General features: G+C 67.8%; 82 protein-coding genes and 1 tRNA gene (2 of these 83 running past the window's edge). 46 read left to right on the top strand and 37 right to left on the bottom strand.

The annotated features are described in order from the left end of the window. The 4 genes in view from AVME950_RS06490 to AVME950_RS06475 are tightly spaced (at most 29 nt apart) and all read left to right on the top strand, a layout consistent with a single transcriptional unit that may run on beyond the window. Positions 1-3,705 carry the 3' portion of a non-ribosomal peptide synthetase gene (locus tag AVME950_RS06490; protein ID WP_284429180.1) on the top strand. It extends 2,847 nt beyond the left edge of the window, so 3,705 of the gene's 6,552 nt are visible here — the last part of the coding sequence; its start codon lies beyond the left edge, outside the window; the stop codon is at positions 3,703-3,705. Next, positions 3,705-12,773 (top strand): non-ribosomal peptide synthetase, encoded by a 9,069-nt coding sequence (locus tag AVME950_RS06485; protein WP_284429179.1) that lies wholly within the window; start codon positions 3,705-3,707, stop codon positions 12,771-12,773. Before AVME950_RS06490 ends, AVME950_RS06485 begins: the two co-directional genes overlap by 1 nt. A 4-nt stretch (positions 12,774-12,777) precedes the next feature. Then, positions 12,778-16,050, top strand: coding sequence for a non-ribosomal peptide synthetase (locus AVME950_RS06480; protein ID WP_284429178.1), 3,273 nt, complete (start codon positions 12,778-12,780; stop codon positions 16,048-16,050). 29 nt (positions 16,051-16,079) lie between these two features. Further along, a complete protein-coding gene (locus AVME950_RS06475; RefSeq protein WP_284429177.1) occupies positions 16,080-20,192 on the top strand; it encodes a non-ribosomal peptide synthetase in 4,113 nt (1,370 codons plus the stop codon). 51 nt (positions 20,193-20,243) lie between these two features. Here the strand turns inward: AVME950_RS06475 and AVME950_RS06470 are convergent, their stop codons facing one another. The 6 genes from AVME950_RS06470 to fhuF all read right to left on the bottom strand — a co-directional run bounded on the left by AVME950_RS06470 (position 20,244) and on the right by fhuF (position 28,226). After that, the gene (locus AVME950_RS06470) at positions 20,244-22,634 is read right to left on the bottom strand and encodes a TonB-dependent siderophore receptor (protein WP_284429176.1); all 2,391 of its coding nucleotides are present in this window, start codon (positions 22,632-22,634) and stop codon (positions 20,244-20,246) included. A gap of 169 nt (positions 22,635-22,803) precedes the next feature. Continuing rightward, positions 22,804-23,835: a FecR family protein gene (locus tag AVME950_RS06465; protein ID WP_284429175.1), complete on the bottom strand. Its 1,032-nt coding sequence runs from the start codon at positions 23,833-23,835 to the stop codon at positions 22,804-22,806. Between the two features lie 7 nt (positions 23,836-23,842). Further along, the gene (locus AVME950_RS06460) at positions 23,843-24,454 is read right to left on the bottom strand and encodes an RNA polymerase sigma factor (RefSeq protein ID WP_284429174.1); all 612 of its coding nucleotides are present in this window, start codon (positions 24,452-24,454) and stop codon (positions 23,843-23,845) included. A gap of 599 nt (positions 24,455-25,053) precedes the next feature. Further along, positions 25,054-26,388 (bottom strand): lysine N(6)-hydroxylase/L-ornithine N(5)-oxygenase family protein, encoded by a 1,335-nt coding sequence (locus AVME950_RS06455; protein WP_284429173.1) that lies wholly within the window; start codon positions 26,386-26,388, stop codon positions 25,054-25,056. Beyond that, a complete protein-coding gene (locus tag AVME950_RS06450) occupies positions 26,372-27,241 on the bottom strand; it encodes a formyltransferase family protein (protein WP_284429172.1) in 870 nt (289 codons plus the stop codon). Before AVME950_RS06450 ends, AVME950_RS06455 begins: the two co-directional genes overlap by 17 nt. Positions 27,242-27,470: 229 nt before the next feature. Continuing rightward, entirely contained in the window at positions 27,471-28,226 is a 756-nt protein-coding gene (gene fhuF, locus AVME950_RS06445; protein WP_284429171.1) for a siderophore-iron reductase FhuF, read from the bottom strand. 260 nt (positions 28,227-28,486) lie between these two features. Between fhuF and AVME950_RS06440 the strand changes: the two genes are divergently transcribed. Together AVME950_RS06440 and AVME950_RS06435 are read left to right on the top strand one after the other, a co-directional pair. Then, positions 28,487-30,271 carry a cyclic peptide export ABC transporter gene (locus AVME950_RS06440; RefSeq protein WP_284429170.1) on the top strand — a complete coding sequence of 595 codons (1,785 nt, stop codon included), beginning with the start codon at positions 28,487-28,489 and terminating at the stop codon, positions 30,269-30,271. 192 nt (positions 30,272-30,463) lie between these two features. Beyond that, complete coding sequence (locus tag AVME950_RS06435; RefSeq protein ID WP_284429169.1) at positions 30,464-31,522, top strand: formylglycine-generating enzyme family protein; 1,059 nt, start codon at positions 30,464-30,466, stop codon at positions 31,520-31,522. A gap of 94 nt (positions 31,523-31,616) precedes the next feature. Here the strand turns inward: AVME950_RS06435 and AVME950_RS06430 are convergent, their stop codons facing one another. Both AVME950_RS06430 and AVME950_RS06425 read right to left on the bottom strand, forming a co-directional pair. Continuing rightward, entirely contained in the window at positions 31,617-32,012 is a 396-nt protein-coding gene (locus AVME950_RS06430) for a hypothetical protein (protein WP_284429168.1), read from the bottom strand. 65 nt (positions 32,013-32,077) lie between these two features. Next, positions 32,078-33,184, bottom strand: coding sequence for a hypothetical protein (locus AVME950_RS06425; RefSeq protein ID WP_284429167.1), 1,107 nt, complete (start codon positions 33,182-33,184; stop codon positions 32,078-32,080). Positions 33,185-33,392: 208 nt separating this feature from the next. Between AVME950_RS06425 and AVME950_RS06420 the strand changes: the two genes are divergently transcribed. The 4 genes from AVME950_RS06420 to AVME950_RS06405 all read left to right on the top strand — a co-directional run bounded on the left by AVME950_RS06420 (position 33,393) and on the right by AVME950_RS06405 (position 37,843). Continuing rightward, positions 33,393-33,608 (top strand): hypothetical protein, encoded by a 216-nt coding sequence (locus AVME950_RS06420; RefSeq protein WP_284429166.1) that lies wholly within the window; start codon positions 33,393-33,395, stop codon positions 33,606-33,608. A 251-nt stretch (positions 33,609-33,859) separates the two neighbouring features. Further along, positions 33,860-34,903, top strand: a complete 1,044-nt coding sequence (locus AVME950_RS06415; protein ID WP_284429165.1) for an alpha/beta hydrolase — start codon at positions 33,860-33,862, stop codon at positions 34,901-34,903. 154 nt (positions 34,904-35,057) lie between these two features. Continuing rightward, on the top strand, positions 35,058-36,632 hold the full coding sequence (locus AVME950_RS06410) for an ABC transporter substrate-binding protein (protein ID WP_502869381.1): 1,575 nt from the start codon (positions 35,058-35,060) through the stop codon (positions 36,630-36,632). Between the two features lie 77 nt (positions 36,633-36,709). Continuing rightward, positions 36,710-37,843 carry an ABC transporter substrate-binding protein gene (locus AVME950_RS06405; RefSeq protein ID WP_284429163.1) on the top strand — a complete coding sequence of 378 codons (1,134 nt, stop codon included), beginning with the start codon at positions 36,710-36,712 and terminating at the stop codon, positions 37,841-37,843. A gap of 63 nt (positions 37,844-37,906) precedes the next feature. Here AVME950_RS06405 and AVME950_RS06400 read toward each other — a convergent pair whose 3' ends face one another. Further along, positions 37,907-38,854, bottom strand: coding sequence for a LysR substrate-binding domain-containing protein (locus AVME950_RS06400; RefSeq protein WP_284429162.1), 948 nt, complete (start codon positions 38,852-38,854; stop codon positions 37,907-37,909). A 119-nt stretch (positions 38,855-38,973) separates the two neighbouring features. On the opposite strand from AVME950_RS06400, the gene AVME950_RS06395 reads away from it, so the two are divergent. The 7 genes from AVME950_RS06395 to AVME950_RS06365 all read left to right on the top strand — a co-directional run bounded on the left by AVME950_RS06395 (position 38,974) and on the right by AVME950_RS06365 (position 46,795). Next, positions 38,974-39,951 (top strand): ABC transporter permease, encoded by a 978-nt coding sequence (locus tag AVME950_RS06395; protein ID WP_284429161.1) that lies wholly within the window; start codon positions 38,974-38,976, stop codon positions 39,949-39,951. Positions 39,952-39,989: 38 nt separating this feature from the next. Further along, entirely contained in the window at positions 39,990-40,871 is an 882-nt protein-coding gene (locus AVME950_RS06390) for an ABC transporter permease (protein ID WP_284429160.1), read from the top strand. Positions 40,872-40,885: 14 nt separating this feature from the next. Further along, positions 40,886-41,875, top strand: coding sequence for an ABC transporter ATP-binding protein (locus AVME950_RS06385; protein WP_284407575.1), 990 nt, complete (start codon positions 40,886-40,888; stop codon positions 41,873-41,875). Beyond that, the gene (locus tag AVME950_RS06380; RefSeq protein ID WP_284407576.1) at positions 41,872-42,924 is read left to right on the top strand and encodes an ABC transporter ATP-binding protein; all 1,053 of its coding nucleotides are present in this window, start codon (positions 41,872-41,874) and stop codon (positions 42,922-42,924) included. The genes AVME950_RS06385 and AVME950_RS06380 overlap by 4 nt, the downstream gene beginning before the upstream one ends. Further along, positions 42,921-44,117, top strand: a complete 1,197-nt coding sequence (gene argE / locus AVME950_RS06375; protein ID WP_284429159.1) for an acetylornithine deacetylase — start codon at positions 42,921-42,923, stop codon at positions 44,115-44,117. Before AVME950_RS06380 ends, argE begins: the two co-directional genes overlap by 4 nt. A gap of 22 nt (positions 44,118-44,139) precedes the next feature. After that, entirely contained in the window at positions 44,140-45,771 is a 1,632-nt protein-coding gene (locus tag AVME950_RS06370; protein ID WP_284429158.1) for a methyl-accepting chemotaxis protein, read from the top strand. Between the two features lie 115 nt (positions 45,772-45,886). Next, positions 45,887-46,795 carry a glutaminase gene (locus AVME950_RS06365; protein WP_284429157.1) on the top strand — a complete coding sequence of 303 codons (909 nt, stop codon included), beginning with the start codon at positions 45,887-45,889 and terminating at the stop codon, positions 46,793-46,795. A gap of 218 nt (positions 46,796-47,013) precedes the next feature. On the opposite strand, the gene AVME950_RS06360 is transcribed toward AVME950_RS06365, so the two are convergent. The 8 genes from AVME950_RS06360 to AVME950_RS06325 all read right to left on the bottom strand — a co-directional run bounded on the left by AVME950_RS06360 (position 47,014) and on the right by AVME950_RS06325 (position 52,392). Beyond that, positions 47,014-47,101: transfer RNA gene (locus AVME950_RS06360), tRNA-Ser, on the bottom strand. A 49-nt stretch (positions 47,102-47,150) separates the two neighbouring features. Further along, the gene (gene ureG / locus AVME950_RS06355) at positions 47,151-47,816 is read right to left on the bottom strand and encodes an urease accessory protein UreG (protein WP_284429156.1); all 666 of its coding nucleotides are present in this window, start codon (positions 47,814-47,816) and stop codon (positions 47,151-47,153) included. Continuing rightward, positions 47,813-48,553 (bottom strand): urease accessory protein UreF, encoded by a 741-nt coding sequence (locus AVME950_RS06350; protein ID WP_284429155.1) that lies wholly within the window; start codon positions 48,551-48,553, stop codon positions 47,813-47,815. The genes ureG and AVME950_RS06350 overlap by 4 nt, the downstream gene beginning before the upstream one ends. Before the next feature lie 11 nt (positions 48,554-48,564). Next, positions 48,565-49,248 carry an urease accessory protein UreE gene (gene ureE / locus AVME950_RS06345; protein ID WP_284429154.1) on the bottom strand — a complete coding sequence of 228 codons (684 nt, stop codon included), beginning with the start codon at positions 49,246-49,248 and terminating at the stop codon, positions 48,565-48,567. Between the two features lie 8 nt (positions 49,249-49,256). After that, positions 49,257-50,999 (bottom strand): urease subunit alpha, encoded by a 1,743-nt coding sequence (ureC, locus tag AVME950_RS06340; RefSeq protein ID WP_284429153.1) that lies wholly within the window; start codon positions 50,997-50,999, stop codon positions 49,257-49,259. A gap of 50 nt (positions 51,000-51,049) precedes the next feature. Continuing rightward, positions 51,050-51,382: an urease subunit beta gene (locus AVME950_RS06335; protein ID WP_272564743.1), complete on the bottom strand. Its 333-nt coding sequence runs from the start codon at positions 51,380-51,382 to the stop codon at positions 51,050-51,052. Positions 51,383-51,429: 47 nt separating this feature from the next. Then, positions 51,430-52,035 (bottom strand): HupE/UreJ family protein, encoded by a 606-nt coding sequence (locus tag AVME950_RS06330; RefSeq protein WP_284429152.1) that lies wholly within the window; start codon positions 52,033-52,035, stop codon positions 51,430-51,432. 54 nt (positions 52,036-52,089) lie between these two features. Further along, a complete protein-coding gene (locus AVME950_RS06325; protein ID WP_092745910.1) occupies positions 52,090-52,392 on the bottom strand; it encodes an urease subunit gamma in 303 nt (100 codons plus the stop codon). Positions 52,393-52,526: 134 nt separating this feature from the next. Here AVME950_RS06325 and AVME950_RS06320 point away from each other — a divergent pair, with 134 nt between their 5' ends. Both AVME950_RS06320 and AVME950_RS06315 read left to right on the top strand, forming a co-directional pair. After that, positions 52,527-56,189 carry a hybrid sensor histidine kinase/response regulator gene (locus AVME950_RS06320; protein ID WP_284429151.1) on the top strand — a complete coding sequence of 1,221 codons (3,663 nt, stop codon included), beginning with the start codon at positions 52,527-52,529 and terminating at the stop codon, positions 56,187-56,189. Positions 56,190-56,200: 11 nt separating this feature from the next. After that, positions 56,201-57,262, top strand: coding sequence for a response regulator (locus AVME950_RS06315; protein WP_502869380.1), 1,062 nt, complete (start codon positions 56,201-56,203; stop codon positions 57,260-57,262). A gap of 40 nt (positions 57,263-57,302) precedes the next feature. Here AVME950_RS06315 and AVME950_RS06310 read toward each other — a convergent pair whose 3' ends face one another. From AVME950_RS06310 to AVME950_RS06295, 4 genes are all read right to left on the bottom strand, one after another. After that, positions 57,303-58,097: a hypothetical protein gene (locus AVME950_RS06310; RefSeq protein WP_284429149.1), complete on the bottom strand. Its 795-nt coding sequence runs from the start codon at positions 58,095-58,097 to the stop codon at positions 57,303-57,305. After that, the gene (locus tag AVME950_RS06305) at positions 58,087-60,000 is read right to left on the bottom strand and encodes a potassium transporter Kup (RefSeq protein WP_502869367.1); all 1,914 of its coding nucleotides are present in this window, start codon (positions 59,998-60,000) and stop codon (positions 58,087-58,089) included. The genes AVME950_RS06310 and AVME950_RS06305 overlap by 11 nt, the downstream gene beginning before the upstream one ends. A 222-nt stretch (positions 60,001-60,222) precedes the next feature. Further along, positions 60,223-60,912 carry a DUF3334 family protein gene (locus AVME950_RS06300; protein ID WP_284402360.1) on the bottom strand — a complete coding sequence of 230 codons (690 nt, stop codon included), beginning with the start codon at positions 60,910-60,912 and terminating at the stop codon, positions 60,223-60,225. Between the two features lie 62 nt (positions 60,913-60,974). Next, positions 60,975-61,652 (bottom strand): GntR family transcriptional regulator, encoded by a 678-nt coding sequence (locus tag AVME950_RS06295; protein WP_284429148.1) that lies wholly within the window; start codon positions 61,650-61,652, stop codon positions 60,975-60,977. Positions 61,653-62,118: 466 nt separating this feature from the next. On the opposite strand from AVME950_RS06295, the gene AVME950_RS06290 reads away from it, so the two are divergent. The 12 genes from AVME950_RS06290 to AVME950_RS06235 all read left to right on the top strand — a co-directional run bounded on the left by AVME950_RS06290 (position 62,119) and on the right by AVME950_RS06235 (position 77,965). After that, positions 62,119-62,880, top strand: a complete 762-nt coding sequence (locus AVME950_RS06290; protein ID WP_284429147.1) for a DUF969 domain-containing protein — start codon at positions 62,119-62,121, stop codon at positions 62,878-62,880. Positions 62,881-62,882: 2 nt separating this feature from the next. Further along, on the top strand, positions 62,883-63,839 hold the full coding sequence (locus AVME950_RS06285; RefSeq protein WP_272564729.1) for a DUF979 domain-containing protein: 957 nt from the start codon (positions 62,883-62,885) through the stop codon (positions 63,837-63,839). Positions 63,840-63,857: 18 nt separating this feature from the next. Beyond that, positions 63,858-64,553, top strand: a complete 696-nt coding sequence (pcp, locus tag AVME950_RS06280) for a pyroglutamyl-peptidase I (protein ID WP_284429146.1) — start codon at positions 63,858-63,860, stop codon at positions 64,551-64,553. Between the two features lie 85 nt (positions 64,554-64,638). After that, entirely contained in the window at positions 64,639-65,406 is a 768-nt protein-coding gene (locus tag AVME950_RS06275; protein WP_284407592.1) for a LamB/YcsF family protein, read from the top strand. Further along, a complete protein-coding gene (gene pxpB / locus AVME950_RS06270) occupies positions 65,406-67,025 on the top strand; it encodes a 5-oxoprolinase subunit PxpB (protein WP_284429584.1) in 1,620 nt (539 codons plus the stop codon). The genes AVME950_RS06275 and pxpB overlap by 1 nt, the downstream gene beginning before the upstream one ends. Positions 67,026-67,076: 51 nt before the next feature. Further along, positions 67,077-68,819: an acetyl/propionyl/methylcrotonyl-CoA carboxylase subunit alpha gene (locus AVME950_RS06265; protein ID WP_284429145.1), complete on the top strand. Its 1,743-nt coding sequence runs from the start codon at positions 67,077-67,079 to the stop codon at positions 68,817-68,819. A 469-nt stretch (positions 68,820-69,288) separates the two neighbouring features. Beyond that, on the top strand, positions 69,289-69,852 hold the full coding sequence (locus tag AVME950_RS06260) for a cytochrome b (RefSeq protein ID WP_284429144.1): 564 nt from the start codon (positions 69,289-69,291) through the stop codon (positions 69,850-69,852). A gap of 98 nt (positions 69,853-69,950) precedes the next feature. After that, entirely contained in the window at positions 69,951-70,526 is a 576-nt protein-coding gene (locus tag AVME950_RS06255) for a YceI family protein (RefSeq protein WP_284429143.1), read from the top strand. A gap of 77 nt (positions 70,527-70,603) precedes the next feature. Beyond that, the gene (locus AVME950_RS06250) at positions 70,604-71,182 is read left to right on the top strand and encodes a YceI family protein (RefSeq protein WP_284429142.1); all 579 of its coding nucleotides are present in this window, start codon (positions 70,604-70,606) and stop codon (positions 71,180-71,182) included. A 181-nt stretch (positions 71,183-71,363) separates the two neighbouring features. Beyond that, positions 71,364-71,822: a cupin domain-containing protein gene (locus AVME950_RS06245; RefSeq protein ID WP_284429141.1), complete on the top strand. Its 459-nt coding sequence runs from the start codon at positions 71,364-71,366 to the stop codon at positions 71,820-71,822. Between the two features lie 270 nt (positions 71,823-72,092). Beyond that, positions 72,093-73,787, top strand: a complete 1,695-nt coding sequence (locus AVME950_RS06240; RefSeq protein WP_284429140.1) for an amidohydrolase family protein — start codon at positions 72,093-72,095, stop codon at positions 73,785-73,787. 197 nt (positions 73,788-73,984) lie between these two features. Beyond that, entirely contained in the window at positions 73,985-77,965 is a 3,981-nt protein-coding gene (locus tag AVME950_RS06235; protein ID WP_284429139.1) for a hypothetical protein, read from the top strand. A gap of 261 nt (positions 77,966-78,226) precedes the next feature. On the opposite strand, the gene AVME950_RS06230 is transcribed toward AVME950_RS06235, so the two are convergent. The 9 genes from AVME950_RS06230 to AVME950_RS06195 all read right to left on the bottom strand — a co-directional run bounded on the left by AVME950_RS06230 (position 78,227) and on the right by AVME950_RS06195 (position 91,784). After that, entirely contained in the window at positions 78,227-78,619 is a 393-nt protein-coding gene (locus AVME950_RS06230) for a CARDB domain-containing protein (protein WP_284429138.1), read from the bottom strand. Between the two features lie 693 nt (positions 78,620-79,312). After that, positions 79,313-79,552, bottom strand: a complete 240-nt coding sequence (locus AVME950_RS24370; protein WP_502869366.1) for an Imm53 family immunity protein — start codon at positions 79,550-79,552, stop codon at positions 79,313-79,315. A gap of 376 nt (positions 79,553-79,928) precedes the next feature. Further along, on the bottom strand, positions 79,929-80,384 hold the full coding sequence (locus tag AVME950_RS06225) for a hypothetical protein (RefSeq protein WP_284429137.1): 456 nt from the start codon (positions 80,382-80,384) through the stop codon (positions 79,929-79,931). A 9-nt stretch (positions 80,385-80,393) separates the two neighbouring features. Next, positions 80,394-85,094, bottom strand: coding sequence for an RHS repeat-associated core domain-containing protein (locus AVME950_RS06220; protein WP_284429136.1), 4,701 nt, complete (start codon positions 85,092-85,094; stop codon positions 80,394-80,396). Between the two features lie 6 nt (positions 85,095-85,100). Further along, a complete protein-coding gene (locus AVME950_RS06215) occupies positions 85,101-86,327 on the bottom strand; it encodes a hypothetical protein (protein WP_284429135.1) in 1,227 nt (408 codons plus the stop codon). A gap of 11 nt (positions 86,328-86,338) precedes the next feature. Next, positions 86,339-87,481 (bottom strand): DUF2169 family type VI secretion system accessory protein, encoded by a 1,143-nt coding sequence (locus tag AVME950_RS06210; RefSeq protein WP_284429134.1) that lies wholly within the window; start codon positions 87,479-87,481, stop codon positions 86,339-86,341. Beyond that, positions 87,478-88,833, bottom strand: a complete 1,356-nt coding sequence (locus AVME950_RS06205) for a hypothetical protein (protein WP_284429133.1) — start codon at positions 88,831-88,833, stop codon at positions 87,478-87,480. The genes AVME950_RS06210 and AVME950_RS06205 overlap by 4 nt, the downstream gene beginning before the upstream one ends. A gap of 118 nt (positions 88,834-88,951) precedes the next feature. After that, complete coding sequence (locus tag AVME950_RS06200) at positions 88,952-89,464, bottom strand: hypothetical protein (protein ID WP_284429132.1); 513 nt, start codon at positions 89,462-89,464, stop codon at positions 88,952-88,954. Then, a complete protein-coding gene (locus tag AVME950_RS06195; protein WP_284429131.1) occupies positions 89,454-91,784 on the bottom strand; it encodes a type VI secretion system Vgr family protein in 2,331 nt (776 codons plus the stop codon). The genes AVME950_RS06200 and AVME950_RS06195 overlap by 11 nt, the downstream gene beginning before the upstream one ends. 222 nt (positions 91,785-92,006) lie before the next feature. On the opposite strand from AVME950_RS06195, the gene AVME950_RS06190 reads away from it, so the two are divergent. After that, positions 92,007-92,663, top strand: coding sequence for an SGNH/GDSL hydrolase family protein (locus AVME950_RS06190; RefSeq protein ID WP_284408345.1), 657 nt, complete (start codon positions 92,007-92,009; stop codon positions 92,661-92,663). A 178-nt stretch (positions 92,664-92,841) separates the two neighbouring features. Further along, positions 92,842-93,660, top strand: a complete 819-nt coding sequence (locus tag AVME950_RS06185) for an HDOD domain-containing protein (RefSeq protein ID WP_284395298.1) — start codon at positions 92,842-92,844, stop codon at positions 93,658-93,660. Between the two features lie 121 nt (positions 93,661-93,781). Here the strand turns inward: AVME950_RS06185 and AVME950_RS06180 are convergent, their stop codons facing one another. Next, positions 93,782-95,134, bottom strand: a complete 1,353-nt coding sequence (locus AVME950_RS06180; protein ID WP_272564701.1) for a dicarboxylate/amino acid:cation symporter — start codon at positions 95,132-95,134, stop codon at positions 93,782-93,784. A gap of 287 nt (positions 95,135-95,421) precedes the next feature. Continuing rightward, positions 95,422-96,030 (bottom strand): glutathione S-transferase, encoded by a 609-nt coding sequence (locus tag AVME950_RS06175; protein WP_284429130.1) that lies wholly within the window; start codon positions 96,028-96,030, stop codon positions 95,422-95,424. 189 nt (positions 96,031-96,219) lie between these two features. Between AVME950_RS06175 and AVME950_RS06170 the strand changes: the two genes are divergently transcribed. The 6 genes from AVME950_RS06170 (at position 96,220) to urtE (ending at position 103,438) form a co-directional block, all read left to right on the top strand. Then, positions 96,220-96,678 (top strand): Lrp/AsnC family transcriptional regulator, encoded by a 459-nt coding sequence (locus AVME950_RS06170; protein WP_284395294.1) that lies wholly within the window; start codon positions 96,220-96,222, stop codon positions 96,676-96,678. Between the two features lie 171 nt (positions 96,679-96,849). After that, positions 96,850-98,118, top strand: a complete 1,269-nt coding sequence (gene urtA / locus AVME950_RS06165) for an urea ABC transporter substrate-binding protein (RefSeq protein WP_284395293.1) — start codon at positions 96,850-96,852, stop codon at positions 98,116-98,118. A gap of 198 nt (positions 98,119-98,316) precedes the next feature. Continuing rightward, entirely contained in the window at positions 98,317-99,894 is a 1,578-nt protein-coding gene (gene urtB, locus AVME950_RS06160; RefSeq protein ID WP_284429129.1) for an urea ABC transporter permease subunit UrtB, read from the top strand. Positions 99,895-99,962: 68 nt separating this feature from the next. Continuing rightward, the gene (gene urtC, locus AVME950_RS06155; protein WP_284429128.1) at positions 99,963-101,123 is read left to right on the top strand and encodes an urea ABC transporter permease subunit UrtC; all 1,161 of its coding nucleotides are present in this window, start codon (positions 99,963-99,965) and stop codon (positions 101,121-101,123) included. After that, a complete protein-coding gene (gene urtD / locus AVME950_RS06150) occupies positions 101,120-101,995 on the top strand; it encodes an urea ABC transporter ATP-binding protein UrtD (protein ID WP_284429127.1) in 876 nt (291 codons plus the stop codon). Before urtC ends, urtD begins: the two co-directional genes overlap by 4 nt. Positions 101,996-102,733: 738 nt before the next feature. Beyond that, entirely contained in the window at positions 102,734-103,438 is a 705-nt protein-coding gene (gene urtE / locus AVME950_RS06145) for an urea ABC transporter ATP-binding subunit UrtE (protein WP_284429126.1), read from the top strand. 9 nt (positions 103,439-103,447) lie between these two features. Here urtE and AVME950_RS06140 read toward each other — a convergent pair whose 3' ends face one another. After that, positions 103,448-104,374 carry a LysR family transcriptional regulator gene (locus AVME950_RS06140; protein WP_284429125.1) on the bottom strand — a complete coding sequence of 309 codons (927 nt, stop codon included), beginning with the start codon at positions 104,372-104,374 and terminating at the stop codon, positions 103,448-103,450. 222 nt (positions 104,375-104,596) lie between these two features. Here AVME950_RS06140 and AVME950_RS06135 point away from each other — a divergent pair, with 222 nt between their 5' ends. The 4 genes from AVME950_RS06135 (at position 104,597) to AVME950_RS06120 (ending at position 109,832) form a co-directional block, all read left to right on the top strand. After that, positions 104,597-105,610, top strand: a complete 1,014-nt coding sequence (locus tag AVME950_RS06135) for a porin (RefSeq protein WP_284429124.1) — start codon at positions 104,597-104,599, stop codon at positions 105,608-105,610. Next, the gene (locus tag AVME950_RS06130) at positions 105,600-106,631 is read left to right on the top strand and encodes a Bug family tripartite tricarboxylate transporter substrate binding protein (RefSeq protein ID WP_284429123.1); all 1,032 of its coding nucleotides are present in this window, start codon (positions 105,600-105,602) and stop codon (positions 106,629-106,631) included. Before AVME950_RS06135 ends, AVME950_RS06130 begins: the two co-directional genes overlap by 11 nt. A gap of 21 nt (positions 106,632-106,652) precedes the next feature. Beyond that, positions 106,653-108,569, top strand: coding sequence for a CocE/NonD family hydrolase (locus AVME950_RS06125; RefSeq protein WP_284429583.1), 1,917 nt, complete (start codon positions 106,653-106,655; stop codon positions 108,567-108,569). 267 nt (positions 108,570-108,836) lie between these two features. Next, on the top strand, positions 108,837-109,832 hold the full coding sequence (locus tag AVME950_RS06120) for an adenylate/guanylate cyclase domain-containing protein (RefSeq protein WP_284429122.1): 996 nt from the start codon (positions 108,837-108,839) through the stop codon (positions 109,830-109,832). A 37-nt stretch (positions 109,833-109,869) separates the two neighbouring features. Here the strand turns inward: AVME950_RS06120 and AVME950_RS06115 are convergent, their stop codons facing one another. The 3 genes from AVME950_RS06115 to AVME950_RS06105 all read right to left on the bottom strand — a co-directional run bounded on the left by AVME950_RS06115 (position 109,870) and on the right by AVME950_RS06105 (position 111,386). Beyond that, a complete protein-coding gene (locus AVME950_RS06115; protein WP_284429121.1) occupies positions 109,870-110,046 on the bottom strand; it encodes a hypothetical protein in 177 nt (58 codons plus the stop codon). Further along, on the bottom strand, positions 110,043-110,600 hold the full coding sequence (locus AVME950_RS06110; protein ID WP_284429120.1) for a hypothetical protein: 558 nt from the start codon (positions 110,598-110,600) through the stop codon (positions 110,043-110,045). The genes AVME950_RS06115 and AVME950_RS06110 overlap by 4 nt, the downstream gene beginning before the upstream one ends. Positions 110,601-110,675: 75 nt before the next feature. Further along, positions 110,676-111,386 (bottom strand): haloacid dehalogenase type II, encoded by a 711-nt coding sequence (locus tag AVME950_RS06105; protein WP_284429119.1) that lies wholly within the window; start codon positions 111,384-111,386, stop codon positions 110,676-110,678. Positions 111,387-111,561: 175 nt separating this feature from the next. Here AVME950_RS06105 and AVME950_RS06100 point away from each other — a divergent pair, with 175 nt between their 5' ends. Further along, positions 111,562-112,803, top strand: coding sequence for an MFS transporter (locus tag AVME950_RS06100; protein WP_284429118.1), 1,242 nt, complete (start codon positions 111,562-111,564; stop codon positions 112,801-112,803). 9 nt (positions 112,804-112,812) lie between these two features. On the opposite strand, the gene AVME950_RS06095 is transcribed toward AVME950_RS06100, so the two are convergent. Next, positions 112,813-113,658 (bottom strand): phosphatase PAP2 family protein, encoded by an 846-nt coding sequence (locus AVME950_RS06095; RefSeq protein ID WP_284429117.1) that lies wholly within the window; start codon positions 113,656-113,658, stop codon positions 112,813-112,815. A gap of 374 nt (positions 113,659-114,032) precedes the next feature. On the opposite strand from AVME950_RS06095, the gene AVME950_RS06090 reads away from it, so the two are divergent. Next, positions 114,033-115,121: a diacylglycerol/lipid kinase family protein gene (locus AVME950_RS06090; protein ID WP_284429116.1), complete on the top strand. Its 1,089-nt coding sequence runs from the start codon at positions 114,033-114,035 to the stop codon at positions 115,119-115,121. A gap of 23 nt (positions 115,122-115,144) precedes the next feature. Continuing rightward, positions 115,145-115,343, top strand: partial view of a metallophosphoesterase family protein gene (locus tag AVME950_RS06085; protein WP_284429115.1) — the 5' portion only. It continues 611 nt past the right edge of the window; only the first 199 of its 810 coding nucleotides appear in the window; its start codon is at positions 115,145-115,147; its stop codon lies off the right edge, out of view.

The raw sequence follows: 115,343 nt of genomic DNA, 5'->3' as shown, positions 1-115,343 counted from the left end.
CATGGCGAGCGCCAGCAATTGCAAGCGCAGGACGAAGGGGCCGGGATCGATGCGGCCTGGCTGCGCGAGAGGTTGGGCAAGGCGTTGCCGGACTACATGGTGCCGGGGGCGGTGGTGGTGCAGCCGGGGCTGCCGCTGAATGCCAACGGCAAGGTGGACCGCAAGGCACTGCCGAAGGCGCAGTTCGGAGGGGGGTCGGAGTACGAGGCGCCGCAGGGGGAGATCGAAGGGGCGCTGGCGCAGATCTGGGCCGAGGTGCTGGGGGTGCAGCGCGTGGGGCGCAATGACCACTTCTTCGAACTGGGCGGGGATTCGATCCTGAGCCTCAAGGTGTGCGCCCGGGCCCGTGCGCGGGGCCTGCCACTGGGGCCGCGGCAAGTGTTCGAGCACCAGCGGCTGGCAACCCTTGCCCAGGCGATTGCCGCGACCCAGGCCGAAACCCCTTCGGCGGACCCTTCAGGGCCGCCCATCACGGCACTGAGCGCTGCAGAGCGTGTCGGTCCCCTTGCCCTGTCGCATGCGCAGTTGCGGCAATGGTTCCTGTGGCAGCTGGATCCACAAAGCACGGCGTACCACATCAGCGGGGCCTTGCATTTGCAGGGCGCGCTGGACAGCGAGGCCCTCCATGCCAGCTTCACCGATCTGATCGAGCGGCACGAGGCCTTGCGCACCGTGTTCCGCCCGCGCCTTGACGGCACAGCCGAGCAGGTGATTCAGGCACATTCCCGCTTCGCTCTGGACGTGGCGGATCTGCGCACGGTGGCACTGGCAGATCGGCCGCACCGTGCACAACAGGCGGCCCGGCGCATCAGCCAAACGCCCTTCGATCTCAGCGCGGGGCCGTTGCTGCGGGTCGGGCTGATCCGCCTCGGCGAGCGCGAGCATTGGCTTGTCGTGGCCATGCACCATATCGTCTCCGACGGCTGGTCCATGCAGGTGCTCGTGGAGGAATTCGTGGCCCGGTACCGGGAGCGGTTATTGGGCCGGTCCCTTGCGCTGGCGCCCCTGCCCATCCAGTACGCCGACTATGCGGCATGGCAAAGGCAGTGGCTGGAGGCCGGTGAGAAAGACCGGCAGCTCGCCTATTGGACAAAGCAGTTGGGCGACGAGCATCCCGTGTTGCAACTGCCCACCGATCACGGTCGGCGCACGGAGGGCCAATACCGATCGGCGCTGTGGGAAATCGAGCTTCCCAAGGAGCTCGTCAGCGCCCTGCAGCGTCGGGTGCGTTCGCAGGACGCCACTTTGTTCGTTGCACTGCTTGCGGGTTTCCAGGCACTTCTGCATCGCTACACAGGCCTGCACGACATCCGCGTGGGGGTGCCCATTGCCAACCGCGACCGGGTGGAGACCCAGGGTCTGATCGGATTCTTCGTGAATACACAGGTGCTGCGCGGGCAGTTCGACGGTCGCACGCCGCTTGGCGAAGTGCTGGCCGCCGCCAGGCAGGCGGCACAGGGTGCGCAGGCGCACCAGGATCTGCCCTTCGAGCAATTGGTGGAAGCCTTGCAGCCTGATCGCAGCCTCGGCGTCAGCCCCCTGTTCCAAGTGCTTTTCAATCACCAGCGCAATGGCCTGTCCTCCTTGCGGGATCTGCCGGACCTGGTACTCAAGAACCAGCCTTTGCCGGATGGTGCGGCGCAATTCGAGTTGACGCTCAGCACCACGGAGGAAGCGGATGGACAGGTGTGCGCCCAGTTCATCTATGCCTCGGAGCTGTTCGATTCTGGGACGATGGAGCGGATGGGGGAGCACTACATGGCGCTCTTGCAGGCGCTGGCGGAACGTCCCGGGCAGGCGGTGGGCGAGGTGCCATTGCTGGGCGCGGCGGAGCGCGATCGGCTGGCGGCGTGGGGCGACAACCGCCAGGGCCACGGCACGCCGGTGGCGGTGCACGAACTGTTTGAGCGCCATGCGGCGGCGCAGCCCGATGCCCCTGCGTTGGTGTTCGGCCAGGAGGCGCTGAGCTACGGCCAGCTCAACGCCCGCGCCAACCAACTGGCGCACCGGCTGGTGAAGCTGGGGGTGCGGCCCGAGACGCGGGTGGGCATTTTGGTGGAGCGCAGCACCGAGATGGTGGTGGGCTTGCTGGGCATCCTGAAGGCCGGGGGGGCGTATGTGCCGCTGGACCCGGAGTACCCGTCGGAGCGGCTGGCCTACATGGTGCAGGACAGCGGCATCGGCCTGCTGCTCACACAGCACCAGCATGGTGGCAAGGTGCCCGAGACGGCGGGCTTGCAGGTGCTGGAACTGGACACGGTGCGGCTGACCGAAGAGCCCGAACACGACCCGCAGGTGGCGCTGCACGGCGAGAACCTGGCGTACGTCATCTACACCTCCGGCTCCACCGGGCGGCCCAAGGGCGCGGCCAACCGGCATGCCGCCCTGCACAACCGGTTGGCCTGGATGCAGCAGGCCTATGCGCTGGATGCGAGCGACACCGTACTGCAGAAAACCCCGTTCGGCTTCGATGTATCGGTGTGGGAGTTCTTCTGGCCCCTGATGCAGGGCGCGAGGCTGGTGGTGGCAGGTCCGGGCGACCACCGGGAGCCGGCCCGGCTGGCCGCATTGATCCAGCGCCACGCCGTGAGCACGGTGCATTTCGTGCCCTCCATGCTGCAGGCCTTCCTGGCCCACGACGGCACCGCTGCAGCATGTACCAGCCTGCGGCGCATCGTCTGCAGCGGAGAGGCTTTGCCTGCGTCAACGCAGAACGCCGCGTTGCGGCGGTGGCCGCGAGCCGCCCTGTACAACCTGTACGGACCGACCGAAGCGGCGATCGATGTCACGCAGTGGCAGTGCCGTGAAGACGGAGGCACGCAGGTGCCGATCGGGCGGCCCATCTCGGCCACGCAGGCGTGGGTGCTGGATGGGCAGTTGAACCCGGTGCCGCAGGGCGTGGCGGGAGAGCTGTACCTGGGAGGCATCAGCCTGGCGCGGGGCTACCTGGGGCGGCCGGGCCTGACGGCCGAGCGGTTCGTGGCGGGGGAGGGCGGCCAGAGGCTGTACCGAACGGGAGACCTGGTGCGCTGGAACGCGCAGGGGCAGCTGGAGTACCTGGGGAGGCTGGACCACCAGGTGAAGATCCGGGGGCTTCGGATCGAGCTGGGGGAGATCGAGGCGCAGTTGCTGGCGCAGCCCGAAGTGAAGGAGGCGGTGGTGGTGGAGCAGCAGGGCCGGCTGGTGGCGCACGTGGCGCTGCATGGCGAGCGCCAGCAATTGCAAGCGCAGGACGAAGGGGCCGGGATCGATGCGGCCTGGCTGCGCGAGAGGTTGGGCAAGGCGTTGCCGGACTACATGGTGCCGGGGGCGGTGGTGGTGCAGCCGGGGCTGCCGCTGAATGCCAACGGCAAGGTGGACCGCAAGGCACTGCCGAAGGCGCAGTTCGGAGGGGGGTCGGAGTACGAGGCGCCGCAGGGGGAGATCGAAGGGGCGCTGGCGCAGATCTGGGCCGAGGTGCTGGGGGTGGAGCGCGTAGGGCGCAATGACCATTTCTTCGAGCTGGGTGGTCACTCGCTGCTGTCCACCAGGCTGGTCGCCCGCGTGCAGGACCGATTGCACACCGAACTCACGATCCGCCAGGTCTTTCAGTCCCCGGTGCTGCGGGACATGGCTGCCTTGCTCGTGCCAGCACAGGGCCAACGCCCTGCGGCGCAGGCCCTGTCGGACATCGACGCATTGATTGACAGCATGGAGACCCTTTGATGGAAGCCGTTGCCACCCGCCGCATCGCGGAGCGCTTTTCCCGATTGACGGCTGAACAACGCCGCGTTGTCTACCAGAAAATCCGCGCCGAGGGCCTGAGTCCCCGCCAGTTCCCGATCCTGCCGCGCGATGCCGCATGGCAGGAGCGTTCGCCACTGTCGTATGCCCAGCTTCGCCAGTGGTTCCTCTGGCAGATGGACCCGCAGAGCACGGCGTATCACATCAGCGCGGCATTGCGGCTGCGCGGCGCGTTGGACGAGGCCGCGGTGCGCGGCAGCTTGGCCGCATTGATGGAGCGCCAGGAGGCGCTGAGAACAGTCTTTCGCACCGGCACGCAGGGCGAGGTCGAGCAGGTGGTCGGCACCGCGATGCCGCTGGACTGGCGGGTGGTGGATCTGACGCCGCAACCAGTGGCGACGAGGGAAGCCGCTGCGCTCGCCGAAGCTCAGCGCCTTTGCAATGCGCCTTTCGATCTCACCGCGGGGCCGCTGTTGCGTGCGGCACTGATCCGCTTGGCACAGGACGAGCATGTGATGGTGGTGGGGATGCACCACATCGTGTCCGACGGCGCTTCGCTGCAGGTGATCGTGGACGAGTTCGTCGCGCAGTACCGTGCCCAGGTGTCGGGCGACCCCGTCAGCTTGGCGCCTTTGCCCATCCAGTACGCGGATTACGCCGCCTGGCAAAAGCAATGGCTGGAAGCCGGTGAAATGGAGCGGCAACTGGCCTATTGGACCCAGCAGCTCGGAGGCGATCAGCCCGTGCTGCAACTGCCGGCCGACCATGCACGGCGGGCCGATGGCCGCTACCGCTCGGCGCGGCACCGCATCGAGTTGGCACCGGATCTGGCGCTGGGGGTGCAGCGCTGTGCCCAGGCCTGCGGTGGGACGCCGTTCATGGTGCTGCTGGCCGCCTGGCAGATCCTGCTGCAGCGGTGGACGGGGCAGGACGACATCCGAGTGGGCGTGCCCCTGGCCAATCGCCACCGTGTGGAGACGGAAGGCATCGTCGGCTTCTTCGTGAACACCCTGGTGATGCGTGCGGTGGTGGATGACCGCGCGACCCTGCAGTCCGTACTGGCCCGCGTGCAAGAGGCTGCGCTGGGTGCCCAGTTGCACCAGGATTTGCCCTTCGAGCAACTGGTTCAGGCGCTGGGCGTCGACCGCAGCCTGGACCATCCTCCGCTGTTCCAGGTGATGTTCAACCACCAGCGCGGCGATTTCGATGCACTCACCCAGTTGCCGGGCCTCTCGCTGCAGGCCTACGACATCGGTGGGCAGGCAGCGCAGTTCGAATTGACGCTGGACATTCGCGAGCATGCCGATGGCCGGATTCACGCTGCGTTTCATTACGCATCCGAGTTGTTTGATCCGGAGACCATCGAGCGCATGGCCCGCCAGTACCAGGCGGTGCTGCGGGCGCTGACACAACGGCCTGAGCAGGCGGTAGGAGAGCTGGACCTGTTGGATGTCCGTGAGAGAGAGCGGCTGCAGGGTTGGGGAGCGCGAGGGAGGGTGGCTGAGCCGGTGGGGGAGGGTTCCCTGCACGCGCGGATCGAGCGCCATGCGCGGGCGCGGCCGGATGCCGTTGCCCTGGTGCTGGGTGATCGGCAGCTGAGCTACGGAGAGCTCAACCGCCAGGCCAACCAACTGGCGCACCACCTCATCGGTCGCGGCGTGGGCCCCGAGGTCCGGGTGGGCCTGGCGCTGGAGCGGGGCCTGGAGACGGTCGTTGGCATGCTCGCCATCCTCAAGGCCGGGGGGGCCTACGTGCCCCTGGACCCGCAGTACCCAGCCGATCGCCTGGCCTACATGGCGCAGGACAGCGCCGTGGCCCTGGTGCTCACCCACAGCGCCTTGCGCGGATCGCTCGCCTGGGCCGAAGGCCTGCCCACCGTGGAGCTGGACACCCTGGATTGGCAGGGCGAGGCTGGGGGTAACCCCGGCATCGCCGTGCACCCCGAGGGGCTGGCCTACGTCATCTACACCTCCGGCTCCACCGGGCGGCCCAAGGGGGCGCAGCTGAGCCACCGCAACGCCACGCGGCTGCTGGATGCCACCCAGCCGTGGTTCCACTTCGGGCCCGAGGACACCTGGACGCTGTTTCACTCCTACGCCTTCGACTTCTCCGTGTGGGAGATCTTCGGGGCCCTGTGCACCGGGGGGCGGCTGGTCATCGTGCCGTACTGGGTCAGCCGCTCGCCGCAGGACTTCGTGCAGCTGCTGCGCGAGCAGCAGGTCACCGTGCTCAACCAGACCCCCTCGGCCTTCGGTCAGCTCATGGAGCAGCAAGAGGCCTACGAGAGTGGGCTGGCGCTGCGCTGGGTCATCTTCGGGGGCGAGGCCCTGGAGCCGCAGCGGCTCAGGAAATGGATCGAGCACTGGGGCGATGCCCGGCCGAGGCTCATCAACATGTACGGGATCACCGAGACCACCGTGCACGTCACCTACCGGCCCGTGACGCGGGCCGACCTGGCTGCGGCGCGCAGCCCCGTGGGCGTGGCCATCCCGGACCTGGGGCTGCGCGTGCTGGACAGCTCGCTGCAGCCCGTGCCCATCGGACTGCCGGGCGAGCTGTACGTGGCGGGCGAGGGGCTGGCGCGGGGGTACCTGGGGCAGGCGGCGCTCACCGCGCAGCGCTTCATCGCTGCGGAGGGGGGACAGCGGCTGTACCGCACGGGGGACCGGGTGCGCTGGAGCGCGGGCGGGGAGCTGGAATACCTGGGGCGCATCGACCATCAGGTGAAGATCCGGGGGTTCCGGATCGAGTTGGGGGAGATCGAGGCGCAGTTGCTGGCGCAGCCCGAGGTGAGGGAGGCGGTGGTGCTGGTGCAGGAGCGCGACAGCGGTGCGAGGCTGGTGGCGTACGTGTCGCCGCAGGCGGGGCAGGCGATCGAGCTGGGGGCGCTGAGGAGGAGGCTGGGGCAGGGGCTGCCGGAGTACATGGTGCCGGGGGCGGTGGTGGTGGTGGCCGAGGGGTTGCCGCTGAACGGCAACGGCAAGGTGGACCGCAAGGCGCTGGGGCAGATGGGGATGGAGGGGGCGGGGGAGCAAGAAGGCCTGAGGGCGCGGGAGTACGAGGCGCCGCGGGGGGAGGTGGAGCAGGCGCTGGCGCAGATCTGGGGGCAGGTGCTGGGGCTGGAGCGCGTGGGGCGCCATGACAACTTCTTCGAAATCGGGGGACACTCCCTGGTGGCGCTGCGCCTTCTTGACCAGGTGCGCCAAAAGGGCTGGCCGGTCCAGGTACGCACGCTGTTTCAGCACCCGGAGCTGGCGGATTTTGCCCAGGCCCTTGTGCAGGAGCCGGCCCCTGCGGAAGTATCGGTGCCGCCCAACGGGATTCCGCCCGGCGCCTCGGCAATCCACCCGGAGATGCTGCCCCTCATCGCGCTGGAGCCCGCACACATTCAGCAGATCGTTGCGCAGGTGCCGGGCGGTGCGAGCAACATCCAGGACATCTATCCCCTGGCGCCGCTGCAGGACGGCATGCTGTTCCACCACCGCCTGCAGCGCGAAGGCGACGCATACATCACGCTGCATGCGCTCGGTTTCGACAGCCAGGAGCGGCTGGAGCGCTTCATCGCCAGCTTCAACCAGGTCATCGAGCGCCACGACATTCTCCGCACGGCCGTGCTGTGGGACGGCCTGCCCGAGCCGGTGCAGGTGGTCTATCGCCATGCGCCCCTGCAATTGCAATGGATGGAGGCGGACCGCAACGCCGACGATACGGCGGTGCCTCAGATGGCCGTCGCCGAACGGTTGGCCGCGCTGGTGGACCCCGCGCGTCACCGGATCGACGTGCGCCGCGCACCCATGATCCACGCGGTGGCCGCGCACGATGCCTCTGTCGGCCGCTGGCTGCTGCAATTGCCCAGCCACCACCTGGTGCTGGACCACACCACGCTGGAACTGATCATCCAGGAGATCGCGCTGATCCAGCAGGGCCGGGCGCAGGAGTTGGGCCCGTGCGTGCCGTTCCGGCAGTTCGTGGCGCAGGCCCGGCGCGCCAACGGCCAGGCCGACCACGAGGCGTTCTTTCGCTCCATGCTGAGCGATGTGGATGAGCCCACCGCACCGTTCGGGCTGCACGATGTGCAGGGCGATGGAACGCAACTCGCGCAGGCCGGCCTTTTGTTGGAGGCGGGCCTGGCCTCCCAGGTGCGGGCACAGGCTCAGCGGCACGGCGTGAGTGCGGCGACGCTGTTCCATCTGGCCTGGGCCATGGTGCTGGCACAAGCCACGGGCAAGGACGACGTCGTTTTCGGCACCGTGCTGTTCGGCCGCATGCAGGGCGGAACCGGCGCGGATCGCGCCCTGGGTCTTTTCATCAACACGCTGCCCTTGCGCGTAAGGCTCGGTGCGCAGGCCGTCGGTGCCTGCGTGGAAGCAACGCACCGTGCACTGAGCGATCTGCTGCACCACGAGCATGCCAGTCTGGCGCTGGCGCAGCGCTGCAGCGCACTCCAGGGCAACACCCCGCTGTTCTCGGCATTGCTCAACTACCGCTACAGCCCGCCCGCTGAGGGGCCTCAGAGCCCGATCTGGGACGGCATGGAGTGGCTTGGCAGCGAAGAGCGCACCAACTACCCGCTGGAGCTGGCCGTGGACGACCAGGGCACAGGCTTCACGCTCACGGCCAAGGTGGACCGGCGGGTCGATGCGCAGCGCCTGTGCAGCTGGATGAGGGCGGCCCTGGAAGGCCTGGTCGGCGCGCTCGCCACCGAGCCCGGCACCCGGGTCTGTGAACTGAAGGTGCAGGGCGAGGCGGAACGCCAGCAGTTGATGCGGTGGGGAACGAATGCCCGACGCTACGTCCCCTTCGTGCCAGTGCACCGCTTGTTCGAACAGCAGGTGCAATCCCGGCCCCAAGCCATCGCGCTGGTGACGGGCGATGAGCAACTGAGCTACGAGGCGTTGAACCGGCGGGCCAACCAGATGGCGCACCGCCTGATTCGCCATGGGGTGCGCCCCGACAGCCGGGTCGGCATCGCCATGGAGCGGTCCGCGGCCATGGTCGTCTCGCTGCTGGCGGTGCTGAAAGCCGGCGGTGCCTATGTCCCGCTCGATCCGCAACTGCCGGCCCAGCGGCTGGCCCACATGGTGGCGGACAGCGGCATGGGTTGGCTCCTTACCCAGCCGCAGGTGCGCGCCCGGCTACCGCATGCGGAGACGTTGTCGGTGCTGGACTACGACTCCGCCGAGCTGGCGGGCGAATCCGAGCGAGATCCCCAGGTTCCGCTGCATGGCGATCACCTGGCCTATGCCATCTACACCTCCGGTTCCACCGGTCTGCCCAAGGGCGTGATGGTGCGGCACGAAGCCCTGGGCCATTTCCTGCGCAGCATGCAGGAGCAACCCGGACTGGGCGCGGATGATGTGCTGGTGGCGGCCACCTCGCTGTCCTTCGACATCGCCGCGCTGGAGGTGTATCTGCCGCTCGTCACCGGCGCGCGGCTCGTGCTGGCCTCCCGCGAAGTCACGCGCGACGCCTCGGCGCTGGCCCGGTTGATCGAGGACTGCGGCGCCACGGCATTCCAGGCCACGCCTGCGGGGTGGCGCTTTTTGCTGACGAGCGGCTGGAGGCCCATGGCGGCGCGCCGTATTCGCGGCCTGTGCGGCGGTGAGGCCCTGCAGCCGGATCTGGCGCTCGCGCTGCAAGGCCTGGGGCTGGAGCTGTGGAACATGTACGGCCCCACGGAAACGACCATCTGGTCCACCGCGGGCCGCGTCGAAGGACCGCCCCGGCTGGGCCAGGCGATTGCGGCGACCGGGCTGCACGTGCTGGACGGCGCCTTGAATCCGGCACCCGCCGGCGTGCCCGGGGAGCTTTTCCTGAGCGGGGTCGGTCTGGCGCGTGGCTACCAGGGTCGGGCGGGTCTGACGGCCGAACGCTTCATCGCAGGCCCTGGCGGCGAACGCCTGTACCGCACGGGCGATCTGGCACGCTGGGGCGCTGACGGGCAGTTGGAATACCTGGGGCGCATCGACCATCAGGTGAAGATCCGGGGCTACCGGATCGAGCTGGGCGAAATCGAGGCGCAATTGCTCGCGCAACCCGAAGTGCGCGAAGCCGTGGTGGTGGCCAGGGAGGGCGCCACGGGCGCCACGCTGCTGGGCTATGTGGTGGTGCACGCCGGGCAGGGGGATGAGCCGGTCCCGCTGGCAGAGCAACTGGTGGCGCGGTTGGCGGCCACCCTGCCCAGCTACATGGTGCCTGCCATGGTGATGGCGCTTCCAGCGCTGCCGCTCAACACCAACGGCAAGGTGGATCGCAAGGCGCTTCCGGACCCTGGCGTGGCGCCTGCACGGAATTTCGAACCTCCGCACGGGGCCGAAGAGCAGGCCCTGGCCGCCATGTGGTCCGAACTGCTGGGTGGGGTGCCCGTGGGTCGGCGCGATCACTTCTTCGAACTCGGTGGCCATTCGCTGCTGGCAGCGCAGCTCGCCTCGCGGGTGCGGCAGGCCTATGGCGTGGACCTGGCCTTGCGCCGCATCTTCGAAGAACCCGTGCTGCACGCCATGGCCAGCGACATTCGCATGGCGCTTCACGGCGGGCTTGCCATGGCAGGCGGGCCGGCCCTGGTACCGGTGGAGCGCCGGGCGCACATGCCGCTGTCGCCGGCGCAGCAGCGCCTGTGGCTCGTGGACCAATTGCCCGGTGCCTCGGTGAAAAGCACCGCTTACAACGTGAGCGCCGCGTTGACGCTCACTGGCGCGCTGCACGTCCATGCGCTGCAGGGTGCGCTGGACACGATCGTGGCGCGCCACGAAGTGCTGCGAACCCGCTACGGCCAGGACGACGAAGGCGAGCCGGTCGCATACATCCTGCCGGCCAGCCCGTTGCCCGTGCCGATGCAGGATCTTTCGGGCCTCGACGCCGCGGCGCAAAGCCTCGCCGTGCAGGCAGCGCTGTCCGCCCACGCCAAGGCGCCGTTCGACCTGTCGTCCGGACCGGTGTTTTCGGCCGCCCTGCTGCGGCTGGGCAGCGATCGGCACATGCTGCTCCTCTGCGTGCACCACATCGCGTTCGACGGCTGGTCGGAAACTGTTTTCGTGAAAGAGTTCGTGGCCCTCTACGCTGCGTTGAAGGACCATCGTCCCTCGCCGCTGCCGCCGCTCGCACTCCAGTACGCCGACTATGCCGACTGGCACCGCCGCCGGCTGGCGCCAGCGCGCACCGACACGCCAGCCTTCTGGCGCGCCTATCTGGCTGGGGCGCCGGCCCTGTCCTCGCCCCGACCGGACCACGAACGTCCAGCCGTTGCGTCGACCGAGGGCCGTTCGGTGCGCTTGCGCATCCCCCGGGAATGTGCCGAGGCACTGGGGGCCCTGGCGAGAAGGGAGCGGACGACGCTTTTCACCGTGCTGCTGGCGGCTTTCGAGTGGCAGATGCACCGCCAGACAGGCGCGGACGATCTGGTGATCGGCACCGACGTCGCGGGGCGCAACCACCCCGATCTCGAAGGCCTCATCGGCTTTTTCGTCAACGTGCTGCCGCTGCGCTCGCGCATGGAACCCGGGTTGACCTTCCTGCAATGGCTGGCGCGGACCAAGGACAGCACCTTGAGCGCCTTCGAACACCAGGACATGCCCCTGGACCAGATCGTGGAGTTGACCGGGCTGCCTCGCACGCGCCAGCACAACCCGCTGGTGCAGGTGCTGTTCGTGCTGCAGAACCTGCCGCAAAGCCGCTTCGAATTGCCGGACCTGGCCATCGAAGTGGCGACGCAGCCGGTCTCCACGTCCAAGTTCGACCTGGGGGTCTTCGTGGTCGAGGACGCGCAGGGCCTGGGTATCGAATGGGTCTACGCCACGCGCCTGTACCGGCACGAAACCATCGTGCGCGCCAGCGATGCCTGGGTCAGCCTGCTGCAGCAGGTGGTCGCCACGCCCGACGCGCCGCTCGAGCGCTTTGCCCTTCCTCTCTTTCAGGAGCCTTCAATGATGCTGTCTTCGTCGTTTGCGCCGAGCAAGCTGGAAAAACTCAAGAAACTCACCGTCAAGGGCCGCCCTGCCGCAGAGGCCGCGGCACGCTCTCCCGTGCGCATGTCCTTTCTCTCGGCGCAGCGGGAGTTTCCGTTGGTGATCGAGGCCACGGGCAACGACCTCGATCCGGTCGCGTGGGCCCGTGAGCAGCGCGGCTTCATCGAGTCCATGCTGCGCAAGCACGGCGGCCTGCTGCTGCGCAACCTGGGATTGAAGAGCCCGCAGGATTTCGAAGCGTTCGCCGAGACCATCGAGCCCGAGCTGTACGGGAGCTACGGTGACCTGCCCAAGAAGGAGGGGGGGCGCAACACCTATCGCTCCACGCCGTACCCGGAGCGCCAGATGATCCTGTTCCATAACGAAAGCTCGCACCTGGATCGCTGGCCCCGCAAGCAGTGGTTCTTCTGCGAACTGCCGTCGCCGGTGGGCGGCGCGACACCCATCGTCGATTGCCGGGAGATGCTGCGCCGCCTGCCGGCGGACCTGGTAGACGAGTTCGAGCGCAAGGAGCTGCTGTATCTGCGTACCTTCACGCCCGGCCTGGATGTGAGCTGGCAGGACTTCTACAAAACCGATCGCCGGGATGCGGTGGAGAGCCGCCTGGCGGCTGCTGGAATCGAGTGGCGCTGGCTGGATGGCGACACGCTGCAGACCCGCACGCGGTGCCCTGCGGTGATGGTCCACCCGATCACCGGCGAGCGGGTGTTCTTCAACCAGGTTCAGCTGCACCACGTGAGCTGCCTGGAGCCCGAAGTGCGGCAAGACCTGCTCGCCATGGTCGGAATGGAGCGGATGCCGCGGCATGTCTGCTACGGCGATGGCTCTCCGATCAGCGACGAGACCATGGCGCTGGTGGGCGAGGCCTACGAGGCGTGCGCGGTGCGCTTCGACTGGCGCCAGGGCGATGTGGTGATGCTGGACAACATGCTGGCCGCCCATGCCCGGGACCCCTACGAAGGCCCCAGAAAGATCGTGGTCGCCATGGGGGCCATGTACGACCGCGCCGCGCTGCAGGCGGTGCCGCCCGAAAGCGCGCAGGTGCTGTCTGCCGCCGCGTCCGTTCCTTCTCCGATCCCTGGTTGAAATGATGTCCACCCTCACTGATCTCGCTGAAACCACCTTCACGCTCAGCCCTGAGCAGCGAGCCATGCTGTCGATGGCTGACGAGGACCCTGGAGCAGCGTCGCTGACCCTGGAGATCCGGACCTGCATCGAAGGCCCCCTGGATCCGCAGCGGCTGCGCGCCGCCGTGGAGTCTGCCCTGCGTTCGCACGGCGCCCTGTCCACGGCACTGCGGGCCGTGCCGGGGTATCGCGGGCTGCGGCAGCAGCCATTGGAATCGCTGCCTGCGCTGGACTGGCACGCCGGTGACCTGCGCGCGCCGGCCGCCGAGAGCGCCGCGCCTGCATCCGTCACCGCCCTGGAAGACTGGTGGCAAGGGGTGTCCGCCCTTCCGCTGGACCCGTCGCGTGCGGCGGTGCTGCGCGTGGGACTGGCGCGGACGGCGCACGCGCAACACAGGCTCGTGATCGCCGCGAACGCGCTGGCCGCGGACCAGGGCAGCCTGGTGGCGTTGCTCGATCAGGTCGTGCGTGCCTATGGTGGCGACTCCCCGCACGGGGGTGACGAGCCCTTCCAATATGCTCAGTTCGTGGAATGGCGGCAGGACCTGCAGGAGGGCGACGATGCCCGGCAGGGGCAAACCTATTGGCGCAATCACGTGGAAGGCAGCGATGCCTTGCCACCGCCGCGTCTGGATGCCTTGATGGATGGCCCAGCGGCCGCGTCAGGGAGGCGCCTGGCGCTGCGGCATGCGCAGGCGGTCGAACCGGTGCTCGCGGCCCAGGTCCAAGCTGCGGCCGATTCGGCAGGAACACAGGTGCACGCGCTGCTGCAGGCCGTGTGGTGGCTGCTGCTCTCGCGGTTGGCTGAGGAGCGCCGGTTCGTGGTCGGATGGCAGAACGATTGCCGGGACGACTACGACGTCATGCAAGGCAGCGTGGGCTCGTTCAGCAAGGTGTTGCCAGTGGTGGTGGACATTGCCCCCACCGAAGGGTTTGGGGATTGGCTCCGCCGGTTGAGTGCGACGCTCGATGCGCATGCGCAGGCCCAGGAGTTCTGCCCCATCGACGCACCTGCGCTGCCAGGGCTTGCGCGCTGGGGATTCCTGGCCCGCCACGCGCCCGCCCGGCATGCGGTGGAGGGCACTGTCTGGCAGGTCGAGGCCTTGCCTGCGCCCTTGCCTTGCTTCGAATTGGTGCTGGATGCGCAATGGTCCGCCGGGGTGCCTGGCTCGCTGGCAATCCACGCCGCGGAAGGCCGCTGCAGCGAGGCTGCCGCTCAGGCACTGCTGATGCAATTCACCACGCTGCTCGCCGCGGCGGTGGCACAACCCCAAAGGCCGGTGGCCCGCCTTCCCCTGGTAGGTTCGCAGGAGCGCGCGCTTCTGATGTCGCTGAACGATGCGTTGCTGGATGCCGGGCCGCTCACGGTGGGCGAGCACATCGCACGCTGGGCCACACTGACGCCGGATGCCCCAGCCATCGAGGCGGGTGCGGAGCGCCTGAACTACCGTGAGCTTCAATCACGCGTGGACCGCATGGCGCAAGCCCTGCACGTCCACGGGCTGACTGCGGGCGGAGTGCTCGCCATCGAGCTGCCCCGGTCGCTCGATCTGGTGGTCGCCATGCTCGCGGCTTGGCGCGTGGGTGCGGGTTACCTGCCCCTGGAGCCCGAGTGGCCGGCCGCGCGTCGCGAAGCCGTGCTGGCGCATGCCCGGCCAGCGTACGTCCTTCGCGCAACGGAGTTGGGTGTGGAGTCGCCCACGCCAGTCCCATCATCCTGGCGCGACATCCATCTGACCGATCTGCAAAGCGCGGTGCCCTCCGAAACAGGTTGGCAACGCGCGCCGCAAATGGCCGATCTCGCCTACGTGCTCTACACCTCCGGATCGACCGGGCAGCCCAAAGGCGTGGTGATCGGGCAAGCGCAGTTGCTCAATTACGTGGCCAGTGCCACTCAGGCGATGGACCTGGGGCGGTGCCGGCGCTGGGCGCTGACCAGCTCGGTGGTGGCGGACCTGGGCAACACCGCTTTGTTCGGAGCGCTGTTCAACGGCGCCTGCCTGGTCATTGCCGAGCAAAACGAGGTCGAAGATGCGCAGGCGTTCGCGGCCTTCATGGCGCAGCGCCAGATCGATGCGATCAAGATGGTCCCGTCGCACCTGGAAGCGCTGCTCGAGCACGAAGCGCCGGTGCTGCCGCGCACGTTGGTGCTCGGCGGAGAGGCCACGCCCAGCGCCCTGCTGGAGCGCATCGCGCGCCTGGCACCACACTGCCGCATCTACAACCACTACGGCCCGACCGAGGCCACCGTGGGCGTGATGGTGCATGCCCATGGATCCGGCGCTACGCCAGGTGGAGGCACCTTGCCGCTCACCCGCGTGCTGGCCAACAACCGCGTCCATGTGCTCGACGAACACCTGCAGATGGTTCCGCAGGGGGGGCGGGGAATGCTCTTCATCGGGGGCGCGCAGCTGTGCCGCGGTTACCTGCACCGCGAGGCGGGCAGCGACGCGTTCATCGACGACCCCTTCAATCCGGGCGAGCGCCTGTACCGCACCGGCGACCTGGCCTGGCGACTGCCCGGCGGTGGCATCCGGCTGGCGGGGCGTGCCGACCACCAGATCAAGATCCGGGGCTTTCGCGTTGAGCCCGCCGAGGTGGAGGCCGCGTTGCTGTCGCACCCGAACGTGGCACAGGCCACGGTGTTCGCGCGGCCGGGCGATGGCGGTGCGCCGGAACTGGTGGCATGCGCCGTGGCCAGCGGCCCTGCGGCGCTGGCCATGGCGGCCGCCTTGCGGGACCATGTGGCCGCCCGCTTGCCTTCGGCCATGGTTCCCGCGCGCTGCGTGGTCCTGGCCCAGTTTCCCCGGCTTCCCAACGGCAAGATCGATCGGGTTGCGCTGGAGGCCCTGGCCGCCAGTGGAGGCGGCGGCACCCCGTCCCGGCCGCCGCGCGATGCCCTGGAGCATTTGCTGGCCGACGCCATGGCCCAGCTTTTGCAAAGAGATGCCATCGGCGTGGACGACGATTTCTTCGACCTGGGTGCGCATTCGCTGCTCGTGATCAAGCTGGTGGCGCGCATCCGCAAGCTGCTGCAGCTGGAGGTGGCACCGGGCCTGGTGTTCGACCACCCCAGCATCTCGGCGCTGGCGGCGGCACTGCGGCAGGGCGAAGGCGACCAGGCCGCTCAGCTGGAGCAGCGGGCCCAGGCGCAGCGCGCGGCAGTTGCCGCGGCCCCGCAGGCCGAGCCGCGCCGCGGCGAAGGGGCCGAAGCACCCGCGACGGTTCACGCATGAGTCCCCACCGCCTGAAAACCGAAGACACCATGGATTCCATCGCAACCGCTGCCCCGTCCCGCGCCGCCGTCCCGCAGGCGCTTCGCATCCTGCCTTTGCAGGACGTGGAGGATGGCGACATCGTTCCGTGCACTCGCGCGGGCGACGACATTCCCCTGTCGTACGCGCAGGAGCAACTGTGGTTTCTCCAGTGCCTCGTGCCCGGCATGACGGCGTACAACCTGCCCCGGGTGCTGAAAATCGACGGCCCGCTCGATGCCGACGCCCTGGAGCGCGCCTTCCAGGCCGTGCTGGCCAGGCATGCGATCCTGCGCACGGCCTTCATCGAACGGGACGGCGTGCCTTGGCAGACGGTGCGGCCGCAGGTGCCGTTCCAACTCGAGTGCATTGATGCGGCCGACCGTGCGGCCGAGCCGGCCGACGCCGTCGTGGCCGAGCTGGTCAGTGGACTGGCATCGCATGTTTTCGAATTGGGTCGTGCGCCCGCGCTGGTGGCGCGCCTCGTGAAACTGGGCGATCAACGGCATCTGCTCGGTGTCTGCCTGCACCACATCGTGACGGACGCGGCCTCCAATCCCATCCTTGCGCGCGACTTGGGAATGGCCTATGGGCAAGCCCTGCGAAGCCCGGGCCCGGTGCACCTGCCAGCGCTGCGCCTGCAGTATGGGGACTTCGCCGTCTGGCAGCGGGCACAGCTGGACAGCGGCGGTTTTGCGCGCCAGCTGGACCACTGGAACGCCCATCTGGGCCCGCACGTTCCGGCGCTGGAACTGCCCCTGGATGGGATCCGGTCGGAGGGGCAGAGCTTTCGCGGCGAATCGCTGAACTTCACGCTGGAACCGGCGCTGTGCGAGCGCCTCCTGAGGCTGTGCCGCGCCGAGCGTTGCACCCCCTTCATGGTGTTGTTGGCCGCCTGGCAGATGCTGCTGTGCCGCTACAGCGGGCAGACCGATTTCGGGGTGGGCGTGCCCAATGCCGGGCGGCACCGCGAATCGCTCCGCGATCTGCTGGGCTTTTTCGTCAACACGCAGGTTTTCCGCGCCCGGCTGTCGCCGCAGCAGACGCTGCGCCAGATTTGTCGCCAGGTCCGGGCCGATGCCCTGGCCGCGCTGGAGCATGCCGATCTGCCACTCGAAGCCTTGCTGGCCAGCCGCAAAGCGGCCCGGGAAGGCGGACGCAACCCGCTGTTCCAGGTGATGTTCAGCTGGCAGGTGGCCGACCCTTCGCTGGTGCTGGACTTGCACGGAGCGCGCGCGGAGTTCATCGATGCCGGCCCGGCCGGCGCCAAGGTGGACCTGTCGCTCAACGCGGTTCTGGATGCCGGTCAGATCCATGCCCGGCTCGAATACAACACCGACCTGTTCGGCCCGGACACGGCACAGCGGCTGCGTGCAGGCTTTATGCGGGTACTGGAGGCCCTGGCGGACCATCCCGATGGGCTGCTGGGAGAGCTGGACCTGTTGGATGTCCGTGAGAGAGAGCGGCTGCAGGGTTGGGGAGAGCGAGGGAGGGTGGCTGAGCCGGTGGGGGAGGGTTCCCTGCACGCGCGGATAGAGCGCCATGCGCGGGCGCGGCCGGATGCCGTTGCCCTGGTGCTGGGCGATCGGCAGCTGAGCTACGGAGAGCTCAACCGCCAGGCCAACCAACTGGCGCACCACCTCATCGGTCGCGGCGTGGGCCCCGAGGTCCGGGTGGGCCTGGCGCTGGAGCGGGGTCTGGAGACGGTCGTTGGCATGCTCGCCATCCTCAAGGCCGGGGGGGCCTACGTGCCCCTGGACCCGCAGTACCCAGCCGATCGCCTGGCCTACATGGCGCAGGACAGCGCCGTGGCCCTGGTGCTCACCCACAGCGCCTTGCGCGGATCGCTCGCCTGGGCCGAAGGCCTGCCCACCGTGGAGCTGGACACCCTGGATTGGCAGGGCGAGGCTGGGGGTAACCCCGGCATCGCCGTGCACCCCGAGGGGCTGGCCTACGTCATCTACACCTCCGGCTCCACCGGGCGGCCCAAGGGGGCGCAGCTGAGCCACCGCAACGCCACGCGGCTGCTGGATGCCACCCAGCCGTGGTTCCACTTCGGGCCCGAGGACACCTGGACGCTGTTTCACTCCTACGCCTTCGACTTCTCCGTGTGGGAGATCTTCGGGGCCCTGTGCACCGGGGGGCGGCTGGTCATCGTGCCGTACTGGGTCAGCCGCTCGCCGCAGGACTTCGTGCAGCTGCTGCGCGAGCAGCAGGTCACCGTGCTCAACCAGACCCCCTCGGCCTTCGGTCAGCTCATGGAGCAGCAAGAGGCCTACGAGAGTGGGCTGGCGCTGCGCTGGGTCATCTTCGGGGGCGAGGCCCTGGAGCCGCAGCGGCTCAGGAAATGGATCGAGCACTGGGGCGATGCCCGGCCGAGGCTCATCAACATGTACGGGATCACCGAGACCACCGTGCACGTCACCTACCGGCCCGTGACGCGGGCCGACCTGGCTGCGGCGCGCAGCCCCGTGGGCGTGGCCATCCCGGACCTGGGGCTGCGCGTGCTGGACAGCTCGCTGCAGCCCGTGCCCATCGGACTGCCGGGCGAGCTGTACGTGGCGGGCGAGGGGCTGGCGCGGGGGTACCTGGGGCAGGCGGCGCTCACCGCGCAGCGCTTCATCGCTGCGGAGGGGGGACAGCGGCTGTACCGCACGGGGGACCGGGTGCGCTGGAGCGCGGGCGGGGAGCTGGAATACCTGGGGCGCATCGACCATCAGGTGAAGATCCGGGGGTTCCGGATCGAGTTGGGGGAGATCGAGGCGCAGTTGCTGGCGCAGCCCGAGGTGAGGGAGGCGGTGGTGCTGGTGCAGGAGCGCGACAGCGGTGCGAGGCTGGTGGCGTACGTGTCGCCGCAGGCGGGGCAGGCGATCGAGCTGGGGGCGCTGAGGAGGAGGCTGGGGCAGGGGCTGCCGGAGTACATGGTGCCGGGGGCGGTGGTGGTGGTGGCCGAGGGGTTGCCGCTGAACGGCAACGGCAAGGTGGACCGCAAGGCGCTGGGGCAGATGGGGATGGAGGGGGCGGGGGAGCAAGAAGGCCTGAGGGCGCGGGAGTACGAGGCGCCGCGGGGGGAGGTGGAGCAGGCGCTGGCGCAGATCTGGGGGCAGGTGCTGGGGCTGGAGCGCGTGGGGCGCCATGACAACTTCTTCGAAATCGGGGGCGACTCCATCGTGGCGCTGAAGCTGCTCGCCCGCATGAACCAGAGCCTGGCGGCGGAGCACGCCTTTTCGCTGCAGGACCTGATGCAAAAGCAGACCATCGCGCAGTTGCTGCAAGAAGCCCCGGGCGCGAGCGCTCCGCTGCGGCCCATCCAGCGCCTGGCGGCAGGGGCGAACACCTCGGCGATGCCGCTGTTCTGCATCGCGCCGGCGTTGCGGAACGTGCTGGACTACCAGCCCCTGGCGGACGAACTGGGCAAGGACCGCCCGGTATATGGCCTGTGCTGCACCGACCTGTCGCGCATCGACGCCATCGAGGCGCTGGCCGCCTACCACGTGGATCTGGTGCGCAACGTCTGTCCGCAGGGGCCGGTGGCGCTGCTTGGCTGGTCGCTGGGCGCGACCGAAGCGGTCTACATGGCACACCTGCTCGAAGCCGAAGGGCGCGAAGTGGCGTTCCTCGGCATGGTGGATAGCTTCGTGATGCACGGCGGCATCGTTCCTTACGACTGGCGCGAAGAGGCCCGCACCTTCCTGGCGGACTGGGTGGATGCCGGCGCCATCGACCAGGTGCTGCAGGTGCTCGGCACGGCGGACATGGCCTGCGTGGACTCGGTGCACCACACCACACAGGCTGCCAATGCGCTGGTGGCGCAGTTGGGCATCGATCCGGGCCAGGGGGGCATGGTGGAGAAATTCATGGCCTATCGTCGGCTCGATGCCGCGATCATGAAGCTGCCTCCACTGCCAGAGCTTCAGGCAGTGCCCGATGTCTGGTGGCGCGAGGACCGGCCCCCGCAGGAGGTGACGGCACTGGCGGACCAGCTGGGTGGACGCCTGCGCACGGGCGCATCGATCGGTGCGAGCCACCGTCAGATCATCCAGCACGGCGATCTGCTGCGGGCCTGCCGCCAGGCGATGCGGGCCACCGGGCCCGCGATGCAAACGCCAACGCGGCGGGTCTGAAACACGGCGCCGCTCCCCAAGGCCAGGGGGGCGGCTGCATGCCGCCGGGATTTACCAGCGGTACTTGGCGGTGGCCGTCAGCGTGCGCTCACGCCCCATGTAGCACTCGCGGTGGTAGCAGATGGTGTTGTACTTGCGGTCCAGCAGATTCGTCGCGTTCAGTGCGAAGCGCCAGGGGCCCTGGTCGTAACGCAGCGCGGCATTGAGCAAGGTGAACCCGCCCTCGGCCGTGGTGTTCGCCTCGTCGTTCTGTCGCTCGCCCACGTAGTTCACGCCCGCGCCCACGCCGAAGCCGCCGCCGATCGCGTAATCCAGCCAGAGCGATGCGGTCTGCTTGGGGATCGTGGCCGGGATCTTGCCCAACTCGCTCGTGTCGGCGCTCTCCAGCACCTTGAGATTCAGCACCGTGAACGATGCGGTGGCGCTGAGCCCGCGCATCAGCTCGGTCTTGGCCTCCAGCTCCAGCCCGCGCGAGCGCTGCTTGCCGATCTGCCGGGCGTCCGACGTGATGCTGTCGTAGGTGACCACGTTGGTCTTGCGCAGGTCGAACAGCGCTGCGGTGAACAGGGTCTTGCCGCCCTCGGGCTGGTACTTGATCCCCACCTCCACCTGCTTGCCCCGGCTCGGCTTGAACGGGTTGTTGTTGATGTCCACGCCACTGGTGGGCAGGAACGATTCGGCATAGCTGGCATAGGGCGACCAGCCGCCGCCCAGCAGGTAGTTCAACCCGATGCGGCCGCTGAAGGCATCGTCGCTCTGCGTGGTGCGCTGGGCGCTCAGACGGTTGTCGGTGGTGGTCTTCACATGGTCCTGGCGCCCGCCCAGCGTGGCCACCCAGCGGTCGCCGAAGCGGATCTGGTCCTGTGCGTACAGGCCGATCTGGTCCATCTTCTGCGTGAAATCGGCCATGGGTGTGCGTGGTGTCGGCACGGCCATGCCGTACACGGGATTGAGCAGGTCCAGGTTGGGGCCGACGCCCCGAAAGCGCAGTGCCGTGCCTTCGAGGTGGTTCCAGTCCAGGCCGAAGAGCAGCGTGTGCTGCGCCGCGCCCGTGCGCACCGAGCCCTGCAACTGCGTGTCCAGGGAGCCTTGCTTGAGCCCGTCGTCCCAGGAGCGCGTGCTGCGGGAAATGGTGTGCCCGTCCGCCAGCACCGTATCCGCCCACAGCGCGTTGCGCTCCAGGGCGATGTCGGTGTACCGGGCGTTCTGGCGCACCGTCCAGCCGTTGTTCAATGCATGCTCGAACTGGTAGCCCAGTGAAGACTGGTCCTGCTGGAAGCGGCTGAAGGACGGGTCCCCGTATTTCACGTGCCGCAGAGTGCCGTCGGGCCCGAAGAAATTGGCGTAGTACGGGTCTTCGCCCGATTTGTCCTTGAGGAATTCGCCCAGCAGCGTGAACGAGGTGGCGGCGCTCGGCTGCCAGCGCAGCGACGGCGCGAGGTACAGGTGTGTGCGGTTGATGCGGTCGCCGTTCGGGTAGCGGTCCTGGTCGTTGCTGTCCAGGCCCACGCCCACCAGGCGGAAGCTCAGGTCACTGCCTTCGCTCAGGGCGCCACCCACATCGAAGGCCAGTTGCTTGCGGTCGAAGCTGCCGTACTGCACCTCGATCTCGCGCGTGGCGTCGGCGCTGGGGGTCTTGCTCACGCGGTTGATGACGCCGCCGGCATCTCCCTGGCCGAAGAGCACCGAAGAGGGGCCGCGCAGCACTTCCACGCGCTCCAGCCCGTACGGCTCGGTCATGCGGTAGACCACGCCGAACTGCGTCTGCGGCAGCCCGTCACGGTAGCTGCTGGTGTTGCCCGGAAAGCCGCGCAGCGAAATGTATTCCCAGCCGCGGTTGTCCGGCCCGTACGTTGCCACCGAGACGCCAGGCGTCTGGGCCACGATGTCCATCAGCTCCAGCGAACCGCGCGCATCCATCTCGGTGCGCCCGATCACCGAGATGGACTGGGGCGTCTCCAGCAGGGCGGTGTCCGTCTTCGTGGCGGTTCTGCTGCGCTGGGCCACGTAGCCGTTCACCGGGCCGTCGGGACGCTCGGTGTCGGCGCCCGCCTTCACCACCACGGTGGACAAGGTGCCGCTGGCGGCCTGCCGGCTGGCGCGGCGAATGGTGTAGCCCCCGCCGGCGGCGCTGCCGGCTTCCAGCGCGCTGCCGGCCAGCATGGACTGCAGGGCCTGCTCCACCGTCAGGCGGCCCGAGACCGGGCGGGACTCGGCCCCGCCCACCAGGTCGCCGGACGCGAACACCGGCACCCCGGTCTGGCGTGACAGCTCGGCCAGCGCGCTGGCCAGCGGCTGGGCGGGCACCTTCACGTCGAAGGCCTGCGGTGCCACGGCTTGCGGTGCCTGGGCCAGGGCCGCAGGGCTCCAGCCGGCGAGAAGGGTTCCGAACGCGGCGGCGAGCGCCGCACCCAGGAGGGACTGACGGGGAAAGGAATGCATGGCTTTCTGAAACTCCAGGTAAATCGAACGACAAGGCAGCGGTCCATCGCGGTCCAGGCGCACTGGCCCGCAGTCGGGCGTGGCTTGTGCTTTGTTCCCATGACGTTCGAGCGGGCAGAACGGAGACAGCCCGCGTCCGGTTTCTTTGTCGGGGCGCTGCCCCAGGGTGTCAGCGGGCGCGCAGTTCGACGCCGCCGTCCGCCTGGACATGCACGGTCAGGGGCAGGATCGTGGGGAGCGCGGCCAGCAAGGCCGCGGAATCGCCCGCGCGGAACCGGCTGGACAGGCGCAGATCGCCCACGCTTTCGTCGGCCAGCGTGATCGGCTGGGCTCGATAGGCGTTGACCGTCGCCAGTGCATCGCGCACCGGTTCGTTCCTGAACACCAGCCAGCCTTCCCGCCAGGCCGACAGCTGGGCCGGGTCCACGGGGCGCACCGGCTCGGCCCGGCCGTCCTGGAGGGCGAGCAACTGCCCGGGGTGCAGGTCGATCGCTTCGCTTTCTGCAATCGGGTCGTTGCCCGAAGGGGCCGTCAGCGGCTGCACGCGCACGTGCCCGCGCTCCACTCCCACGGTGACGGGGCCACCCCGGTCGCGCACCGTGAACACGGTGCCCACCACCTCGATGCGCGCGCCACGGGCCAGCACCACGAACGGGCGGTCCACATCGCGGGCCACTTCGAAGCGGATCTCGCCCTGGGCCATCCGCACGCTGCGGTGCTGCCGGTACAGCGCCACGTCGATCGCGCTCCGGGGCGACAGGTCCAGCCGGCTGCCCGGGGCGCCGTCCTGCCCGTCGGCCAGCGACACCTTCAGTACCTGCGCAGTGCGTGTGGCGTAGGCGGCAGTGAACACCGGCTGCTGCCAGAGCCACTGCACGCCGCGTCCGGCCAGCAGCCCGGTGCCCACCAACGCGGCGGCGGACAGCAGCAGGCGCCGCGGCATGCGCCGGGCATTGGGCGACGCAGTGCCCGCGGCCGGGTCGCTGAAATGCGCACGCAGTTCGGTCGAGGCGCTGCCGATCGCCTCCCAACGCCGGCGCGCCTCCTGCGCCGCGGCCTCGTGCTCGCCCGAGCGCTGGCGCCACTGGGCCAGCGTGGCGCGCGCGTCCTGCGCGGCCGGCTCGGGCGCGACATCGGCCTGCACGATGAGTGCGATGGCGTGCTCGATCAGGCGCTCGCGCGGCGCGGCGGTCAGGGACATGCGGGGCTCAGGAAAAATCTTCGGCCAGGGTGGCCTCGAAGCCCGCGCGGCCGGATGGGCTCTGGTGTTCGATCAGGCTCGCGCGCAGTTCGGCGAACACGCGCGAGCAATCGACCGTGGCGCGCACCATGTGCTTGGCCACCGCCATTTCGGTGATGCCCAGGCGCTCGGCGATTTCGGTGCGCGTGTGGCCATAGGCCCTGAACAGCAGGAAGACCTCGCGGCGCCGGGGCGGCAGCCGCTCGATCGCGTCCACCAGCCGGCGCAGCACCTGGCGCTGCGCGGCGAAGTACTCGGACGATGGCACCGCCCCGTGGCGCTCGTCGCCCGCGTGCTGGCTGGCCCAGTCCTGGGCGACCTTGCGCTTGCGGTAGTCGTCGATGCACAGGTTGCGTGCCACCCTGAAGAGCAGGGCGCGGGGCGATTCGACGGTGGACAGCGAAGACGGCGCTGCCGATTCGCGCGCCGCTGATCCCTTGGCGGCCACGGCCTGGGCATACACCCGCTCGAAGCTCGATTGCGCGATGTCGGCCGCATAGTGCGGGTCCCTGAGCTCGTACGTCAGGTGCCGGCGCAAGTCCCCGTAGTGGGTCACCAGTTCATGGATCAGATCGCGCATGAGGCCGTTTCCCGCAAATGCCAATGATCGGACCCCAGGCACCGCCACGCGGCGGGCTGCCGATCCGTTCGCGCCGCCGGTGCACGGAAGGCGCTGCAGAATGCGATGGCCTGGGTTCAATGCGAATAGTTCGCATTTGAATCATAGCATGGGGTCGACTGAGCCTTTGTCAGGCGATCTGAAGGCTGCAAAATGCGGAAGTCTGGAAGGTCGCAAAGCGAAGCGCAACGCCACTTGAAGGCACTACCCGTCCATCAACCAAGGAGTCATTGATGAAACGAATTCTGGCCCTCCTGATCGCAGGACTGCTTTTCCCCGTATGGGCCCTGGCGGGTGAGGACCCTGACTCTGAAGGGGTAGAAAAGACGGATCGGTGGAATTTCGCGTTGGAGTCTGAGCGATAGCAGTGGAGCCGGCGCCGCGGCCTGGGGCATGAAGGGGTTGCATTGCTCCGCTTCATGGCCACTGGACGGCGTGGCTCGTGCAGGGCGCCGTGGCACCTGATCCCCGGGTCGGGGGCGGGTCCCACAGAGCGGCCGATCTGGCGATGGTTGGGCTCCCCGCCTCATCCTTCCTGGGCCTTCGGCCTGCGCGCCGGTTCAGGCGGGGGTCGGCTCCATCGCCCCGCGGGAACGTGCCGCGGCGGCCGGTGTGGCGGCCAGCAGGGCGTTGCCGATCTCCCCAGTGCGCACCGACGTGACCGACAGCAGCGTGTCGCTCAAGCCGTGCGAGCTTTCGCAGGCCCCTTGCAGGTAGATGGCCGGCTGGAAGTCCGGCGGGGTTTGCACGCGGTAGTGTCGATCGACCTGCAGGTCGCCCAGGTAGGGCGCCAGGGGCTGGAGCAGGTCCTTGTGCTGCGCCCGCGCATAGCCCGTGGCCAGCACCACGGCGTCGTAGCGCACGGTGCTCTGCTGGCCGCTGTCCTGGTCCGCCAGCGACAGGTGGATGCCCGCCGCATCGGCCCGCACCGCGCCGACCTCCTGGCGCCGCAGAAAGCGCAGCCGCTCGCCGCCTGCGACCTTCTGTTCGTAGAAGAGCTTGAAGATCTGCTGGATCAGTTCCATGTCGGCCACCGCATAGTTGGTGTGCCAGAACTCCTCCAGCAGCGCCGAGCGTTCCGACGGCGGCCGGCTGTACATGTAGTCGGTGAACTCCACGTTGAAGATCTCGTTCACGAACGGGCTGTCGTCCGAGGGCCGGATCGATCGGGCGCGCATGATCAGATCCACCTGCGGCGCGCCGGGCCGGCCCTGCAGGTCCATGAAGATCTCTGCCGCGCTCTGCCCCGCGCCCACCACCGCGATCTTGCGCGCCGCACCATGCGATGCCATGCCCTGCAGGTAGGTGCTGGAGTGGAAGACGCGCGGGTCGGCTCTGAAGGGCTGGAAGGCGGGGGGAATGTTGGCCGTGCCGCCCACGCCCACCACCAGGTTGCGCGCCAGCCGTTCGGTCACCGTGCCCGCCCGGTCGCGCGAGCGCACGCGCAGGTGGGAGACGGGCGCCGCCTGCGGCGCGTGCGACGCGGCGCCACCGGTGTGCTGCCGCTCGGGCAGCACTTCGAAGACGTCCTCGCCATAGATGCAGTGGTCCTCGAATTGCTCTGCCGCCCAGCTCAGATAGTCGTTGAATTCGCGGCGGCTCGGGTAGAAGCTCTTGAGGTTGATGAAGTCCGGCAGGCGGCCTTTCTCATGCAGGTAATTGATGAAAGTGAACCGGCTGGTGGGGTTGCGCAGCGTGGCCAGGTCCTTCAGGAACGAGATCTGCATGTGCGACTGGTCCAGCAGCATGTGCGGGTGCCAGGCGAAGGCCGGCTGCCGTTCGATGAACAGGGCGTCCAGGGGCCGGCTGGCATGGCGCTTTTCCTCCAGCGCGATGGCCAGGGCAACGTTGGACGGGCCGAAGCCGATCCCGATGAGGTCATGAATGGCAGGCATGGGATGTCAACTCCTGTGTGGTGAGGGAGGGTGTTTCGGCCAGCAGCGCCAGCCCCTGGTGCAGCGCGGGAAACAGGCTTTGCTGGAAGTTGTTCCAGCGCATTTCCAAGATGGTGTCGTCCGGGGCGATGGGCGTGGCGAGCACGTCGAAGATCACCTCGCCTGAGTCGATGCCCTGGTCCACGTAGTGGAAGGAGGCGCCCGTCATCGACACGGGCGGCACGGGCACGGTGGCGCGCGTGGTCCAGTCGATGACCTTCTCCCCCCGCGCGCCGTGCAGCGCATCGAGCGTGGCGTAGGCGCCGCGGCGCTGGTATGGGGAGCCGGGCCGCGTGATGCCCGGGTGGATATTGGCGATGCGGCGCCAGTACGGATTGCCCGGCCGCGCCAGGTCGTCCAGGATCACCAGCAGGCCGTCGAGCACCACGATGTCGGCCTGCAGCGCATCCAGCTGCTCGCGCAACTGGCGCTCGAACGCCTGCTTGCCCGGCACCCGCTGCGCCGAATCGCGCGGCAGCCGGCGGTAAGTGGAGGGCACCGAATGCATCAGGTCCTTGAGCGGCCGGCCCTGCGTGCGCAGGCCGTGGGGAAAGATCCAGGGCCGCGCGGGGTCGCAGGAGAAGCCGTAGTCCTGCAGTGCGGCCTGGTCTCGCGGGGATTGCGGATCGTCGTCGAACACGATGCCTTCCAGGGAATAGGCATCGCCCAGCGGCGTCTGGTCCAGTGCCTCGGCCAGGGATTCCAGCGGAGACTTCATGTAGCGCTGGCCCCCTTTGTACGCCACGTGCCGGCCGGCCTGGTCGGCCGCCGCGTTGCGCAGGGAGAGGACATATGCGAGTTTTGCCTTGGGCATGAGCGAAGTGAGTCCAGTCAAGAGTGGATGAACCGATGGCGGCGATCGGGGTGTGCCGGCGCGCCGTTGCCCGGGCGCGGCGCATCCTTGGATGCAGCCGTTCCCGCGACCCCTGTCGGGAAGACGAACGGCGCTGCCATCTGTTCACTACGGCGCTGTCGCACCGGCGGCACGCCTTCGTCCATGCCCGGGCTCGGACGGTGGTGGTGGGCTGTGGCGCCGCGCATGGTCAGGCGCTCGGCGCCTCGGCCGCCCTGCGGTGCTGCGGCGCCAGCGGGCACGCGCCGCAATGGCTTTCACCGGGCAGCAGGTAGTACAGGCAGCATTGCCGGTGCAGCCGCAGCGGGGCGGCCGCCTCGCCGCGCGGCACCTCGCGCTGCGGACCGTGCATCGGATTGCTGCCCTCGGGCCAGTGCGCGCGCTCCAGCAGGAAGTCGCGGTCGGCCGCCACGGGCGTGCCGGGGCCCACCTGTGCCACGGCCTGCGCCAGGATGAGGTCCAGGCGCCGCGCCGTGTTGCCCCAGAGGATCTTCGGGGCCACCCGCGTCAGTTCGGTCAGCCGGGCAAACAGCGGCGCCAGGTGTTGCCAGAGCAGGGCCGCATAGCGCTCGGCCGTGGCAGTGCCCCGCATGGGGGTGCCCGCGGCGACGATGTGAAAGCTCTGCACGGTGCCGTGCGCATCCAGCCGCAGCCAGATGTTCTGTGCGCCGGCCGGGAAGGCGTGCTGCAGCACGCTGGCCGCAGCCACCATCGGTGGCAGCAGCCGGTCCAGGTAATCCAGTGTCCACACGGAGGCCACGGCCCGCAGGTCGTGCAGGCCCGCGCCCCGGTGCCGCGCCTGGCGGTGCAGCACATCGCTCAGGCCGCCGGGCGTGCCCAGCAGCGCGGCCAGGTGCAAGGCGCCAGGCGGCGGCACCGCAGCGCACTGCAGGCCGTCGCCGTGCGCCGCCAGCGCGCCAGGGAACAGGGGTTGCAGGATCGGCATCACGGGGGACATAGGACGGAGACGCAGCAACCCCTGCATTGTTCACGCGGCGGGACGCGGCCCCGGCATGCCGGCACGGCGCGGGAACGCCGGCATGAACATTTGCGGCGGGCCATCGTCTCGGGGGTGGGTGGCGCGCAAGCGCCGCCGCAGGCTGGCCCCGGGCCGCGCTGTGCGCGGGACGGGTGCCTGCGGTCGTCCATTCCACTCCAGCCGGGCCGCGGGGCGTTGCACGCCACCGGGGCGGAAAGATCCTTCGCATGACATCTCCCAATGGCCCCAGTGGCAACGCCGCCGAAATCAGGCGCCTGCTCCAGCCCTTCCTTCCGTGGATCGCGCTGTCCGCCATCACCGGCATCGGCGCCGGCGCGGCCACCGTCGCGCTGCTGGCCACCATCAACCGGGTGCTCAACACGCCGGGCGGGCTGGCCGGCGGGCTCCTCATGGTCTTCATCTGCCTGTGCCTGGGCGCCCTGGCCGGCCGGGTGGTGTCCGACATGTCCAGCAACTTCGTGGGCCAGCGCCTGGTGGCGCAGGTGCGCAAGGGGCTGGCCCAGAAAATCCTCGCGGCGCCCATCGATGCGCTGGAGCGCTACCGCACCCACCGGCTCATGCCCGTGCTCTCGCAGGACGTGGACATGATCAGCGACGTGGTGTTCGCGCTCTCGGCCACCCTCATCGCGGTGGCCATCGCGCTGGGCTGCCTGATCTACCTGGCCGTGCTGTCGCTGCCGCTGTTCGGCGTGCTCATCGTGGCGCTGGCCATCGGCGCCACCATCCAGGTGGTGGCGCAGTCGCGCGGCGTGGCGGGCTTCTGGAAGGCGCGCGAGTACGAAGAGCAGTTGCACAAGGCCTATCGCGGCATCAGCGAAGGCGCCAAGGAGCTGCGCATGCACCGCGAGCGCCGCGCCCGCATGTTCAGCGGGCAGATCGAGCGCGTGGTGGACAGCATCCGCACCGTCAATGGGCGCGCCATCAACACCTATGTGATCGCCACGGCGTTCGGCTCGGCGCTGTTCTTCCTGCTGATCGCGCTCATTCTCGGCTGGGCCGCGCTGCGCGCGCCCGAGCCGGCCGTGCTCAGCGGGTTCGTGCTGGTGCTGCTGTTCCTGAAGGGGCCCATGGACCAGATCGCCTCGGCGCTGCCCGGCGTGGGCCGGGCCAAGGTGGCCTTCCAGCGCATCGCGGACCTGTCGGCCCGCTTCGCCAGCCCCGAGCCGCACCTGCCGCTGCACGCGCAGCAGCGCGAGGCCCGCCTGGACGATGCCATCGAACTGCGCGACGTGCGCTATGCCTTCGATGCACCGCAGGGCGGCGAGCCCTTCGTGCTCGGCCCCATCAACCTGCGCCTGCGCAAGGGCGAACTCGTCTTCGTGGTGGGAGACAACGGCTCCGGCAAGACCACCCTCATCAAGCTGCTGCTGGGGCTATATGCACCGCAAAGCGGCACCATCGTGCGGGACGGCGAGGCCGTCGTGCCCGAGACGCGCGACGACTACCGCCAGCTGTTCACCACCGTGTTCTCGGATTTCTACCTGTTCGAAGACCTGCTGGGCGGCGAGTCGGTGGGCTCGACCGAGCAGGCCCAGAAGTACCTGGAGCGCCTGGAGATCGCGCACAAGGTGTCGGTGAAGGACGGCGTGTTCACCACCACCGACCTCTCCACCGGTCAGCGCAAGCGGCTGGCGCTGGTGCATGCCTACCTGGAGGGGCGCCCGGTGCTGGTGTTCGACGAATGGGCGGCCGACCAGGACCCCACCTTCCGCCACCTGTTCTATACCGAGCTGCTGCCCGAGCTGCGCGCCAAGGGGCACCTGCTGGTCGTCATCTCCCACGACGACCGCTATTTCCACCTGGCCGACCGCGTGGTGACCATGCAGGCGGGCCGCGTGGCGCAGGACCGCGTGACCCCCGCCACGGAGGGGCAGGGTGGCGGGCACGGCGGTCCGCCGCCTGCATCGCCGCAGACGGTGCCGCACGGCCCTGGGGTGCCACCGGCCCAGGCCACGAGGGAGGAAGCCCGGGAAGACCTGACGCCAGCGTGATCCCCGGCGCTGTGCGCGCCGTGTGCGGCAGGCACTGCGAACCCTGGTGGGGCGGAATTTTGCTCCTTTTTTTGTAGCGTTATGCCCTAGTGAAATATGCCGTGAAAGCCAATTTGGCTTGAATCATTCGCAGACTGCCACCGCCCGCATACACTGATCCCCTCCGGTCTCCGGGACCCTCAGGGAATCGCCATGCGCCCTTGCACGCTCCGTGTTCTGTCTTCCTTGCCAGCGGTGCTGGGGCTGGCGTTTGCGACCTTCGCGCACGCGCAGCCGCCCGCCGCCACGGTCTGGACCAATTCGATCGGCATGCCCTTCGTGCGCATCCCGGCCGGCCGCTTTCGCATGGGCAGCGACGAATCCCCCGAGGCCCTGGCGGCGTCCTACCCGCTCATGGAGCGCCAGCGCTTCACCCTGCTGGCGGACGAGGCGCCCGTGCACACCGTGCGCATCCGCCGCGCGTTCTACCTGGGCCAGACCGAGGTGACCGTGGGCCAGTTCCGCCGCTTCATCGAGGCATCGGGCTACCGCGCCGAATCCGAGGCCGACGGCACGGGTGGCTATGGCTACAACCCCCGCTACGACCCGGCCAGCACCGCGCGCGGCGACGCCTTCGAGGGGCGCGACCGGCGCTACTCCTGGCGCAACCCCGGCTTTGCGCAGGGCGACGACCACCCTGTGGTCAACATCACCTGGCACGACGCGCACGCGCTGGCGGCCTGGCTCAGCAGCACCGAAGGCCACCGCTACCGCCTGCCGACCGAAGCCGAGTGGGAATACGCCTGCCGCGCCGGCACGCGCACCCGCTATCCGCACGGTGACGATCCTCAAGGCCTGGTGCGCCACGCCAACACGTTCGACCAGGACGCCGTGCCTTACTGGCCCCGCTGGCAGGCCCAGGCGCTGAAGGGCCACGACGGCCACGCCTTCACCGCGCCGGTGGCCAGCTACCCCGCCAATGCCTTCGGCCTGCACGACATGGTGGGCAATGCATGGGAATGGGTTTCGGACTGGCACGGCGACACTGCCTATGCCGAGTCGGCGCGCGACGATCCGCAAGGCCCCGCGCAGGGCGATGTGCGCGTGCGCCGCGGCGGCTCCTGGCATACCTGGCCGCTGTATGCGCGCTGCTCGTACCGCAACTGGAACAGCCCGGACACCCGCTATACGCTGGTGGGGGTGCGGCTGCTGCGGGAGATCGACGGTGCGGTGGCCGCCCGAAAAAAAGCGGTGCCGCCCGCCGCGCGCTGAGGGCCGCCCCGTCCCCCGGCCGTGCGCCGCTTGAATGGCGGTCGATCCGCAGCGCGGCGACTGTCGGGCGGCGTGGCTTCACGCCGCCATGCCGTCAGTCCGCGGGTGCGGGCTCCTGCACGGATTGAAGAATCGCCAGCAGCGGATCGTTCGGGTCGGGCCGATGGGTTTCCGGCCGGGTCGGGTCCCAATCCGGGTTGTTGCGGTTGAGCCATGCGCCGATCACGATGTCCCGCGCCAGGGCCCTGCGCTCTTCGGCCAGGGCTTCCAACGCCTCCTGCGTGGGCGGGGATTCCGACGAAGCATCGGGCGCGGGCTCGGATTCGTACAACTGCTGCTCCACGTTGGCCACGGCTTGCTCGAAATCGCGCAGCACATAGTGCGCCAGCAGGGCCCGCTCGTCGAACGGGGGCGGCGGTGCATCGCCAGCGGTTTCAAGGGGCGATGCGTCAGAGGTCACAGGGGTTTCGGCGAGGTATTCGGTGGTCATGGCAGGTCTTGCGAGATGAGGTGGCCGAGGCGGCGATCAGGTTCGTTGTGCGCAATCGACAGGCATCACCAACTGGACTGGTATCGCTGGTATTGGTGCGACATGCGGTAAGGGTCGAAATGGGCCATGTCGTGCTTGAACACCGATGCCGCATGCGCGAATGATTGGTAGGTGTGCGCCGCCGCCCGGAACGGGTAGGCCGCCTGGTTGAGAGCGGTTTGCGCCATGTGTTCGGCCCGATAGACGGCCGACTGCACCGCATGGTCGATGCGATGCCCCATGTTCTGGATCTTGTGTTCCGCCCGGTGCAGCGCGTTGTCCACCCGGTGCAGGCCGGAGTGGACCGCGTATTCCGCACGGTTCACGGCCGACTGGATGGCCTGATCCGCCCGGTACATGGCGTGGTCCACCCGGTGCGCCGCGGATTGCACTGCGTGGTCCACGCGGTACGCTGCTGACTGCACCGCGTGGTCCACCCTCTGGGCAGCGGAGTGCGCGACCTGTCCCACCTTGTGCCGCGCCGCATTCACGCCATGGGCCACGGCCGCGCCTGCGAGCAGCGCGCCGCCCACGCCCACCATGGCCACCTGGGTCGCCTGGTGAAGGGCTGCGTTGCCATACCGCTTGGCCTGATGGGCCAGCCGGCGCGGATCGAACCGTTCCATCGTCGATGCCAGGGAGGACGCCGCCTGGCGCGCTCCTTGCGACATGCCATGGGCCGTTTCCCCGAAAAACGCACGGGCATGGCCTGCCGCCTGGGAATAGGCCGCCTGCGCGCGCTGCCGATGGTCGGCCTGTGCCAGGCGATGTTCCCCCGCCAGCTGGGGATAGCTGAAGCCCGGGCGGGACGCGGCATGGGACTCGGCGCGGAACGCCGAATAGCCGTTCTTGAGCTTCTGCACGTCGTTTTGCATGCCCTGCGATGCCTGGTGCACGGCGCCGTGGGCGTGCATCGCGGCGTTGGAAAACGCCTGCATCATCGGCGAGCGCCCGCGCGGGGCCATGCCACCGTTTTGCGCCGGGTTCTCGCGGCCCTGCAGCCCGTTGAAACCGCTCGAGGACTTGCTTTTGCCGGTCGGTGTGCCGGGTGTGGCGGAAGGTGCCGGTTCGGCCGAAGCGCCTGCTGAACCCATGGCGGTCCGCAGCTTGTTGAAGCTGAATATCGATGTCATTTACCGTATCCCATGCAAAAAGAAGGGGCGACTGCAACCGGACGGCCGGCTTCATGTCGTGGCTGAAGGGGATGGTGCCGCATGGCTGGCCACGCCGCCTGAAGCGGTCCGAACCGATCGGCGTGCAAGCGAAGGCCGTGCAGGCCCGCGGACTTTGGCCGGCCGCCATCCCGCCACCCGTGGGAACACCGTTTGCTAAAGCATCGGCATGTCCACGCAAGACGACGAAGACCCCATCCAGCGTGCGCGCCGGCTTCGATCGGCCGCGGTGGCGCTGCGGCAATCCCTGCACCAGGCGGCCGAGCGCCTGCATCTTGCGCGCACGGCCCTGGCCGAGCAACGCCAACGCGTGGCTCCCGACCGGGTGGAAGGCCCGCGCGCCGCGCGGTTACCACACGACCCGACACGGGGCGGGTTCCGCTGAGGCCGGCAGGCCAGGCACAAGCCAACGCCACCGTTCCTTTCTTTTTCGCGCATTCCTTCGCGCCCCTGCTGGGGCCTGCCTGCGCCCCGTGACCGGGCGCACGGCGCGTGGCGCTGCCCTTGCCGTAAAACTTGCCGTCAAACGCGCCTCCTGTGCGCCGCACGCTGCCCCGGCGTGGCGTCTGACGCGGCCCGGCCCAAGCCCTCCATAGAGTGGCCGCTCATCCATTCACTGTCTCGAAGGAATGTCCCATGAGCGACGAAAAGCACGGCGAGCCCAATCCCATCGTCAACGCACTGTCCAACACCATCGCCGCGATCCGCGCCGACGATGACCAGCTCGAACTGGCCAAGGCCCACGAGGCCCTGCACCCCAAGGCCATCGAGAAACTCAGCGTGCAGGAAGCCCGCAGCCAGCCCACCGTGGCGGATGCCGTGAAACACCTGCTGACCCAGCAAGGCCGCGCCACCGACCCCACCGCGCTGGTGCCCGGCGTGCGCGCCACGCCCCTGTCCATCGACACCGACCACGGCCCACTGCAGGCCACCGTCTATGCACCGGAAGATGCCACCGGCCAGGGCGCCCAGCTGCCCGTGGTGCTGTTCTTCCATGGTGGCGGCTGGGTCATCGCCGACAAGGAGGTCTATGACGGCGGTGCCCGGGGCCTGGCCAAGCAGGCGCACGCCATCGTCGTGTCGGTGGACTACCGCCAGGCACCGGAGCACAAGTTTCCCGCCGCCTGGGACGACGCCCTGGCCAGCTACCGCTGGCTCACCCAGTTCGCCTCCCGCATCGGGGGCGACGCCCGCCGCCTGGCCCTGGCCGGCGAGAGCGCCGGCGGCAACCTGGCCCTGGCCACCGCCATTGCCGCCAGGGACGCCGGCCTGCCGCCGCCCCGGCACGTGCTGAGCGTGTACCCCGTGGCGCAGACCAGCCTCAACACCGAGTCGTACCTCGAAAACGCCATCGCCAAGCCATTGAACCGCGCGATGGTGAAGTGGTTCGTCGACCATCTGGTGCGCACGGAGGACGACCTGGCCGACCCGCGCCTGTCCCTCATCGACGCCGATTTGCGTGGGCTGCCGCCCGTGACCATCATCAATGCCCGCCTGGACCCGCTGCGCAGCGACGGAGCGAAGCTGGAAGACGCCCTGGAAAAGGCCGGCACGCCAGTGGAGCGCCGGGAATACGAAGGTGTCGCGCACGAGTTCTTCGGTGCGGCCGCGGTGCTGGAGAAGGCGCGGCTGGCGCAGGCCTACGCGGGGGAGCGTTTGCGGGAGTCGCTTGCGATCTAGGCTGCTTTCTTGCTGATCGGCACGGCGAAGGTTGCTACGCACGGGTTTTCACGGGGCATTCCTCTGCGGAATGCCCCGTGTCCTATTTCTCGTTTGAATAAACGAAAGGGGAAATCGACACTGCATCGTCACAACACTTTGACATGGAGTAGACATCTTGAATCGATTGGCCCACACTGTTCTCGCCGCATTTCTCGTCGCGGCATCTCCCTTCACTTCGGCCCAGACCGTGACCGTGGGTTTCGGTTCAGACGTGACTTCGCTGGATCCGCACTATCACATCTTCTCGCCCAACCAGAACATCGCCGACCATGTCTTCAACCGGCTGATCGAGCGCAACGACCAATTGCGCATGGTCCCCGGCCTGGCGCTGTCGTGGAGGGCCATCGACGACACCACGTGGGAATTCAAGCTGCGCCCCAATGTGAAATTCCACGATGGCACGCCCTTCACGGCAGAGGACGTGGCCTTCTCGATCGAGCGTGTCCCCACCGTCAAGGGCAGCCCCGGACCTTTCACGCTCTACACCAAGGAGATCCAGTCCGTCACCGTGGTGGACCCCTTGACCGTGCGGTTCAAGACCAGGGCGCCGCACCCCCTCCTGCCCAACGACATGGCCGTGGTGCCCATGGTCTCCAAGAGCGCCGCGTCCACCGCCAGCACGGCCGACTTCAACAGCGGCAAGGCCGCCATCGGAACCGGGCCCTACAAGCTGTCGCGGTACGTGCGTGGCGAGCGCATCGAGCTGGCGCGCAACGATGCCTACTGGGGCAGGAAGCCGCAGGCAGAGACCCTCGTGTTCAAGATCATGACCAACGACTCAGCCCGCGTGGCGGCGCTGATGTCGGGTGATGTCCAGGTGATCGACGCCGTCCCGGTGGCGGACTTCAAGCGGCTGTCCTCCGACGCCAACCTGTCGCTGGTGCAGCGCACCGGCACTCGGCTGATGTACTTGTACCTGGACCAAGGCCGGGATGTCTCTCCATTCCTCTCGGACAAGGACGGCAAGCCATTGGCCGCGAACCCGCTCAAGGATCTGCGCGTGCGCCAGGCGATCTCCAAGGCCATCGATCGCGAGGCCATCCGCGACAAGGTCATGGAAGGCGCGTCCAAGCCCACGGGGCAGTTGATGATCCCTGGACTTTCGGGCTACAGCGAAGCGCTCAAGGTGGAGCCTGTCGACGTGGCCGGCGCGAAGAAGCTGCTGGCGGACGCGGGCTATCCCAACGGTTTCAACCTCACGTTGCATGGCACGAACAACCGCTATGTCCAGGACGACCAGATCTTGCAAGCGGTAGCGCAGATGCTCAACCGGATCGGCGTCGGCGTGAAGGTGGAGGCCATGCCGTCGGCGGTCTTCTTCCCGCGCAACAACAAGGGTGACTTCTCGGTGTCGATGTCCGGGTGGTCTCCCGACAGCGGCGAGGCTTCGTCCCCACTGCGCTCCTTCATTGCAACGCCCAACAAGGACAAGGGGTATGGCACGCTCAACGCTGGCGGCTACAGCAATCCCAAAGTGGACGCGCTGCTGGAAAAAGCGCTGGCCACCATCGACGACGCCGCACGCGACAAGCTCTTGCAGCAGGCCACCGAAGTGGCGATGAACGACAAAGCCGTGATCGTGCTGCACCACCAGGTGAACCTGTGGGCCACGCGCAAGGGCCTCAAGTACGGCGGCCGCTCCGACGAGCGGACCTACGGCTTCGACTTCCAGATCAACGCGCCCTGAACACGCTGGGCCCATCGCGGCCGCGGCTGGATGGGCCTCTCGGGCCGCCGACGGCTGCATAGCACACCGGAGCAACCATGGACTTTTTCCGAAGGCGGGTCGTGACCGCCGGTCTCATTGCGGGACCGCTGGGAACGACCCTCTCATCCATGGCGTCGTCTCAGGAGGTCGTGTTTGGACAATCAGCCCCGCTGACCGGTCCCTTTGCATCGCTGGGGGAGAGCTACCGAAACGGTGCGCTGCTGGCCTTCGACGAGGCCAACAAGTCGGGCGAGCTGGGCGGGCGTCGTGTGCGTCTGGTCACGCTGGACGATGCCTATACCGTGAACAAGGCCGTCGTGAACGCCAAGGCCTTGATGGAAGAGCATCGCGTGACGTGCTTCTTCAATCACATGTTCACCAACACGGTCCGGGCAACCCTTCCGTTGGCGGTCGATGCGGGCATTCCCTTTGTGGGGGCTTATTCGGGACACCCCGACCTGTACCGCAACGACCAGCCGTTGCTCTTCATGACGCGCGCCAGCTTTGCGCAAGAGCTCCATCGAATCCTCGACTATTTGGTGTCCGTCGGCTACCAGCGCACGGCGCTGGTGTACTACGACAACGCGGTGGGCGAGGAACTCCGGCAGGAAGTGGAGTCAGGCCTGGTCCAACGGAGGAGACCACTTTTCGCCAGCGCGAAGATGCCCGTGGGCGGGAGCGCCGTGCCGGCAGCGAGGGGCACGGCGGACAAGGACATCGACGCGGTGGTACTGGGCGTATCGGGCAGCGACGCGGTCGCCTACTTGCGCATGCAGCAGGCCGGCGGACGTCGGCCCGCCTACTTTGCTCGCAGTCTCGTGGGAAGTGCCCAACTGCACCAGGAGCTCGGCGCCGATGCCGCCGGGATCATCATTTCCCAACTGGTTCCTTCGCCATTCAAGCCCACGCTGCCGGTCGCGCGTTCCTACCTGAGGCTGCTGGCGCAGCGCGATCCGAGAGCGCTTCCCACCTTTGTGGAGCTCGAAGGGTTCATCAATGCGCGGCTGATGGTCACCGCCTTGCGCAAGATCGAGGGCGCCGTGTCCAGAGAGTCCTTGCTGCGCGCCCTGTCTGCCGTGGGACGGACGGAGATTGGCGGGTTTGCAGTCGACTTCGAAGGCCGCAATCGCAATGGCTCGCAGTACGTGGAGCTCACGATGCTGCGCAGGGACGGAACCTTCGCGCAATAGGCAAGGGCGCATGGAAAACGCCATGACGGCCTGCATGGCGTGCGCAAAGCCTGGGCTTCCGGCTCAGTACGTGTCGATAAAGACGGCGTCGTGGGCAATGCCAGGCCCCGCCAAGGCCGACCGCGTCTCCTGAGCCTCCTGCAAAAGCCACGAGCGGAACACGGCCAGCGCAGGGTCGTTTTGCCGACGCTCCGGCAGCACGAAGTAGTAGCCGTATCTGCTGGTGCAACCCAGCTGCAGTGGATTCACCAGTTCACCCCGGTGCAGTTCCTCCTGCGCGTACACGATGGGCACGAGCGCCATCCCCATTCCCGCAGTGGCTGCCTTGAGCATGGTCGAGTAGAACTCATAACGAATGAAATGGGTCTGCTGGGGCAAGGCGACGCCGTGCTCGCTGCAGAACTCATCCCACGCATAGGGCGTTTCGAAATGCTTGAACAAGGGGAACTGCTTGATCGCGTCGAGCGATGTGAACGGCGTGCGCTCCAGCAGCGCTGGCGACGCGACCAGCACCATCCTGCGCCCGAACAAATAGTCGCTGATGCATCCGGGCCAGGCGCCCTCTCCGAACTGGAAAGCGCCGTCCGCCTCGGTCTCCTGCGCCCGGTCGCGCGATAGCAGGCTGGTGAACTGCACGTCCACGTCGGGATGGTTCTGCGCAAACCGCGAAAAGCGCGGCAGCAGCCACCGGTCGCCCAGGATGGCCAGGATGCGCAGGGTCAGCGACGACGGAGCCGTGCTGAGCGTGGACAGCTTGCCGGACGCCATCGCCAATTGCGTGAGGAGCGGGCGCACTTCATCCAGGTATATACGGCCCAGTTGCGTCAGCACGAGGCCCCGGTTCACGCGGACGAACAGCGTGACGCCCAGGCTTTCTTCAAGCGTCCTGATCTGCTTGCTCACCGCGCTCTGGGTGAGGAACAACTCGTCGGCTGCTCCGGTGAATGTCAGGTGCCGCGCGGCCGCCACAAAGGTGCGCAGTGCCGTGGTGGAGGGAATGACATTTCGCATCGGGGCACCTGTTTTTGCCGTCGCCAGGACGGCGAGGAATGGTCGAACGAATATAAGTCACTTCACTGTCACAGACAAGATTCGTAGCATCCGATGCATCTCTTTCACACAGGTGCGACATGTCTGTTTATCTGGTTCGAAGGCTCCTGCAGAGCGTTCTGGTGCTCGCGGTGATGTCGCTGTTGGTGTTCATCGGAGTGTTCGCCATCGGCAACCCTGTGGACATGCTCATCAGCCCTGAAGCAGACCAGGCAGAGATCGCTCGCGTGACCGCTGCAATGGGGCTGGACCAGCCCCTGTGGTCGCAGTACCTGCATTTTTCCGGCCAGGCACTGAAGGGAGATTTGGGCACCTCTTTCGTGCACAACGTGTCCGCGATGGGGCTCATCCTGGAGCGCCTTCCCGCCACGTTGGAACTCGCCGTCGTGGCGATGGGCCTGGCGGTGCTGATCGGGATTCCGTTGGGATTGTGGGCGGGCGTGCGGCCCCACTCGCTGGCTGGCAAATCGATCATGACGGGCTCGATCATCGGCTTCTCGCTGCCCACGTTCTGGGTCGGCCTGATGCTCATCATGGTGCTGTCGGTGCTGTGGGGCCTGCTGCCTTCCAGTGGCCGCGGGGCCGCCGTCAACGTGGCGGGTGTGCCGCTGTCGATCTTCACGGCCGACGGCTGGAAGCACCTGTTGCTGCCCGCGCTCAACCTGGCTCTGTTCAAGCTCTCGCTGGTGATCCGCTTGACCAATGCGGGCACGCGTGAGGCGCTGCTGCAGGACTACGTGAAGTTCGCACGCGCCAAGGGCCTGCCGATGCGGCGCGTCATCGGCGTGCATGTGCTCAAGAACATCATGATTCCCATCGTCACCGTGGTGGGGCTGGAGTTCGGCTCCGTGATTGCGTTCTCGGTGGTGACGGAGTCGGTGTTTTCCTGGCCCGGCATCGGGAAGCTCCTCATCGAGTCCATCAATCTGCTGGACCGCCCCGTCGTGGTGGCCTACCTGCTGATCGTGGTGACGATGTTCATCGCCATCAACCTGGTGGTGGACATCCTGTACTCGGTGCTCGACCCCCGCGTGCGCCTGGCGGATTCCGCCAAGTAGTTGCCGGATTGCGCAACCCCTGTCCCAGAAAGCCTCCCATGAACTCCTCATTTCAGCAGCTGCTGCATACCTTCGCGCGCAGTCGCATCGCGCTCGCCGGCTTCACCCTTCTGGCTGCCATGCTGCTGTGCGCATTGCTCGCGCCGTGGATCACGCCCCAGATGCCATACGACCTGTCGCAGCTCAACCTCCAGGATGCGCGCCAGCCGCCCGGGGGAGCATGGTCTGAAAAGCCGGGGCACACCTATGTCCTCGGCACGGACGACCAGGGCCGCGACATGGTGTCCGCCATCGCCTTCGGCCTTCGCATCAGCCTCTTCGTCGGGATCGTCAGCACCTTGATCGCGCTGCTGATCGGCGCCGTCCTGGGGCTCATTGCAGGGTACGCAGGGGGGCGCACGGAGACCGTGATCATGCGCATCGCGGACATCCAGCTATCGTTTCCTGCCATCCTCATCGCGCTCATCCTGCTGGCGGCGTTGGGGCAGGGCGTCTGGAAGATCATCGCCGCCCTGGTGGCCGTGCAGTGGGCCTACTACGCACGCACCACGCGCAGCGCAGCCCTGGTCGAACGCAGGAAGGAATATGTCGAAGCGGCCATTCTCCAGGGCCTCTCGCGCACCCGCATCGTGCTGCGGCACCTGCTGCCCAACTGCCTTCCTCCACTCATCGTGGTCGCGGCGCTCCAGGTGGCGGGAGCCATCTCGCTGGAGGCAACCCTGTCCTTCCTTGGCATCGGGTTGCCGATCACGGAGCCCTCGTTGGGGCTGCTGATCGCCAATGGCTTTCAGCACATGCTGTCCGGCAAGTACTGGATCAGCCTGTTCCCGGGACTGGCCCTGGTGGCGCTCATCGTCAGTATCAATCTGGTCGCCGATCGGCTCAGAGACGTTCTCAACCCCCGTCTGCAACAGAACTAGAAAGGATTGCGATGATGATGTTCAGCCCAACCATTCCCACGTTGGAGGTGGAAGACCTCAAGACCTACTTCTTCACCGAAGCGGGCGTCGCCAAGGCGGTCGATGGCGTGAGCTTTTCCATTGCTCCCGGCCAGGTCATGGGCCTGGTGGGAGAGTCGGGATCGGGGAAGTCCATGACAGGCTATTCGATCGTCGGGCTCATCGACAAGCCCGGTGAGATCGTTGGCGGCAAGGTGCTGTTCAAGGGGCAGGACCTGCGCACCCTGCCGCAGGACCAGTTGCGAAAGCTGCGCGGCAAGAGCATCGCGATGATCTTCCAGGACCCGATGATGACCCTCAACCCGGTGCTCACGGTCGGCACCCAGATGGTGGAAACCGTGCTGGCGCACGAGCGCATCAGCCGGGAGGGGGCGCGGCAACGCGCCTGCGAGGCCCTGGCGCGCGTTGGCATCGCTTCGCCGCATGAGCGGCTGGCCGCGTATCCCCACCAGTTCTCGGGCGGCATGCGGCAGCGCGTGGCCATCGCGATCGCCTTGTTGCACAAGCCCGATCTGATCATTGCGGACGAGCCGACCACCGCGCTGGACGTCACCATCCAGGCGCAGATCCTGTGCGAGATGCAAAAGCTCTGCAGGGAGTCCGGGACATCGCTCATCTGGATCACCCACGATCTCTCCGTGGTAGCGGGCCTGGCGGACACGGTCTCGGTGATGTACACCGGAAAGATCGTCGAGTTCGGAACCGTCCAGGACGTGTTGCTGCGTCCGATGCACCCGTACACGCGCGGCTTGATCAACTCGCTGCCGTCGCGCAATCCAAGGGGTGCTCCCCTGCGCCAGATCGATGGGTCGGCGCCGCCTTTGCTGTCGCTTCCCAAGGGATGCACTTTCCGCGAGCGCTGTCCCGCGGCCGGGGCGGAGTGCACTTTGCCTCCCCCGGTCCGCAAGCTGAACCAATCCACGGTGAGCTGCTGGTCCCCCTTCACTGCGCAGGTGATGTCATGAGCATTCTTTCCCCTTCTGAAATCGGCCTCGCGCCGGTGTCCGGCGCGCTGGCCAAGCCGCCGTTGCTGGAGTTGAAGAACATCAGCAAAAGGTTCTCTCCACCCTCGGACATCGCGCAACGCATCGCGATGCGCATGGGCCTGGCCAAGCCGGTGCCCACGGTGCATGCGGTCAACGACGTGTCGCTGGCCGTACGCGCCGGAGAGGTCGTGGGGCTGGTGGGTGAATCGGGTTGCGGCAAGTCCACGCTCGGGCGACTGGCAGTCGGTTTGTATTCGCCGTCGGAGGGCACCAGGTCCTGGCAGGGGCGTCCGATGGACACCCTGTCCGCGCAGGAGCACCGGCGCGCGCGCCTGGACATCCAGATGGTGTTTCAGGATCCCTATGCCAGCCTCAATCCGCGGATGCGAGTGCAAGACCTGGTGGGCGAAGCGGCCCGTGTGCACGGTCTCGTGTCGCGCGGGCAGCAACGGGAGATGGTGTCCGCGCTCCTGGAGAAGGTGGGTTTGCCGACGACGGTGCTGCGCCGCTTTCCCCATCAGTTCTCCGGCGGGCAGAGGGCACGCGTGGGTATCGCACGCGCTCTGGCCCTTCAGCCCAAGTTCCTCGTGTGCGACGAGGCGGTGGCTGCACTCGATGTGTCCATCCAGGCCCAGGTCATCAATCTCTTCATGAAGCTGCGAGAAGAGTTGAACTTGACGTACCTGTTCATCAGCCACGATCTCAGCGTGGTGCGGCACATCAGCGACCGGGTGGTGATCATGTACCTGGGCCGGGTGGTGGAGGAGGCCCCGGTGGAGGCCTTGTTCAGCCGCCCCAACCACCCCTACTCGCAAGCCCTGCTGGCTGAGACACCAACGCTGGAAGTGCGCAAGAAGACCTTCGTCGCCGTGCAGGGCGAGATTCCTTCGCCGCTGGCGCCTCCGTCGGGCTGCCACTTCCATCCCCGTTGCCCCCATGCGGTCGCACGGTGCAAGGTGGAGCAGCCCGTGCTGCGGGCCATCGACACCGCGCACCGTTCCGCCTGCCATCTGAATGATCTGAAATGAACGACCGCATCCCCATGCCGAGCCTGGCAACCCTCGATATTGCCAGGACCCTCATCGGCTTCGACACCACGAGCCGCGAATCCAACCTGGGGCTCATCGAATGGGTCCGGGATGAATTGCGCCACCTGGGCGTGGCCACGCGGCTGACGTACGACGCGGGCCGCACCAAGGCCAACCTGTTCGCGACGCTGGGCGAGGAGGGGCCGTCGGGCGGCATCGTGCTGTCCGGTCACACCGACGTCGTGCCGGTGGATGGGCAGGACTGGCTGAACGATCCGTTCAAAGCCGAGATCGCAAACGGCCGCCTTTTCGGGCGGGGCAGCTGCGACATGAAGGGCTTCATCGCGTGCGCCCTTGCCGCTGCACCGCAGATGCTTTCGCGCCAACTGGCGCGGCCACTGCACCTGGCGCTCTCGTACGACGAAGAGGTGGGTTGCATCGGCGTGCGCGGGCTGCTGGCAGACCTCGCAGACCAGGGCATCCGGCCCGCCGCCTGCGTGGTGGGCGAGCCCACGCTGATGCAATTGGTCATTGCGCACAAGGGCTACCGCTCCATGCGGTGCTGCCTGCAGGGCCGGGAGGCCCATTCCTCCCTCACCCCCAGCGGCCTCAACGCCATCGAGTACGGTGCCCAGATCATCGTGCAGCTGCAGAAGATGGCCGAAAAGGAAGAAAAGTACGGCCACCGCGATGGCGACTTCAACGTTCCGTTTTCAACGCTCAATTGCGGCACCATCCAGGGCGGCATCGCGCCCAATGTGGTGGCGAAGGACTGCGAATTTTCCGTGGAACTGCGCTACCTGCCCGATGGCAGCGGCGAGCGGCTGCTCGACGACCTGAAGGCCTTTGCCGAAACGCAGGTGCTCACGCAGATGCGCGCACGCTATCCCTCGGCCACGCTGCGCTGGACCACCCTGAGCGACACACCGGGATTGAGCATGTCGCCCTCGTCGCCTTTCGTGCAGTGGCTGCGCGGGCTGTCGGGCAACCCGTCCCGGCTGGGGCGCGTGGCCTACAGCACAGAGGCGGGCCTGTTCCAGCGCGCGGGAATCCCGACGGTGATCTGCGGCCCGGGCAGCATCGAGCAGGCCCACCGCCCCAATGAATACGTCGAGCTGAGCCAGCTCGCCGCGTGCGAGGACTTCCTGCAAACGATCGTATTGCATGCGGGCGATTGCCCGCCTGGGCACTGACTGCGGCCACCGAGGTACCTCCATGAAATTCCCTCTCGCGCTTTCCATCGGCCAACGCATGGCGCTTGGTTTCGTGTTCGTGCTCGGCCTGTTGATCGCGGTGGCGGGCTTGCACGTCGTGGAGTCGCGTGCCACGGGCTCGCGGCTGCGGACCATCGTGGAAAACAACAACCCCAAGAGTAGCCTGGCGCAGTCGATGCTCAACCACATCAACGAACTGGCCGTGCAGGCGCGCACCATCACGCTCCTGACCGATACCAAGGACATCGCGCTCGAGGTACAGGCGCTCGAAGCCGCCCTGGCCGCCTACGGCCGGATCGAAACGCATCTGGAGGGCCGGATCGGCGAATCGTCGATGTCGCCGCAGGAAGATGTGCTGCTGCGGGAAATCGCCCAAGCCGCTCGCGCAACCGTACCCCTGGTGCGGCGCGCCGCCAAGGAAGGGCAGGAGGGCGCCAACATCGAAGCCACGATGACCTTGATGGAAAAAGTGCGGCCCCAGGAAGCGGTGTGGCGGCGCAAGGTGGCAGAGCTGGTGGCCCTGGAGGAAGAGCTCAATCGGTCGGGGTACGAGCAGGCCCAGGCCGCACAGTCGCGGGCTGGCTGGCTCATGGGCGGGCTGGTGGTGCTGGCCCTCGTGGTCGGTGCGCTGGTGGCCTGGCGCATCACCCGCAGTGTGACGCGCCCGGTGGCGAAGGTGGTTGCAGTGGCTGAGCGCATCGCCCAGGGAGACCTCACCTCCGCCATCGAACTCGATGCCCGGGATGAGGTCGGGCGCCTTTTGCTGGCGATCCTGTCGATGCAGGATCGGCTTCGCGACTTGGTCGGGCAGATCCGCGTGTCGGTGGATTCCATCGAGATCGCGAGCAAGGAAGTGGCCGACGGCAACATGGACCTTTCGCGCCGCACCGAAACAACCGCGTCGAGCCTGCAGCAGACGGCCGCCTCCATGGCGCATCTCATGGGCACGGTGCAGCAGAACGCACAGGCAGCGGGGCATGCGAACCAACTGGCGTCCGATGCTTCCCAGGTCGCGCTGCGGGGTGGGGCGGTGGTCAGCCAGGTGGTTGCAACCATGCAGGAGATCCATGAGAGCTCGCGCAGGATTGCGGACATCATCGGCGTGATTGACGGTATCGCCTTCCAGACCAACATCCTGGCGCTCAACGCGGCCGTGGAAGCCGCACGGGCCGGCGAGCAAGGCCGGGGATTTGCGGTGGTGGCATCCGAAGTGAGAACGCTTGCCCAGCGAAGCGCCCAGGCTGCGAAGGAAATCAAGTCCCTGATCGGAAGCTCGGTGGACCGCGTCGGGGTCGGTGGGCGACTCGTCGGCGAAGCCGGCGCCACCATGACCGACATCGTGGAAAGCGTACAACGCTTCACCAACATCATGCGGGAGATCTCCAGCGCGGCGCATGAACAATCGAGCGGAATTGGCGAAATCAACCGGGCGATCACCCAGCTGGACCACATGACCCAGCAAAACGCCGCCCTGGTCGAAGAATCCTCGGCGACCGCAGCGGGCCTGAGAGGGCAGGCCCAGGCGCTGTCGCGCACGGTGACGGTGTTCAAGCTCGAGCCTGGCGTTCTTCCCGTGGCCCTGGCGCCCCCGTATCCACCCCCTGCGCTGAACCGCCTCACCCTGGCGCCTTGAACGTCGGGACGTTCCGGACCTGCGGGGCCCGCCACCGCGCGCTTGTCCGTCTGCGCAATGCCTGCCGGTGGGGGGGCTTTGCACCGGGGGGCGCTGCACTTTTCAAATTGTCCGAATGCAGAATCTTCTCGAGCGCACCGCCAGCGCGGTGCGTCCATTGGCCCGCACGGGCCGCGTGGCCAGCTACATCCCCGGTTTGGCGGATGTAGAACCTTCGCAGTTCGGCATCGCCATTGCCACGCTGGAGGGCGACATCTACGCAGCCGGCGACTCCGACCAGCCGTTCTCGATCCAGAGCATTTCCAAGGTGTTTGCGCTCACCCTGGCGATGCGTCTGAAGGACGATGAACTCTGGGCGCGTGTGGGGAGACTGCCTAGTTCGAACCAGTTCAATTCGCTCATCGAACTGGAACTGGAGGAAGGCAAGCCGCGCAACCCGTTTCTCAATCCCGGGGCGCTGGCGGTGTCCGACATGCTCAGCAGCCGCAACACCCAGATGGAACTGGCCGTGCTGTCGCTCCTGCGCGATCTTTCGGGCAATGCGGCGCTGCAGTACGACCTTGATGTGGCAAGGGGCGAGTTCGCCTGCGCGCACAGGAACCTGGCGGCCGCGCACCTGATGAAGAGTTTTGGCAATTTCCGCAACCCGGTCGAGGACGTCGTGAAGGCGTATTGCGCCCAGTGCGCGATCGCAGCCAGCTGCAAGGACCTGGCGGTGGCCGCGCTGTTTCTTGCCAATGGCGGTGCTGACCTGCGCATGCGCAAGGTCCTGGAAGCCCGCCAGGCCCAGCAGGTGTGCGCGCTCATGATGAGCAGCGGGACCTACGAAGCCTCCGGTGAAACCGCCTTTAGCATAGGGTTGCCGATCAAGAGCGGAGTCGGTGGTGGCGTCCTCGCCGTGATTCCCCGGTTTGGCACGGTGTGCTCCTGGTCGCCGCCATTGGACGAGAAGGGGAACTCTGTCGCCGGGTTGAAAGCCATCGAGCTCGTTGCTGCCGAACTGGACAGAACGGTTTTTTCTTGACGAGAACCGCAAGCCAACGGGTTGAACCTTCGCCTGGTTCACCCCTGCGCCATGGGCGGCGAGCTGCATCGCACCGGCCGCACCAGACCATGTTTGATCCGATCACCCTACGAAGATGAGTGGCCCCTCACCAGGCCGTTGAGCTTGAAGTTTGCAACCGCGCGCTGAGTGCAAGTCATGCTTCAAGTCCCAATGCATGGGGTGCTGCTTTTTCGTTGTGGCGGAGACTGTGAGATTCGAACTCACGGACGGTTGCCCGTCGGCAGTTTTCAAGACTGCTGGTTTAAACCGCTCACCCAAGTCTCCGCAAACTGGCGCGTATTCTAGCCGGCCTCCACATCCCCGCCCCCGCGCGTCAGGCCGCCTGCAGCAGGCCCTTCTTTTCGATGAAGGCCACCACCTCGTCCAGACCCTGCAGGGTTTTCAGATTGGTCATCACGAAGGGCTTGGTGCCGCGCATGCGCGTGGTGTCGGCGGCCATCACGTCCAGGTTGGCGCCCACGTGCGGGGCCAAGTCGGTCTTGTTGATGACGAACAGGTCGCTCTTGGTGATGCCGGGGCCGCCCTTGCGGGGGATCTTCTCGCCCGCGGCCACGTCGATCACGTAGAGCGTGAGGTCGCTCAGCTCGGGGCTGAACGTGGCCGCGAGGTTGTCGCCGCCGCTTTCGATGAAGACGACGTCGGCGTTCGGAAACTGCGCCAGCATGCGGTCGATGGCCTCCAGGTTGATGGAGGCGTCTTCGCGGATGGCGGTGTGGGGGCAGCCGCCGGTTTCCACGCCCAGGATGCGTTCCGCGGGCAGGGCGCCGCTCACCGTGAGCAGGCGCTGGTCTTCCTTGGTATAGATGTCGTTGGTGATGGCGATGAGGTCGTGCTTGTCGCGCATGGCCTTGCACAGCATTTCCAGCAGGGTGGTCTTGCCCGAGCCGACGGGGCCGCCGATGCCCACGCGCAGCGGGGGCAGGGGCTTGGTGCGGTGGGGGATGTGGTGCAGTGCGGTGGTGCTGATGGTGGTGTTCATGATCGGAAGAGGCGGGAGTATTGGGTTTCATGCTGCGCCGACAGGATGGCGAGCATGGGCGAGAAGGCCTGGCGGTCCGCGTCGCCGGTGTGCAGCGCGGCGTCGGTGGCGGCGGGAATGGCGGCGGCCAGCCGGGCCAGGATGCGCTGGCCGGCGCTCTGGCCCAGGGGCACGGCCTTGAGCGCGGCCTGCACCATGTTCTCGGCCCAGCCGAAGGTGTAGGCCAGCAGCACGTCGCGCGCTCCGGCTTCGGTGCCGGCGGCGGCCAGGGCGAAGGCGACAGGGTAGGTGGGGGTGGGCGGCAGGGCGGCGAGCGCGGCCACGTCGTGCAGCCGGGCGGCGTCGCCCGCGTGCTGGTTGCGCAGCCAGTCGGCGAGCGACCGGCCCATCTGCTCGGTCTGCAGGCGCATTTCGCTGGTCTCGCGCGTTTGCAGCACCCAGTCGTTCAATTGGCGCACGCGGGCGTGGTCGGCGGCGCGCCAGTCGGCCAGCGCCTGCTGCAGCACGGCCATGTCGCCGCGCGCCTGGGTGAGCTGCAGTTGCGCGGCCAGCCATTCGGCGGCGGCGGCTTCGGTGGTGACGCCGGCGCGCTCCACCGCCACTTCCAGCCCTTCGGAGTACGAGAACCCGCCCACCGGCAGCGCCGGCGAGGCCAGCCAGATGAGCTGCAGCAGGCTGGCGGCGGGCAGGGCCGTGGGGGCTTGGGGTGGTGGGGCGTTGCAGTCGGGGGCCGTCATCCCGGCGTCAATCAAGGGTGGTGGTGCGGGTGATCGCACTTCGCATGGTCATGGTCGTGGCCATGGGCGTGCGCATCGCCGTGATCGTGGCCATGGCTTGCATGGCGGTGCCCGTGGTCATGCCCATCGCCGTGCGCGGGGCCGGCGGCGTCGTGCGAAGGGGCTGCGCGGTCGTGGTCGTGGTCGTGGCCATGGGCGTGACCGTGGTCATGGCCGTGGTGCCCGTGCCCATGGTGTCCGCCCGCCGCATAGGCGCCGCCCTCGGGCTCGAAGGGGGCATCGATCGCGTTCACGATCAGGTGCATGGCGCGCAGCATGTCGGCCAGCACGTGGTCGGGCTCGATCTGCAGGTGGGTGGGCGTGAGTTCGATGGGCACGTGCCGGTTGCCCAGGTGGTAGGCGGCGCGGGTCAGATCGAAGGGGGTGCCGTGGTGGGCGCAATGGGTGATGCGCAGCACCGCCTGGGGCGCGGCGATCACGCGGACCAGGGCGCCGTCCTCGGCCACCAGCACGTCGCCGCCGCGCACGGCGGTGCCCCGGGGCAGGAAGATGCCCAGCTCCCGCCCGGTGGAGTCGGTGGCGGCGAAGCGGCTTTTCTGGCGCGTGTCCCAGTCGAGTTCGAGGGTGGCGGCGCGCTTGACGAGCACGGGCGCGAGGCCCTTGCCCTGGGCGATGAGTTTGGAGACTTGAAGCATGCGTGCGATCAGAACAGAAAGTAGCGTTGCGCCATGGGCAGCACGGTCGCGGGCTCGCAGGTGAGCAGCTGGCCGTCGGCGCGCACGGTGTAGGTCTGCGCGTCGATCTCCATGCGCGGCGTGTAGTGGTTGTGCACCATGTGCTGCTTGCGCACGCCGCGCACGCCGCGCACGGCGCTGAGCGGCTTGGCCAGGCCGAAGCGCTCGCCGATGCCCGCGGCCAGCCCGGCCTGCGACACGAAGGTGAGCGAGGTGCGGGCCAGCGCACCGCCGAAGGCGCCGAACATGGGCCGGTAGTGCACGGGCTGCGGCGTGGGGATGGAGGCGTTGGGGTCGCCCATGGCGGCCATGGCGATGAAGCCGCCCTTCAGGATCATGGCGGGCTTGACGCCGAAGAAGGCGGGCTTCCAGATCACGATGTCGGCCCACTTGCCCACCTCCAGGCTGCCCACCTCGTGGCTGATGCCGTGGGCGATGGCGGGGTTGATGGTGTACTTGGCCACGTAGCGCTTGATGCGCGTGTTGTCGTTGCGCGCGGTGTCGCCGTCCAGGGTGCCGCGCTGGGCCTTCATCTTGTGGGCGGTCTGCCAGGTGCGCAGGATGACCTCGCCCACGCGGCCCATGGCCTGGCTGTCGCTGCTCATCATGCTGATGGCGCCCAGGTCGTGCAGCACGTCTTCGGCCGCGATGGTTTCCTTGCGGATGCGGCTCTCCGCAAAGGCCAGGTCTTCGGCGATGGAGGCGTCCAGGTGGTGGCACACCATGAGCATGTCCACATGCTCGTCCAGCGTGTTCACCGTGTAGGGCATGGTGGGGTTGGTGGAAGACGGCAGAAAGTTGGCCTCGCCCACCACGCGCAGGATGTCGGGCGCATGCCCGCCGCCCGCGCCTTCGGTGTGGAAGGCGCAGATGCCGCGGCCCGCCACGGCGGCGATGGTGTTCTCGACGAAGCCGCTCTCGTTGAGCGTGTCGGAGTGGATGGCGACCTGCGTGTCGGTGGCGTCGGCCACGTCCAGGCAGTTGCTGATGGCCGCCGGCGTGGTGCCCCAGTCCTCGTGCAGCTTGAGGCCGATCACGCCCGCGTCGATCTGCTCGTGCAGCGCGTCGGGCAGGCTGGCGTTGCCCTTGCCGAGAAAGCCGAGGTTCATGGGAAAGGCGTCGGCCGCCTGCAGCATGCGCTCGATGTTCCAGGGCCCCGAGGTGCAGGTGGTGGCCAGCGTGCCGGTGGCCGGGCCGGTGCCGCCGCCCAGCATGGTGGTCACGCCCGAGGCCAGGGCCTCTTCGATCTGCTGCGGGCAGATGAAGTGGATGTGGCTGTCGATGCCGCCCGCGGTGACGATGTTGCCTTCGCAGCTGATGATCTCGGTGCCGGGGCCGATGACGATGTCCACGCCGGGCTGCGTGTCGGGGTTGCCGGCCTTGCCGATGGCGGCGATGCGCCCGCCCTTCAGGCCGATGTCGGCCTTGACGATGCCCCAGTGGTCCAGGATGAGCGCGTTGGTCAGCACCGTGTCCATGGCGCCCCCGGCCGTGGGGCCGGTGCCCTGGCCGTCGCGCGTGCGCTGGCCCTGCGCCATGCCGTCGCGGATGGTCTTGCCGCCGCCGAACTTGACCTCTTCGCCATAGGCGCCGGCGCGCAGCGTGTAGTCCTGTTCCACCTCGGCGATGAGCCCGGTGTCGGCCAGGCGCACGCGGTCTCCGACGGTGGGGCCGAACATCTCGGCATAGGCGCGTTTGGACACAGTGGCCATGGGAATGCTCTCCAGCTCTCGGGCGGTTCGAAAAGGGATGGGGTCGGTGTTCAGGCGGCGGCCGGGGCTGGCGGCTCGCCCAGCGGCCCCTGCGTGAGGCCCCGAAAGCCGTACACCGTGCGGTCGCCCGCGTAGTCCACCAGTTCCACGGTGCGCTGCTGGCCGGGCTCGAAGCGCACCGCCGTGCCGCTGGCGATGTTCAGCCGCATGCCGCGTGCGGCATCGCGGTCGAAGCCGAGCGCGCCGTTGGTCTCGGCGAAGTGGTAGTGCGAGCCGACCTGGATCGGCCGGTCGGCGGTGTTGCGCACCACCAGGGTGAGGGTGCGGCGGCCGGTGTTGAGCGCGTGCTCGCCGTCGTCGATGAGGAGTTCGCCGGGGATCATGGGGTGGGTTCGCAGTGGATGGTGCAGTGGTCGATGCGTTGGGCCGCTCAGGCCATGCGCACGAGCAGCGTGGCGCCCAGCAGCGCGGTCGAGGCGCCCGCCACCACGGCCAGCCAGCGGTGGCGCGCCACCACGGCATGGCCCAGGGCGATGCCGGCGGCGTGCAGCGCGGCGGTGGCGATCACCATGCCGGCCAGGGCCAGCCACTGGCCGCTGCCGCCCAGTTCGGTGCCGTGCGCCGCGCCGTGGAAGAACGCGAACGCGCCCGCCAGCCCCGCGGCCAGCGGCAGGGCCAAGTGGCGGCGCCAGGCGACCAACAGGCCCAGCACCAGCAGCGAGGCGGCGATCATCGGCTCCACCGCCGGCACCGCCACGCCCAGGAAGCCGGCCGTGGCCCCCGCCACCAGCAGCGCCACGAAGGCGGCGGGCGCCAGCCACACGGGGCGCACGGCCAGCGCGCTCCACACGCCCACGGCCAGCATGGCGGCCAGGTGGTCCAGGCCGGTGAAGGGATGGACCAGGCCGTCGAGGAAGCCGGCGTCGGCATGCAGCGCATCCTCCGCGCCATGGCCCGGGTGGGCGAAGGCGAGGGCGGGCAACAGCAGCAGCGCGGCGGCGGAGACGAAGGAGCGGGTTTTTGCTTCTTTTTTCATAGCATCAAGGGCAATGGGTACTAGGGCGTGAGAGGGATTTGGTTCAAAAACCCGTCACACGATGGGCTGGTGCACGGTGACCAGCTTGGTGCCGTCGGGGAAGGTGGCTTCGACCTGGATGTCGGGAATCATCTCGGGCACGCCTTCCATCACGTCGGCCCGCGTGAGCACCGTGCGGCCCTCGCTCATGAGCTGGGCGACGGTCTTGCCGTCGCGCGCGCCCTCCATCACGGCGGCGCTGATGAGGGCCATGGATTCGGGGTAGTTGAGCTTGAGTCCGCGCGCGCGGCGCCGCTCGGCGAGCAGCGCGGCGGTGAAGATCAGGAGCTTGTCTTTTTCGCGGGGGGTGAGTTCCATGGCGCAGCGGGCGGTGGGAGGGCAAAGGGGACGGAATGCCGCATGGTAGTCAGCAATCGCCATGCCCGTCCATACGCCGGATGGCGGTGGTGGCCCCGCGTGGCATGGAACCTGCACCCCGCGCCCCTGCCCCCATGACGCCCGCCAGCCCCGCCACCGCCCCCGCGGCCCCTTCGCCGGCCCCTTCTTCGCCGGCGCCCGCCGACCACCTGGCCGCCGTGCCGCAGCAGGTGGTGAAGGTGCGCCGCGACTACAACAGCTGGGTCGCCACCGAGACGATGGAGGACTACGCGCTGCGCTTCACGCCGCAGCGCTTTCGGCGCTGGTCCGAATGGCGGGTGGCCAACACGGCGTTCGGCGCGGCCTCGTTCCTGGTCCTGGAGGCGGTGGGCGCCACGCTGCTGGTGCAGTACGGCTTTTTGAACGCCTTCTGGGCCATCGTGGCCACGGGGCTCATCATCTTCCTGGCGGGTCTGCCGATCAGCGTGTACGCCGCGCGCTACGGCGTGGACATGGACCTGCTCACGCGCGGGGCGGGCTTTGGCTACATCGGCTCGACCATCACCTCGCTGATCTACGCCACCTTCACCTTCATCTTCTTCGCACTGGAGGCGGCCGTGATGGCCTATGCGCTGGAGCTGGCGCTGGACATCCCGCCGCGCTGGGGCTACCTCATCTGCGCGCTGGCGGTGATCCCGCTGGTCACGCACGGGGTGTCGGCCATCAGCCGGCTGCAGGTCTGGACGCAGCCGCTGTGGCTGGTGATGCTGGTGGTGCCGTTCGTGTACGTGCTGGTGCGCGATCCTGGTGCATTCACCGGGGTGGTGCACTACGGCGGTGAATCCGGTGCGGTCTCCACGTTCAATCTGCCCTTGTTTGGTGCGGCGCTCACCGTGGGCATCGCCCTCATCACCCAGATGGGCGAGCAGGCCGATTACCTGCGCTTCATGCCCGCGCGCACGCCGGCCAACCGCTGGCGCTGGTGGCTCGGGGTGCTGGCCGGCGGGCCGGGCTGGGTGGTGCTGGGCGTGGTCAAGATGCTGGGCGGCGCGCTGCTGGCGTACCTGGCGATCAGCCACATGGTGCCGGTGGAGCGCGCGGTGGACCCGAACCAGATGTACCTGGCGGCGTACGAATACGTGTTCCCGCACTACGGTTGGGCGGTGGCGGCCACGGCGCTGTTCGTCGTCGTCTCGCAGATCAAGATCAACGTGACCAATGCCTACGCCGGCTCGCTGGCGTGGAGCAATTTCTTCTCGCGCCTGACGCACAGCCACCCGGGGCGGGTGGTGTGGGTGGTGTTCAACACGCTCATCGCGTTCATGCTCATGGAGATGAACGTGTTCAAGGCGCTGGGGCAGGTGCTGGGGCTGTATTCCAACCTCGCCATCGCCTGGATGATGGCGGTAGTGGCCGACCTGGTGGTGAACAAGCCGCTGGGCCTGTCGCCCCGGGGCATCGAGTTCAAACGCGCGCACCTGTACGACATCAACCCGGTGGGCGTGGGGGCCATGGCGCTGGCTTCGGGGCTGTCCATCGTGGCGCACCTGGGGCTGTTCGGGCCGCTGGCGCAGGCGTTCTCGGCCGTGATCGCCATGGTGACGGCCTTCGTCGCGGCGCCGCTCATCGCCTGGGCCACGCGCGGGCGCTATTACCTGGCCCGGCCCGCCGGTGCCCAGGCGCCGGCCGTGGGCACGCCCGGGGCCTGGGCGGTGCAGCGCTGCGTGGTGTGCGAGCGCGAGTACGAGGCGCCCGACATGGCGCAATGCCCCGCCTACCGCGGCACCATCTGCTCGCTGTGCTGCACGCTGGATGCGCGCTGCGGCGACATGTGCAAGCCCCACGCGCACCTGGCCGTGCAATGGAGCGCGGCCCTGCGCTGGGTGCTGCCGCGGCGGGTGTGGCGCATGCTCGACACGGGCCTGGGCCACTTCCTGCTGCTGATGCTGGTGATCGCCCCGCTGCTGGCCGCGGTGTTCGGGCTGTTCTACCACCAGGAGCTGCAGACGCTCACCCCCCTGGCGCCCGACAGCGGCCCGGGCACCGCCGCCGTGCCGGGCACGCATGCCGCGCTGCGCTCGGGGCTGCTCAAGGCCTATCTGGCGCTGCTGGTCATCTCGGGCATCGTGGCGTGGTGGCTGGTGCTGGCGCACAAGAGCCGCAAGGTCGCGCAGGAGGAATCCAACCGCCAGACCCACCTGCTGCAGCGCGAGATCCACCTGCACCGCCAGACCGACCAGGCCCTGCAGGAGGCCCGCCGCATCGCCGAGCACGCGCGCTCGCAGGCCGAGCAGGCACGCGGCGTGGCCGAGGAAGCGCGCGAGGAGGCCGAGGGCGCCCGGCTGCTGGCCGACCAGGCCAACCAGGCCAAGAGCCGCTACATCAGCGCCATCAGCCACGAGCTGCGCACGCCGCTCAACAGCATCCTGGGCTATGCCCAGCTCATGGGCGAGGACGCCGCCGTGCCGCCGCACCGCCAGCAGGCCGTGAGCGTGATCCGCCGCGGCGGCGAGCATTTGCTGTCGCTCATCGAAGGCACGCTGGACATCGCCCGCATCGAAAGCGGCAAGCTCACGCTGCAGGTGCGGCCCATGCGCTTTGCCGACTGCCTGCACGAGATGTGCGACATGTTCGAGCCGCAGGCGCGCGCCAAGGGGCTGGCGTTCCGCTTTGAGCCGCAGGGCACCTGGCCCGAGTGGGTGCGTGGCGACGACAAGCGCGTGCGCCAGATCCTCATCAACCTCATCGGCAACGCCATCAAGTTCACCGCCAGCGGCCATGTGCGGCTGGCGGTGCGGCACGCGCGCGAGCTGGCCCTGATCGAGATCGAGGACAGCGGCCCGGGCCTGACTGAGGCCGAGCGCGCCAGCATCTTCGAGCCCTTCGCGCGTGGCGCGGCCAGCAGCCAGGGCGCCGCGCCCGGCGCGGGCCTGGGGCTCACCATCGCCAAGATGCTCACCGAACTGATGGGCGGCGAGATGACGGTGACCAGCACGCCGGGCGCGGGCGCGCTGTTCCGCATCCGCCTGTTCCTGCCCGAGGTGCACCCGGGCGCAGTGGGCGAGGCCCTGGGCCCCGCGCGCCTGCGCGCGCCGCGCCGGGGCTACGCCGGCCCGCGCCGCCGCCTGCTGGTGGTGGACAACGAAGAGGCCGACCGCGAGCTGCTGGTGCAACTGCTCGCGCCGCTGGGCTTCACCCTGCGCACCGCCGCCAGCGGCCACGACGCGCTGGACCTGATCGCGGCCGGCTACCGGCCCGATGCGGTGTTCATGGACCTCGCCATGCCGGGCATCGACGGCTGGGAGACCATCCGCCGCCTGCGCCAGCTCGAAGCCGCCGTGCAAGGCGCGCAGGCGCCCGCGCACATCGCCGTGGTCTCCGCCAACGCCTTCGACAAGGGGCTGGAGAACGATGGGGGCATCCGCCCCGAGGATTTCATCGTCAAGCCCGTGCGCCACAGCGAATTGCTGGACTGGCTGGAGCGGCGCCTGGCCCTCGTCTGGATCGAGGATGGGCCGGCGCCGTCCGCGCCACTCGCTCCGGGCCCGACCTCGGAGCCGCCCCGGGGTCCCGCCGCCGATGCGCTGCCCGACCCGTCCCGCCTGCCGGCCCTGTCCGAAGCCGTCGAGCTGGGCTACTACCGCGGCGTGCTCAACCAGCTGGGCGCCATCGAGGCCGCGCAGCCCGGCTGCGCGGCCTGGGTGGGCGAGGCGCGCGACCATGCGCGGCAGTTCCGTTTCGAGGCCATCGCCCGCATGGTGGCCGAGGCCGCCGCATCCCATCCTCCTTCCCCATGACCGCGACCGCCATGCTCCCCACCGATGCGCTGCCCCTGGATGCCACCGCGCAGGCGCTCGACCGCACCCGCGCCGACGTGGTGCTGATCGTGGACGACGTGCCCGACAACCTCGCCGTGCTGCACGACGCGCTCGACGAATCCGGCTACACCGTGCTCGTGGCCACCAATGGCGAGACCGCGCTGTCGCGCGCGGCGCAGGCGCTGCCCGACGTGGTGCTGCTCGACGCGATGATGCCGGGCATGGACGGCTTCGAGGTCGCGCGGCGGCTGAAAGGCCTGCCGGCCACCGCGCACATCCCCATCATCTTCATGACCGGCCTGACCGAGACCGAGCACCTGGTCGCCGCGCTGGACGCGGGCGGCGTCGACTACGTGACCAAGCCCATCAAGCCCAAGGAGGTGCTCGCGCGCATGAACGTGCACCTGCAGGGCGCGCGCCGTGCCCGCCAGGAGATCCGCCAGGCCGGCCAGGCGCGCAACGCGCTCGACGCCTTCGGCTACGCCAGCATCACCGTGCGCGCGAGCGACGGCCGGCTCATGTGGCAGACCGCCCTGGCGCGCGAGCTGCTGCACGGCTACTTCGGTGGCGGTGCGGCCACCGGCGCGGCGGGCGAGGCCGTGCCGGTGCCGGCCTTCGCGCCCGCGCCGGTCACCGAGTGGCTGCAGGCGCAGCTGCCCCGCCTGGCCGATCTGGCCGTGCAGCAGCTGGAGCCGCCGCGCCTGGTGGTGGAGCAGGGCGCGCGCCGCCTGTCGTTCAGCCTGCACCAGCAGACCGGTGACAGCGAAGGCGGCGGCGACTGGCTGATCGTGATGCGCGAGGTGTCCGACGCCGCCGTGATCGAAGCCATGGGCCTGTCGTTCAAGCTCACCGCCCGCGAGGCCGAGGTGCTGTACTGGCTCGTCAAGGGCAAGACCAACCGCGACATCGGCGACATCCTGGGCGCCAGCCCCGCCACGGTCAAGAAGCACCTGGAGCGCGTGTACGTGAAGCTGGGCGTGGAAACGCGCACCGCCGCGGCCGGCATCGCCATGGCGCGCATCCGGCAGACGCATCCGCAGTTCGAGGGCTGAGCGCCACGGCGTGCGGGCCCCGGTGGGTGCAGCGCTGGCGCTAGAACCGCACCCCGGTGGACAGCCGCAGCATGTTCTGCGGCGTGAAGTTGACCTGCGGGTCCCATGCGGCGCGCACGAACCACTCGGGCCAGTCGTAGCCTACCGACAGGCCGGCGCGGCGGATGAACCGGCCGTCCACCGTGCCCTGCTTGGCCAGCAGGTCCACGGTGAGCCGCTGGCCGCCCGGCCGCGGGCTGCGCCACACGAGGTGCAGGTTCTGCTGGTCGGGGTTCTGCCGGTTGTCGCGCACCAGTTGCAGCGCCAGGGTGTCGCCGCTGGTGAAGCGGTGGCTGCCGTACACGCTGTAGGCGTCGTTGGGGTCGAAGTTGAGGTTGGCGTAGTTGCGCAGGTTGGTGCGCCCCAGGCCCGCGCCCACCACCCAGGTGGTGCCGGTCTCCAAGGCCAGGCTGCCGCCGACGAAGCCGCCCGAGGCGATCTGCACCGAGGGCAGCACCCGCCAGTCGCCGAAGGCCACGGTGCGGTCCCACCCCGCGCGCGGCATGGAAAAGCCCAGCGCGGGCGAGCGGAACGCGCCCACCCACCAGTGGTCGTCGCCACGGGTGTAGCGCAGGTTCACGTCCAGCCCGGGCCCCGAGGGCAGGCCGCCGCCGGACACTTGGTAGAGGCCCGTGGTCAGCTTGAAAGGCAGCGGCGTGTCGGGATCGGTGTCGGTGGCCGCGCGGGCGGCCGGCGCGGCGAGGGCCGCGGTGCCGAGGGCCGCCAGCACGGCGGCGCGCGCCAGGCGGCGCAGCGGGGCGGACAGCCGAGGGGAGGGCCGGGCGTCAGCTCGCACGGCGGCCGATCTCGATCAGGCGGTTGTCCGGCAGCCGGAAGTAGTCGGACGCGCGCGCCGCGTTGCGCTGCAGCGATCCGAACACGGCCTTGCGCAGGGCGCCCAGCCCTTCGAGCCGGCCCGTGCCCAGCGAGGCGCGCGAGGTGAAGTACGAGGTGGACATGGACTCGATGTGCAGGCCCTTCTGGTAGGCCAGCAGGCGCAGGTATTCGGGCACGTCCGGCCGCTCCATGAACCCGTGGCTGGCGGTCACGCACCACACGCCGTGGCCCAGTTCCTGGGCGTTCAGGCGATCGGCGGCCGGCACGCGCGGCACCGGGCGGGTGCGCACGGCCAGCACCACCACGCGCTCATGCAGCACCTGGTTGTGCTTGAGGTTGTGCAGCAGCGCGTGGGGCACGCTGTCGGCGTCGGCGGTCATGAACACGGCGGTGCCGCGCACGCGGTGCGGCATGCCGTGCGCCAGGGCCTCGATGAAGGGGGCGAGCGGCATGCGCTCCTGCGCCGCCGCCTGCTCGGCCACGCGCCGGCCCTTGGCCCAGGTGGTGAAGACGAACATGACCAGCGCCGCCACCGCCAGGGTCAGCCAGCCGCCGTCGGCGATCTTCAGGCTGTTGGCCACGATGAAGGTCACGTCCACCAGCGCGAAGCAGCCCACGCCCAGGCCCACGGCCAGCGGGTTCCAGCGCCACAGCCGCAGCGCGACCACGCCGGCCAGCAAGGTGGTGGTGAGCATGGTGAGCGACACCGCGATGCCGTAGGCGGCCGACAGCGCGCTGGAGCTGCGAAAGGCCAGCACCAGCAGCAGCACGCCCGCCATGAGCAGCCAGTTCATCGTGGGCAGGTAGATCTGGCCGATGGCGGTACCCGAGGTCTGCACGATGCGCATGCGCGGCAGGTAGCCCATGCGGATGGCGTGCGCCGTCATGGAGAACGCGCCCGAGATCACCGCCTGCGAGGCGATGACGGTGGCGCAGGCGGCCAGCACCACCACGGGCACGGTGGCCCAGGGGGGAAAGAGCCGGAAGAACGGGTTGTCGATGGCCGCGGGGTTGGCCAGCACCAGCGCGCCCTGGCCGAAGTAGTTGAGCACCAGCGACGGCAGCGCGATGAACAGCCACGCCAGCCGGATGGGTGTGGCGCCGAAATGGCCCATGTCGGCATACAGCGCCTCGCCACCCGTGAACGCGAGGAACACCGCGCCCAGCACCGCCAGCGACTGCGCTGGGTGCGTGGCCAGGAACTGCACCGCCCAGCGCGGGTCGATGGCCTCCAGCACGTGCGGGTTCTGCGTGATCTGCCAAAGGCCGGACACCGCCAGCACGCCGAACCACAGCACCATCACCGGCCCGAACACGCGGCCCACCGATTCGGTGCCCCGGCGCTGCACGAGGAACAGGCCGATCAGCACCAGCAGCGTGATGGGCACCACGTAGGGCTTGAACACCGGCGTGGCCACCTCCAGCCCCTCGACCGCCGACAGCACCGAGATGGCCGGCGTGATGAGGCTGTCGCCATAGAACATGGCCGCGCCGACCAGGCCCAGCCCGGCGACGGCCTTCCACGCCCACGGGCGGGCGCCGCCGCGCTCCAGCGCCTGCGCGGCCAGGCCCTGCAGCGCCAGGATGCCGCCCTCGCCGTCGTGGTCGGCGCGCAGCACGAACACCACGTACTTGAGGGTGACCACCAGCATCAGGCCCCACAGCACCAGCGACAGCAGGCCCAGCACCGCGGCGCGGTCCAGCGCCACGCCGTGTTCGGGGTTCAGGCATTCCTTGAAGGCGTAGAGCGGCGAGGTGCCGATGTCGCCGAACACCACCCCCAGCGCGGCGATCATCAGGGCGGATCGGGCGGCGAAGCCGCGGGCAGCGGGCGCGTGTCCGGGCGCCGGAAGGGAGGTCATTGCGGAGTGCGGGGGCAGTGAAGGGTCGGCGCATTGTGCGCCGGCGGCCGCGCGCGGTCACGGGCGGCGCGAACCGGGTGATGCCGGCGCGCAACGCTGTGGCAAGGCCTGGGGCGGAAAAGGCCTCCAGCGCAATTTCAACTAGGGCGTGTTGCTATCAATTAAATAGCATCTCGGCGGCGGTGCCTTCGTGGCCTGCCACCGCATCGGCCCGCCCCGCCGTCACATGCCCAGCGACTTGAGCAGGTCGTCCGTGTCGCTGGACGACGCGGCGGCCGGCACCGGGGCCGCGGCCTTGGGCTCACCGGCCTGGGCGATCAGCGCGTCGGGATCGGGGGCTTCCTGCGGCTCGAAATCGACGAGCTTGATGAACTCGGTGCGGTCGATCGCCAGCTCCAGATAGAAGATGTGGTTGCTGGCCGTGTAGAAGGTCACGCGGCGCGCCTCGGGCTTGTCCAGGTTGGCGTCCACGCTCAGCATCACCTGCTTGTTCAGCGCCAGCATCTTGGGCTGGTTCTGCGTGATGTGGGTCTGCAGCTCGCGGCGCACCTTGCCGGTGAAGTCGCCCACCACCTGGTTCATCAGCTCGCCCATCACGTTCGACACCTCGTCCGAGGTGTAGGAGCTGGCCAGGTCGTCCTTGGACATGCCCATGCTCAGCAGGTAGCTCTGGTAGAGCTCCATCGCCGCTTCCTTCGAGAAATTGATGATCACCAGGCCCGAGAATCCGCCGTCGAACAGCACGAAGCAGCCGATGTCGGGGCGCAGGCAGGTCTTGGTGATGCGCTGGACCATGCCGGAGTAGTGGATGGGGCTCTGCGTGGCCACGCTGAGCACCCGGGTCACCGAGTTGCAGAGGCTGATCAGCAGGTCTTCGGTGCCGTAGACGATGGAGGGGGTTTGTGCGCTCATGGTGTGCAAGGGGAAAGGGGAGGGGGACGAAAAAGGGGCTCTGGAAAAAAGGCCGGGGCGGTTCAGCGCTCCGGGGTGTCGGAGATGCGCCGGGCATACACCGCCAGCACGATGCGCTCCGAGTGCACGAGGTACTCGTTGAGCTGGTCCGAGGCCTCGCGCAGCTTGCCCGCCTCGAACAGATCGACGATCTTCACGTTCATGTCCACGTACGGCGCGTGCAGGAACTCGGGGTCGTTCAGCAGCCCGAAGGCCAGCCGCAGTTCGGCCAGGATATGCGAGAACATCACGTTCAGGCGCTCGCTGTCGGCCAGCTCCACGATGGCCATGTGGAACTCCATGTTGGCCGTGCCCACGCCCTGCCAGTCGGCCGCCTCGCGGCAGCGCACCGCCGAATCCACCGCCTCGCGCAGGTGCTTCTTGGCGGGGTGGCGCGGGTAGGCCTGGGCGATGGCCTGGCATTCGATGAGCCGGCGCACGCGGTAGATGTCGATGATCGAGGCGATGCTCGGGATGGCCACCGAGACGCCGCGGTTGGGCTCGTACTTGACCAGGCCTTCCTTGGTCAGCAGGCGAAAGACCTCGCGCAGGGTGTTGCGCGAAATCTCCAGGCTTTCGCTCAAGGCGGCCTCGGACAGCCGCTGGCCGGGCGAGAACTCGCCCTTCACGATCTTCTGGCGGATCAGCTCCGCCGTGCGTTCGTTCAGGGTCTGGGCGTTCGTGGGGGTTTCGATGGTCATGCCTGGCGGTTGGGGGTGGGCGTGCGGCACGGTGTGCGCAGGCCGGGATCGGGGTTCCGCACTTTGTAGCAGATCGGCCTGCTTCGCAAGAATCCACCCTGTGGAATACCGCTTTCTAACCGCTTTTCCTAGGGTTTGTCCGGGTCGGTCGCCCGCCCTGTTGTTGGGCAAAATCGACCAATCGTGAAACAAATTGGTGCTGGTTGTCTCTTCAAGGTGCATCGATTGTTCAACAACTTGAAGTTTTTCAAGGGTTGATCCCCGATTTGTTGTTCATGGATTGGCATGCAATTTGCGTTGTATGCCGTGTCGGTCCAGACCGCGCTCGGGCAGCAACCTCCCATTGCCCGCGCGCTGCCAGGCTGGCAGTGGGGCCCTACGGTTGTCCGCACCTCTTCGCCAATGGCGGCGAGGCGCACGCGACCACCGGACCGGCCAGGGCTGTACGTATTCAAGGAAGTTCAAGATGCAAAACGTAGTCAATCTGTGGCCGCTCATCGGGGTGGCGGTCATCATCGTGGGGTTCATCCTGCGGTTCAACCCGATGCTGGTGGTGATCGTCACGGCCATCGCGACGGCGTTTGCCGCCGGATTTCCGATCGACAAGATCCTGGCCACCATCGGCACCGGCTTCATCAAGACGCGCAACCTGCCGCTCATCATCCTGCTGCCCCTGGCGGTGATCGGGCTGCTGGAGCGCCATGGCCTGCGCCAGCATGCGCAGAACTGGATCAGCAGCATCAAGTCGGCCACTGCCGGCCGCCTGCTCATCGTGTACCTGGGCGCCCGCCAGATCACGGCCGCCATCGGCCTGACCAGCCTGGGCGGCCACCCCCAGATGGTGCGCCCGCTGCTCGCCCCCATGGCCGAAGGCGCCACCGAGGCGCGCTACGGCAAGCTGCCCGACCGCATCCGCCACAAGCTGCGCGCCTTCTCGGCGGCCACCGACAACGTGGGCCTGTTCTTCGGCGAAGACATCTTCGTGGCCTTCGGCGCCATCGTGCTGATGTCCACCTTCCTGCACGAGGCCGGCATCGACGTCGAACCGATCCACATCGCGCTGTGGGGCATTCCGACCGCGATCTGCGCGTTCGCCATCCACGCCTGGCGCCTGCACCGCCTGGACGGCGTGCTGGCCCGTGAACTGGCCGCGCACGCCGCCGAAACCGCTGCCCGCAATGGCAACGGCAATGGCGACGGCACCCTCTCCAGCGCCAAGGGAGCATGAACATGACACTGACCATCCAACACCTGTACTACCTCGTCGGCGCCATCCTGGCCATCACCGCGGTGATGACCGTGGCCGACCGTGACAACCCCAAGCGCTTTTCCAGCGGACTGTTCTGGGCGCTGTATTCCCTGGTCTTCCTCATCGGCGACCTGCTGCCGCCCATCTGGGTGGGCGCCGGCGCCGTGGTGATGGCGCTCATCGCCGGCTTCGGCGGCGTAGGCGCGGGCAAGCATACCCCCCGCACCCCGGCCGAGTACCAGACCAGCGCCAAGCGCCTGGGCAACCGCCTGTTCATTCCCGCGCTGGCGATTCCGCTCATCACGATGATCGGTACGCTGTCGGCCAAGCACCTGACCGTGGGCGGCGTGCCGCTGATCGACCCCAAGAACACCACCCTGGTGAGCCTGGGCGTGGGCTGCGTGCTGTCGCTGGCGCTGGCCTGCTGGCTGACCCGCGAGAGCCCCGTGCAGGGCCTGCGCGAATCGCGCCGCCTGACCGACGCGCTGGGCTGGGCCCTGGTGCTGCCGCAGATGCTGGGCATGCTCGGCCTGGTGTTCTCCGATGCCGGCGTGGGCAAGGCCGTGGCGTACATCACCACCAGCTACATCAACATGGACATCCGCTTCGTGGCCTGTGCCGTGTACGTGATCGGCATGGCGCTGTTCACCATCATCATGGGCAACGGCTTCGCCGCCTTCCCCGTCATGACGGGCGGCGTGGGTGTGCCGATCCTGCTGGGGGTGTACCACGGCGACCCCGCCGTGATGGCCGCGATCGGCATGCTCTCGGGCTACTGCGGCACGCTGCTGACCCCGATGGCCGCCAACTTCAACATCGTGCCCGCCGCGCTGCTGGAGCTTCCGGACAAGAATGCGGTGATCCGCGCACAGGTGCCGACGGCCCTCGCGCTGCTCACCTGCAACGTGTTCCTGATGTACTTCCTGATGTTCCGATAGTCCGAAGAAAGGCCGCCCGTGTCCGACGCCGCCCCCCACACTGTGCTGCTCACCGGCTTCGAGCCCTTCGAGCGCGATCCGGTCAACCCCTCGTGGGAGGTGGCGCGGGCGCTCGACGGCTGGCAGCATGGGGACGCCACGGTGCGCTCCGTGCAGCTGCCCTGCGTGTTCGGCAAGGCCGCGCAGGCGCTCGACGCGGCGCTGGCGCAGTGGCGGCCCTCGCTGGTGATCTGCCTGGGCCTGGCCGGTGGCCGCGCCGAGGTGTCGCTGGAGCGCGTGGCCATCAACCTGGACGATGCGCGCATTGCCGACAACGCCGGGCAGCAGCCGGTGGACACCGCCGTGGTGCCGGGCGCCCCGGCGGCGTACTTTTCCACGCTGCCCATCAAGGCGATCGTGCGCGACCTGCGCGCCGAAGGGCTGCCGGCCGCGGTGTCCAACACCGCGGGCACCTTCGTGTGCAACCACATCTTCTACGCGCTGATGCACCGCCTGGCGCAGCAAGCCGCGGGCGCCGCCACGCTGCCGGGCACCGCGGCGCCTGCGCGCGGCGGCTTCATCCACGTGCCGTACCTGCCCGAGCAGGCCGCGCGCGTGGGTGGCGGCGCGCCCAGCGTGGCGCTGGACACGCAGGCACAGGCCCTGCGCGCCGTCATCCGCACGGCGCTGGCCGTGCGCGAGGACGTTCGCGAAACCGCCGGGCAATTGCATTGACCGGCATGGTCATATAGACGGGGCGCTGCGCGCAGCGCCCCGCGGGTTTGAGATATCGGCGGCACCGACCGCCAGGAGAACGACGATGAAAATGGATCTGAACAGCGACCTGGGCGAGAGCCTCGGCGCATGGCGCATGGGCGATGACGCGGCCATGCTGGGCATCGTGAGCAGCGCCAACGTGGCCTGCGGCTTCCACGCCGGCGATGCCGCCGGCATCCTTCGCACGCTGCGCGAGGCCCAGGCCCGCGGCGTGGTGGTGGGGGCGCACGTGGCCTATCGCGATCTGGTCGGTTTCGGTCGCCGCAACATGGACGTGGAAAGCGCCGACCTCGTGGCCGACGTCATCTACCAGATCGGCGCGCTGCAGGGCCTGGCCAAGGCCGCCGGCACCGAAGTGCGCTACGTGAAGCCCCACGGCGCGCTCTACAACACCATCGCCCACGACGCCCGCCAGGCGCGCGACGTGATCACCGCCCTGCGCGAGATCGACGACCGCCTGGTGCTGGTGGCGCTGGCCGGCTCGCCGCTGATCGGCTGGGCGCGCGACGCCGGCCTGCGCGTGGTGGCCGAAGCCTTTGCCGACCGCGCCTACACCCCGGCCGGCACGCTGGTGTCGCGCCGCGAAAAGGGCGCCGTGCTGCACGACGCCGCGCTGATCGCCGAGCGCATGCTGCGCCTGGTATCCGACGGCGTGATCGAGGCCATAGACGGCAGCCAGGTGCGCATCGGGGCCGACTCGATCTGCGTGCACGGCGACAGCCCCGACGCCGTCGCGATCGCGCAGCAGGTGCGCCAGCGCTTTGAGCAGGCCGGCGTGACCATCACGTCGTTCGCAGGGCAGCCCGCATGATGCGCTTTCTGCCCGTCAACCTGAATGCGGTCATGGTCGAGCTGGACGACCTCGACCAGACGCTGGCGCTGCTGGCCTCGCTGCGGCGCGAGCCCATCGACGGCATCGAGGAAATGGTGCCCGCCGCGCGCACCATCCTCATCCACTTCCGCCCCGCCGTGCAGTCGCTGTCCGCGCTGGTGGACGCCATCGCCCGGCGCGACGTGAGCGCGCAGGCCGAGCGCAGCACCACGCTGATCGAGATCCCCGTGCACTACGACGGGGAAGACCTGGCCGAAGTGGCGCACATGCTGGGCATCACCCCCGAAGAGGTGATCGCGCGCCACACGGGCAGCGAATACACCGTGGCGTTCACCGGCTTCGCGCCGGGCTTCGGCTACCTCACCGGCGGCCACCCCAGCCTGAACGTGCCGCGCCGCACCACGCCGCGCACCCGCATCCCGGCGGGCGCGGTGGGGCTGGCGGGCACCTTCAGCGGCGTCTATCCGCAGGCCAGCCCGGGCGGCTGGCAGATCATCGGCACCACGCCCACGGCCATGTGGGACCTGGGGCGCCCCGTGCCGGCGCTGCTGCAGCCCGGCGACCGCGTGCGCTTCGTGGATATTGCTACTAAAAATGTAGCAGAACGCCTTAGTGAAACATGCGCTGACGGGCAAAAAGGTGCTGAACCCGCACCGGCGCCCGCCGCGCCCCCGGCGGCCAACGCGCTCGAAGTGGTCTCGGCCGGCCTGCAGACCCTGTTCCAGGACGTGGGCCGCCACGGCCAGGCGGGCCAGGGCGTGTCGGCCTCGGGCGCCATGGACCAGGCTGCCTGCAAGGCCGCCAACCGCCTGGCCGGCAATGCCTCCGATGGCGCCTGCCTGGAGACGGTCAACGGCGGCCTGCAGCTGCGCAGCCGCGGCGACACCGTCGTGGCCGTGACCGGCGCCGATGCACCGCTGACCCTCACCAACGCGGCCGGCCTGCGCTGGCCCGTGCCGAACTACCAGCCCATCGCCCTGGGCGACGGCGACACGCTCACCGTGGGCGAGCCGGTGGCCGGCACGCGTTGCTACGTGGCGGTGCGCGGCGGCTTCGCCGTGCAGCCGGTGCTGGGCAGCTGCGCCACCGACACGCTGGCCCGCGTGGGCCCGGCGGCGGTGGCCGGCGGCGACGTGCTCGGCGTGCGGCCCGTGGTGGGCAGCGCCGTGGTCGGCGCGCCCGAGGTGCCGCCGGCCGGCCTGCCCACGGTGCACGAAGACATCACGCTCGACGTGGTGCTCGGCCCGCGCACCGACTGGTTCACGCCCGATGCCGTCGCCCTGCTGGCGGCGCAGCGCTGGCGCGTCACGCCGCAGTCCAACCGCGTGGGCATCCGCCTGGCGGGCGACGAGCCCCTGGCGCGTGCCGTGGGCGGCGAGCTGCCCAGCGAAGGCACCTGCATCGGCGCCATCCAGGTGCCGCCGAGCGGCCAGCCCGTGCTGTTCCTGGCCGACCACCCGCTCACGGGCGGCTATCCGGTCATCGGCACCGTCGCGCCCCACCACCTGGACCGCGCAGGCCAGATCCCGGTCAACGCCTGGGTGCGTTTCAACCCGATCCGCGAATTCGAAGCCATCACGCGCGGCGCTGCCGCCTGACGGGCCTGAACGAGCACCCCCTTACCGAACACCGATTACCGAGCCCCTGACATGAAAAAAGTCCTCATTGCCAACCGTGGCGAGATCGCCGTCCGAATCGCCCGCGCCTGCGCCGACTACGGCGTGGCCTCCGTGGCCGTCTATGCCAATGCCGACATCGACGCCGTGCACGCCCGCATGGCGGGCGAGGCCTACGGCCTGGATGGCGACCGGCCTGCCGACACCTACCTGAACATCGAAAAGCTGCTGGCCGTCGCCCAACGCAGCGGCGCCGACGCGGTGCACCCGGGCTACGGCTTCCTGTCGGAAAGCGCCGCGTTCGCGCAGGCCGTGATCGACGCGGGCCTGACCTGGATCGGCCCCTCGCCCGAGGCCATCGCGCGCCTGGGCGACAAGGTCGAGGCGCGCAAGATCGCGCTCAAGGTCGGCGCGCCGCTGGTGGCCGGCACCTCCGAGCCCGTCAAGGACGCCAGCGAAGTCATCGCCTTCGCCGAGCAGCACGGCCTGCCCATCATCATCAAGGCCGCGTTCGGCGGCGGCGGCCGCGGCATGAAGGTCGCGTGGCGCATGGACGAAGTGGCCGAGCTGTACGACTCCGCCGTGCGCGAGGCCGTCACCGCCTTCGGGCGCGGCGAGTGCTTTGTCGAGCAATTCCTCGACCGGCCCCGCCACATCGAGGCGCAAGTGCTGGCCGACACCCACGGCAACGTGCTGGTGCTGGGCACGCGCGACTGCTCGCTGCAGCGGCGCAACCAGAAGCTGGTGGAAGAGGCGCCCGCGCCCTTCCTCTCTGACGACCAGCGCGCGCGCATCCACCAGGCCGCGCACGACATCTGCGCCGAGGCGGGCTACGCCAGCGCGGGCACGGTGGAGTTTCTGCTCAGCGGCAGCGGCGCCATCTCGTTCCTCGAAGTGAACACGCGCCTGCAGGTGGAGCACCCCGTGACCGAGCAGACGACGGGCATCGACCTCGTGGTGGAGCAGTTGCGCATCGCCGACGGCCACCCCCTGGCCGTCACCGAAACGCCGCGCCCGCTGGGCCATTCCATCGAGTTCCGCATCAACGCCGAAGACGTGGGCCGGGGCTTCCTGCCGACGCCCGGCCCGGTCGTTGCGTTCTCCGCGCCGTCCGGCCCTGGCGTGCGGGTGGACAGCGGCGTGCAGTCCGGCTCCACGGTGCCGGGCACGTTCGATTCGCTGATGGCCAAGCTCATCGTCTCGGGCGCCACGCGCGAGCAGGCGATCGCCCGCGCACAGCGCGCGCTGCGCGAGTTCAAGATCGAAGGCGTGGCCTCGGTGCTGCCGTTCCACCGCGCGGTCATCGGCCACCCGGATTTCGTGGGCGGCGACGGCTTCAAGGTCCATACCCGCTGGATCGAGACCGATTTCGCTCCCGACCTGGCCGCCGCCCTGCGCGCCGAGCCAGTGGCCGACACCACCCTGATCCGCACCGCGATGGAGATCGACGGACGCCGTGTCTCCCTGGGCCTGCCGCCCGAGCTGCTGCGCGGCCTGCAGTCCGTGCCGGGCGGCGCCCCGGCTGCACCGGGCGCGGGCGGCGGCGACAAGGCGGAACAGGACCCCACCGCCGTCGGCGCCCCCATCGCCGGCACGCTGCAGACCTGGAAAGTGGCCGAAGGCGACACCGTGGCCAAGGGCGACGTGATCGCCGTGATGGAAGCCATGAAGATGGAAATGCAGGTCACCGCGCACCGCGCGGGCACGATCGCGCTGAGCGCGGCGGCCGGCAGCTACCACGCGGCCGGCACGGCCATCGCGCGCATCCAGGACTGAAGACCGGGGGCGCGGGCAGACTGGGAGTGGCCTTGGGGCCAGACACCCGACACGGCCTTCCCGCGATCCGTCGCCGGAAGGCCCGTGCTTGGATCGCTGCCCGCGCTGGAGGCCCCGGCGCCGGCGGCCATTTTTTTGCCGAGGGATCCGCGCTGCGTTCGCGTTTCTCGCTCTTTTGCGCTTGCCCGACCAAGGCAAGCAGGCCAGGGCCTTCACGCAGGCCCCTCGTCGAGGGCTTGGCCGATCCCGATGGGGCGGGTAGTCTTCGGGCTGGGCTGCAAGCCCGTGCTGTGCTCACCGCTCCCGGGGGGTGCCTTCATCGCTGCCGCCCAGGCGGGTTGAGCATTCACATTTTTTGAACCATTGCGTCAATTCCATTGAAACTTGGCGCACAAAAGGCTATCTACACTGCGCCATGCCTGAGTGTTGCATCGCAGCATTCCACCCCACGAAACCCAGACCACCCTCCATGACACCTTCTCTGCCACGATCGTCCCGCTACGGTGCCACGGCCATCGCCCTGCACTGGATCCTCGGTCTGGCGCTCATCGGCATCTTCGCCGTGGGGTTGTACATGACGGGCCTGCCTTTCTCGCCCCAGCGCCTGAAGCTCTACAACTGGCACAAGTGGGCCGGCGTGACGATCCTGGCGCTGTCCACCCTGCGACTGATCTGGCGCCTCACGCACCGCCCTCCCGCGCTGCCGCCGGCCGTGCAGGCGGCCATGCCCCGCTGGCAGCACATCGCGCACCACGGTACGCACCACCTGATGTACGCGCTCTTTTTCATCGTGCCGCTGGTCGGCTGGGCCTACAGCTCGGCGGCCGGCTTTCCCATCGTGTTCCTCGGCGTGCTGCCGCTGCCCAGCTTCGTGCCCGTGAGCCCCGAGCTGGCCGAGGCCATCAAGCCCTGGCATGAAATCACCGCCTATGCCCTGGCGGCGCTGGTCGTGCTGCACGTGGCGGCCGTGGTCAAGCACCAGGTCATCGACCGCGACGGGCTGCTGTCGCGCATGCTGCCGGGCCGGGGCTGATCGATCGTTTCGCTGGCCGTGCAGGCGCCGGGGTGCCCGGCCTCGCGGCCGGTTCTTCCTGAATGTTTGGTTTGTTGTTGACTGACGGAGTCCTGTCCATGAAATATTCGATGACGCTGGCTGGCCTCGCGCTGGCATCCACCACGCTGCTGGCGGCCGCACCGGCATTGGCCCAGCAAAAGCTCGTGCCCGAGCAAAGCGAGATCACCTTCGTGAGCAAGCAGATGGGCGTGCCGGTGGAAGGCAAGTTCAAAAAGTTTGATGCCCAGGTCGCGTTCGATCCGGCCAAGCTGGCCACCAGCAAGATCGCCTTCACCGTCGATACCGGCAGCGCCACCCTGGGCGTCAAGGAGTCCGACGCCGAACTGCCCAAGGCCACGTGGTTCAACGTGCCCAAGTTCCCGCAGGCCACGTTCCAGTCCACCGCCATCAAGGCCGTGGGCGCTGGTAAATACGAAGTGGCTGGCAAGCTCAGCATCAAGGGCGCCACGCAGGACGTCACCGTGCCCGTAACGCTGGCCCAGAGCGGCGCGACCACCACGGCCACCGGTGCCTTCGCCATCAAGCGCCTGGCCTTCAAGATCGGCGAGAACGAGTGGGCCGATACGTCCATGGTGGCCGACGACGTGCAGGTCAAGTTCAAGCTCGCGCTGACCGGCGTGGACAAGCTCTGAGCCTCGGCGTTCGCCCGCTGAACCCCGTTTCTGGTTTCTTGTTCCCGTTTCTGTTTTTTCAACCCGGAGATATCGACATGCGCAAATCCCTCTTCGCCCTCGCCGCCGTGGCTGCAACCCTGGCCGCCGGCGCCGTGCAGGCCCAGACCGCCACGTATGCCGTGGACCCGACCCACACCTTCGCCACGTTCGAGATCAGCCACTTCGGCGCCAGCGTGAACCGCGGCCGCTTCGACAAGAAGGAAGGCACCGTGCAGCTGGACAAGGCCGCCAAGACGGGCAAGGTGGAACTGACGATCGACATCACCTCGATCAACACGGGCGTGGCATCGTTCGACAAGCACCTGCAAAGCGCCGACATCTTCGACGCCGCCAAGTACCCCACGGCCAAGTTCGTGGGCGACAAGTTCACGTTCGACGGCGACAAGCTGGTGTCCGTGGCCGGCGACCTGACCATCAAGGGCAAGACCCAGCCCGTGACCTTCAAGGCCAACCAGTTCGCCTGCTACCAAAGCCCCATGCTCAAGCGTGAAGTGTGCGGCGGCGACTTCGAGACCACCATCGACCGCACCCAGTTCGGCGCCGACTACGGCGTGCAGTACGGCTTCCCCAAGAACGTGCGCATCGTGGCGCAGATCGAAGCCGTCAAGCAGTAAACCTTTCCCCCATGGCCTTCGGGCCGTGGGCGGCCAGGGCCGGGCCCCGCGTGCACACCGCTGCGCGGGACCGGCCCTTTTTCGTGGCCGCGCACCCGCGGCGCCTGCCGGCAACACGGGGTGCGTGCCTTGGCTTCTTTTCCGAATGAACGAGGATGAAACAGGTTTTATGAGACCCCTGATGAAACGATGCATGCCGGCCGCCCGCAAGGCCCTGGCCATGGCGGTGATGGCGGGCGCCGTCACCGGTGCCGGCGCTTGGGCGGGCGAGGAGGCGGCACGCATTCCCGCCATCAAGCTGTACTCCACCCCGGACCACCACGCCGCCTTCGTCCGCGGCACGGTGCCGGCGTTGCACAAGATCCCCAGCCAGCAGTTCTGGTTGAGCAACTCGGTGGAGCCGTGGGAGCAAAACACCCACCCGGCGCCCCGCCGGCAATACGTGGTGCCGCTGCAGGGCGTGCTGGAGTTTCGCGTGAGCGATGGCTCCACCTTCCGCCTGGCCCCCGGCACGGTCTTGCTGGCCGAGGACACCCAGGGCGAAGGCCACAGCTGGAAAATCGTGTCGAACGATAAGGAATGGGTGCGCGCCTATATCCCGATGGTGTCCGAAAATGATGAATTCGAAGCGGACAAGTAGCTTGGAATTTCTTCGCTAAGTGCCTTTTCTCTCGCCATTTTCGAATGGCCTCGCATATTGAGAGATGCTAAAAATGCCGTTATCTGGTCGGCCAGATAACGGCATTTTCTTTGGTCTGGCATATATACGATTAATGCGTCAGGAGTTCCGCCTGGCAAGGCAAATGTTCGCATCGCCGTCGCTTCTTTCGGGTGCTGGGCAAGGCAAAAGCAGCAGAGGTTAAGAATTAATAAGTCCAACAGATTATTTATTAACCACTGAAAGATCTATATGACCACTGTCAAATCGCCTTCGTCTTCCGCTTCCGTGACCACGCCGCTGCTCAAGCCGTCCGAATCCAAAAACGATGGTGCGGGTTCGTCCACGCAAAAGTCGTCCAAGTTCAGCGGCAGTTCCGTGCTGGATGGCTTGCGTTCCGTCTTCACCGGCTCGGGCAAGTCAGCGTCCGTGCCTCCCCGCAGCAGCAGCATGGTGGTCACCCAGCCGAAGCGCTTCGGCGATGGCAGCGTGCGCCCCGACGCGCTGGTGGCCAAGCGGCACTCCAGCGCGGTCATTCACAGCGCGAAGACGGGTGAGGCGCTCATGGACGGCAACCACTTCGATGTGCCGGGCTTCGTCATGTCGAGCGGGCTGGATGCGCACAGCGATAGCCACATGCACCCCACCAACTACGTGCAGCGCGGCCTGAACCCCGAGCAGCTGCTGAAGATGATGGACGAGATCGGCGTGCGCAACACCACCTTGATGCCCATTCCCACCTCGCTGCTGCAAGCCAAGCTGCCGGGTGACGATGGCGCGACCACGGCCCTCAACCCCCACGAAATCTCCGAACAGATCGGCGGCGGAGAACACGCGCACCATTGCGGCCCGCTCGAGTTCTATTACGTGCCCAAGAAGATCGAAGACCGCGTGCTCGCCGGCCGCACGAGCGAAGAACTGGCCAGCCGTCCCAAGCTGGACATCGACGACTTCCGCAAGGACCCGGGCCTGATCAAGGAGATCGTCGATGCGTCCATCCTGTACGTGGACACGGCCGTCAACACCGACTTGGCCACGGCCATCAAGAATTCCGGCATGAGCGAGGCGCAGCGCAGCCGCCTGGACCCCATGATCACCGGCCTGCACCTGGGCGACCCGCGCGTGAGCGACCGCCTGCTGCACGAGCTGTACAAGACCAAGGGCACCTTCACCGGCATCGGTGAAATCACGGTTCACAAGGAACTGGTGGAAGACATGTTCGCGGGTGGCCGGTTGCAGGCCAGCACCCAGACTCCGCGCATGGAGCCGCTCACGAAGCTGATGGAAGTGGCCGGGGTCATCGGCACGCCCGTGGTGCTGCACTGCGACATCGACAACCTGCACGATCAGATCGAGGAGTTCAACAGCAAGGGCAAGGGCAAGGCCTCCGAACCGCGCCCGCCGGCCAACCTGGAAGGCCTGCGCAAGATGTTCAGCGATCCGCGGGTGCAGGACACCAAGATCGTCTGGGCGCACGGCGGCGGCCTGGGCCGTTTCGTGCAGCAGGGCGAGGGCCATCTGGACGCGCTGGAGAAGCTGCTGGCGGACTGCCCCAACCTGAACCTGGACATCTCGTGGAGCGAAGTGGCCAAGCAGATCGGCAAGGACGACCAGTCGCTCACCGCCTGGCGCGGCTTCATCGAGAAGCACAGCGAGCGCATCTGCTTCGGCTCCGACACGCTGGCGCCCAAGGAAACCGGCACCTGGGAAGCCACCAAGAAGATGTACGACGAAGGCCTGTTCCAGGGCATGAGCGCTAAAGCCAAGCACGACGTGCTCAACGGCACCTACGACCGCGTGTTCGTGGCATCGCGCAAGCAGGTGCGCGACTTCGAGCAGAACGTCCTGACCAAGGAGTTCATGGACACCCACGTCACCAACAACGGTGGCGACCCCGTCACGGCCCAGACGCTGAAGGACCTCAAGGCCGCAGCGGCCACCGTTTGATGGTTTTGTAGGAAACGGCCGAGGGTGGTGGGTGCCGTGCATGCACCACCCGGCCAATGATTTTTTGGAGCGATGCGATGCGATTTCCCAACTTATGCGGCGTGCGGCCCTCGGACGTTGATGCGGGCCAACACCCGCGAGAACCCCAAGAGACCCGAGAGCCTCGCAGATCCAGCAAGCGCCTGGACTCCGGTGGAATGCCGTTGTCGCGCAGGGAAAGCCAGTCGGGGAGCAACGCATCGGGAGAACCCAACGATGCAAGACTGCCGGGCCAGGAAAAAAAGCATAAATCGATCAAGGCGAAGATCGCCAGCAATCTGAAAAAGGCGGTAGGCATCAAGTCGTCGAAGACAGAGGCATCGCCAACGCCGAAACCTTCCGCAAAATCGGAGGCACCACCAATCCCCAAATCCTCTCGCAATGCCGGCGAAAGCGGGTTCAGCGGGGGGACCTCCAACTCCGGCAGGAATCGCAACCCTTCGTTGGTAGAGCTTTTTGCATTGAAAGAAAACGAAGCCTCAGACCCCACGAAGGGCACATCGGATCTTCAGGGAGACGCGACAACGTCGGGAGGCTCAAAAACCGATCCAAAGGGCAAGCAGCCCCTGCCAAAAAAGGCGGGTGCAGAGAACGATGTCCTCTCCGACGGGCTTGGCAAGGAAGAGACGGAAACAAAAAAATCCTCTGACGGAGGGGGACCTGATTCGAAGGTCGAGACCGACCCCAAACGCATTTTCACCAGCGGCGATGATGAAATCGAAGTCGTCGATGAGGATTCATCCCTTCAGTTTGTCGATCCGACCATGGGTACGGTGGTGCCGCCTGGAGGAGGCACTGGTGGCGGTGGCGGTGGTGACGGCAACAGCGTGCATGACGGCCAGAACTCCGTCGTGGCTTCCGCCAACGAAGAGCCTGTCGTCCAAGCCACGCCGGACCAGGACATGCGGCGCCAGAGTGGGCTGTCCAAGCTCAAGAAGGTCACCGAGGGCCTCAAGGAAGGTGCGTTCAAGCACGGCTTCGGCTTCTCCAGCACGACGGTATCGCCTGTCTGGAACCCTTTCCAGAGCAAGGTGTCGTCGGCCAAGCCCAAGATGGGCAGCTTCCTCGGGCAGGACGGCGTCGAGCCGCCCAAGGTGCCCAAGACACTGCAGAATGCCGCCCCGCGCGTGGGCCGCACGATGCCCCAGGAAGGCGCTGCGCTTCACAGGCTGAAAAAGGAATCGACGATCAATGGGATCATCACGAGCCAATTCAACGGTCCGCCGGACCAGAAAGCGGCCTTGCTGGCAAGCGTCATGCAGTTGAAAGAGGCCGCCGGAATGTCGTCAGAAGAGACCAACGTCTTGATCAAGGCGCTGGCTCTCCACAACGAGAAAGACCCGGCGCAGGCCCAACGCATTCTGCAAGCGTTGCCCCAGGTCCGGCTGGTGGGCGACCTGCTCACGCCGCGCCCCGCCGAGGAAATCACGGCCGATGTGCAACTGGCCTGGAACTTCGCGGCGAAAATCGAAGGCCTCAAAGGTGGCAAGGGGATGGACTTGCTGATCAAGGTCACCGCCAGGCCCGATGGCGCCGCCGAGGGCGCACCCGCCCTGACGGATGCGCAACGCGGCCCGATGCTCGCTTACCTGCGCGCTGCGGCCGAGGTGGCGCGCGCCGCTGGCAGAAACGCACCGGCCTTGGACCCGAGCAGCATGTTTGCCCACGGCAAGCTGGGCGACGCCGTTCGGGCCACGCCGAATGGCTGGCCAGGCCGCGCGGGTGCCCCGATTGCCAATGGCTCCTCGCTCACTCTGGCCGAAAAAGCGCTGCTGGCCGTGCGCGACGAACTCGACCCCGCCATCCAGGAAGTCCATGGATGCCGTCACGCGGTGCAGATGGTCCGTGGTGGTATGTTGACCGACAAGCCCCGCAATCCCGACGGCACCAAGAGCGAATTCCAGAAGGTCGAATCCCGGGCCTCCAAAACCATGGGCATGCATTTGAACCGTGCCATGGCATCGCGCACCGGCTTTCAGCGCATTGCAGACACGCTGCGCTACGGCACGCTGCACCACGGCAAAAGCCCGTTCTACGGGTACGACGCCATCGTGTCCTCGCGCGGCCAGAACATGGGATTCGAGCTGTCGCACATCGGCGGCATTCACGAAGGCCGCGCCATGAAAGACATGGTGGACGTGCTGGAGTCCACCCTTAAAGCCCGCGGCGGTGCGGGAGACGCGGGCTTGCCCACCGCGCAAAACGCGGTGGATGGTCAGGCGCTGCTGGACGACGCTGGCGCCGGTGGCACGCTGCTGCGCAACATGGTGCGATCTGAGATCCTTCAGCGTGCCAAGACGGAAGCGCTGCTGCTGCCGCGCCTTGCGCGGGGCGACAACCTTTCCGAGAGCGCGATTGCGCAGGTGCGCACGGCCGTGCTCGCCGCCATCCAGTTGCCCGAGTCTGCTTCGCAGGAGGTGGCGGTCGCCGATCAGGTGCAGGAACTGCTGACGGCAGCCCTGGCCGAGCAGAACGTTCCGCTGACGCCCGCCCGGCTGCTCGCCTGGGCCGGCGATGCAGGAGGCCCCACCGACGCCAAGTCGGTGCAGGAAATGCGGACTTTCAACCGCGAGGACGGACAGCCGGACTGGAAGTCGTTCTCGACCGCGTTCGACCGGCTGGTGAACAAAGACGTCCGCGTTCCGGCCAATACGCCCATCAAAGGCAAAAACCGCGCTGAAACCGCAGAAATCCTCGCCTCCATGATCCGTGGCGAAGAACTGGGCTCGGGCTTTTCGCTGGCCAATGCCGGCAACACGCAGGGCACCACCCGCAACGTGAGCGAAGTCATCTCGGGCGTCCTGTCTGGCGCCACCATGTCGGTTCGCGCGGACTTGGGGGGCGGGCGCACGCGCATCGTTTCCTTCGAGTCCGGCGTGTCCACGGACCGCAGTTCATTGCGCATGAGCGTATCGACCGTCCGCCGCAATCAGGAAGGGGCGGGTGCCTCGTTCGGCTTCCGTCTCGGCCAGGAAGAGGCCGCCTCTTTTTCGGCCTCCATCGGCGGTGACGTGGGCCACAGCTTCGAGCTGCTGGAGCAAGAAGGCGCCGTGTTCGGATTTCCGCGCCACAAGACGGGCGGCGTGGGCGGCGACCGAGACCTGGCCCAGCAAAAAGCGCGGCTCATCAAATTGCTGATCGGTGTGCCTGACAAGGCGGGGCCCTACCACGAGCCCGGCAACCCGGAAGACAAAACCTCTCTCGTCAAGCGCGCCTACCAGGAGTTCGGCGATGCCATTTCCATCGGTGCCTTCGAGGTCCGGCAGAAAGACCATCGCTTTACGGGAAGCTCGTCGGCCGGCGCGGGTGCCACCATCGGCAGCCTCCGGGTGGGGCTGCCGCAAGCCGGCGTGGCCGGCGAAACGCGCCTGGGGACGCTCGAATACAAAGACACCTCTGGCACGCTCAAGGTCATCCGTGAGTCCGAATCGAAAGCGTTCAAAGCCAGCGCCACCGGGGCTCTGGCCGCATTGAGCGGATTGATCGAAGGCGCCACCGCCCCGACACCCGCCCCGGGCGAAGTCGCGGCCGACGCCGTGACCAGCATGACATCGCTGGCGGTTGCCAATATCGGATCGATGTCCACCGATTTCTTCAGGGACGGCGAAACGCGCACCACGACCCGCATCCTGTACGACGAAAAGGAACTGCCCACGAGCTTTGCGACCCAGACCCTGGTCACCAGCAAGGACTTCGTGCAGAACCTGGCGGCCGACCTCGAAAACTTTGCGGAAGACAAAGCCAAGAAGTTCTTTCCCGCCCGGCACAGCGCCGACCGCGACCAGGCCGTGCAGACCGAAAAGAAAATCCTGGGCGAATTCGCCGGCCACTTGCGCCAACACCGCGATATGACGGGCACCTCGCAGCTGTACTGGGAATGGGGCCCCAGCCATGTGGATGCCAGCAACCTGCTGGAAGCGGACCGCGAACTGTCCGAAAAATTGGGCGACAAGGAAGGTGCCAAACAAGCGATGCGCGACATCGACACGATCCACAAAGACCCCGGCTACCGGGAAGCGCGCTTCCTGATCAATGCCAACGAACAGTCGGCCAGCGACGTGAGGGGCGTGAACGGAATGATGGGCGTGCGCCACGATGTGAGAACGAGCGCGAATGTTCGGTCGTTGAACTTCACTTGATGGGGAGATCCGCGCCACGCCAACCGGCGCGGGGCGGAGTCCTGGCCTTGACCATGACACCGATAGCTGCTCCAGCCAAATGCGAAATGGTTGGGCTGTGAAGCACCTGTGCAGGCGCCTCTTGCGGTGCCATCCGCCGACGCGGGTGCACCACTGCCAATGGATGCCTGCACGCACTGCACAAGGAGCCGGCTGCCATCGTGATGAAGTCCGGCTGGGCCTGCTGTCGTCCATCCAGCGGGCCAGACTCACTCCTTTGCCTCAGGGCTTTCCGCCGAACTGGCCCTTGTTGCGGTTGTTGGCCTCGTTGGTCTCCTGGACCGTGTTGGAGCGGTCCGCAATCGCCTCGTATTGGGCTTGCGACAGCAGGAACCCTGTTTGAACTGACAGGGTGATCTGCTGGCCAGGCTGGAGTGCCTGGATCTTTGGGCTGAACACCTTGAGGCTGCCGCCGAATGGCACAACGCGCAACGCTAGGTAGCAGGCAGCCGAGGGCCCTGCACCCTGGTTCTTGACCTGCACCGTGATGACACCGCCGTCGAGGTTGGGCGAATCGACGCTGGGCACCACCAAATCAGGCAAAGCCTGTGCCGAAGCGACCCAGGCCAGCGTGAGCGATGCACAGAGAAATACGTACTTCGAAGAAGACTTCATGGTTCGGACTCCTGGTGTGTGTGCCGCACTGGAGTAGTACGCGGCTGGTGCGGCGGCAACTGCGCGATAGAAGCGGGGCGGTTTCCTTTCTTTATGCAACCGCCGGAAGTCATTGCCTCAGGCGCGGCGCAGGTAAGTACCGCTGACTACGATCTTTGCGCATTTTCCAACTTATGGGCGAATCTGTAATTAACTAGTCGACGCCTTGTTTCTGAGGCATCATGCGCCAGCAATTGAAAAATATTCAGCGGGTTTTTTGCTTGCCGCGATGTTGGTTTTGCGTTTTTCTCTGGATCCTTGCCAGGACCAGAAAAATTTCTTTCGGTAGCTTTATTTTTGAGGGAATTTTATTTCTTATTCTGACTGAGGGCTTCTTGAAATTGGATATACAACGGTTTAGTGTATATACGTGTAACCCGCTATCCAGTATTGGAGACTGTCGTTACTCCATCTTCAGATATTTTGTCTGAAGGATGTACATCTAAGCTTTGCTAGGCCGGTCTGGTGGGGTGGCATTGGTAAGGGTAATTGGTTTGTTTTATTTAATCGGCGAATTGCTAGGTTTTTTTGTCCAGCTTTTTAGAATGATTGAAATAATGAATTGTGATTAATTTTGTGACTTTGGATGGTTTGAAAATTCATCATTACTCTTTGGTTAGTCATCTAGCTGCTTGTTCTAATAGTTCATTTAAATTAATGGGACCGCCATAGGCGGAAAAACTGTATTCTGTAGCCATGATATGTACCCAGTTCTGATCTGAAGATTCTGTCTCGTAGGTGAATGGTGTTTTTTTTATCATCATTTTTTATTTGAATGCACCACCCCGGATTGTCGATGTTTTTAATTTCAATCCCAAATTTATGCTCCCATTGGCCGTTGCATTTGATCTGATACCATTTTGTAATGATGTCAATTGCATTTGACGAGTTCATCTACAAAGCCCTTTCTCTTCGGCAAGACGCCTCGCTGTTCCGACGTCTTATTTGGTTGAGGCCTCGACGGGATTACCGTATTGAGATTGCCTTCAGCTCAATTAGGCCATGCTCAGAATTTTATGGATTTAAGAGCGTTGGAAGGTTAATCGGCGCATCAAGAAAAAAAGAGAATGAAAAGTGCTAGATGCATAGCTATGATTGGCGTTTTTGCTATTAAATAAATAGCAAATGGCGAAAAAGTCACACAGTGAAAAGCATTTGGCCAATGGCTGTGGCAGGTTTATGTCGGCCAGGGTCATTGCAACTGGTTTTTGGCAAACAGACTGTTGAGGTGATTTTTGAAATCAAACCTGCTCGATGACTGAATTTTCCTTTATTGTTCTAAGCTCAATAATTGATCTGATATTTTTTTCTTAACTTTTTCTAAATCTTCTATGTACCTGGCAAAAATTATTTTTTCCCCGATTATTTTTTTTGATTCATAATCTTTCCAAATAAAAAGGTGATTTCTTTGATTGGTTGTTGCAATAAATGCAAATTCACCATCAAAAATCTCGTTATTTATTGGTATTGCGCTAAATTTCTCGAGTGCTTCATAATTAATCTTAATTTCATTGAAGCTTTTCTCTATATTTTCATTTAATACAACTACGCCGTTATTTTTGGTTAGCCTATCTATTGTGATTTGAATTTCTTTTTCCAAAAGTCCGCAGACTGACCACGCATCTGGATTTCCTATAACGTGGTCGTTGATTTTTATGAGAATATTGCAAAATATCTCCTGCGTTTGAAGAGAAATTTCTACCGGATATGTAATTTCGTTGTTCATTTTGGTTGTCTAGCAAGAAGGTACTGCTTTGCCCTCTTTATGCATTTTTCTCAGTCGCTTTTCAACATCAGAAGGAATCTCCAGTCCTCGACCTTGAGATTCATCACCATTCCAGTGCATTTTCCCGTCGTTACTATTTCCAAAGCGGTGAATTACTCCTTTGTCATCAATTGCATACCAATGTTGTCCTTTTGCGTCTGGGACGGAACGTTTGGCCAGGGCAGCATGATTGCATGGAAGCGTCGATGTTTTTGAACCTCCTCCTCTAAATTTTCCTGACGAGGGATCATGATGCCCAGGGTTTTCGTATTGAGGTTTTGGGCCATGGTATCGACCTTCTTTGGGCAGTCGATTAAGTCCTAAAGGGTCAATCCATGTATTTGGATTCGAGGCGTATTGAAAGAGGTTAATTCCTCCATTCAAACCAATTGGATCTTGATTAGCAAACCGCCCTATGGTCGGATCATAATAACGAAACCGGTTGTAGTTCAGCCCACTTTCCTCATCGAACTGCTGCCCCTGAAATCGGAAGGGTTGCTCAATGTGTGGCGGAGCGGATGAACGACTGCTAGCGCTTTTGCTGTGGTCAGTTCCCGGCCCATGTCCCATTCGACGCTGGATAAGGCCGCCATCCGTTCCTGTCCTCGCCACGGTCCGCAGCGTGGCCTCTCCCCACACCTTGTAATCCGCCGCCCAGGCGATGCGCCCTTGCGCATCCGTCAACTCCAGCGGCGCCCCGATCTGATCGCATTGGTACCAGTAGGTGTGCCGGCTTTCCTCTGTACCTTGGATGCTGGCCAGCGGCACGAAGCTGGCCGGCTCGTACACGAACAGCGCCTCCTTGCCCCCGCGCTGGCTATGCACCAACAAATCGCCATCCCACAGGAAGTGCGTGGTGCCGAAGGAGTCCGCTTTTGACACCCGCCGCCCCAGCGCGTCATAGGCGTATCGGGTTGTCTGCATCACGCCATGGCGTTCGGTGATGGCTTCGACCAATTGATGGTTCGCGTTCCATCGCAGCGTGGTGATGCTGGCGCTGCCACCTTTTTGATTACCCCGCGTGCGCTTGGTCACATTGCCGTGCAAGTCGTACTCGAAGTGCAGGTCTTGGTAGAAGCGCAGGCGGTTGTCGCCGACCACGCCCAGGCTGGTCCGACCGTTGGCCGCATTTTGTCGCCCGACCTGCGCCTCGCCGCCATCCAGCAGATTGCCCGCCGGATCGAACGCGAACAACTCTCGCGGCTGGTGGCTGCCAGCCCCGGGCAGGGCGGCCAGGATGCGGCCCGTGGGGTCGTAGCGGAAGTTCTGGCGGCCTCGCAGGGTGTCGCCCCGGGCCACCAATTGGCCCGAGAGGTCGTAGGCGTAGGCCCGCTCCAGTACGGGCTGCGTAGCGATGTTGCCGCTGGTGCGATATCCGGCGCGGTGGTGGATCAGCCGCCCGGCCGGGTCGTACTCGTACTGGCTGGATGCGGCCCCCTGGCTGCGCTCGACTTCGCGGTGCAGAGCGTCGCGCTCCATGTCGGCGATGACCTCGTGCGCGCCTTCCTGCCCGGGCTGGGCGATGTTGATCTGGTGCAGGTGTCCGGAGCCGTAGAACAGCCAGTTCAGCGTGCGCCCATCAGGCAGCAGCGTCTGTGTGCGGTTGCCCAATGGGTCGTATTGGTGGCGCAAGCTGCGCTGCATGTCCTGACGGCCGGCCGTTGCTGCGCGGCCTATCCGTGGCGGCAGACCGGGGCCACCCTGGCCGATGAGCGTCTGTGTTTCGCTCAATAGCTGCCCCACCGGGTCGTAGGCGAAGGCCAGGTGGGCGGCGCCATTGTTCGCCTGGGTCAGCCGGCCCAGCGCGTCGTAGCGGTAGGTGGTCTCCTCGGGCGGGCCTTCGTCGCCATGGGCGCGCTTGGCCAGCAGCCGGCCTAGCGCGTCGCGCTCGAAGTGCGTGACCTTGCCCGGCCCGGCCTCGCTGCCGCCCGCCTCGATCAGGTGGGTCAGTTCACTCGCGGCGTTGTACACGTAGCGCTGCCAGCGGCCGTCGAATCCGATCTCGTCGGTGAGCTGGTCGCGCAGGTTGTAGCGGAAGGTGGTCTGCGCGCGGTTCTCGTTATCGAGGGCGATCAGGCGGCCCGCGCGGTCGTAGTGGTAGGCCAGGGTGCGTCCGGCGGCATCCATGCGGGTCAGGGGCCGGCCCACGCCGTCGTAGGTGTAGCGCGTCGTGGCGCCCAGCGGATCGGTATAGGCCAGCAGGTGGCCTTCGCCGTTCCAGGTGTACTGGTGCAAGGCGGTGGCGCTGTCCGTGCCGGGCTCGGCCACATGGACGAGCCGGCCCGCGCGGTCGTAGGTGTAGCGCGTTGCCTGCCCCAGCGCATCGGTGCGCTGCACCAGCTGCCCCAACGCGTCGTAGGCAAAGCGCGTGGTGCGGCCCGAGCAGTCGGTGTAGGCAATCAGGTTGCCCGCTTCGTCCCAGCGCAGCACCTTCTTGCCGCCCTTGGCATCGATCACCTCCACCGGCCGGCCCAGGCCGTCGTACTGGTAGGCCGTGGCCTGCCCGAGCGGATCGGTCATCTGCACCAGATTGCCGTGGCGGTCGTAGGTGCGCCGCCACTCGAAGCCCATCGCATCGCGCAGCGTCGTCACCAAGTCCATCGCGTTGTACTGCAGCGCAGTGGACTGCCCCAGGGCGTTGGTGATCTGCGTGAGGTTGCCACGCGCGTCATGGCGCAGCGTGGTGCGTCGGCCCAGCGGATCGGTGCTCCCTTTGGCCGTGCCGGTGGCACCGAACGGCGTCTCTTCCCTCAATTCCTCGGGCGTGCCCTCGGCAGTGACGGTGGCCACGATGTTGAAGCGCGCGTCCCAGTGGTAGGCGGTCACGCGCCCCAGGCCATCGGTGTGGCGGGTGATGCGTTCGTGCGGCAGATAGGTGAAGCGGTCATCGTCCTGGCCGGGGATGGGCGCATCGGCGCACCATGAGCGCAGCACGCGGCCCTGCGGGCCTTCCGCGTCGTACTGGGCGAAGTAGCGGTGGCCGCTGGCCTTGCGGTAGCCCACCAGCACGCCCGAGCGCCAGGCGTACTGGCGGTAGGGCAGGTCGCCGTGGTGCGTGGCGACGAGCTGGCCCTGCGCGTCGTAGGCATAGCGGGCCAACACCTGGGGCGCGGATTGGCCGGGCGCCAGCAGCTCGACAGCGGCCAGGCGTGCGCCACCCAGGGGATCGGTGGGCAGGGCATCGGGGGTGGGCGGCGTCCAGGCCAGCCGCAACTGCCGCCCCGCCGAATCGGACAGGCCGACGAGGCGCGGCAGCGCGAAGGGGGCGGCGAACGCCCCTGCACTGGCCGCACTCACGCCGCCATCGGCCATGGCCTGCGCGCGGGCCTGCCGCGCGCTCCAGGTCAGCACCTCGCCCGTGGCGGTATCGGTGTCGCCCGCCGCCCAGTGCAGCGCCACGGCATTGCCGTTCGCATCCTGCAAGCGTGCCAGGGGCAGGCGCCACTGCTCGGGGGCGTGCTGGCGGTAGTGGTGCTCCAGTCCGCCCTTGTGCGCGATGACCCACAGGCCCTCTTCCGGGTGGCGCACGGTGAACTTCTCATACGGGTCGAACCACTCGCCGCCCAGGGCGACGTGGGGCAACGGCACATGGCGGCCCGCTTCGTCGAGCAGCACCACGCCGTCGGCGGAGAGCCGCAGTTCCCGTGCCATCGGGTGGCTCCAGCCGCGGCCCCAGGGGCCGTCCTCGGCCAGGCCTGATCGGTAGCGGCGGCGCCAGACCAGGGGAATGGGGCCGGGCAGGGTGAAGTCGGTCTCGTCCATGAGCTTCTGGCCGCTGGACAGGATGACCGGCCCGCCGATGGCGCACGACTCGCATGGGCCCTTGCCATTGGGGTGCTGGCTGTCGCTGTGCTCCTTGGTGGGGTGCGTGTCGTTCTTGCCCTCGGTCTGCGTCTTGCGCTTGAAGCGCTTGCCCGCGATCGCGGCCAGCAGGGCCGCGCCGCTGCCCAGCAGCCACTTGGCCAGGCGCACGCGGGCGGCCTCCAGTTGCTCGGGGGTCATCTCCGAGCCCCAGGTCTCGGTGATGGAACGAATCTCCTCGGCCGCCTGCACGGCCGCCTGGCCCGTGCCGACCACACGGTCGGCCATCACGGCGCCGCCGGCGATCTGGCCGACGATGGGAACGCCCTGCACGGCCGTGGCCGCGATCGACACGCCCAGGCCCACGTAGGTGGACGGGTCCTTGAGCATCTCGAGGATGGCGTCCACCTCCTCCTGTGCTGCCTGGCCGAAGTGCCGGGCCTCCATGCCACCCATCACCTTGCCGGCGTTGTCGATCATCTTCTGGGTCTCGGGCGAGAGCCGGACCAGGATGGCATTGGTGAGGGTGGTCACGCCATTGACGACCATCTCGCCGGCCTCGTGCACCACGGATTTGACGTAGGTGACATGCTGGTTCACATGGTCACGGACGTTGGTGAACCAGCCCACGATGGTGCTGGAAGGATCGTGCTTGCCCTGGTCCATCGCGCCGTAGCGGTTGGACATGTCGGTGCCGTGTTCCTTGATGGTGCCCAGCGGGATGAGGATGGCCTTGCTGTTGTTGCTGTGCCAGGCCGTGCCCTGCTTGCCGCTGGTCTTGAGCTTGACGGGCGTGGCCGGATCGAATGTCCAGCCGTTGGCCACCTGCGTGATCGCGCCCTCGCCGCCGCTGAAGATGTGCGTGCCCATGCGTTTTTACTTCCCTTGCAATCGTTGGTTCTTGTTCTGGAGAAAGCGGGCCGAGTAGGTCGGGGCCGCCGGGCCGGTGTCGGCCGAAGGGGCGCTGGGGCTGCGCTGCGCAGCTGCCTCGGTGGGAAGGGTGCGCTCCAGGGCCACGGCGGCAGCGGCGGTGCCTTCGTCCAGCGCCCACGACAGGATGGAGTTGGGCGCGCGCGCATCGTGGCGCACGCGCTGCGCGGCCAGGGCCCAGTGCACCGGGCCGGTGGCCGCACCGACCTGTCCGATCGCGGTCGCGGGCTCCCAGTCGATGGGGTCCCACGCTGGCGCCACCCGCGCCCGGGCGCTGATCTGTGCCATGGCGCGCCAGGTGGACCCGTCGAAGTCCGAGACGGTATAGCCCACGTTGTCCGCTTGCCAGCCCGCGTGGGCCAGTGCCGAGCGCAGCACCTCCTGCAGCGCGCCGGGTTCCGGGTCTTGCTGGGGGCGGCGATGCGCAGTAGCCTGGGCCGCCAGCGCAGGCGGGTGCAGCACCAGCCCGCGCCCGGTGGCGTCCCGCGTGTCCGGGGCGGCTTGCAGCCAGAGCGCGGCGGCGGCTTCGCTGGCGATGCATCCATCGCCATGCCGGTCCGTGAGCAACGCACCACGGCCGTAGGCGTCCTGCAGTGTGGTGGTGTCGAGAAGGCTGTCCACGGCCATCAGCAGCGCGGCTGCGCCGGGTGCATGCTCGCCCGGACGGGGGCATGTTCCGAGGGCCTGCAGTGCAGCAAAGCCCGCCGTGGAACCGCCGCGGGCGATGTGGCACGGCACGGCACCGAGCGCTACGCTGGCCCCGGGGCCCGCCCAGCGCCCGAGTTCGGTCAGGGCCTGCAGCCAAAGCTCGGCGCCATCGCGGTCGCTCAGCCGCTCGGGCAGGGCCAGCGCGATGCGGCGCGGGGCCGCCCCCGCCAGATCGGCCTCCTGCGGCGCCATCGAAGACACCATGTCGGCCAGCGCCGCGCCCAGCAGCCGGGCCAGGCGGGGGAGATCCGTCTGGCCGGCCGTGATCTCCGGGCACGGTGCGGTGGTGATCGCCTGGGGGCCGACGCCGGGGTGGATCTTTTTCTGGAACCGCTTTTGCTGACCGACCCACGAGGCAGCGGATTGCCAGGCACTGGTGCCGACCGAGGTGATGGCGCCGGCGTGCGCGATGTGCCAAAGGCCTGGCGCGGCGGAAGTGGCGGGGGCCGTGGAAGGGGTGGGCATGTCGAAGCGATTCAATTCAGGGAGAGGGCCGGAGACGAAGAGGCAGCTCGTGGCGCGCGGGCGTGGGCCGTGACATGGACCAGGCCGAGCCGCTCCAGCGCGGGCGGCACGATCACGGCGCGCCACAGCAGCGAGGCGCGCTGCGTTGCGGTGTCCACCAGCAGCGTGTCCCAACGCAGTTCCTGGGGTGGGAGCAGGGTGCCGCCGGCGGTCTCCGCCTGCACGGTCAGCGCGAGCGGGGGCCAGGTGAAATACAACGGGCCCCCTTCCGACATGCCATGCAGGGCCAGGGCATGGCCCGGGCGGGGGCTTTCGCGCAGCTGCAGCGCATCGGGCGCGGCGTTGTGGTGGCGCGGGTCGAAGTCCTCGGGCAGGTCGGGCGCGCGGGTCGATTGCCAGGTGTCGCCGAAGGTGCCCTGCAGGTCGCGGCGTGGAACGTGGTGGGGGGGCACGTGGCCGAGGGCGATGGGTTCGAGGGGGTCGTCCCAGGCGGTGATGGCCCGGTCCAGCGGTTCGATCCACGGCAGCGGCGCGCCCCGGGCAGCGGCCGCGCTGCGGTACCAGCCCATGCCTTCCGGGTTGGGCTCGAAGGCGTTCACATGGCCCGTCTGCGGGTCCTTCTCCTGCCCGCCGAAGGCGAAGGGGCGCAGCAGCGGAACGCGCGACGCGGTGGCCTCGCCAGAGGCCCGCAGCCTGCCGATGGCCCCCAGTTCCGGCAGCCAGGTGCGTGGCGCGAACGCGCGCAGTTCGATCAGGCGCCGCGATCCGCCATCGGTCAGGTAGTCCACCGCGGCGTCGATGCTTGGCAAGGGCCTGCCTTGCGATGCGACCGCCCAACCGTTCACGATGCAATCGAAGCGGGGCTTGGGCGGCACGTACTCGGATTCCAGGCAGGTCCAGAGTTCATGCGCGCGGGGTGCGATGGCGGCGGCCTGGGCGTCGTCCAGGGGCAGGCTGCCGAGTGTCTGGCACACACCCTCGCGAAAGATGGCGGCCTGGTCCTGCGCCGCCGCGAGCCGGGGCGGCAGGCCCGGGGCGGCCGCCAGTTGCCACGTGCCCTTGACGATCACCAGGGCCGCGCTGCGCCGCTCCGCATCCCGGTGCGGAAAGACCTGAGCGCGGAACGGCGTGTGGTTGAGGACCGGGCACGTCATGGCGCGGGCGGATCGGCTTGCAGGCTGTCCATGAGCTGCACGGTTTCCACAGCGGCCATCTGCCGTGCGGCAAGGTCTTCGTGGGACAGCGGAAACGGGCGGTGGGTCACCGCCGCATGCTCCACGTAGAGCCAGCTTCGCAGCGCATGGCCGACGTCGAAGGTTGGTGCGAGGCGATGGGTCTGCGTGATCGGCCCGCCCGAACGAATGCGGATGGCATCGAGCGCCCAGAGGCGGTCCTTGAGCGCGGCGTCCGTCCAGCGGGTGATGTGGGCCGGCTCCAGCCCCGTGCAGCCGTTGGCCGCGAACACCTGGCAGGCGAGGACGCGCAAGGCGCGCTGGCGCTCGCCGGCCGTGCCTTGGGTGTTCGTCAGCTCGCCCGGCACCTGCCCGAACACCAGCCGCAGCAGGTCGCGTTCGCCGGGCTCCACGGGCCGGTCTTGCCGCTCGATGAAATCGAGCACCGGCAGCAGCCCTTCGATGCGCCCCGCGAGGGCGGCGACCCGCAGCGCGGTGTCGTTGGGCACCCGAAGCCCTTGCAGGACGGCGCCCAGGGCCGTTTCGGGTTCGCGCGCGGCCCACAGCGCCAACGCTGCGTCGGCCGCGGCGGCCCAGCCCACGGGGTGCGATCGCTCGGTGGGGCCGTCTGCGGCGGTGAGGCGGTCGATATAGTGCCGCAGCTCTGGCTGCAGCCGGTGGCCGCCCATGGTGCCCAGCGCCTGCAGCGCGGTGATCTGCCGGGCGAGGTCCTGACCCTGCAGCACGGCCTTCCATTGTTCTTCGGCCCGTGGGGGCACCTGTCCCATGCGCGCGCAGGCCAGCAGGCACGCATCCGGGTCCGCGCCGCGCACCGCTGCCGCATGCACCCCGGCGATGTGCTCCGGCAGGGCGAGCCGCCCCGCCAGCTCCACGCCGCAGGCCAGCAGGTGCGCGTCCTCCGATGCCAGCAGGTCGCCGCAGGTCGGCGGCGCTGCATAGAACCACAGCGCGTCCCGAACGGACACGGGTTGGGTCGCGAGCAGGCGGGCGATCCCCTCCAGACGCACGGACGCATCGGGTTCGTACCGCTCCGCGAGCGCGATGCGCACGAAGGCCGCCCCCGCGATTTCCTCGGGGCGGGTCTGCGCCTGCGCCTCCACGCAGGCCACTTCGTCCAGGCACGCCGGCCCGTAGTAGCGGCAGGCATCCATCAACGCGTCCAGCCGCTGATCGACGGCCTTGAGGGCCCGGACGGTGTGGGCCTGGCGCAGAAGCCCCGCCCGGCGCCCATAGGCGCGCACGGCGATGCCCATCTGCCGGGCCAGCATGCCGGGCAGTGGAGGGGGCGCGGAAGGGCGAAGGCGAGTGATCATGGGCCAGGCGAAGAAAAGCAAGCAGGCAGCGGCACCGTCGGAAACTCCATCGGAACCGGAAAGGGCGGCCAGGGCATCGCGCAGCGGGCGCAGGCGCGACGCATCGCGGCGAACCGGGTCAGTTCAACTCGATGGAGCCGCCTTCGATGCGATGGGTTTCGACGGCGGCCGAGGTGATCTGGTGACCCCGGGTCTCGACCGATCCGTCCTGGGAAAACTGCATGCGCGCATCGGCGCAGCGCAGCAGCACGCGGCTCACCGCACTCACGTCCAGGTGGGTCACTTCGAGCGACAGCGCGCCGGTGGCCCGGTCGAACTGCCAGGGCGGTGTGGCCGGCGCGCCGGGGCAGGGCCAGGCGGCAACGATCAGCGAGGGCAGGGGCCCGCCGCCCGATGCCGGTGCTTCCTGCCCGGAACCCAGCGCGGCCAGCACGAACTGGCCTTCGATCACGCCGGGCACTTGAGAGGCCAGTTCCGCGCGGTATTCGCGGCCCTGGCAGCGAAGGACCACGGTTCCATCCGCAGCCTGGCGCAGGACCTGGGCGGGCTGGAGCGACCACGCGGTGGCGGGATCGGCGGCGGGGCCGTCCGCAGGCGGAGTGCTTCGGAGCATGCGGGAATCAGTTTTCATGGATGCCTCCGGAAAGCGTGGTGACGTCGCTTGCGCCGATGAGGCGGATGCTGTTGCCGTTGACGGTGATGGTGCCGTCGGCCTGGAGGATGAGCGAGCTGGAGCCCACCTTCAGAGTAATCGTTTCGGCATCCATGGTGATGCTGGAGCCGGCTCCCCCGCCGCCTTCGCCACCGCCCGAGGGCGCGGTCACGTTCTTGGCCATGCCGCCGCTGCCGCCGGCATCTCCGCCGCCCCCGCCGCCGCCTCCCACGTTGAGGCTGTACTTGGTGCCCACCACCGTGCTCTGGTTGGTGCCGACCTTGACGTCCTGGTCGCTGCCCACGGTGGTGCTCTGGTTCTTGCCCACGATGGTGGCCATGATGGCGCCCACGTTGAGGTTGTAGACCACGCCCACGTTTTCCATGCGGCCGACGCCCACGTTCTGCATCGAGGCGATGCCGATGGTCTCGGTCTTGAACTTGCCGACCTTGATCGACCAGTTGCTGCCGATCTTGTCCTTCTCGTTCCTGCCGATGGTCTTGGTGCGGTTCTTGCCGATGCTCACCGTCTCGTCGATGCCCACGTCCTCGCGACGGTTGTCGCCGATGCTGATCTTCTCGTCGTGATCCACGCGCTCCGTGCGGTTGTTGTGCACGGTGATCTTTTCATCGCGGTCCACGGTCTCGGTGCGGTCGCGGTGGATGACGTTGGTCTCGTCCCGGTCGATGGTCTTGCGTCGGTCGTTGCCCACCCACTTGTCCTCGTCGTTCTCCACTTCGGTGAGCTGGTCCTTCTGCGCATGCAGCCACAGCTGCTCGGCGCCGGCCTTGTCTTCGAAGCGCAGCGCGTTCGCGTCGCCGGCGCCATTCTTCAGGCCCGGGCCGAAGGCGCCGCCCTTGCTCGATTTGGTCTTGATGCCCGACTGTGTCGCGTTGCCGGGCAGGCCCCAGGGGGGCATGTTGTCGGCGTTGTAGACGCAGCCCAGGATGATGGGGTAGTCCGGGTCGCCGTTCAGGAAGTCGACGATCACCTCCATGCCGATGCGCGGAATGAACACGTTGCCGAACTGCGGCCCCGCCCAGGTGGAGGACACGCGCACCCAGCAGCTGGAGTTCTCATCCATCGCCCCGATGCGGTCCCAGTGGAACTGCACCTTCACCCTGCCGTACTGGTCGGTCCAGATCTCCTCGCCCGGCGGGCCTACCACCACGGCCGTCTGCGGGCCCGTGGTGCGAGGGCGGGGCGTGGCGACGACGGGGCGGTAGGGCATGGCGGTGGGGTGCACCTCCATCGAAAAGCGCTGGATCGAGCCGCCCTGGGTCTGGCCCACGCCGTTCAGGCCCTGGCTGGCCTGGGCGTTTTCCTCCAGGTAGTACTCCACCGACACTACCAGGTACTGCTGGTTCTGGTCTTCGCGCGGGTAGTTGTCCAGCACGATGGTGTAGCCGGGGGCGATGCTGCGCTTGTTCAACTTCGCGTGGGCGCGGTGGTGGCCGGCCAGGCCGGTTTCCATCTGCAGCCGGGTGTAGGTTTCCCCATCGGAAAACTCGGTGTAGCCCCCGGGCCACTCGTACCTCTCGTAGCTGTCGTGGGCATGCCCTGGAGGGGACTGGCGCATGTCGGACAGATCGGCGCGCGGCTTCTTGAAGTCGTAGTCGTCCAGGTAGGCCCGGCCGGGCTGCACCTGCTGGCCCATGTGCCAGGAAAAGATGTGTTCCCGGTCGGCCAGGGCGGTCTTGCCCGGTGGGTGGAAGGGAATCACGTGGCCGCCCGGCAGCGGGCTGTGCGAGCCCATCACGTCGTCGGCGAACACCAGCGTGTGGCTGCCGGGCTGGTGTTCGAAATACCAGTAAATGCCTTCGGATTCGCACAGCCGCGCGATGAAGGCGAAATCGGTCTCGTGGTATTGCACGGTATAGGGCCGCACGCGATAAGCCCGGGAGAGCTTTTTCTGCATCGGCTGGCCGTATTTCTGCAGCACGCTCTCCACGATATCCGGGACGGTCATTTCCTGGAAGATCCTGAAATCGCTGCGCCGCGTGGCCACCCACAGCCAGGGGCGCAGCACCATGCGGTAGGCGTAATTGGCCGAGGTGTCCTGGCCCTGCATGCCAAAGCCCGTGGCAATACCGTCCAGGTAACGCCGGCCCAGCCCCTCGGTCTCCACCACGACCGTGGCAGCGAGGCCCAGCAAGGCTTTCGGGTCGATGCCCTTGCTCTTGGAGATCAGGTCGATCTCGAATTCAAACAACCCGGACAGCGCCTCGCTTCCTTTCAATTGCCTGAATTGCAACGCCTCTCCCAAAGGCGTTTGAATTGTTACGCGGCGATTAGTCATGCGAGAAATTGTTTCTTAGCTTTGAATCGGGTCCGCATTATGCTGGCGAGGCCTGCCCATCGGCACCGCGCGTTTGTGCGGCGCAACAGCCTAAATTGCATCCAGATGTTCGTGGGGTTATCTGCGACTGCGTCCGTTGTGGTTTCAGCGGGGTTGTGGTGGACTGCGAAGTGATCAGGCAACCGTGGCCGGACGCTATGCAACCAGATAAAAAGGGAATCCATGGGAGATGCAGTTTTCGGCCCGCAGCGGCCATGCTCGGTGGAGCTTGACGGCGACAGCATTTTGTTCGGCTTCGATCCCGCGTCCACGACCTGGCGGCACGCGCAAACGCCGGCGCAGCGCATTTTGGCCAGGCGCCCGCACTGGGTGATCGACGACCGCACGGCGGCCGGCCTCCAGGCGTACGATCTGGTGCGGGGCTACGAGGCGCCTTTCGACAGTGCGCCGCCCGAGCTTTTCCCCCGCGGGCCGCAGGGCCCGTTCGATACCGAGCCGCACCCGTCGCGCATCGTGGTCCTGCAGGTGGGGGTGAACGACCACGCACGCCCCGGCTTCGACATCGAGGCGTTCGAGGACGATTACCGCGGCCTCATCGGCTTCGTGCATTCGCTGGGGCATGCCGCCGTGGTCACCGGGATCACCCCGGTCTCCGACAAGATCTTCGGCCCCGCGGCGCTCGCCACCATGCAGGCGATCAATGCGGCCATCCGCCGGGTGGCGGCCGACACCCGCACGGTGCATGCGCACTGGGATTCGATGCCGTTCTCGGTGGACAGGGACACGACCGATGGCATCCACCCCACGCAGGCCGCCTCGAACCGCCTGGCCGACCGCCTGACGGTGGCGCTGGAGCGCACCTTCCGGCTGGGCGCATAGCGCAAGCGGCCATGGCCTGCAAGGGCATGGGCAGGGCTGCGGGGTCCGCCGTTGCCAGGGCAGCACAAACCCGCGGGCTGGTGAATTCCCTGCCCGGCGGGTGCCGAGACGGTGATACAAAAACACCAGCGGGCTGGAAGGCCGGCCTGCACACCCCCTTCAAGAAAAGGTCGTCCGCATGCCCGCACTCGCCGCTTTCCTCCAGGAGGTCAAGCTGCCCACCATGCCCGAGGTGGCCCACAGCCTGATCCAGACCCTGCACGACGACGATATCCCCTTCGAGAAGGTGCGCACCGCCATCTCCAAGGACCCTTCGCTCACCGCCAAGCTGGTCCGCATGGCCAACAGCGCGCGGTTCGGGCTGCCGCGCCAGGTCTCCTCGCTCGACGACGCCATCAACATGGTGGGGCTCAACCAGGTGCGCACGCTGGCCCTGGCGGCGTGCATGACGGGCTCGTTCGCCGACGCGCCGGGCGTGGACCGGCAGGAGTTCTGGAAGGAAAGCATGGCCTGCGCCGGCTACGCGCAGTGGCTGGCAAGGGCGCTGGGCACCGATGTGCAGCAATCGTGGCTCACGGGCTTCATGGTGCGGCTGGGCGAGCTGATCATCGCCCAGAAGGCGCCGAGCGAGATCGTGGAGATCGAACGCCTGCCGCACCTGCCCGGCGGCCGCTGGCAGCGCGAGCAAAGCCTGCTGGGCTTCACCGAAGGGCAGATCACGGCCGAGCTGGCGCGGCAGTGGAAATTCCCCGACGAGGTGGTGCGTGCGCTGGAGACGGCCTCCGACCCGCTGGCCAGCCCCTCGTTCTGCCGCCTGGGCGCCATCGTGCACGTGGCCACGCTGCTGGCGGAGATCGCCGTCGGCCCCAAGGCGAGCGTGGCGGAGACGATCGGCGCGTTGCCGGACGAACTGCTGCAGGCGCTGCAGCTCGATCCCGGCTGGCTCGCCGACCACCTTCCGGATCCGGCCGTGTTCACCGACACGTCGGCGCTGTAAACCGATCCATCCATCCATCCGCCCGCCCGCCCGCCAGCGGCGCCCACGGAGACGCCAATGAAAAGGCCGGCGAAAGCCGGCCTGACAGGGGGGGGCGCAAGGCCCCATGGAGCCTGCCGCCTCAGCGGTGGCCGCTCGTGTCCATGCGTTCGGTCTTCGCGTCCAGCAGCACCTCGGGCTCCTGGGCATCCACCCAGTTCGGGTCGTTCAGGCGCTGCTTGAGCTTGTTCTCGTCGAGGTCGCCGGTCCACTTGGCGACCACGATGGTGGCCACGCCGTTGCCCACCAGATTGGTGAGCGCGCGCGCCTCGGACATGAAGCGGTCGATGCCCAGGATGAGCGCCAGGCCCGCCACCGGCACGTGGCCCACCGCCGACAGCGAGGCCGCCAGCACGATGAAGCCGCTGCCCGTGATCCCGGCCGCGCCCTTGGAGGTGAGCAGCAGCACCAGCAGCAGCGTGATCTGGTGCGTGATGTCCAGCGGCGTGTTGGTGGCCTGCGCGATGAACACGGCGGCCATGGTCAGGTAGATGGAGGTGCCGTCCAGGTTGAACGAGTAGCCGGTGGGAATCACCAGGCCCACGGTGGTCTTCTTGGCGCCCAGGTTCTCCATCTTTTCCATCATGCGCGGCAGCACGGATTCGCTGGAGGACGTGCCCAGCACGATCAGCAGCTCTTCCTTGATGTACTTGATGAACTTCCAGATCGAGAAGCCGTGGAAGCGCGCGATGGCGCCCAGCACGATGAAGATGAACAGCAGGCAGGTCAGGTAGAACGAGCCCATCAGCTTGCCCAGCGACAGCAGCGAGCCCACGCCGTACTTGCCGATGGTGAACGACATCGCACCGAAGGCACCGATGGGCGCCACCTTCATGATGTAGCCGACGATGGTGAACAGCACGTGCGAGGTCTTCTCGATGAAGTCGAACACCAGCGTGCCGCGGCCGCCGAAGCGGTGCAGGGCGAAGCCGAACATCACGGCGATCAGCAGCACCTGCAGGATCTCGCCCTTGGCGAACGCATCGACCACCGTGGTGGGGATGATGTTCATCAGGAAGTCGGTGGTGGTGCCCATCTTGCCGGGCGCGGTGTAGGCGGCGATCGACTTGGTGTCGATGGTGGAGGCATCCACGTTCATGCCGGCGCCGGGCTGCAGCACGTTGACCACGATCAGGCCGATGATCAGCGCGACCGTGCTCACGATCTCGAAATACAGCAGGGCCAGGCCGCCGGTGCGGCCGACCTTCTTCATGTCTTCCATGCCCGCGATGCCGATCACCACCGTGCAGAAGATGATGGGCGCGATGATCATCTTGATCAGCTTGATGAAGCCATCGCCCAGCGGCTTCATCTGCTCGCCCAGTGCGGGGTAGAAGTGCCCCAGCAGCACGCCGACGACGACGGCGAAGAGCACCTGGATGTACAGCGAGCGGTAAAGGGGTCTCTTGGGGGGGAGCGTGCGTGTCTCTTGCATAGGTCTGCGCGTACCGTCGCCAGCAGCGCTCATTTTGGAGGTGCGTGAATGTATGCCTGTGCCATGGCCTGCGCGATTGTGGAAATCCACATGGTGGGAAATACGTACACGCCGCGCGCGCCGGGGTGGTGGGAGGCTGCGCGCACCCTGCCACCGTGGCGGAATGCGCCGGTTTTCGGGGGGCGATCCGGTTCATGCCGGCCGCGCGGGCAGGGTCGCCGGATCGCCGATATGTCAGCCAGGTGACAGACTTTGCGGCCGGTGGAGCGTGCGCCGGCGCGCAGCCCTCAACGGGCCGGACAGGCGAGAAACGCCGGCAGCCGCTCCGCCTGTTCTGCATAGGCGGCCAGGACAGGGTGATCGGCGGCCAGGACGGTATCGGCGACCATACTCTGCATGAAATCCCACGCCACGGCGATGGTGACGCCCGCATCGGTGATGGCCTGCTCGGGCGCCGGCAGGGGGGCATGGGCCATTTCGGCCTCGAGCTGCCCGCAGGCCGCCAGCAACTGGCCGCTCACGCGGTCGATCCAGGGGGCATGCTGCTTGTCCGCAGGACGCAGGTTCTGTTCGTACACCCGCTGCACGGCTTTCTCGCAGGCGGCCAGCGCCAGGCCGGTGAGGCGCAGATCGCGCAGCAGCGCGGGCCCGCCGAGCGGCTGCAGGCGGTGGCGCGACAGGGTGCCGGCCCATTGCAGGATCAGCCCCGAATCCATCAGCACCGTGCCGTCGTCGGCCACCAGCGTCGGGGCCTTCACCACCGGATTGATGCGGCCAAAAGCCTCGAAGGTGCTGAACACCGAGAGGGGCAGGTGCTCGAAGGGCAGTTCCAGCAGCCGCAGCGACACGGCGACACGGCGCACATAGGGAGAGTCCAGCATTCCAACCAGCTGCATGGGAAGGGTTCCTTGAGAAAAGGGGCCAAAGAAAGCCAGGGCGCGGTCCGCCAGGACGCCGGTGGCACGGCCTTGCACGATAGGCGCGCGGCCCCTGCCGATGAAGGGCGGGGCATCGGAAATGCCGGCTCCAAACCGATGGATGATCGGAACCTCCCTTCCCGAACCCGCAACCCCCGGAGCGCTGGCATGACCCTCGACAAGAAAGACTGGCTGATCCTGGAAGCCCTGCAGACCGATGCCCGCCAGAGCCTGGCCGCGCTGGGCAAGCGCATCGGCCTGTCCCAGCCCGCCATGAGCGAGCGGGTGCGCAAGCTCGAGGACGCGGGCGTGATCGAGGGCTATGGGGCGCGGGTCAACCTGCGCGCCATCGGCGTGCGGCTGCAGGCCATCATCCGCGTGCAGACCGACCATGCCGGCATCGCGCCCTATGTGAAGCTCTTCGAGTCCATGCCCGAGGTCCTCGAAGCCGATCGCGTGACGGGCGAGGATTGCTTCATCGTGCGCTGCGCCATCGCCGAGCCCGAAGACCTGCAGTCCGTGGTCGATGCACTGGCCCAGCACGGCGCGGTGACCACGTCGCTGGTGCTGTCGAGCCCCGTGCGCAAGACCACCACGGTGCACGCCCTGCGGTCCCCGCGGCGCTGAGCGGGCCAGCCGGGCCAGCCGGGCCGGCCCCGCGGCATCGGGGCCGTGTACGCCACTTGGCGTATTGGCGGCCCGGGGGGCAGTCTCCAGAATCCATTCCATCGACCGGACAAAGGCGCCCTGCGGGGGCCCCGGGCGAGCGGTTTGAACCCCATTCATCGGAGCTGCACCATGCAACGTCGTTACTCTCTCAAGGCCCTCGCGGCCATCGCCACGCTGGCCGGCCTGTCGGCGCTGCCGGCCCATGCCGCCGACACCATCAAGGTGGGCGTGCTGCACAGCCTGTCGGGCACCATGGCCATCTCGGAGACCGTGCTGAAGGACACCGTGCTCATGGCCATCGACGAGATCAACGCCAAGGGCGGCGTGCTCGGCAAGAAGCTCGAGCCCGTGGTGGTGGACCCGGCCTCCAACTGGCCCCTGTTCGCCGAGAAGACCAAGCAGCTGCTGGGGCAGGACAAGGTCTCGGTCATCTTCGGCTGCTGGACCTCGGTGAGCCGCAAGTCCGTGCTGCCCGTGGTCGAGGAAATGAACGGCCTGCTGTTCTACCCCGTGCAGTACGAAGGGGAAGAGCTGTCCAAGAACGTGTTCTATACCGGCGCGGCGCCCAACCAGCAGGCCATTCCCGCGGTGGACTATTTGATGAGCAAGGACGGCGGCGGCGCCAAGCGCTGGGTGCTGCTGGGCACCGACTACGTGTACCCCCGCACCACCAACAAGATCCTGCGCGCCTACCTCAAGTCCAAGGGCGTGAAGGACAGCGACATCGACGAAAAGTACACGCCCTTCGGCCATGCCGACTACCAGACCATCGTGGCCGACATCAAGAAGTTCAGCCAGGGCGGCAAGACGGCAGTGGTCTCCACCATCAACGGCGACTCCAACGTGCCCTTCTACAAGGAACTGGGCAACGCGGGCCTCAAGGCCAAGGACGTGCCGGTGGTGGCCTTCTCGGTGGGCGAGGAAGAACTGCGCGGCGTGGACACCAAGCCGCTCGTGGGCCACCTGGCGGCATGGAACTACTTCATGTCCATCAAGAACCCCACCAACACCGCCTTCATCAAGCAGTGGAGCGACTACGCCCGCGCCAAGAAGATCCCCGGCCACATGGACAAGCCGCTCACCAACGACCCGATGGAGGCCACCTACATCGGCATCCACATGTGGAAGCAGGCCGTCGAGAAGGCCAAGAGCACCGATGTGGACAAGGTCATCGCCGCCATGGCCGGCCAGACCTTCCAGGCGCCCAGCGGCATCGTGAGCAAGATGGACGAGAAGAACCACCACCTGCACAAGAGCGTGTTCATCGGCGAGATCAAGGCCGACGGCCAGTTCAACGTGGTGTGGAAGACGCCCGGCCCGGTCAAGGCCAAGCCCTGGAGCCCGTACATCGAAGGCAACGACAAGAAGAAGGACGAGCCCGACGGAAAGTCGAAGTGAAATCGAAGTGACACCCCCCTGAGGCGCTGCGCGCCTTCACCCCCTCTCTCGCTGCGCGGGAGGGGGGGGCGACGCCAGCGGCCCGGCAGAGCCGGTTCCGCGGCGTCTGCTGGCTTGGGGCCGCGCTGGTGCAAACGGCGTAACGAAGTCAGAGCCGTGGTTGCAGTCCTCCCTCGTTCGCGAAAACCACCCATCCCAATGTTTCCCACCTTCTTTCACCGCCTGATCGCCTGCCTGCTGCTCTGTGCGGCGGTGCAGGCGCACGCGCTCACGCCGCAGGCCGCGCGTGCCATGGCGGCGGGCGAGACCGACGAGCGCATCGCCGCGCTGCAGCAGGCCATCGCCACGCCCGACGATGCGACGCTGGCCTTCATCCGCGCGATGGCCGACGATGCGGTCAAGATCGCGGGCGACCGCGCCATCACCATCAAGGACGGCAAGGGGCTGGACCCCGCCACCGGCGCCGAGGTGCCGGTGCCCGACGATGCCGAGGACATCGTCAACAACAACCGCATGCGCGGCGAGTTCGACGCCGCGCTGGCCTCGCTGCAACTGCTGTCGCCCGACGCGGCCCAGCGCCGCGCCGCCATCGAGTCGCTCAAGGAAGAGACCGACGCCGCGCGCCTGCCCCTGATCGAAAAGGCCCTCGCCGCCGAGAAGGACGCCGGCCTGCGCGGGCGGCTCGAAGCCATCCGCGCGCGCATGCTGCTGGCCGACAGCGACGCGGCCCACCGCCTGGAGGCCGCGCAGTACCTGGCCGCCAGCGGCACCCCCGCCACGCGCACCGTGCTGCTGGAGCAACTGCGCCAGGAGGCCGATCCCAAGGTGAAGGCCGCGATCCAGTCCGCGCTGGCCTCGGTGGAAGGCCGGCTGCAGTGGGGCGAGAAGCTCGCCGCGCTGTTCTCGGGCGTGAGCCTGGGGTCCATCCTGCTGCTGGTGGCGCTGGGGCTGGCCATCACCTACGGGCTGATGGGCGTCATCAACATGGCGCACGGCGAGCTGATGATGATCGGCGCCTACGCCACCTACGTGGTGCAGGGCCTGTTCCAGAAATACCTGCCCGGCGCCTTCGACTGGTACCTGGTGGCCGCCGTGCCGGCCGCGTTCTGCGCCTCCGCCCTCATGGGCGCGGCGCTGGAGCGCAGCGTGATCCGCTTTCTCTACGGCCGGCCGCTGGAGACGCTGCTGGCCACCTGGGGCATCAGCCTGATGCTGCAGCAGCTCGTGCGCACCGTGTTCGGTGCGCAGAACGTGGGCGTGGAAAACCCCGCCTGGATGAGCGGCGGCGTGCAGCTCATGGACAACCTGCAGCTGCCCTGGAACCGCGTGATCATCGTGGCCTTCGCCTTCGCGGTGCTGGGCGGCGTGGCCTACCTCATCGGCCGCACGCGGCTGGGCCTGTTCGTGCGCGGCGTCACGCAGAACCGGCCCATCGCCTCGTGCATGGGCGTCAACACCGCCCGCGTGGACACCTATGCCTTCGCGCTCGGCTCCGGCATCGCCGGCCTGGCCGGCTGCGCTTTAAGCCAGGTCGGCAACGTGGGGCCCGACCTGGGGCAGGGCTACATCGTCGATTCGTTCATGGTCGTGGTGCTGGGCGGCGTGGGCCAGCTGGCGGGCACCGTGTACGCAGCGCTGGGCCTGGGCGTGCTCAACAAGTTCCTCGAAGGCTGGACGGGCGCCGTGCTGGCCAAGATCGCCGTGCTGGTCTTCATCATCGTGTTCATCCAGAAGCGGCCGCAGGGCATCTTCGCGATGAAGGGGAGGGAGGCATGACCGCCCGCCGTCGTTTTCATCGCCGCCCGCCGCGCCACCTGCCTCTGCCTGCCTAGAAGAAGAAGCCCATGCCCCATCGAGACATCTCCCTTCCTGCGCCAGCGCCGCTGCTCACGCGGTCCGGCTGGTCGGCGTTCATCGTCGCGCTCATCGCCGTGTGCGCGGTGGCGCCCGTGCTCAACCTGTGGCTGCCCGCCGGCAGCCCGCTGCACCTGTCCGACTACGCGGTGGCGCTGCTGGGCAAGATCATGTGCTACGCCATTTGCGCGCTGGCCATGGACCTCATCTGGGGCTACACCGGCATCCTGAGCCTGGGCCACGGCCTGTTCTTCGCCCTGGGCGGCTACGTGATGGGCATGTACCTCATGCGCCAGATCGGCCGCGACGGCAACTACCAGAGCGACCTGCCGGACTTCATGGTGTTCCTGGACTGGAAGGAGCTGCCCTGGCACTGGGCGCTGTCGGACAGCTTCGCCGCCACCTTGGTCCTCGTCGTGGCCGTGCCGGGGCTGGTCGCCTTCGTGTTCGGGTACTTCGCCTTCCGCTCGCGCATCAAGGGCGTGTATTTCTCGATCATCACGCAGGCCATGACGTATGCCGCCATGCTGCTGTTCTTTCGCAACGAGACGGGCTTCGGCGGCAACAACGGATTCACCGATTTCAAGCGCATCCTGGGGCAGCCGATCGCCACGCAGAACATGCGCATGCTGCTCTTCGTGCTCACGGGGCTGGCGCTGCTGGGCTCGTTCCTGCTCGGGCGCTGGCTGGTGCGCAGCAAATTCGGCCGCGTGCTCCAGGCGGTGCGCGATGCGGAGACGCGCGTCATGTTCTCGGGCTACTCGCCGCTGCCCTACAAGCTCACCATCTGGACCATCAGCGCCATGATGTGCGGCGTGGCCGGCGCGCTGTACGTGCCGCAGGTCGGCATCATCAACCCGGGCGAGATGAGCGCCGCCAACTCCATCGAGATCGCCGTGTGGGCGGCCGTGGGCGGGCGCGCCACGCTCATCGGCCCCATCGTGGGCGCCTTCCTGGTGAACGGCGCCAAGAGCTGGCTCACCGTGACCGCACCGGAGTTCTGGCTGTACTTCCTGGGGGCGCTGTTCATCGCCGTCACCCTGTTCCTGCCCAACGGCATCGTGGGCCTGCTGCGGCGCCCGCGCAAGGCGGTGGAGGACGCGCGCCAGCCCCTGCGCGGCAGCGCGAAGCCAAAGGAGGGCGCGCAATGACCCCCGATCTGATGGAAGAAGGCGCGCGCCGCATCGCGGGCGACGCCCCGGCGGCACGCACGGGGCAGACCGAGTCCGGGGGCCGCGCGGCCGGCTTCTCGCGCGTGGCCGTGCCCGGCGAGGTGGACGTGGCCCACGGCCGCATCCTGTACCTGGAAGACGTGCACGTGAGCTTCGACGGCTTCAAGGCCATCAACGGCCTGAACCTGGACATCGCGCCGGGCGAGCTGCGCTGCGTGATCGGCCCCAACGGCGCGGGCAAGACCACGATGATGGACATCATCACCGGCAAGACCCGCCCGGACCGCGGCACCGTGTTCTTCGGCAGCACGATCGACCTGCTGCGGCACAACGAGCCGGAGATCGCTGGCTTGGGGATCGGCCGTAAGTTTCAAAAGCCCACGGTGTTCGAGCAGCTCACCGTGTTCGATAACCTGGAGCTGGCCTTGAAGACGCACAAGGGCGTGGCCTCGAGCCTGTTCTTTCGCCTGGATTCCGCGCAGGCGGACCGGCTGGCCGAGGTGCTGCACACCATCCACCTGGCCGGCAGCGTGGCGCGCATGGCGGGCAATCTGAGCCATGGGCAAAAGCAGTGGCTGGAGATCGGGATGCTGCTGATGCAGGACCCGAAGCTGCTCCTGCTGGACGAGCCGGTGGCGGGAATGACGGACGAGGAGACGGCTCGCACGGCGGAGCTGTTCCTGACCTTGAAGGGGCGGCACTCGCTGATGGTGGTGGAGCATGACATGTCGTTCATCCGGACGATTTCGGAGAAGGTGACGGTGTTGTGCGAGGGGGCGGTGCTGGCGGAGGGGACGCTGGATCAGGTGCAGGGGGATGAGAGGGTGATTGAGGTTTATCTGGGGCGGTGATGGGTTGGGTTGTTTTTTGTATTTGCTGTTCAGTTACGTTCCGGGGCCGGGAGTTGCGCCCGGCGGCGCACTCACTTTCTTTTGCTTCGCCAAAAGAAAGTAAGCAAAGAAAAGGCGACCCTGCTGGCCGCGTCCCTGCGCTTCGCTCCGGGCAACCTGCGGTGCTCGTGCGCGGGGTGCGCCGTGGAACTCGCTTCGCGCTGCGCGCTACGCTCGGACAGCCACGGCGAGTCAGTTCACGAAGCAGGTGTGTCCTTCGGCACACCTGCCCACCCCGCGCCCTGCGCTCCTCGGCGCATCCAGAAGGGAACCCGCCACACGGGCCATCGCTGCGCTCGGCCCAGCGTGCGCGGCGCCACGCGCTCGCGCACCAGAGGCCGAGCGAAGCAATGGCCCGTATGGGCAGTTCGGCTGTTGGGTTCCCTTCTGGCCGTGCCGAGGAGCGCAGCGGCTGGCGGAAAAAGGGCCGCGCGCTGTTTGAGCGCAACGCAGTGGAGCGAGTTTGCGCGGACCCCGCCAGCCGCGAGCACCGCAGGTTGCCCCGGAGCGCAGCGCAGGGGACACGGACAGCAGGGTCGCCTTTCTTTTGGGTACGTTTCTTTGGCGAAGCAAAGAAAAGTACCTCGGCCGCCGGGCCGAGACCCGGCCCCGAAACCCAAACCAGCAAGCTACTATAAAAACAATAGCAGCCAGACCAATGAAAACTAGGGCATCAAGCCCAAAAGACATTAAAAACCCATGCTCACCGTCCAAAACCTCCACCAGTACTACGGCGGCTCCCACATCCTGCGCGACGTGAGCCTCACCGCCCCCCCGGGCAAAGTCACCGTCCTCCTCGGCCGCAACGGCGTCGGCAAGACCACGCTGCTCAAGAGCCTCATGGGCCTGGTCCCCATCCAAAGCGGCACCATCACCTGGGAAGGCCACCCCATCCAGTCCAAAACCCCCTACGACCGCGCCCGCGCCGGCATTGGCTTCGTCCCGCAGGGCCGCGAGATCTTCGGCCGCCTCACCGTCGAGGAAAACCTGCGCATGGGCCTGGCCTACAAGAGCGGCTCCACCCCCGTGCCGCCCCATCTGTACGAACTCTTTCCGGTGCTCAAGCAGATGCTCGGCCGCCGCGGCGGCGACCTGTCGGGCGGGCAGCAGCAGCAGCTCGCCATCGCGCGGGCGCTGGCGCCCAGCCCGCGCCTGCTGATCCTGGACGAGCCCACCGAGGGCATCCAGCCCAGCATCATCAAGGACATCGGCCGCGTCATCCGCCAACTGGCCGACCACGGGCTGGACGGGCATCCGGTGTCCATCCTGCTGTGCGAGCAGTACTACGACTTCGCCGAGGAACTGGCCGACGAGTACCTCGTGATGGAGCGCGGCGAAGTCATCGCCCGTGGCCCGGGCAGCGAGATGCAGGCCAAGGGCATCCGCCACCTCGTGGCGATCTGAACCCGCGCCCTAGGCCGGCTGCGCCGTGGCCGCCCCGGCATCCCCCGGCGGCGAAACCAGCCCCTCCACCAGGAGCTGCGTGAACGTGTCGTGCAGGGGCGATGCCGCTGCCTGGGCCACCGTGGCGATGCCCAGCTGGTAGGCGATGCGGGGGCGGAACGGGCGCGAGGCGATCGCACCGTGCGGGCAGTGCTGTGCCAGCAGGGCGTTCACGATGGAAACGCCCAGCCCCTGGGCCACGTGGGCGCAGGCCTCGCTGATGGAGTGCACCTCCAGGGCCACGCGCGGCTGCACCCGCCGCTGGCGAAACGCCATGTCGATGTCGTGGCGTATCTGCCGCTGCCGGCCCAGCAGGATCAGGCTGGCGTCGATCAGGTCGGTGGCGCCGACCTCGTTCAGGTGTTCCAGCGGGTGGCCCTTGGGCATGATGCACACGGCCTCGGAGTCGAGGCGGGCGCGGGTGGCGAGCCCGGGCATTTCCATGGGCAGCCGCACCAGCCCGATGTCCGCATCGCGGCTGAGCAGTGCGCGCTCCGCGTCGTTGTACGAGCCCGACAGCACTTCCAGCACCACATCGGGATGGGCCTGCATGAAGCGCCGGGCCAGCACGGGCATGAGCGTGGTCGCCAGGGTGCTGGGCACGGCCACCTTGAGCAGCCGGCGCTTGAAGCCGCCCAGGCGCAACTGCTCGGCATGGCGGCGAAAGCACTGGGCCGAATCCATCAGGCCCTGGGCGTCGTGCAGCAGCGCGTGGGCTTCGGCGGTGGGGCTCAGGCGGCCTTTCTCGCGCACGAACAGGCGCAGGGCCAGGTCCTCCTCCAGCTGGGCCAGCAGCCGGCTGATGGCGGGCTGCGACAGGCCCAGGCGCTCGGCCGCGCCGGTGGTGGAGCCGCTGAGCATGATGGCGTGGAAGGCTTCGAGTTGCTTGAAGTTCATGGGCATGGAACGGTGCGCCGGCCCCCGGGATGCGCGCGCCGCGAACGGGCGCGCGGGGCCGTCCCGCATCTTTGCACCGCTCGCGCCCCGGCGCAAACATGCGGTCCGCTGCATAGGGTCATCCGCCTTTGTCATAGCGTTGTGGCGAAGGACCCCGCTCCACAGAATCGGCAGCGTCATCCGCCAACACCGGCACGACGCCACCCCAAGGAGCAAGACGTTATGAGGCCCCCATTTCCCTTCGCACTGGCTGCCAGCGGCCTGTTCTTATCGGCCGCGCCGCCCGCTAGGGCGCAGGACCTGCAGGCGTACGGCCAGGTGCGACTGAGCATCAACCATGTCAAGACCGGCAATGCGGGCTCGGTGACGGAGGAGCGCGACAACGCGTCGCGCCTGGGCTTTCGGGGCAAGGAGGACCTGGGCGACGGCATGGCCGCCCTGTTCGGCGTGGAGATGGGGCTGGACGCGGACACCGGAGCCGCCACCACGCCCGCCTACCGCAACAGCTACGTGGCATTGCGCGGCAGCGCGGGGACGGTGGCGCTGGGCCGGCTGGATTCCGCCAATCCGACCGGATCGCCCCTGTATTCGCAGGTCACGCGCATCACCTCGTTCGCCGCCAACGACGCCGGGGCCACGGCCATCGGCACGTCGATTCTCAATGCACGCAACCGCACCTCGAACGCGGTGGGCTACCAGAGCCCCACGTGGGGCGGCGTCAACCTGCGGGCCCGCTACTACCTGCGCGGCGACACCCGGACGCCCGATCAGGAAAACGGCGCCAAGTCGCTCGACCTGGGGCTGAACTACGCGGACGGGCCCTGGTCGGCGGGCATCGGCTACGGCCGGGACACGCGCCCGGGCGGCCTGCTGGCCAACGAGTTTTCGAGCAAGTGGCAGGTGGCGGTGCGCTACGACTTCGGTGCCATCGAGCCCTATGTGCTGCTGGGCCGCGATGCGTATGCGAAGGCCTCGGCCAGCGCGCGCACCGATGTGGACTACTGGCTGGTGGGCAGCCGGTTCTCCGCCGGCCCGCACGCGCTGGTGGTCAACGTGATGCAGCGGGACGTGCAGGCCTCGGTGCGGGGCCTTCGCAAGCGCCAGCAGGTGGCGTATACGTATGCGCTGTCCAAGCGCACGGAGTTGCAGGCGTTCATCGACCGCGACGGAATCGATTCGAGCCGCAGCAATGTGGCGGTGCGCGCCGTGGGCGCAGGAGTGCGACATGATTTCTAAGGCAAGCTGTGCGGCCCTGCGGGCCTTCCTTTCGCGCCCCGTTTCCGGGCACCGGGCCCGGCCGTTGCTGGCGGCCGGTCTGGCGGGCCTGGCCCTGTGGGGGGCGGGCGCCCGTGCGGCGCCGGCCGCCGAGTTTCCCGACAAGCCGGTGCGCATCGTGATTCCGTTCCCGGCGGGTGCCGCGGCCGACACGGCCATGCGGGTGGTGGCACGCAAGATGTCGGAGCAGTGGCGCCAGCCGGTCATCATCGACAACCGGCCCGGGGCGGCCGGCTTCCAGGCGGTCGCATCGGCACCGCCCGACGGCCACACGCTGCTGATGGGGGCGGGCTCGGGCATGGTGACGGCACCGCTGCTGTCCAGCAAGCTCACGTACAACCCGTCGCGCGACTTCGTGCCCGTGGGGCGGGTGGTGGTCAACGTGCCCATCCTCACCACGCACCCGAGCCTGAAGGTCCGCACGGTGCAGGAACTCATCGCGCTGGCCCGCAAGGACCCCGGCGCGCTCAACTACAGCACCAGCGGCAACGGCAGCCCGGGGCACCTGTCGATGGAGTTGTTCCAGGCCGCCACGGGCACGCGCATGGTGCAGATCCCGTACAAGGGGGGTGGCCCGGCGGTGAACGAGCTGGCGGGCGGGTACGTGCAGCTGGGCATCAACGCCGTTCCCAGCGTGGCGGCGCAGATCAAGGCTGGCAAGCTCGTGCCGCTGGCGGTGGCCAGCGCCAAGCGGTCGCGCGCCTTCCCCGAAGTGCCGACCATGGCCGAGGCCGGTTTGAAGAACTTCGAATATGACATCTGGTATGCGCTGTTCGCTCCCGCGGGCACGCCGGCGGACCGGGTGCAGAACATCAGCAAGGTGCTCGGCGCAGCGCTGAACGACGCCGAGGTGACCGCCCTGCTCGTGACGCAGGGGGCCGAGCCGGCACCCACCACGCCGCAGGAGCTGGCGCGCTTCATGCAGGAAGACACGGCCCGCTGGGCCAAGCTGGTCAAGGACCGCAACCTCAAACTCGACTGAGGGGAGCCGTCCATGAACACGATGACGATTCCGTCGGCGGACGCCGCCGCCAGCGCCACCACCACTACCGCCGCAGCCAGCGGCGTGACCCGGCACACCTGCTGGGTTCCCATGCGCGACGGGGTGCGCCTGGCCACCGACGTGTACCTGCCGGCCCCCGGCGCCGGCCCGCTGCCGGTGTTGCTGGAGCGCACGCCCTACGGCAAGGATGCCGAAACCCGGCGCGAGCGCACGGCGGCCGACCCCCGGCCGATGCGCCGCGGCGAAGTGGCCGAGCGGTTCGCACGGGCGGGCTACGCCGTGGTGGTGCAGGACTGCCGCGGCCGCTTCGGCTCCGAAGGGCAGTTCACCAAATACCTGGGCGAGGCCCACGACGGCGCCGACACCATGGCGTGGATCACGGCGCAGCCCTGGTGCAACGGCGCGGTGGGCACCTACGGGCTGTCGTATGCCGCCCACACCCAGACCGCGCTGGCCAGCCAGCGGCCCGCGGGGCTCAAGGCGATGTTCCTCGAATGCGGCGGCTTCGCCAACGCCTACCGCGGCGGCATCCGCCATGGGGGCGCGTTCGAGATGAAGCAGGCGGTCTGGGCGCTGCGCAATGCCCTCAGCGGCAGCAACCGCATCAGCGAATCGGCACGCCAGGCGCTGGAGCAGGCCGACATCGGCGAATGGTTCCAGCGCCTTCCCTGGACGCGGGGCGACTCGCCCCTGCAGTGGGCGCCCGAGTACGAGGACTATCTTTTCGGGCAATGGGAGCGTGGCCGCTTCGACGACCACTGGCGCCAGCCCGAGCTCTATGCGGCAGGGCACTACGCCGCGTTCGAGGGAGTGGCCGTCCTGCTGATGTGCGGCTGGTGGGACCCGTACGCCCAGACCACCACCGACAACTATCTCGGCCTTTCGCAGCGCACGCACGGCGACGTGCGCATGGTGCTGGGCCCCTGGACCCACGGCGAGCGCAGCGTGCCGTATGCGGGCGACGTGGACTTCGGGCCCGATGCGGTGCTCGACGGCACGCTGGCACCCGACTATGTGCAGATGCGGCTCGCCTGGTTCAACCACTGGCTGCGCGGGCAACCCCTGCCCGGGGGGCAGGCCGATGCCGTGCGCTACTTCCGCATGGGCGGGGGATCGGGGCGGCGCACGCCCGAAGGCCGGCTCGACCACGGCGGGGCCTGGCGCCGTGCCGACGACTGGCCCCTGCCGGGCACCACCCTGGCGCCGTGGTACCTCGCGCCGGGCGGGCTGCTGACCCGGGCCGTGCCGGAGCGCGCGGGTGAGGCGACCTTCCGCTTCGACCCCGCGAACCCGGTGCCCACCATCGGCGGCTCGGTCACCTCCGGGGAGCCCCTGATGGTGGCCGGCGCCTACGACCAGTGCACGCACAGCGGCGTGTTCGGCGCGCGGGCGCCTTTCGGGCCGCTGGCCGGACGGGACGACGTGCTGGTGTTCCAGACGCCGCCGCTCGAGTGCGATGTGGAGGTCACCGGCCCCGTGGTGATCGAGCTGTGGGTTTCGTCCACCGCGCCCGACACCGATTTCACGGCCAAGCTGATCGACCAGTACCCGCCGAGCGAAGACCATCCCGAGGGGTATGCGATGAACCTGACCGATGGCATCCTGCGCTGCCGCTACCGCGACTCGTGGGAGCACCCCGGACTGATGGTGCCCGGGGAGGCCGTGCAGATCACGATCGAGCCCATGCCCACGTCCAACCTGTTTCGCCGGGGCCACCGGATCCGGCTCGACATTTCGAGCAGCAACTTTCCGCGGTTCGACGTCAATCCCAACACCGGTGCGCCCGAGGGGAGCGCGGGGCCCCGGGTGGTGGCGTTCAACACCGTGCACATGGGGCCGGGGCGCGCGTCCCGCGTGGTGTTGCCGATGCAGGCCGTGGGTGGGGCGCCTGCCGCGGGGGCCGGCACGGGCGGATGACGCTGGCCCGGCAGGGGCCGAAGGCGCCGTAGGGGAGAATGGCCGCCCGCCTTGACCATGGCAACGCGGGCCCTCTATGCTTGCCGTGCGAGCGCCTGCCGCGCGGCCGGGTGCCCTCCCGCCCTCCTGCGAAGAAGGCCGGCGCGTCGCCCGCAGTTCCCAAAGGCCACCCCGAAGAGAAAGCACCGCGCCCCCATGTCCTCTTTCCCCCCTGGCGACGCCCCGGCCCCCCCCCTCCCGCACCCGCAGACCTCCGTTCCCCCTTCCTTGCCCCCCGCCGCAGGCCCGCACCTGCAGCCGCGCGAGGTGACGCTGCTCAAGATCGGCCTGCGCGACTTCTCCCAGCTGGCCGCCCAGTTGCCGCCCGACCAGTCCCTGGCCTGGGTGGAGCGCATCCTGGCCTGCCTGCACGGCGTGCTGGCCCGCTACGGCGCCGAGGTGGACCACCTCACCGGCGATGCCGGGGCAGTGGTCTTCGGGCTGGCAGCGCCCGCCGAGGCACCGGGCGCCGATCCGGCCAGGAGCGGTGGCCTTGACGACGACGTGCACCGCGCCGCCATGTGCGCCCTGGCCCTGCAGATGGCCACGCGCGATCTCAACGACGCCTTCCTGCAAGACCGCCTGCCGTCCATCTACCTGGGCATCGGCATCGCCTGCGGCCCGGCCCTGGTGGGGGGCTTCGGCGGTGCGCCGGGCGTGCGCCAGTCGCCCGTGCTGCTGGGCGACGTGGTGGTCGAGGCCCAGCAACTGCGCACCTTCGCCCTGCGCGGGCAGGTGCTGGTCAGCGAGGCCGTGTACCAGCGCTGCTGGAGCATGGCCTCGGTGGCCCCGCCCATGCAGGTCTTCGTGAAGGGGCGCGACGAGCCGCTGTCCATGCGCGAACTGGTGGCGGTGCCCAGCCGCAAGCTCAAGGTGCCGCGCCAGGAGTTCCGCCGCAGCCACCGCGTGGAGGCGCGCCTGCCGTGCAGCTGGCAACTGGTGCAGGACGGCATGGTCATGCCCCATGCCGTGCCTGGCATCCTGCGCGACATGGGCTACCACGGCGCGCTGCTGGAGCTGAACGGCACCGTGCCGCTGCATGGCGAGCTGCGCCTGGCCTTCGACCTGCCGCTGGTGCACTACCCGGCCCGGGACGTGTACGCCCGCGTGGTCACCCTCAAGCCGGTGGGCGATCAGGTGCTGGCGGGGGTGGAGTTCACCGCGACCAGCGCGGAGTTCGATGCGCGTGTGCGGCGGTTCGTGCAGGGGATGGTGGCGGGTTGAGCATTCGGTAATCCCGAAGAGGCTGCGGCCTGGCAATTCATCCGCCGTCTTTGTCTTGGTCCAAAAAGTGGCCGAAACTCTGCGAAAGAAGATAAGGAACCATGGACCCCGCCACCCACCACCAGCTCGACTGCCAGTAGGCGATGGCCCAGCAGGCCCAGGCAAACCAGATTGTTGCCGTTTGAAGATAGTCGGAGGGTTTCCGTTTGCTCATCGGGTGACCTTAACGCCGTTGAGTCCCCATCTCACATACACCAGGTAAGGAAGGATACGTGCCGTGCCCGCTGGCGTGGCCAGCATGATCGGAACCCGGGCCTGCGCTGCCACGATCAGATTGGTGGGCCGCCCGATGCGCGCCATATAGACACCTGGACCATAGATGCCATGACGGGGGAAAGCGCTGGCTCGGATCACTCCGGTGCGTGCTATCCCTGCAGCACCGGCTGTCGTAGTGAAGTGAATCAGGTTCTTGGGCAGAGCGGCGAATCCATAACCTGCCGTTCCGAGCGTGAGTGCGGTGGTTGGTGCTATTTCGGGTGTCCATAACACCGCGACGGCGCCGGGGAGGTGTGCCAATGGAGCCCAAGGGCTTCTGGAGTTCACCGCTATGTCGGCCCAATACTGCGCCGCGTTGTCACCGGCCAGCGTCGAGGCCTGGTACAACTGCTGGAGTTGGAGGATGAACCGGCGCATCGGGCCTGGATCGGATATTTCGACGGGCTTGCTGCAGCCGTCGCGTCGACACATCAACGTTGTTCGGTCATCCATCCCTCGGCGCTGTGGTTATACGGTGAGCTTACCTGCCGCCGTCCCACGTGCGATGCTGGCGCCTCGCGTGCCGGCTTACGCGCCCAGTCGCTCCGCCAGCCCCACCAGACTCTCCGCATGCCAGTCGTTTCCCGCCTGCGGTGACACGTCCTTGGGCCTCGCCCTTCCAAACTCCCATGGCCGCTCGATGTAGGCCGTCCGCAGCCCGCATTCCCGCGCCGCCGCCAAGTCCTCGTGGTGGGCCGCCACCATCATCACCTGCCCCGGCGCCAGGTCGAACGTGCGGGCCACGCCCTGGTACACCGAGGGATCGGGCTTGTACGCGCGGAATACCTCGGCGCTCAGGATGCAGTCCCAGGGCAGGCCGGCCCGCTTGGCCATGTTCGTCAGCAGGCCGATATTGCCGTTGGAGAGCGTGGTGATCGTGTAGCGGCGCTTCAGGCGCTGCAGGCCCTCCACGCTGTCGGGCCAGGGGTCGAGCCGGTGCCACACGCGGTTCAGGTGCTGGCGCTCGGGCTCGGTCAGGTGCTGCAGGCCGAAGCGGGGCAGCAGGCCGTCCAGGATCAGGCGGTGCAGTTCGTCGATGCGGGTCCAACCCAGTTCGCCGCTGCGCACGCGCTGCATGGCGGGCTGGTAGCCCTCGCGCCAGGCCAGCGCGAAGGCGTCGGCGTCCACCTGCGGATAGAGGGCCTGCACCTCGCGCACGATGCTTCCGTGCCAGTCCACCACGGTGCCGAAGATGTCGAAGGCCAGCACGCGCACGCCGTGCCAGGGTTGGTCGTTCATGGGGACTCCTTGGGGGGATGGATGCAAAGAGGATTCGCGGGGCCGCAAGGCCGCTGCCGCCCAAGCATAGCGGCGAGTTCTGCGATGTCCCCCGGCCTGCGGAGCGCGGCGGAGCGTGATATGGTCTTCGGTCTGCGGGTTAACCCTGATCTGCTTGCCCGCCAGCCGTTCCCCCATGACCACGCCTTCGATTCCTCCCCCTTGCGCCGACGCCCCGGCGGCCGCTATCTCTCCCACCGCCCCCGCGCGGGACGACCGCACGCTGCTGCGCGCCGTGCTGGCGCTGGGCCTGGGCGGGTTTTCCATCGGTACCGGCGAGTTCGTCATCATGGGCCTGCTGCCCGAGGTGGCGCGCGACATCGGGGTGAGCATTCCTCAGGCGGGCCATGTCATCAGCGCCTATGCGCTGGGCGTGGTGATCGGCGCGCCGGTGCTGGCCGTGCTGGCGGCGGGCTGGGGCCGGCGGGCATTGCTGATCGCGTTGATGGGGGTGTATGCGCTGGGCAATTTCGCCTCGGCGATGGCGCCCGGATACCTGTCGCTGAACGTGCTGCGCTTCGTGACGGGGCTGCCGCACGGCACGTACTTCGGCGTCGCGGCGCTGGTGGCGGCGTCGCTCGCGCCACCGGGGCGGCGCGCCCACGCGGTGGGGCTGGTGATGCTGGGGCTGACCGGGGCCACTCTGCTGGGGGTGCCGATCGCGGCGTGGCTGGGGCAGGTGTTCGGCTGGCGCGCGGCGTTCGTCTTCGTGGGGCTGATCGCGGTGGCGGCCATGGCCATGGTGCGCCGGGGCGTGCCCTACCAGCCGCCGGCCGAAGGCGCCAGCCCCTGGCGCGAGCTGGGCGCCCTGCGGCGCAAGCAGGTGTGGCTCACGCTGGGCATCGGGGCGATCGGCTTCGGCGGCATGTTCTCGGTGTTCAGCTACATCAAGCCCACGCTGACCGAGGTGGCAGGGCTGCCGCTGGCCGGTGTGCCGCTGGTGCTGGCGCTGTTCGGCGCGGGCATGGTGGCGGGCAACCTGGTGGGCGCCCGCCTGGCGGACAAATCGCTGATGCGCACGATCGGCGGGCTGCTGCTGTGGTCCATCGTGGTGCTGGGCGGCTTCGTGTTCGCGGCGCACCATGTGGTCACGGCGGCGGCGGCGACATTCCTGCTGGGCACGATCGTCGCCATCGGCCCGGCGCTGCAGATCCGGCTGATGGACGTGGCCGGTGAGGCGCAGACCCTGGCCGCGGCCCTCAACCACTCGGCCTTCAATTGCGCCAACGCGCTGGGCGCCTGGCTGGGCGGCGTGGCGATCACGGCCGGCCTGGGCTGGACCTCCACCGGCTGGGTGGGCGTGCTGCTGGCCTTGGGCGGGCTGGCGGTGTTCGGGTGGTCCCTGGCGGCGGACCGCGCCGCGCGCAGGGCGGGCTGACGCCCCCCCTCAAGCCACGGGCGTGGCGCGGGAGCGCCGCCAGTGGCCGATGCCCGACATCACCATCACGCAGCACACGAGCCACGCCCCGCCCGTGAGCCAGCCGGCGAGCACGTCGCTGGCAAAGTGCACCTGCAGCACCACGCGGCTCCAGCCCACGGTGAACACGGTGGCCACCGCCACCAGCACGGCCGGCAGGTGCCAGCGCGCGGGCAGCAGGCGCAGCGCCAGATAGGCCAGCATGCCGTAGGCCACCAGCGAGCTGCTGCTGTGCCCGCTCGGAAAGCTGAAGCCGTCGGCCACGGCGATCTCGTGCGTGTGCACCGGCCGCACGCGTTCGAAGGTGTGCTTGAAGCCGCGCGTGAGCAGCCCGTTGCCGGCCAGCGCCGCCGTCCAGCCCAGGGCCAGCAGGCGGTCACGGCGCAGCCAGAGGGCCACGGCCACGGCTACGGTCAGCACGGTCAGCACGGCGGTGTCGCCGGCGTGGGTCAGGTTCGCGAACAGGGTGAGCGTGGCCACGCTGGCGGTGGCGCGCAGCGTGGCGGCCAGGGTGTCGTCGAACAGGGCCCACGCGGTGGGCGCGGCCCATTCCTCTGCGATGGCGGCCAGCGCCTGCGCGCACGCCAGCAGCAGCAGGGCAGCCACGCACAGGGTGGCCAGCAGCCGCGCGCCGGCGTTTTGCGGCGCGCCCCAGCGCTCGGTCCAGGGGGCGACCCACCGGGCCCCATGCGTGCGCAGCGGCCCGTTGGCCGCCCAGGCCGCAGCGGCGGCCACCAGCGCGATGGCCAGTCCCCCAGTCCAGACGGTCAGGGGGTGCGATCCGGCCCACAGGGCCATGGCCTGGACGTCCATCATGCGCGGGTCTCCAGCGGAGCGGGCGATGGGTTCGGGCGTGGCTGCGCGGGGCGGGCAGGGCAGGGATGGCGGTGGGGCAGTGGCATGGATCGCGCAGCGAGGGAGTGGATCAGGGCGGCAATGGTGGCAGGCGCGTGGCGGGCGGCCCATCCCATTTCCTGGCGATCCGTCGGGGTTTGCGGGCTGCTGCGAGCGGCGCGCGCAGCGGCGGCGTGGCGTGTCGGCCATGGCTGACAAGGGGTGCGCCTGACTGCCGATGCACCCGTGCCCGGTCCGTGTGCAGAATCGGGCGTCCCGCGGTGCGGGCACCGATCCCCGAGCCTGATCGGGTCCAGCCCTGCGCAGGGTGACACTCCCTCGAAAGCCTTCCCGACATGCCATCCAACGACCTGCCAGCGTCCATGCCAAGGGGCCGTGGCCCGATCCATCTGGTGGTGCCCCACCGGCCCGGCGCCGACCATGGCCAGCTGCGAGCCCGCCTCGAGGGACTGGCGCCCCTGCAAAGCAATGCCGTGCAGTGGCACGTGCCCGCGCAGCGCGCCGGCATCGTCCAGGCGGCCGAAGAGGCCGCGCTCGCCGCCCAGGCCGACGGCGGCCTGGTGGTGGCCGCGGGCGGGGACGGCACCATCAACGCGGTGGCCACCGCCGCCTGGAAGCACCAGGTGCGCATGGGTGTCATTCCGGTCGGCACCTTCAACTATTTCGCGCGAGAGCAGAGCCTGTCGCTCGACCCGGAGCAGGCGGCCAACGACATCCTGGCCGCCATGGACTCGGGCGATGCGCGGCCGGTGAGCGTGGGCTTCGTCAACGAACGCATGTTCCTCGTCAACGCCAGCGTGGGGCTGTACCCGCGCCTGCTGGAGCAGCGCGAGCTGGCCTCGCGCCGCTTCGGCCGCTCGCGCTGGGTGGCCATCGTGTCCGCGGTGTGGAGCTTCTTTCGGCCGGCCTCGGCGCGCCGCTGGCGCGTGGCGCTGCGCCAGCACCGGGTGGCCGATCCGACGCGCGAGGAGTTTTTCGCCTCCACGCTGTTCGTCGGCAACAACCCCCTGCAACTGGAGCGCCTGGGCATTCCGCAGGCACAGGACGTGGCCGAAGGCGACCGCCTGGCGGTGCTGCTGCTCAAGCCCCAGGACCGCGCCGCCACGGCACGCACCGTATGGAATGCCGCCGTGGGCCAGCTGGCGCGCGATGAAGCCGTCATCAGCCTGGCCTGCGCCGAGATGGTGGTGGAGCCCACCTGGCGGCCGCACCGCGTGAAGGTGGCCTTCGACGGCGAGCGCGAATGGATGGCGCCGCCGCTGCGCTTTCGGGTGGAAGAGCGCCCGCTGTGGCTGGTGGCGCCCACCGCCACGGCACGCGACGACAATCCCGCCGCCGAGGGCGCCGTGCCGGTGGCGGCCCCGCCCCCGGCCGCCCTTCCGGAGGGCGCCCCGGTGGCGGTACCCGGCCTGGCGGCCGGCTGAGTCACCCGCCCCGAAGACCGCCTATGAGCGTTCTCATGCACCTGTCGGACCTGCACTTCGGTGCGCACGACCCGCGTGTGTGCGCGGCGGTGGCCCGGCTGGTCAAGACGCTGGACGTGTCGCTGCTGGTGGTGTCGGGCGATCTCACGCAGCGCGCCACGGCCGAGCAGTTCGAGCAGGCGCATGCGTTCATCGCCGGCCTGGGCGTGCCGCATCGGCTGG

It is taken from the genome of Acidovorax sp. SUPP950 (assembly GCF_030158935.1).
Taxonomy (GTDB): Bacteria; Pseudomonadota; Gammaproteobacteria; order Burkholderiales; family Burkholderiaceae_C; genus Paracidovorax.
Note: the sequence above shows the minus strand (reverse complement) of the source record. Positions and strands in the feature narration are given on the sequence as shown.

Bases quoted from the DNA above. Each gene is read 5' to 3' on its own strand.
- AVME950_RS06485 (WP_284429179.1), top strand. From the start codon at position 3,705: ATGGAAGCCGTTGCCACCCGCCGCATCGCGGAGCGCTTTTCCCGATTG.
- AVME950_RS06480 (WP_284429178.1), top strand. From the start codon at position 12,778: ATGTCCACCCTCACTGATCTCGCTGAAACCACCTTCACGCTCAGCCCT.
- AVME950_RS06475 (WP_284429177.1), top strand. From the start codon at position 16,080: ATGGATTCCATCGCAACCGCTGCCCCGTCCCGCGCCGCCGTCCCGCAG.
- AVME950_RS06470 (WP_284429176.1), bottom strand. From the start codon at position 22,634: ATGCATTCCTTTCCCCGTCAGTCCCTCCTGGGTGCGGCGCTCGCCGCC.
- AVME950_RS06465 (WP_284429175.1), bottom strand. From the start codon at position 23,835: ATGTCCCTGACCGCCGCGCCGCGCGAGCGCCTGATCGAGCACGCCATC.
- AVME950_RS06460 (WP_284429174.1), bottom strand. From the start codon at position 24,454: ATGCGCGATCTGATCCATGAACTGGTGACCCACTACGGGGACTTGCGC.
- AVME950_RS06455 (WP_284429173.1), bottom strand. From the start codon at position 26,388: ATGCCTGCCATTCATGACCTCATCGGGATCGGCTTCGGCCCGTCCAAC.
- AVME950_RS06450 (WP_284429172.1), bottom strand. From the start codon at position 27,241: ATGCCCAAGGCAAAACTCGCATATGTCCTCTCCCTGCGCAACGCGGCG.
- fhuF (WP_284429171.1), bottom strand. From the start codon at position 28,226: ATGCCGATCCTGCAACCCCTGTTCCCTGGCGCGCTGGCGGCGCACGGC.
- AVME950_RS06440 (WP_284429170.1), top strand. From the start codon at position 28,487: ATGACATCTCCCAATGGCCCCAGTGGCAACGCCGCCGAAATCAGGCGC.
- AVME950_RS06435 (WP_284429169.1), top strand. From the start codon at position 30,464: ATGCGCCCTTGCACGCTCCGTGTTCTGTCTTCCTTGCCAGCGGTGCTG.
- AVME950_RS06430 (WP_284429168.1), bottom strand. From the start codon at position 32,012: ATGACCACCGAATACCTCGCCGAAACCCCTGTGACCTCTGACGCATCG.
- AVME950_RS06425 (WP_284429167.1), bottom strand. From the start codon at position 33,184: ATGACATCGATATTCAGCTTCAACAAGCTGCGGACCGCCATGGGTTCA.
- AVME950_RS06420 (WP_284429166.1), top strand. From the start codon at position 33,393: ATGTCCACGCAAGACGACGAAGACCCCATCCAGCGTGCGCGCCGGCTT.
- AVME950_RS06415 (WP_284429165.1), top strand. From the start codon at position 33,860: ATGAGCGACGAAAAGCACGGCGAGCCCAATCCCATCGTCAACGCACTG.
- AVME950_RS06405 (WP_284429163.1), top strand. From the start codon at position 36,710: ATGGACTTTTTCCGAAGGCGGGTCGTGACCGCCGGTCTCATTGCGGGA.
- AVME950_RS06400 (WP_284429162.1), bottom strand. From the start codon at position 38,854: ATGCGAAATGTCATTCCCTCCACCACGGCACTGCGCACCTTTGTGGCG.
- AVME950_RS06395 (WP_284429161.1), top strand. From the start codon at position 38,974: ATGTCTGTTTATCTGGTTCGAAGGCTCCTGCAGAGCGTTCTGGTGCTC.
- AVME950_RS06390 (WP_284429160.1), top strand. From the start codon at position 39,990: ATGAACTCCTCATTTCAGCAGCTGCTGCATACCTTCGCGCGCAGTCGC.
- AVME950_RS06385 (WP_284407575.1), top strand. From the start codon at position 40,886: ATGATGTTCAGCCCAACCATTCCCACGTTGGAGGTGGAAGACCTCAAG.
- AVME950_RS06380 (WP_284407576.1), top strand. From the start codon at position 41,872: ATGAGCATTCTTTCCCCTTCTGAAATCGGCCTCGCGCCGGTGTCCGGC.
- argE (WP_284429159.1), top strand. From the start codon at position 42,921: ATGAACGACCGCATCCCCATGCCGAGCCTGGCAACCCTCGATATTGCC.
- AVME950_RS06370 (WP_284429158.1), top strand. From the start codon at position 44,140: ATGAAATTCCCTCTCGCGCTTTCCATCGGCCAACGCATGGCGCTTGGT.
- AVME950_RS06365 (WP_284429157.1), top strand. From the start codon at position 45,887: ATGCAGAATCTTCTCGAGCGCACCGCCAGCGCGGTGCGTCCATTGGCC.
- ureG (WP_284429156.1), bottom strand. From the start codon at position 47,816: ATGAACACCACCATCAGCACCACCGCACTGCACCACATCCCCCACCGC.
- AVME950_RS06350 (WP_284429155.1), bottom strand. From the start codon at position 48,553: ATGACGGCCCCCGACTGCAACGCCCCACCACCCCAAGCCCCCACGGCC.
- ureE (WP_284429154.1), bottom strand. From the start codon at position 49,248: ATGCTTCAAGTCTCCAAACTCATCGCCCAGGGCAAGGGCCTCGCGCCC.
- ureC (WP_284429153.1), bottom strand. From the start codon at position 50,999: ATGGCCACTGTGTCCAAACGCGCCTATGCCGAGATGTTCGGCCCCACC.
- AVME950_RS06335 (WP_272564743.1), bottom strand. From the start codon at position 51,382: ATGATCCCCGGCGAACTCCTCATCGACGACGGCGAGCACGCGCTCAAC.
- AVME950_RS06330 (WP_284429152.1), bottom strand. From the start codon at position 52,035: ATGAAAAAAGAAGCAAAAACCCGCTCCTTCGTCTCCGCCGCCGCGCTG.
- AVME950_RS06325 (WP_092745910.1), bottom strand. From the start codon at position 52,392: ATGGAACTCACCCCCCGCGAAAAAGACAAGCTCCTGATCTTCACCGCC.
- AVME950_RS06320 (WP_284429151.1), top strand. From the start codon at position 52,527: ATGACGCCCGCCAGCCCCGCCACCGCCCCCGCGGCCCCTTCGCCGGCC.
- AVME950_RS06315 (WP_502869380.1), top strand. From the start codon at position 56,201: ATGCTCCCCACCGATGCGCTGCCCCTGGATGCCACCGCGCAGGCGCTC.
- AVME950_RS06305 (WP_502869367.1), bottom strand. From the start codon at position 60,000: ATGACCTCCCTTCCGGCGCCCGGACACGCGCCCGCTGCCCGCGGCTTC.
- AVME950_RS06300 (WP_284402360.1), bottom strand. From the start codon at position 60,912: ATGAGCGCACAAACCCCCTCCATCGTCTACGGCACCGAAGACCTGCTG.
- AVME950_RS06295 (WP_284429148.1), bottom strand. From the start codon at position 61,652: ATGACCATCGAAACCCCCACGAACGCCCAGACCCTGAACGAACGCACG.
- AVME950_RS06290 (WP_284429147.1), top strand. From the start codon at position 62,119: ATGCAAAACGTAGTCAATCTGTGGCCGCTCATCGGGGTGGCGGTCATC.
- AVME950_RS06285 (WP_272564729.1), top strand. From the start codon at position 62,883: ATGACACTGACCATCCAACACCTGTACTACCTCGTCGGCGCCATCCTG.
- AVME950_RS06275 (WP_284407592.1), top strand. From the start codon at position 64,639: ATGAAAATGGATCTGAACAGCGACCTGGGCGAGAGCCTCGGCGCATGG.
- pxpB (WP_284429584.1), top strand. From the start codon at position 65,406: ATGCGCTTTCTGCCCGTCAACCTGAATGCGGTCATGGTCGAGCTGGAC.
- AVME950_RS06265 (WP_284429145.1), top strand. From the start codon at position 67,077: ATGAAAAAAGTCCTCATTGCCAACCGTGGCGAGATCGCCGTCCGAATC.
- AVME950_RS06260 (WP_284429144.1), top strand. From the start codon at position 69,289: ATGACACCTTCTCTGCCACGATCGTCCCGCTACGGTGCCACGGCCATC.
- AVME950_RS06255 (WP_284429143.1), top strand. From the start codon at position 69,951: ATGAAATATTCGATGACGCTGGCTGGCCTCGCGCTGGCATCCACCACG.
- AVME950_RS06250 (WP_284429142.1), top strand. From the start codon at position 70,604: ATGCGCAAATCCCTCTTCGCCCTCGCCGCCGTGGCTGCAACCCTGGCC.
- AVME950_RS06245 (WP_284429141.1), top strand. From the start codon at position 71,364: ATGAAACGATGCATGCCGGCCGCCCGCAAGGCCCTGGCCATGGCGGTG.
- AVME950_RS06240 (WP_284429140.1), top strand. From the start codon at position 72,093: ATGACCACTGTCAAATCGCCTTCGTCTTCCGCTTCCGTGACCACGCCG.
- AVME950_RS06235 (WP_284429139.1), top strand. From the start codon at position 73,985: ATGCCGTTGTCGCGCAGGGAAAGCCAGTCGGGGAGCAACGCATCGGGA.
- AVME950_RS06230 (WP_284429138.1), bottom strand. From the start codon at position 78,619: ATGAAGTCTTCTTCGAAGTACGTATTTCTCTGTGCATCGCTCACGCTG.
- AVME950_RS24370 (WP_502869366.1), bottom strand. From the start codon at position 79,552: ATGAACTCGTCAAATGCAATTGACATCATTACAAAATGGTATCAGATC.
- AVME950_RS06225 (WP_284429137.1), bottom strand. From the start codon at position 80,384: ATGAACAACGAAATTACATATCCGGTAGAAATTTCTCTTCAAACGCAG.
- AVME950_RS06220 (WP_284429136.1), bottom strand. From the start codon at position 85,094: ATGGGCACGCACATCTTCAGCGGCGGCGAGGGCGCGATCACGCAGGTG.
- AVME950_RS06215 (WP_284429135.1), bottom strand. From the start codon at position 86,327: ATGCCCACCCCTTCCACGGCCCCCGCCACTTCCGCCGCGCCAGGCCTT.
- AVME950_RS06210 (WP_284429134.1), bottom strand. From the start codon at position 87,481: ATGACGTGCCCGGTCCTCAACCACACGCCGTTCCGCGCTCAGGTCTTT.
- AVME950_RS06205 (WP_284429133.1), bottom strand. From the start codon at position 88,833: ATGATCACTCGCCTTCGCCCTTCCGCGCCCCCTCCACTGCCCGGCATG.
- AVME950_RS06200 (WP_284429132.1), bottom strand. From the start codon at position 89,464: ATGAAAACTGATTCCCGCATGCTCCGAAGCACTCCGCCTGCGGACGGC.
- AVME950_RS06195 (WP_284429131.1), bottom strand. From the start codon at position 91,784: ATGACTAATCGCCGCGTAACAATTCAAACGCCTTTGGGAGAGGCGTTG.
- AVME950_RS06190 (WP_284408345.1), top strand. From the start codon at position 92,007: ATGGGAGATGCAGTTTTCGGCCCGCAGCGGCCATGCTCGGTGGAGCTT.
- AVME950_RS06185 (WP_284395298.1), top strand. From the start codon at position 92,842: ATGCCCGCACTCGCCGCTTTCCTCCAGGAGGTCAAGCTGCCCACCATG.
- AVME950_RS06180 (WP_272564701.1), bottom strand. From the start codon at position 95,134: ATGCAAGAGACACGCACGCTCCCCCCCAAGAGACCCCTTTACCGCTCG.
- AVME950_RS06175 (WP_284429130.1), bottom strand. From the start codon at position 96,030: ATGCAGCTGGTTGGAATGCTGGACTCTCCCTATGTGCGCCGTGTCGCC.
- AVME950_RS06170 (WP_284395294.1), top strand. From the start codon at position 96,220: ATGACCCTCGACAAGAAAGACTGGCTGATCCTGGAAGCCCTGCAGACC.
- urtA (WP_284395293.1), top strand. From the start codon at position 96,850: ATGCAACGTCGTTACTCTCTCAAGGCCCTCGCGGCCATCGCCACGCTG.
- urtB (WP_284429129.1), top strand. From the start codon at position 98,317: ATGTTTCCCACCTTCTTTCACCGCCTGATCGCCTGCCTGCTGCTCTGT.
- urtC (WP_284429128.1), top strand. From the start codon at position 99,963: ATGCCCCATCGAGACATCTCCCTTCCTGCGCCAGCGCCGCTGCTCACG.
- urtD (WP_284429127.1), top strand. From the start codon at position 101,120: ATGACCCCCGATCTGATGGAAGAAGGCGCGCGCCGCATCGCGGGCGAC.
- urtE (WP_284429126.1), top strand. From the start codon at position 102,734: ATGCTCACCGTCCAAAACCTCCACCAGTACTACGGCGGCTCCCACATC.
- AVME950_RS06140 (WP_284429125.1), bottom strand. From the start codon at position 104,374: ATGAACTTCAAGCAACTCGAAGCCTTCCACGCCATCATGCTCAGCGGC.
- AVME950_RS06135 (WP_284429124.1), top strand. From the start codon at position 104,597: ATGAGGCCCCCATTTCCCTTCGCACTGGCTGCCAGCGGCCTGTTCTTA.
- AVME950_RS06130 (WP_284429123.1), top strand. From the start codon at position 105,600: ATGATTTCTAAGGCAAGCTGTGCGGCCCTGCGGGCCTTCCTTTCGCGC.
- AVME950_RS06125 (WP_284429583.1), top strand. From the start codon at position 106,653: ATGACGATTCCGTCGGCGGACGCCGCCGCCAGCGCCACCACCACTACC.
- AVME950_RS06115 (WP_284429121.1), bottom strand. From the start codon at position 110,046: ATGAGCAAACGGAAACCCTCCGACTATCTTCAAACGGCAACAATCTGG.
- AVME950_RS06110 (WP_284429120.1), bottom strand. From the start codon at position 110,600: ATGGATGACCGAACAACGTTGATGTGTCGACGCGACGGCTGCAGCAAG.
- AVME950_RS06105 (WP_284429119.1), bottom strand. From the start codon at position 111,386: ATGAACGACCAACCCTGGCACGGCGTGCGCGTGCTGGCCTTCGACATC.
- AVME950_RS06100 (WP_284429118.1), top strand. From the start codon at position 111,562: ATGACCACGCCTTCGATTCCTCCCCCTTGCGCCGACGCCCCGGCGGCC.
- AVME950_RS06095 (WP_284429117.1), bottom strand. From the start codon at position 113,658: ATGATGGACGTCCAGGCCATGGCCCTGTGGGCCGGATCGCACCCCCTG.
- AVME950_RS06090 (WP_284429116.1), top strand. From the start codon at position 114,033: ATGCCATCCAACGACCTGCCAGCGTCCATGCCAAGGGGCCGTGGCCCG.